We start from the raw sequence: 115,343 nt of genomic DNA, 5'->3' as shown, positions 1-115,343 counted from the left end.
GCCGGAACTGGGATATGTGCAATTTGCTCACCATTTCTATTGAAAACTGTTACTCCATCTCCAGTGAGGTAAACGTTCCCTCTGTCATCGATCGCCATACCATCAGACCCCATTTCGCAAAAAAGAGTCTTATTAATCAAGTAGCCATCTTCACGAACTTCGTATTTATAGGTTTTCTTTGCACCTATGTCAGAGACAAAAAGGTACTTACTATCAGGGGTTCCAACAATTCCATTTGGTTTTACCAGATCATCAGCAACTTTGAAGAGTTCGGTTCTGTCAGCTGATAAGAAGTAAACATTCTGGCCATCTTGCTCAGACTCTTCGCCACGGCCTTCCCAATACGGGCGGGCATAAAGAGGATCTGTAAAATATATACCTCCTTTAGGACGTATCCATAGATCATTTGGACCATTCAGTTTTTTGCCTTTGAAAGCAGTGATCCATACTTCAGGATTTCCATCGGTATCAAAAGCCCAAAGCTCATTTTTGTTGTCAGCGCAGGTAACCAAAGTTCCGTCTAGCATAAAATACATTCCGTTTGATCTTCCTGCATCTTCTTTGAATACACTTACTTCATTGGATATAGCATTCCACTTATGAATACGGTTATTTGGTTGGTCTGTGAAATAAACATCTCCAAAGCGATTTACTGCCGGACCTTCTGTGAATTCAAAGCCATCTTGAACTTTTACTAGTTGTGCATTTTTAGCGACAATGCCTTTTTTGTCTTCTATTTCTTGAGAGAAAGCTTGGGCACCAATCAAAAGTGCTGCTATGCAAAGGGTTGATTTAATAGGGTTCATAGTGTTATTGTTATTTTCTATTCATTGTGACTACTAGCACATTTAGATCTTCGCTATAAGCCATTCGGGTAATATTTTCGTGAGTTACGGAATTGATCACACCTAGTGATTTCCATTCTGGGTTATTATACTTTCTTATAAATATTTCATTGCCAGAAGCCATTATCAGGTGGTTTTTATCCAGCCATAAGAAATCCTGAGATCCTGAAATTCCCGAAAGATATACTTCTCTATTTCCATTTTCTATATCATAGCTCTTAATAATACCCGGCTGGCCATTAGTCAGACCTGCCATATAGGTGATTTCAGATGTCTTAGGGCGCTTCTTGACTGATCGTTGGATTGCTGAATCTATTTCAATCAGATCATTTCTACCTCTAGCATATACTAATTTATTTGGCTCACCTAGTACAAACATTGCAGCTTTATTGTCATACCAGTCGTAATATCCCACAGGTTCAATGTCGTCGTAGAGTAGTTCTGCTGGTTCAAAATTGGTAGGGTAGAGCCAAATTCTCTGCTTTTTGTCTTCCTCCATGACTACTGCCGCTATATACATTCCACAATCAGTAATGCTGGGTGAGAATTCACTTCGATCAGATGTTTTGGAAAGATTGGTGAATTTATCTGATTCGAAATTATAGACGATTATATCGTGATTGCCATTTTCATCAGCAGCAGAAAATACTAACTGATATTCATTGATAAAATTAGGTTGGTTATCGTATTCAGGACGATCAGTAAGGGAATGAGCAGTTTCAGGTAGCAATTTCAACTTACCACCTTTTCCACTGGTGTTGACAACCCAAAGATCTGTACTAGTCTGTGCATGAAGGGGAAAAGTACTGGCTAAGTATAAAAAGAAGCAAGTAGCAAAGAAGTATTTCATTTATAAGTCAAAATTGAATTGCCAAAATACAAAATGAAGACGAATTATAAGTGTCAAAATACACATGAAGCCATTTTGGAATTAATGATGAATATTATGTTCGGTTTCGGACACAATGATGTTCGTTTACTTAGCATGAAAATAGCATAACCTTCGAAATTCGCCGTTTTAGGCTATGTTTGGGGAATGGCACCTTTTTCGTAATTAAACAGAACATGAAGGTAATAACCCAATGGATATCAAATTTGCCGCTAGAGTTGATCTTTTGGATCGGCAGTATAGCAGCGATCCTTCTCTTGGATCCTCAGGGAGGCAGTCACTTAAGTCTCTGTCCGCTGAGCCAACTTGGGATTGATTGGTGTCCGGGTTGTGGCTTGGGAAGGTCTATGAGTTTACTCGCAAGAGGAGAATTTCAAGCTTCCTGGAGCATGCACCCACTGGCTTTGCTGGCGTATGTGGTTATTATTTCTAGAATCTGGCAACTTATTAAAAACTTAAAAACAACACACAATTATGGCTAATGTATTAAGACATCTTCCTGAATTGGAAGGAATGGAACTGGGCTACATCCAGGGTTTGATGAAGAATATGGATGAGGATCAGGCATCTCTTTTTGCACAGGTTTATCGTGCCAGAAGAAAAGACGCACAGATGATTTTGATTTTGACTTTGTTAGGCTTTTTTGGCTTTGCAGGCTTGCATCGATTCATACTTGGGCAGATTGGCTTAGGTATTCTATATATTTTAACCATTGGACTTTGTTTTATAGGTACCATAGTCGATTTGGTCAATTATAAGAGCCTTGCGTACGAGTACAACATCAAAGTAGCTCACGAGACTATGAATATGTTGAACGCCAATTACCCTGGTGATATGACGAACACGACTACCTAATTATAGATTTAACGAGTTAAAGAGCCGGGGGAAACTCCGGCTTTTTTGATTTCTGTCAACTTCAATAACTTTGGTTATTTTGAAAAAAAAATAGAATGAAAAGTAGCTGTCTTTCTACGGCAAATGAGTCAGAAAAATTTGGCAATAAAAAAACCTGGGGGTAATACCAGGTTTTTTTATGCATGTTTACTTTTCAAAAATGATTACTGATACGACTTTGTATTCAGTGTTTCGTCACTTTTGAAGAAATCAGTAAGTTTTCCGAAGGAATTTTCGAAATAACCATCTAACATTTTTTTAATAATGAAAGAACGATACTCGTCTTTCGATACGATTGGAAAATACTCATGACTCTTTCCGTAAGACTTGTGACTCACAAATCCTTTACGCTCCAATATCCTAACTATCGTAGACACAGTGTTATACGCTGGCTTCGGTTCGGTCATTGGAGTAAGGATGTCTTTGACAAATCCTCTTTCGATTTCCCAGAGGATCTGCATGATCTCCTCTTCGGCTCTTGTTAATGGTTTCATAAATAAGGCGTTAAGTTTTAAGTGCAAGAAAATTATTCGTTTAGTTTCACAATTGCAAAAAAAACCACCTTTAGTTTTAATTTTTTTTTATCTCAAGAGATTTGGTGTTCACATAAAAAATAACCGAGTTCAACAAAAAATGGCCTCATATGAGGCCATTTTTTGTTATGCAGGTCTTAACTTAATAATCCTTGTCATGTGCAATAGTTTGACAATGGGATATGTTGGATCAAATTCATACCATTTCACTGCGAAGTTTGGTCTATTTGGAAGCTTATGGTGATTGTTTTGAAACAATTCTCCTAGCATTAATACATCCAATAAAAGGCTGTTTTTTGAATGGTCGTTATTATCAAAATTTGCGTATCCATATTTATGCCCACTCCAATTTACAATAGCTCCGTGAACTGGTCCCATAAGGAAGTGTATAGGAAGTAAGAAATACATCCACCAATGCGTACCTGGCATATCGAAAACAGAGATACATAGTACATAGATCGCGACATATAATAACCCCCAGCTCACACGCACCAGCATGGTATCGGCAAACTTGTCGAATTTATTCCAGTCAGGAATATCTTTGGAGAACCTCTCTTCAGGCTTCAATCTGAAAGAAAAATACTCATTATATATGTTTTTAGTTTTCCACATCATGGTGAATAAGTTCTCGGTATGATGCGGGCTGTGTGGATCTTTTGGTGTGTCGCTGTAGGCGTGATGCATTCTGTGAAGAATAGCATATGCTCTCGGAGAGAGATAGGAGCTACCTTGCCACATCCATGTAAAGAAATAGAAAAACTTTTCCCAGTATTTGTTCATATAGAACATTTGATGGGCAGCATATCTGTGAAGGAAGAAGCTTTGGCAAAACAAGGAGAAATACCAATGCAGCAAGAACAAGATAATGATTATCACTCGGCGTAGGATTTATGTTAGAGGCGCAAATATAAGGCAACCCAAATCAAGTAACGAATTAATAGCTCTTTGCATTCCAATTTTTTGAGATGATATTTATCAGGTTTTAGAAAAATTAAGGTAATTTCTATCTTTATAAACACGTGGAAATAACCGATAGACCTATGAATTTTCTAGTAAAGATCCTTTTGGGAGGGATTTCTGTAATAATTGCTGAATATCTGATCCCCGGTATTCACATTGATACTGCTGTAACAGGTTTTATCCTTGCTGCATTCATCATCCTGATCAATATTACCCTGAAGCCCATATTGATTGTACTAACCTTGCCAATTACCATTTTAACGCTTGGTCTATTTTTATTGGTCATCAATGCGCTGATGTTTATGCTTGCTGATCGGATTATCCCAGGGTTTCAGGTGGATGGATTTTGGTGGGCAGTTTTGTTTGCAATCGTTGTTAGTATTATTAACTCACTGTTTGGTAATAGTTTAAACCCTTCCAAACCATCACAATAATAATTATTTGTTAAACATTTATTGAGTGACTAAGTTCTTTAAATTAGAAAGGGCTTTGAAAAGGGCTATTCTCAAGAGGTTTATTAGGAAAGCTCCTTAAAGAGTTAATTTATAAAAACTTCTAAAATTTCAAAATCCTTAAATCGGCTTCCTACTTCAACCAACTCTTCTAATTGAACTTCAGATTATTATATCTCTTGGAAAACCACAATTATTTAACAATTTCTTTATTAGACTTTGCGGTTTTAAATAAATTCGATTAGATTTTGATGTTATATTACTATACGATTTAGTACTATTGGATTGCTAATCACTTAAAAGATAAATATTCTTTAAATATTTGACCTATGTCAATCTCAAATCCAGGTTTTGATCCTCAACGCATCGAAGAGCTAAAGGATGAGCTAGGGAAGCTCAACAAAACATTCAAAATCCTTCCCGAAGAAGAAAACTCTGATGAGTTTGTGAATTTCTATTTTATAGGAATGTATCAAGGTAAAGAAGTAATCTACGACTCCGCTTTGTACACCCTTAGGTTGCATCATGCTAGTGAAGTGTATGAACTAGCAGAACATAAGGCCGCTCAGAAGTTCCCGAATTTCAAAGGTATAACCTATGAAGAAGATGAAAATGGTAATTTGAAGCCATTAACCAGTGAAGAAGAAGAAATCGGTTGGTTTATCACTGAGATCATCATGGAAATAGAAGAGGAAGAAAGTGTAAAAGTGCAGGAGTTCGTTGATGTTGATACCCACCATGATTTCGGAATTGGTGTAGATGCAGCCTTGAATATCGATTTGATAGATGAAGATGTGATCGCCAAATTCATCAAAGAATTTAATGACGATACCTTAGAGCTGGATGATACGATGTATGCTTTTCAAACTGAAGAAGAAGATATCGAAGATTAATCTTAACTGAGTTAAACACTAAAACGACGCTTGCTAACCGCAAGCGTTTTTTTATGCTAAAAATTGCCTATTCACCTATCTATAAGCATTCCTTGCCAGTGGGTCATAGATTTCCAATGGAGAAATATGAATTACTTCCTGGTCAGCTATTGCATGAAGCAATTGTCCATGAGGAGAATTTCTTTGAGCCCCATCCCTTAGATGAAAAATGGATTTTGACTACGCACACAGCGGAATATTGGAATAAGCTTGAGAACTTATCTTTATCCAAATCTGAAATACGGGCTACTGGATTTCCTTTGTCCAAAGAACTGGTGGATAGGGAAGTTACTATTTTGCAGGGTTCTGTTCAGGCTGCCGTTTTTGCTTTAAAGTATGGAATAGCTATGAACATTGCCGGAGGAACGCATCATGCTTTTGCTGATCGTGGTGAAGGGTTTTGTTTATTAAATGATATTGCTGTTACAGCTAATTATCTATTAGCAAATCAATTGTCTAAAAAGGTTTTGGTGATAGACCTAGATGTACATCAGGGCAATGGCACTGCCAGTATATGTGCGAATAACTCAGATATCTACACGTTCAGTATGCATGGAGAGAAGAATTATCCCATGCGTAAAGAAATCTCCAATCTAGATTGCGCTATTCCTGACGGAACGGGCGATGAATTGTATTTAAGTATACTCCAAACCCAGCTTGAAATAATATTGAAAGATTTTTCGCCTGATTTTATTATTTATCAATCTGGAGTAGATGTGTTGGAAAGCGACAAATTAGGAAGATTATCGATGAGCATTGACGGAGTTAAGAATCGAGATAGTATGGTTCTTAACTTAGCCAAATCATTACAGGTGCCTATTATGTGCTGCATGGGAGGAGGTTATTCAGCTAACGTAGCTAAAATTGTAGAAGCCCATACGCAAGTCTATAGATTGGCTCAAGATCTATATTTTTAAGTGCTGAGCTCTAAATTTACCTAGAGATGTTAAGTCAATTCTTGTAAAATCAATACTTTCTTTATATTTGCGCCCTTGTAATCAATAACATCAACAAAGTGAAAAGAGGAATAAAACTAATCGGTGCATTGAGCCTTGCTACAGTGCTTTTATACGGCTGCGATAATGCTGGAACTTCTACTACGACTGGCGAAACCGCTTCCAAAGAAGTAAAACAAGGTGATTTGAACGTTGCTTTTGTTTTCACAGATAGCGTGATCAATAAGTATGATTACTTTAAAGCGAAGTCTGAAGAGCTAACTGAAAAAGGAAAGAAATTTGAAGGAGATCTTCAAGGAAGAGCGAACGGCTTTCAGCAAGAAGTTCAAACTTTCCAACAAACTGGTGGTAACATGACTGTGAACCAGCAGAGAGCTAAGCAAGAAGAATTGGCTAAAAAAGAGCAAAACCTGATGACTTATCGTGATAATTTGATGCAAGAATTATCTGCTGATGAAGCTGCCCTTTATAGTGAAGTATACGACAGAGTTCAGAAATATCTTAAGTCTTATGCTCAGAGCAACGATCTTGATGTGATTTTGAGCTACACTAGAGGTGGAGCAGTTTGGTACGCGAATGACGCTATTGATCTTACTACATCTGTAATCGAAGGATTAAACAAAGAGTATACGTCTGCTCCTGCAGACACAGCTAAATAAGCTGTACTACATCTTCCAAATATTGAAACCCAGCTTAGGCTGGGTTTTTTTGTGGGGAAAAATTGGGTATTTTTGAAGCTCTAACGAAAATTTATAGAATGAAAATCACTGAATTTTTAAAGCATAATTACCGTCACTTCAACGCTGCGGCCTTGATCGATGCCGCTGAAGGTTACAAAAGTCATTTGGATAATGGCGGAAAAATGATGGTAACACTTGCCGGCGCAATGTCTACTGCTGAGTTGGGTATTTCACTAGCAGAGATGATACGTCAGGACAAGATTCAAATAATCACTTGTACTGGTGCAAATTTGGAAGAAGATGTGTTCAATTTGGTTGCTCATGATTACTATGAGCGGATTCCAAATTACCGTGAACTAACCCCAGCGCAAGAGCAGGATTTGGTTGAGCGACACATGAATCGCGTTACGGATACATGTATTCCAGAAATGGAAGCGATGCGAAGAATTGAAAATGTGATTTTGGAAGAATGGGTGAAAGCTGATGAAGCGGGTGAATCATTTTTCCCACATGAGTTTTTCTATAAAATCTTACTTTCAGGAAAATTAGAAGAGTCATATCAAATTGATCCAAAGGATAGCTGGTTGCTTGAAGCTGCCAAAAAGAATATTCCAATCATAGTTCCAGGATGGGAAGATTCCACATTGGGAAACATGTTTGCAGGTCACGTGATCACGGGAGATGTGAAGAATGTGCATACAGTTAGAACAGGCATTGAGTACATGATTTACCTAGCAGATTGGTATACAAATAATGCTACAGAGGAAAGTACTGTTGGATTTTTCCAGATTGGCGGGGGAATTGCAGGAGACTTCCCTATATGTGTGGTGCCGATGTTGCATCAGGATCTGCAAAGAACGAATGTGCCACTTTGGGGGTACTTCTGTCAGATCTCTGATTCGACCACTTCGTACGGTTCGTATTCTGGAGCTGTTCCAAATGAAAAAATCACTTGGGGTAAATTAGGAATCGATACTCCGAAATTTATCATCGAGTCTGATGCAACGATCGTAGCACCTCTGGTATTTGCCATTGTGTTGGATCAATAAACTATGAGAAAATTTAAGAACGTATTTATAAAAGCAAGTAGCGTAATGCTACTTGCTTTTTGCTTTTCATTCCATCTTCACGCCCAAAAAGTAGTATCCCTCTCTGGAGCCAATAGTCCTCAGGACGATATGAATCCAGTATGGATTGGAGATAATACTTTACTTTTCACTCGAGCTTTCCATCCGGAGAATATAGGTGGAGTTACAGATCCAGGTGATATCTGGATGACCAAAAAATCAGAAACAGGAGAATGGTTAGAAGCCGTTCATAGGGCAGATCTAAGTACTGATGGCTATGATTTCTCTCTAGGTTTGGAGGATATTCTTACGCTTCTCGTATATCACACAGGTGGTCAAAGATTTGGGATTTACCAATATTCCAAGTTTGGAAAAGATTGGAATTTTCTTCGTCGAGTATCTATGCCTGGATTGGATGGACTTTCAGGACAAGTTACAGGTCGGGTAGGTGCTGGAGGTAAAGTGATTTTTCTTTCAGGAAAAGGGAAAGACTCCAAGGGAAATGAAGATATCTATGTGAGTGACAAAATTGGCCCAACTGAATGGTCAAGCCCTGTCAATCTTGGGTCTGCGATTAATACGATAGGTCAGGAAATGAGTCCATTTTTTAATGTAAAGTCAGGTGAATTGTATTTCTCATCGAATATGCATGAAGGTGCACAAGGGAAAGATATATTCATAGCAAAGCGCATGGGAGAAGGTTGGAACAACTGGAGCAAACCAGTAATCTGGGAGCAAGTGAGTTCTCCTGGCTCTGAAGTTTCAGTGACTTTTATCAATTCCGAAGAAGTGGTGTGGACGAGCACTCAGAATAGTGACGGCTTTGCCGATTTATTGACTTTTGAGACAGTGATCCCCCTTGATATCCCTACAGAATTTTCAATTGCAGCTCCTGAAGCTATAGCTCAAACAGCACAACCAGAAAAAATAAAAACAGTCTCCATAGAGCCTATATATCCTGCATCCAGTGTAGGAATACCTGAAGTGAGAATAGTGGAGCAAACTGAAGAAAAGGCAGAAGAACCGATTTCATGGTTTGTAGTGGATGCGAAGAATAAAACCCTTGTTCCTTACACCTTAACCTGGAAAGCCGGGGGAATTAGTGTTTCCAAGAGCGCAAGTGATTCACTCAAACTCTCTGAGTTAGGAAATGCTCAAGTAAAAGAGATTAAGGTAAGTGCTAATGGTTATTTCCCTAAAACCATTTTAATAGGAGAAGTAAAGATTAACGAACCCACTGTAGTGCTGATGACAAAAGCAGAATCGGGTAGTGTAGTATTATTGGATAATGTGAATTTCAAACGCGGTACTGCAGAATTGGAAGGAGAGGACACCAAAGCTTCTTTAACTGAATTGGCAGAATTTCTTTTGTCAAACCCTGAGATGAAACTTAGAATTCATGGGCATACGGATAATGCTGGTGATCCTGGATTGAATAAGGGGCTTTCTCTAGATAGAGCAGGAAGCGTAAGAGATTTCTTAATCGAGCAAGGAGTTGCTTTCGAAAGCCTCAGAATCTCGGGCTGGGGAGGAACTAGACCTCTGGCGTCCAATTCTACCGAAACAGGCAGATCAAAGAATAGAAGAGTAGAGCTAGAAGTAGAACGCTAAGAATTAATGGGGTCTTATTCCTAATCGAAGGTGTGTTTGGATAATTTTTTAGTCGCAGTAGGTAGTCGCAATAGGCAAAATGACTAGAATAATGAAGCATTCGATACGTACGCTCTTCTAATAAAAACGGCTTTGAAAATCATCTTTCAAAGCCGTTTTATTTTTAAAGAGAATAATCTCCTCTGTAATCCCGCTTCACAAATTGGTTAGCAGGTTCGAAATTAGAGACCTTCATTTCTGGACCATCCCATACGAGTTTGATTCCTCTTCCCGGATAATCGAACTGATTAGCATTATCGGCTTTTGGAGTTCTGTAATCATAGCTTCTGATAGCAAGATTTCCCATCAATACGGATTCAGTCAATGGGCCAGCGATAGAGAATGGAGAGCTCAAGTTTTTGAATTCTTCCGAACCATGACCTGCGATACAAGCTTCAACCCAGTTATTATAGTGGCCACCATCTCCTCCATCTACTCGATGAAGCGTTTGTGGCACATTTGCATCTTTTGTTTTTGACGTAGGAAGTAACTGAGGGTTTTTTCCATAAGTGGAGCACATCATTTTACCTTTGGTTCCTTCGATGATTACTCCGTTACCACCATCACCCATTTGCTCATTAGGAGCTAATTCTTCTGGTCTGTTTGGTTGTATACCACCATCCATCCAGTGGAATTCAAGATCATCTTTGCCTGGTCTATCAAATCTCAAAGTAATATGAGAAGAAGGAGGGCAGCTCTCAGGGAAGTATCCTCTTTTGAACTCACCTACATACACTGATCCGACGGAACATTCGGCGGATTTTGGATAGCCAAGACCTAATACTCTGAAAGGAGGCTCCATAATATGACAAGCCATATCACCTAGTGCACCTGTGCCGTAATCCCACCAACCTCTCCAGTTAAATGGGACAAGGTTGCCCACATAATCCTTGTAGGGAGCAGTGCCTAACCATAGATCCCAATCCAAATCAGACGGAGGTGTAACAGGTTCTGTAGGCCATTGTATGCCTTGAGGCCAAACAGGTCTATCTGTCCACGAATAAACTTTAGTAGCTTCTCCAATTAATCCAGCATCATACCATTCTACCATTTGACGAACTCCATCTCCTGAAGAACCTTGGTTACCCATTTGGGTGACTACTTTATATTTTTTTGCTGCTTCTGTTAGCATTCTAGCCTCGTAGATATCATGAGCAAGTGGCTTTTGTACATAGACATGTTTGCCCATCTTCATAGCCGCCATTGCTGCTACAGCATGCATGTGATCAGGAGTAGATACTGTGACTGCATCTATGTTATTCCCCTCCTTATCCAGCATTTCGCGGAAATCATTGTAATATTTTGCCTTTGGATGCAACTCTCTACTGCCTTTGGCTCTGGAATCATCCACATCACAAAGTGCAATAAAGTCTACTTTGCCTGTTTTGGTTACTCCGCGAACATCACTTCCGCCCATACCTCCAACACCAATACTAGCTACACGAAGTTTGTCACTTGGGGCAATAAAACCTGGGCCCCCTAAGACATTTCTTGGTACAATGTAAAATCCGGCAGCAGCTAAGGCTGAGCCTTTAAGAAATTTTCTCCGGGAATTCCCAGAATTTGAACCTTCACTTTTCATTAGATTAATAGTTATGTTAAAGAGGGTTTTTTGGATTGTTCTATTCGTAATTATCGATCAAACCAATTTCAGACTTTGTGAAATTTGAAATTATCAAAAACCAGTCACAATTTTTAGCCCATTCATAAAAATACACATAGTAATATCAACATACCTTTAATTACTGCCCAAGTTCAAGCGTTTCGCTATAAAATTAATTTGTCCTAAAAAGATTGTTAAAAAAATAGATTAAGTTTACTCAAACCTTTATTCTATGAAACTTACCTTAAGGACTTTGGCTGCTCTAGCAGTTTTATCTGTTAGTTCCTGTCAAGCACCCAATTCAATCCCGCTCGATGAAGCTGGAATTATACCTATTCCGAGATCAGTCACATCTAAATCTGGTGCATTTGAGTTGAACTCAGAATCTTCCATTCAATTGATTGGTGCAGGTGGAGATTTAACTAGAGTTGGTAATTTTTTGGCTGAAAAACTTCGTCCTGCTACTGGATATGCTATTCCAGTTTCGGCTGAGAAAGGTGATTTAATTTTGGAATTGACTGGGGGAGAGGCTTCCGAAAAATATGGTATTGAGATTACAGACGATGGGGTAAGAATTACTTCTACTTCTGCAGCTGGACTTTATTATGGCACCCAAACACTAATCAAAGCTTTACCAGTGGAGATTGAAAATTCCTCAGTAGTTGACGCAGATTGGACGATAGGGAATGGCAAGATTGAAGATGAACCTGAATTTGCCTACAGAGGTGCTATGCTGGACGTGGCACGACATTTTATAAGTGTCGAAGATGTAAAGCACTACATAGATCAGATGGGAAGCCTGAAATACAACTATCTACATTTGCATTTATCTGATGATCAGGGCTGGAGAATTGAAATTAAATCATGGCCTAAATTGACTGAAATAGGTGGAAAGACTGAAGTAGGAGGTACTGAAGGTGGTTTTTATACCCAAGCAGAATATAGTGATATTGTGAAATATGCAGCGGATAGATTTATGACTGTAGTACCAGAGATCGATATGCCAGGTCATACTAATGCTGCCTTGGCTGCTTATGCTGAGTTAAATCCTGGTGTGAACTTACCTGATGGAGATTTTGCTACGATGACTGAGGGTAAAATTGATTTTGATATCCTAGACAAGAATCCAGAGCCAGCTGAAATATATACAGGCATTGAAGTGGGTTTCAGTACGTTTGCCACAAACAAAGAAATTACTTACACCTTTGTTGAAGATGTGATCAGAGAGCTCGTGGAGCTTACTCCTGGCCCTTATATTCACATTGGTGGAGATGAATCCCATGTAACTGAAAAGGATGATTACATCTATTTTGTGGAACGTGTACAAGGAATCGTAACCAAATATGGCAAAACGAGCATAGGTTGGGATGAAATCGCAACAGCAAAATTAGCACCGGGTTCAGTAGCTCAATTTTGGGCATTGGAAGAAAATGCAAAGCTGGCTAAGGAGCAAGGAAATCAGATTCTTATGTCCCCAGCTAAGCGTGCATACTTGGATATGCAATATGACTCTACGTCTAGACTTGGCCTTCACTGGGCTGCATATATTGAGCTTGATGATTCATATAATTGGGATCCAGCAACTTATGCAGATGGGATTAATAAAACCGATATTCTTGGAGTGGAAGCTCCTCTTTGGACCGAAACAATTACTAATCGTGCGGACATTGAGTACATGGCATTCCCTAGATTGGCGGCCCTTGCTGAAGTAGCTTGGTCTTCAAATGAGCGAAGAAATTGGGAAAGCTTTCAAAAGAGAATTGCGCAGCAAGGTAAGCGTTGGGATATCAATGGAATAGGCTTCTATAGATCTCCGAAAGTCAATTGGTAGTCTATGCTATCAACATTAAAGACCCGGCTTCAACCGGGTTTTTTGTTGCTTAGATAGCCATACTCTTTGAAATTGAATAAAATGAACCTAATATGGACGTTAATTTTAAAATCATCCGATCAGGTAACTTGATTACTCTAAATAGAAAACTTTAATGGGCGAATACATTATATCCTTTGCTAACTGGATTTGGGGAACTCCTATGCTTATCATTTTAATGGGAGGTGGAATGGTCCTGTTAGTGCATTCAGGTTTTGTCCCCTTTCGCAAGATTGGTCATGCTATAGGATTACTTAGAGGAAGGTATGACAACAGTCTGGCGCCGGGTCAGATTACCTCCTTTCAGGCATTGTCTGCTGCTATTGCAGCAACCGTGGGTCTAGGGAATATAAGTGGTGTTGCTATTGCGATTAACATGGGAGGTCCAGGAGCTATCTTTTGGATGTGGGTTTCTGCATTTGTAGGAATGGCTACTAAGTTTTATACCTGTAGTCTAGCTATAATGTATCGTGGAAAAGATTCTGAAGGTAACATACAAGGGGGGCCCATGTATGTGATCGAGGAAGGAATGGGGAAAAAGTGGAAATTCCTTTCTGTGATTTTTTGTGGAGCAGGTATTTTAGGATTACTGGCTATTTTCCAAGCGAATCAATTGACAGCAGTACTTAGAACTGTAATCCTAGAACCTGCAGGGTTAGATGAAGGCGACAAAACGCGTTGGATTATTGGAATTACTATGATGGTTCTAGTAGCCATTGTAATTCTTGGAGGAATCAAGAGAATAGCCGCTGTGGCATCCAAAATGGTTCCTTTCATGGTTGGACTTTACTTTGTGACAGTGCTCATTATAGTATTCAAATACATAGGTGATGTACCTGATATGTTGTTGAAAATTGTTACCGACGCATTTACGGGCGAAGCGATGGCAGGTGGAGCAGTAGGGGCAGTGATTATCGTTGGTGCTAGACGAGCTGCATTCTCTAATGAAGCTGGGATAGGAACTGCACCGATGGTCCATGGTGCTTCCAAAAATAATGAGCCTATTCGTGAAGGTTTGATAGCGATGCTTGGGCCTTTCATCGACACGATAGTCGTTTGTACACTTACAGCTTTGGTAATCATGCTGACAGGTGTTTGGGAGTCAACTGAAAAGGATGGAGTTAGACTTACTCTTGCAGCGTTCGATATGGCACTTCCATTCTATGGGAGATATCTATTGATGATAGCCGTATTAGTCTTTGCACTTTCTACGATGTTCACTTACTCTTATTATGGTCATAAGTGCTTTGGTTATCTTTTTGGAGCCAAAAGAGCAGATTACTACAATTATTTCTATTTGATCACCATTGTAGTTGGTGCTGTGGCATCTTTGGATGTTGTGATTAGTTTGGTAGATGGTATGTATGCGATAATGGCTGTACCAACAATGATCTCCACATTATACTTAGCTCCTAAAGTGCGTGTAGCGATGAAGGATTATTTTCAGAGAATGAAAAAAGCTTAACCATGAACGTCTTAATTTCTCCAAATGCATTTAAAGGCACTATGGGTGCTCGTGAAGCTGGAGTAATTATTCAATCATTTATAAATAGAAAGTACCCTCTTGCTAATACAGATTTACTACCGATTGCAGACGGAGGAGATGGCACTTGTGAGCTTTTGACAGAGATTTTGGGCTTGGAAAAAAAGCATGTATGGGCACTTGATCCCTTTGGTAGGCCTATCTCATGTGCATATGGGTGGGAGGAGCAAGCAAAAAAAGCATTTGTAGACGTCTCTACAGCCTCGGGGATTGCTTTGTTAGGAAATGAGTTGTTGAATCCATATGTCGCTTCTAGCTATGGTACAGGGCTCTTGATAAGGAATGCAATTGATCTTGGGGCAGAGGAAATTGTCCTAGGTCTAGGTGGAAGTGCTACTGTTGACTTGGGGATAGGGATTTTAGCTGCCTTAGGTATTGAGTTTTTGGACGAGAATGGAAGAGCGTTGATTCCGTTTATGCCTAATTTCCTTTTTAAAATCAGACATATTCAGAAATCTCCACATATACCAAAAGTCAAGTTCTCATGTGTTTGCGATGTCAAGAATACTTTTTTTGGCAAGCGTGGTGCAATTCCAGTTTTTGGTCCACAAAAGGGTATTCTAACAAGTGAGTTTGAAAATTACGAGTTAGAATGTCAAACAATTGTGACGAAGCTTTTTTTAAAACAAAAGAAACTATTTAAAGATTTATCGGGATTTGGAGCAGCGGGGGGAATTGCGCTAGGGTTATCAGCTTTTTTTGAAACAGATATAGAATTTGGTTCCCAGTACTTTTTTGAAACAGTGAAGTTAGAATCAAAGGTGAAATGGGCCGAGGTGATCATCACAGGAGAGGGGAGGTATGATAATCAGTCAGCAGAAGGAAAAGCCTGTTTTGAATTGATGCAATTGGCTCGTAATCATTCTAAAAAAATAATTCTGGTGACTTCAGGTAGGGAAAAGGGGGTAGAGCAATTCGATAAGGTTTTGACCTTGCCTGATTTGGATTTTACAGACCCTGATTACAAAATTATGTCCAGAGAAAATCTTCAAGCTATTCTAGCTAAGGAATTCTCTCTGGACTGCTTAAGCTAGGACAGTTAGACTCTGTGATGGTCTGCTTTCCAGTTTTTAATACTTTTCTTGATTTCTTTTGGAGTAGTATTTTCTTTAATAGACTTATCTATTAAAGCTAAAATCTCATCGTCTCCTGCAAATCGTAACGCAATAATTTGGGCAGAAGTAAGCTGTATTTCTATATCGTAAAATGTACTACCTGTAAGATGAAAATAACGTTGTCTCATTTCCAGACGAATGATCCGATTTTGATTTTTGATAGCATAGATCCTTGGGAGGTACGAAATCAATAGAATTAGGAATGCTAATAGTAGTTGATAAATACTTTCTGCTACGGAGGTGGATGAGCTGAAGTCAGTTCTCACAACGGTCCACCCCAAATATATCAGAGCCATTGGCATTATGATAAAGTGATGAAGCGGGTAGAGCTTAGCGTGATTCTCGAAATTCTGTGTTTTTGACATAGGTAAGGGCATAAAAAAAGGAGGCGTTAGCCTCCTTTTAAATAAGATATAAGTTATTAATGATCAGCCTTTTTCTTCTTTGTGAAAGTGCTTCTCGTATCAATTGCAGTGATGCCGGCTCCAAGACCGATTAATACACATACAATCACTAGGAAGGTTTGGGCTCCTCCAGCGATTGGAGAACTGAAAACGTCAAGTAGTATCATGATCAAATTGTTGAATTTCTAAAGATTGCTCGAAGATAATTTCTTAAAGCCAATTAACCAAAAAGATTCTAGTTAATCGAATTGATCATCATCGAAATCTTCTTCTTCATCACTGCTTTCGTCATCGTCATTGAAATCCATGATATTATCATCGACAAATTCATTTTCATCATCGAGATCATATTCATCTTCAAAATCATTACCGAAATCGTCGTCATCATTTAAGTTGTCGTCATCTTCGAAATCGTCGTCAAAATCCTCCATAGTAGTTTAGATAGGGGTTTTTTAATAGTTGAACGTTACGAATTAAAGTAAAAATTTATTTAGCACCATACTGTGGATATGATTTTTTAAAACTTTTTTTATGACAAAAGTTTCTAGGCTTATTATCTCCGACTGTTTCAATACTGTTGTGTTAATTCAATATTAAATTTTCGCTTGTATTAAGGGTTTTAATAGAGGAGGCGGTAATTCAAACTATGGTTTATTCTTTGCCTATGGACTTAAAGAATTGAGTAAAAAAAAGACCCAATCGCGGGTCAATTAAATATCGATTTTATATATTTTTTTATGAGGGGTTTCGATAGGTAATCTTTTACCACGCTATATCCACTTGCTTTATGAATGTCCCTTTCATCCACAGAACTACTCAAGATGTAAATTTGCGCCTCGTTTTTTTCAGAATTAAAACAGTCTAAGAAATCCCAACCAGTCATTTCTGGCATATTTAAATCCAAAAACAGGTAATTGGGCTTAATAGAATAGATTTCTTGTAGTGCTGCCCTAGCACTTTGGTACTTATAAAATTGACAAGGCTCTTTCACATTCCTGGAAATGAGCTTTTCAGTAACAAAAGTACTGATTGGGTCGTCATCTATTAAAACTATGGTTAGCATTGAAGTGCAAAAATAAGTTGCTGAAATACATTATAGCTACTACAAAAGTAATCGCAAATTAATATTTAACAAATATTTTGCCATTTAAGAATCAAAAGAAATTGAATTTATTTAAAAAAATTACTTGAGTTTCTCATTACCTGTTAATTACCCCCTATACTATAGAAGGAAAAAATGATTTAGTATTTCGGAGGATGTATCTCTAGCAACTTGCAGAAAAAGGGAAAAAATAAAGCGGCTTAAAGCCGCTTTATTTTTATGCCTGTGGATGGGCTGCTGCGTGCAGTTTCCCAAGTTCCTGATCAATAGTCCAAAGACCAACACCTTCTTCTCCGATTATATCGAAGAGTTCAAGAGCTCTTCTAGACATAGTCTCCTCTTCTCTTTGCTCAGTGACGTACCACTGCATAAAACTAAACGTAGCAAAGTCCTTCTTGGTGAATGCGTGATCTACGATATTATTAATGGATTTGGTCACATTGATTTCATGCTCCAAGATCAATTCAAAAATCTCTCTCAATGAATTGAAATTATGTCTTATATCCTTGATCTCAGGCTGAAAGGCATGTCCTCCTGCCTCATTGATATATCTGAATATCTTCATCATATGCATTCTTTCTTCATCTGCATGTGTGTAAAGATAATTAGCAGCATTTTCATAGCCCATCATATGACACCAAGAGGCCATAGACAAGTAATATGCGGAAGAAGTACCTTCCATTTCTACCTGCTTATTAAGTAATTTCTCTGTATCAACAAGTAATGAACGCTGTAGCGTTACGATTTCTTTAGTTTTCATAGTATTAGTGTTTCAAATAGTTAACTAAATATAATCATTGAGGTTCCATCCAACACGCCTTATTTTGGAATTTGGAATTGATTTAATTAAGAACTGTGCTTATCTGGAAAGTGGAGTAGGAAATACGGGAAGGCTTTCTGCTCCTGATTCTGAGACCGCTTGTACAGCAAAGAAGTAGTTGTCTTTGGAATATGGCAAGGTCAAACTAGTTTCTGTAGTCCAAAACTTTCTTTCCCACATTGCAGAAGAAGTCTCTCTCATCAATACATAATAGCCTTTTGCCTTACCAATGGCTGGAGTTTCCCAAAGCAAGGTTGATTTGTTGCTCAAGCCACGTACATCAATTTTAACTTCCTGAGGTTGATCAGGAGAATTGGCCAATGATGCAAGTGAGGCAAGATTTACGGCAGTAACTTTTCTCAAATACTCGAAGTCCATAAACTCTGGCAAATCGCCATATTGTATACCATCTTCTATTCGTACATTTTCGTGCTGATGAATGAAGTTTTCATTCATTTCTGACATTCTAACTGCTGTGAATGCATTTTTTGCAAAAGGAGTTTGATCTCCACCTCTTAAGAATCGATCGGCTCTATAGATCAATTTCACTTCAAATTGATCTACATAACGTTCTCCAAGTTCTTTGATGTATCGTGCCAGCTGCCGGGATTTACTGTCATTGTCTGCATTGGTATAGCGTCTAATATTACCTTCCTGCTCAGTTTCGGATGCTGGGATCGTTTCCGAAAATACACGCATTTTAAGGTTATCCTTGATCAGCGTTTCAGATGAACTGCTATTTCCTACGATGTCGTTGTTCAGTACAGCTGCGATATTCCATTCTTCAGCTGTAGCTTTATCCGCCAAATATGTAGCGCCTTTCAACCCCTGCTCTTCACCAGTAAATGCTACAAAAAGAATTGTAGCAGAAAAATTATGTGAAGCCATCACTCGAGCTAATTCGATAACAGCTGCTGTTCCACTACCATCATCATTTGCACCAGGTGAGCTACCTTCAGCGTCCATTACATCCTTATTTCGAGAATCCATATGAGCTGAGATGATGAATATACGGTCATCAGAAGGGTCAGATCCTTCTAGCCTAGCAATTACATTTGCACCTGGCGAATCTTCTAATATCCTTCGTTTGTCAGCAGGGATGGTGAATTTCTCGATTTCTGCAGTCATTCTTCCTCCAGATTGCTTCGCAAAATGGTTGAACTTTGAAAGTACATACTGCTGAGCGGCAGGCATCCCGCTTTCTTCATTCGTACTTAGCGTATGACGGGAATTAAAGGAGGCGAGTGTTCTCACGTGATGCTCTAGTGAATCGGAGGAAATCTCAGAAACCATTTGAGCTATTTCAGCATTTCTAATGACGGTTGTTTGGGAAATAGCCGCCTGACTAGAAATAGCAAAGAGGAGAAAAAGCAAATTTTTACGCATGATATGGAGCTGGTTTATACTTATGACTTAAATTTATCTCAATAATATTCAAGCCAAAGCATTTTTACATGAAAACCCTAGTCCAACCGAAAGAAGGTGATTATTCAGCCTTTTTCTCCAATTATCTAAAGCTAGTATCTGGTAACAACTACGAAGAACAGCTACAGAATCAAGTAAATGAACTCTTAAAATTATTTAAAGAAAAAGGTAAAGACTGGGCTGAGACGGCCTATGCTGAAGGAAAATGGACACCCAAAGAAGTGCTTGGTCATGTGATTGATACTGAGAGGATCATGACTTTTAGAGCTCTCTGCTTTGCTAGAGGAGAGAAATCCTCATTACCAGGATTTGATCAAGACCCTTACGTGTTAAATGCTCGATTTGGGCAAGCTCCTATTGAATACCTTCTTGAGGATTTTCAGGCTCAGCGTAAGGCTTTACTCACTATGATTCGAATATTACCTGAAGATTCCTTGGATTTGGTAGGTCGGGCAAGCGGGAATCCTATAACCCCAAGAGCTTTATTTTGGATCATCCCCGGTCACTTCACACATCATTTGAATATTTTCAAGGAGCGCTATTAAGTATGAAATTAGCTATAACTACCATTGATGCTTTTACTAATAGCCCATTTTCCGGTAATCCTGCTGCTATTTGTCTATTAGATGGAAAGCTAACGGAACAGCAAATGCAGACGATTGCTATGGAAATGAATCTGAGTGAGACTGCTTTTGTAGAAAAAATCGCAGAATCAGATTCATTCAGTTTACGCTGGTTTACTCCAACAGTTGAAATAGATCTATGCGGACATGCGACACTAGCTTCAGCTTTTTGGATGGAGAAGTCTGGCTGGATTAAATCAGGACAAACCATACGATTCCAGACACGCAGTGGAGAGCTTTTGGTGAAAAGTGATGGAGAATGGATTGAGATGAATTTTCCTTTGATATCAACTTTTGAAAAAGAGCATCCATTTTTTGAAAATGAATTCTTTGGTGCAAAAATTACTCATTCCTCAAAACTGAAAGGGAATTGGATTTTTGAGTTGGAAGATGCAGCCGCTGTAGAGAATTGTGAACCTGATTTTACTCTAGTGAAAAATCATAGTGAAGAGGGAATTATTATTACTGCCCCAGGAAAGAACTCATTTGATATTTATAGTAGGTACTTTGGCCCCAATATCGGAATCGATGAAGATCCTGTAACGGGATTTGCACACTGTGCTTTGATGGATTTTTGGTATAAGAAAACTAAAAAAAGTAAACTCAAAGCATTTCAGGCTAGTAAACGTGGGGGAGAACTACATTTAGAAAAAAGAGAAGATCGAGTGATCATTCGTGGTCAAGCTGTACAAGTGTTATCTGGTGAAATTGAATTTTAGATGAATCATTTCGTAAACAAAAGAGGTAGGCAAGTAAAGCACGCTTTCAATTCCTTCACTGACTATTGGTTGACGGATGCAAGTTTTGTTGTGTTATTACTTATTCTTTTGTTCACAGTATTTGTCCTTCCCATACTGATTGAGTACGGTCATGTGCATTCACTTTTTGTCAATACAGTCTTTCTATTTTTGTTTTTCACGGGTATTTGGTCATCCAGATATAGGCTATTAGTGATCCTGACTACGGTGCTTTTTTTGACACAATTGGGGTTAAGAATCCTTCGTTTCTCTAATTACGATTTTGAATTTTACTTGGCAGAACGGATTGTGGGAGTATTAAACATGATGGTTTTTATATTTCTGAATATCAGGCTTTTATTTAGAAATCATGAAGTAAATGTTTATAGAATAATAGGAGCTGTAAATGTATACCTGTTGGTAGCAATTTTAGGTTCTTTTCTTTTTGAAATCATCTATTTAACCACGGGTTCTGGTATAGGAGGCGATGTGGTTTTGGAGGGAATAGACAAGGATTTTGCACTGTATATTTACTTCAGTTTGGTATCACTAACCACAGTAGGTTTTGGAGATCTATATCCTATCCAGATTATTTCAAAAATGCTATCGGTATTTCTCTCCACCATAGGAATTCTTTATCCTGCGGTGGTAATAGCAAGGCTAGTATCAGCAAGTAAGGACTAAAGAATTATCTCCATCTATGTAAATTCTCACTGGTTTCTATTTACAATTAGTAGTTTCAAAACTGAATGATTTTACCCCATACTTTATGAGAAAAATAAGTTTAATAGTACTCTTTGTGATCTGCTTTTCGGCTGTAACGGCTCAAACGGAACGTCATATCGAAGTTGAGTCAGCCGTAGTTACTACGCACACAACTACCATCAAGGGCAAAAAAGTCCCTTACAAAGCCACTGCTGGAACTCAGCCTGTTTGGAACGAAAAAGGAAAGCCAATCGCCTCATTGTTCTATACATTTTATGAGCGAACGGACATCACGGATAAGACAACTCGTCCACTTGTGATTTCCTTCAATGGGGGTCCTGGCTCTGCATCTATCTGGATGCACATAGCCTATACTGGACCAGTGGTGTTGAATATTGATGACGAAGGCTATCCACTCCAGCCATACGGAACAAAGTCAAACCCATATTCTATTCTTGATGTGGCCGACATAGTTTATGTGGATCCAGTAAACACTGGATTTTCGAGAATTGTAGATGAAGAGGTAGATCGCTCTACTTTCTTTGGAATCAATTCTGATATCAAGTACCTAGCAGATTGGGTGAATACATTTGTAACGCGCCAGAATCGCTGGGCTTCGCCAAAGTATTTGATTGGTGAAAGCTACGGAACTACTCGGGTTGCAGGTTTGGTGGCACAGCTTCAAAACTCGCACTGGATGTATTTCAATGGTGTGATCATGGTTTCTCCAACTGAATTGGGTATCGACCGCGGAGCGCCTATCCACACGTCTAATTATCTGCCTTATTATGCTGCTACAGCTTGGTACCATAAGGCCTTGGATTCGTCTTTGCAAAATCAGGATCTAGATGATTTCTTGCCGGAGGTTGAAGCATTTACAATTAATGAATTGATACCAGCAGTAGTAAAAGGAGGAACGCTGTCAGCTACAGAACGTGATGCAATTGCAACAAAATATGCGCTTTATTCAGGTCTAAGCAAAGAAGTAATCCTAGAGCATAACCTTCTGATTCCTACTAACTTCTTCTGGAAAGAATTACTTAGAGACAAGGGGATGACCATCGGTAGATTAGACAGTAGATACAAAGGGTTTGATAACGCAGGAACGGGTTCTCGACCTGATTTTGACCCAGCCTTATCTTCTTGGAATCATGCTTTCGCGCCTTCATTTCAGATTTACGTGAGAGAAAACTTGAATTTCAAAACTGATTTGACCTATAACCTATTCGGTCCTGTGCATCCTTGGAACCGCTCTAATGAGAACACTGGTTACGATTTAGGAGATGCGATGCGTCAAAACCCATACTTACATTTGATGGTGCAGTCAGGATACTACGATGGGGGAACTGATTTCTTCAACGCGAAGTATAACCTTTGGCAAATCGATGCTGCTGGGCGAATGGCAGATCGAATTTCTTGGAAAGGCTACAGAAGTGGTCACATGATGTACTTGAGAGCTGAGGATTTGGAGACTTCAAATGAAGATATTCGTCAGTTTATCATAAATTCAATGGTAGCTCCTGATATGCCAGCGAAGTATAATTAAGCTGGAAGCTGGGTGACGGAAGACCGAAGTAGCCTCAATATTTGAGTTTATCATTCAGCGATGCTATTGTCACTTTACTGTTAAAAAGATGAATAGTATTAATTAATGCCAAAGCCAGAGAAAATTCTCTGGCTTTACTTTTTTACAAAAATTTCATTTTAAAGAGCAAGATGCGTTTTGAAGGATTCAAAATCTTGTAACATTTCTTTTGATCCGATCATTTCACCTAAAATCTGATAAATATCGGCAGGCTTCTTTCCTTCTTTTCTTAGAAATTGTAAAGAGTTGGCTCCTTCAGATTTAGAGAGCTTCTTGTTTTTTGGGCCTTTCAAAAGTTGATGATGATGGAAGGTTGCATCTTCGAAGGATTTAAGATCAAGACCATTTGCTAGGATTTTTTGATCCAAAGTTGATCCCAACAAATCATTTCCCCGCACTACCAAATCAACTCCATAAGTAACGTCGTCTATCAAAGAGGTCAGGTGATAAGCAGGTAGTTTGTCTTTTTTCCTAACTATGAAAAAGGCGGAGTCCTCAGGTAGTACATATGATTTTTTGCCTTCAGTGTAGGTGTTCAGATGGATAAAATCGGTATCAAAAGTATCCATGCGCCAGCACGTTTCATTTCTTTCCAAAGGAATATTTCTGACTTGACAATGCCCCAAATAATAGCCTGAGGAGTCCAATTGCTGGATTTTCTTGCGTGTACAATCACAGGCAAAGACTAATTTTCTTTCTCTAATCTGCTCCAAAGCATCCAAATAACTAGTCATTTTATGAATCTGAGACCAATCCTGCTCAAATTCCTGAACTGTTTTTGGACCTTGATCATATCCTATCTCCATGAAATCCAGTGTGTCAAAAATATCCTGAACAAATTCAGTTCTATACCGATCCCGGTCCAGATCATCAATCCTAAGTAGAATTTTAGCACCGCTTTTTTCTGACAAGGCTTTTGTTACCAAAAATGAGTAGAGGTTTCCCAGGTGTAAAAATCCGCTGGGAGTAGGGGCAATTCTAGTGAGCTTAAAATCCATTGGACGAAATTAACCAGATTCAGGTAACTTAAAGTCATGAAACACACAGCTTTCTTCTCAATTGTGATTTTAATGCTTAGTTCTTGTGCATCTGACACCTACATGATGGTGCCTACAGGTCAAGAATTGATAGAAAAATCAATAGCCTACCATGATCCAAATGGCAACTGGAGTGACCTTAAAGCAACTTTCCTCTTGGAAGATAGTTTGCCAGCACCTAGAGAATCGCGAAGCTATAGTTTCAGCTTGGACAATACTCAGTCTATCATGTCATATAAGATTGATGGTACAAGCTATGTCGTATACCATGATTCTTTACAGGTGGAAATGGGAGAAATTACCTTAGATCGTGCGCTTCGCAGTAGAAATTACTACACATACCTATGGGGTTTACCAATGAAATTACAAGATGCTGGAACCAATATTGATGCAGTAGCGACCTTGGAAGAGCTGAATGGAAAAGAGTATCATGTAGTACGTGTGCCTTATGACAAAGACATTTGGTATTTCTATTTGGAGCCTGAAACCTACAGAATGGCTGCCTATAAATTCTATCAGGATGAACCAAATCTTAAAGGTGAGATCATCTACTTAGATGGATTGACTGAATTTGAAGGAATGAAAATCCCATCAAATAGAAGTTGGTATAGAACCGAAAAGCCTGAATTTCTTGGAACAGACAAGTTGATTGGTGTCCAGCAACTAAGTAAATGAAATCTTATTTGCCTCGCTTAAGCTTCTTTAACTTCATGGGTTTTAATAGATCTGAAAAGCCTGCTTATTTTTGGGCTTTATGAAATTAAGGTTATTAGTACTTATATATTTTGCTTTTCTACCGGCGCTCTTGGCTCAGCGATCTTTTTCAGGGAATGTCTTGGACGCCAATGATAAGAAATATCTCGAAGGAGTAACTGTGGAAGTTTTAGGCACTGACCAAATGCAGATTACTAATTCAAGAGGCTACTTTTCTGTTAAGGGAGAAAGTGGGGATACGCTACGCTTATCTTATCCAGGTTTTCTTGAGCAAAAGGTAATTCTTGCGGAAGAGATATTTCTACTGCTTCAGATTCAGGATAGAGCTAGGATGCTTCCCGCATTTGAGGTGAAAGCAGAACCTTATTCCTTCCGCTTCAAAGACGGAAAGTTAGTTTTGATAGATCCTGACGAAGAGAAAGCTCCTTCTAACAAAGGCGGTATAAGTGCAGGGTACCTTAATTCACCTAATCAAACTGGCGGAGTTGCTATAGCCGGAGTATTGTCATCTCTGACCAAAAGAGCTAAGCAAGAGCGAGAATACCAGAAAAAACTCGAGTGGATGAAGAGGAGAGAAGGCTATTATGAAGTGATTGAATCGGATTCAGTTCGCCAAAATTTCATGGTCAAGTACCAGCTAGAGCGATCAGATTGGGACAGAATGATCATTCGATTCAATGAGGGAAACAATTATCATGAATTTCTCGATTGGGACAGAAAGCGTGTTTACGCCACATTGAGCGAGTTTATTGAAAGAGAAAGTAAGTGGATTAATTAGGCCTTCCTCTTGAAGGACCAAGTCACATAGAATCTTGCTACTTCTTCACCCTGTGGATTTCTACCACTCGATATCATTGTTAGTTTTCCAGTGTCATTTGGTTGTAATGATTCAAGCAGAATAAATAACTCTTGACCTTGTTCACAAGTAAAGGTGATTTTTTGATTGGCTTTTTTGAAATATTCTGCTTTGAAATCTACTACCAACATAGAGTATTTTCCTAGACCGCTTATAGCTAATTGGCATAAAGCTCCTGTCGTCAATTCACCTGCTCCTGCCATCGCAGCAAAGTATATTGACTTAAAAGGATTCTGCGTTCTCCAGCTATATGGTATGGTCACCACACATTTTTCAGCATCTAATTCCTTGATTCGAAATTTCCAGAAAATTGCAGAAGGCAGCTTAATCAACATGCCAAACCAAAAATAAATTGGATTGCTCATTTTTTTCTGATAAGCCAAAGCCCCTGGTTTTAAAGCAATTTGGGTATCCCTTGTGTTCATATATTATATAATTGAAATCTTAAACTAGTGAAAATTGCTTTCTGGTATTTAATTTGGATCAATTGATGAAAAAACAACCACCATGAAAAAGATAGCAATTTTATTTTGTACTGGATTAATCCTCTATTCCTGTGCAACTGTACCACTTACTGGTAGAAGCCAGTTGGCATTAGTGCCGGCAGAAGAGATTCAGCCGATGGTTAACCAAGAGTATGATAAAGTTTTGAAAGAAAATAAGGTCGTGACAAATACCGCTGATGGGCAAAAAGTTCTCAAAGTGGGCAATCGCATGGCGAAAGCAGTGGAAAGTTATTTGGTTTCGCAAGGTTATCAAGACTTAGCAAATAGCTTTGATTGGGAGTTTAATTTAATACAAAGTGATGACGTCAATGCTTGGTGTATGCCAGGAGGAAAAGTAGCTTTCTATACGGGGATTATGCCGCTTACGCTTACCGAAACAGGTATTGCTGTTGTAATGGGGCATGAAATTGCACATGCTGTAGCTTCACATTCTGCAGAAAGGATGTCAACTGGATTGCTCGAAAATTTTGGGATGAGTTTGCTCTCTTCTGCAATGGGTCAAAATCCGACTTTGACACAGGCTATTTTATTACAATCTGTAGGTGTAAGTAGTGAACTTGGAATGCTAAGTTTCTCTAGAAAACATGAGCTTGAAGCTGATGAGATGGGATTGACCTTCATGGCAATCGCAGGATATGATCCTAGAGAAGCTCCAATATTCTGGCAGAGAATGCTGGATAAGGAAAATGGCGCAGCTCCACCAGAGTTTCTATCTACTCACCCAGCTTCACAGACTAGAATTGATAAATTGAATAGAAATATGCCTGAAGCATTGACCTTCTACAAAGGAAAATAAGCTTTGGATAGGTTAACTATAATAAAGGCTGCTCTTCTGAGCAGCCTTTTCTGTTTAATAGGAATAGTAAAATATATTGAGCAATCGATAAATGTTGTCATATTCTATCAAAAGCGGAATAGGTCATATTACCTCAGATTTTAATTTCTTTTTAATCTGTACTAAGTGATTTTTTACCGTATTCGTTGAGATGCTGAGTAGGTCACATATCTCTTCGTAGGACTTGTTTTCTTCAAATTTCAGACTTACAATTTTACGTTTATGCTGGGATAGACTAGCAATGGCAGTTTCTAGTTTTTCGAAATTGTGACGTTCGAAGTCTGCTTGTCCGGCTTCATCATGTTGTTGGTTCAGTGTTCTCCAAAGCTCGGCTGTTTCTTGTGTACTTTTCTTGATTTCACGTAGGTGATCAAAGGCCTTATTTCGCAGACAGACAAAAAGAAAGTTCTTAATGTCTTGTATGTTGTGAAGTTTTTCTCTCTTTTCCCAAATCTGTATAAAGACATCCTGGCTAATGTTTTCAGCTTCATCTCTATCTTTTACTAGCTTCAAAACAAAATCAACCGATGAATTCCAAAACAGGTCATAGAGCCTAGAAAAGGACTTTTCATCGATTATTTCTAATTTGTTGCTACCTCCAAAAAGTAAAGAGTTCATGGCTTTGGGTTAAGCTTGAAATTATAAATTTCATAAGCCAAAGTATTTACGCCTGTATTAACATTTGGTGAAGTAAAACACTAATGAGCTGTCTCAATCGATCTGGTTGACTCGTGATTTAATACCAATCCAGAAAGCTGGCAGATCTGTTTGAACGATATTAGCACCATGCTCCACTAAGTCAAAAGCAAGCTCAGGTTTTGGATTTGTGGTGAGTTCCTTGTCAAGATCACCGAGTGAATTGATCCAAGTTCTTAAACCATATTTTTGAGCAATTTTAATGGTTTTCTCCGTGTTGAAACTCGGGTCTATATGTACTATTACAGGGTCAAGCTTTTTGTAGGCTTTTTTAATTTGGTTGGCTTTATAAGTTCTCGGCATCAGATAAGCTGTGGGCATTTTAGACTTGATTTCAGCTAGGATTTTCCAGTCGGAGTCGAAAAAGATCACCTCATCCAATACATCCAGCTCTCTGACAACAGCCATCACTTCTTCGATTTTGTCGGTTTTTAAATCCAGGTCAACCATAATTTTTCCTTTTGAAAGTGCCAAGGCTTCCTTCAAAGTTGGAATAGCGATGCCAGAATCCTTGCCATCAAATAATAGCGTGAACTCCTTAAGTTCAGCACTGCTCATTTTCTCTAGATCACCAGTACCAGTAGTGGTCCGGTTTATCGTCTGATCATGCATCAGGTAAACGATTCCATCTGTGGTCACGCGCGCATCGATTTCTATAATGTCAACACCTAGGTCAATCGCCTCTTGAATAGCTTGAAGACTGTTTTCTGGGTGCTTTTGGTGAGCAGCTCTATGTGCGGCGACGAGAAGCTCATTGGTATTGAGTAGCTTTTCTCTGATTTGATCGACTTGGGCAAAAGACGAAAGATGTAGGAAAAATGCGAGTGCAAATACTAGTGCACTTTTTAAAATGGGGCTAAGAGAGAGGTGTTGAATTTTCATTTGTCTTGAAGTCTTTCTGGGGTGTTAGGAATTTGATTAATCAATTTGTTTTCGCCTTTGGAGTCTTTGTGAATCTCAAAAGAATCGTAGAGTTCTCCAAGGGCGGTGTAAGTTTTGAAGCTTAGCACATTTTCTTTGACCTTGATCCACTGATAAGTCTGCGTGCCGTAAGCTTTGCGATCCATCCATTTATCGGGTTTTACATCGTACATTTTTGGGCCAGCGATAGAGACCACGTAGACAGTTCCTTTTTCATAATCCATCTGACCATTTTCCTCAAATCCTCTCCCGCGAGCATAGGCATGATCGTGTCCTTGTATCGCAAGATCAACCTTGAATTCCTGCAAAATCGGCCGGATATAATCTATCATTTTGTCATGATATCGATCTGGAGCAGTTGCGTAAACAGGATAGTGGAAGGTCACTACGGTCCATTTTCTAGGATTTGTTGTTAAAATATCTCTCAGCCAATCCCTCTGCGCTTTTCTGTAAATAGGGGACTCATCAATCTGCTCACCATCCAAGGATATGATCTTCAATTCTGGGTAATTGACTTCATAGGTAGTCTCCTCCAATCCGCTTGGGCCATTTGTTGGGAGATTGAACTGCGCGTTCCAATGTGGTGTAAGAGTTGGAGGATTTTTAGAGAACTCATGATTCCCTGGTGTCATCATGGAAGGAATGGTCGCGTGAATCCATTGTCCAGCATCAAACCAGCCACCCCATTCGAAGTCAGCACTTTCATGATTAATCAGATCTCCAGCATAAACCGTGAAATCCATCTTGGGTAGGTTGATTATCGCTTCGCGAAAAACTCTGCTAAACATAGCTACTACCTCGTTTTGAGCATCTCCGAAATACAAGAAGTTCACTTCCTTATCATCTTCAGGAATGGCAAACTGAAACCATTCACTCCAGTTTTCTCCTTCGCCCACTCGATAGACATATTGTCCTCCGGGCTTCAATCCAGATAGTTTCACCTGATGGTAATTCGCATGAATTGTCGGCTCATCATCCTGCTGAGATACGAGCATTTCAGTTTTTGCTTGTAAAAGTTGTGTGTATTCTCTGTATTCTGGTCCTGCTGTAGCGATTGCAAATTCTAGTTTGGAAGTATGCTGAGAAGTATCCGTTCTCCAGTTTACTCCGACCGCTTCCAATGGATTCTCTGAAAGATTGAGTATAATTCGATCAGGTTTTGAGCTGGGAAGGAAATGTGCATTTGATTGATTTGTGTCTGAACTCTGGGAATAGGCACCTATTGGAAATGCAAAAACAACCGCTAAAAACAGTCGTTTTAGCATACTTAATTTACTCATTATCATAATTTTAAATGGCTATCTTCTAAGTTTTGCTTAGCTTTGAGTGTGGATTTTTTAATAGCCTTTTTCATAGTATAGACTTCGATAGTCAACTTTCAGGCTATTGTTTAATATTAACTTTATATGAAGATGAAAAGAACCTTTCTTAATGCACTTGCGCTCCTAGCGCTAAGCTTCCTGATTAACTATCAGCTTTCTGCCCAAACGACCAAAACTGCTTTGGCAGATTATTTGGCAAAGCCAAATCCTGATTTCCAATTTACCCTGAAAGACTCAGTAAACCATGCTGGTCTGACCCAATATGAATTGGAACTCACTTCCCAAGAATGGAAGGGCTTGATTTGGAAGCATCGCCTGGTGATTTTGAAACCAGCGAAAATCAATTCCGATAAAGCACTCCTGTATATAGGCGGCGGCAAAATCGAAGAAGGGATTCCGGTTTATAGAGATCGGGATGACGAAATAGTAAAGAACATGGGAAAGCTCGCTCTGCAGAATCAAAGCATGGTTGCTTTAGTATTTCAAGTGCCGAATCAGCCGATTTTCGATGGGAAGTCGGAAGATGAAATCATTTCTTACACACTGCATCAGTTTCAAGAAACTGGCGATCTGGAGTGGCCAGCTTTGTTTCCAATGGTCAAATCTGCTTCTACTGCCATGGATGCAGTGGTGGAGTTTAGCCAATCAAACTTATCTGCTCCGATAACAAGTTTTATGCTTACAGGTCTTTCCAAGAGAGGCTGGACCACGTGGTTGACAGGTTCGCAGGATGCACGTGTGACGGGAATCGCGCCTATGGTGATCGATGTGCTGAATATGCCGACGAGTCTTCAGTATCAAATTGAGACTTGGGCGGACTACAGTATAGAGATACAGGATTACGTAGCGCTTGGTATTCCGCAGCAGGCAAGTTCTGAGCTAGGATTAGCGACGATGGATTTGGTGGATCCATATGCTTACAGAGCTAAGTTGACCATGCCGAAGTTGATTTTCATTGGGACAAATGATCCTTACTGGCCAGTGGATGCGGTGAAGAACTACATTGACAGCATTCCTGGACAGAATAATCTGATCTACATTCCCAACGTCGGTCACGATTTAGGAGATGGGAAAATAGCTTTTGAGACGGTTAGTGCTTTTGTTGCTTATCAAAATGCTGGTAAATCACTCCCAGAGGTTTTCACGACAGTTTCAAATGGAGCAATAGATAAGCTGAATCTTGAGCTAAAAGCTACAGGTCAGGATCCTATGAAAATTGAACTATGGGAGGCGGAGTCGGTAGAAGACAAAGATTTCCGAGATGAGAAATGGACGTCTAAGAAGCTTAAATCGGGAGCATCAAATGTGGTTTCCTTGCCTAAAGAAGGTCAAAAAGCATTCTACATTGCCTATTATTTCAAATCCCCAACTGGCAAGGAATTCTATGTGACGAGTAGGATGTACAGAGCTGATTCGAATGGATTGGTGAAATAGGAGAGTTGGAAGTTTGGTTTGTAGCATAAAAATGGCCTGTGTCTGCACAGGCCATTTTTTATTATAATAACCTCAGATGTCATAGGTTGATAATCTTCTCTGGGGGTCAACAACTTTTTAGCTCATGCATTGTTCAAAAGTTCGTTCAAAGCATCTTCGGTTAAAGTTTCTGGTTCAACGGATCCCGTTTCCATTTCCTTTTTTCTTCGAAGTATTTCTTTTACGTTCTTTGGGTTGTCGAAATATGGGTCTCTACTGGGTGATGGATTCTCATTTTCTGCCACAACAACCTTAAATCCAATGCGCATAGCATCAAGCATTGACTTCACAAGATCAAGTTTGAATTTATCTTCTGGTTCAATTAAGATTTTTTCCATAATTCGAATTTGCAAAATTTACAGAATTAAAGTTTCAAAACTATGGTAAAGAATGAGTTATATACTCATTGTCCACACAGCTCAAAATATTCTCTTCTCTTCATCCCCCCAAAAACCAAACAGGCTGCACCCAATTGAATGAGGCAGCCTGCTCTTTGTCAAAAAGACTCGATTATCACCCAGAAACCATAAATCTGGGCAATGTCTTTACCATGGTTTTCCGGTGCCCTGAAGCAACCAGAATTTTGACCATGCACTGTTGTTTTCGTCAGACTGAGAAAATTGAGTTACTTCCAATCGGCTCACAGCCTGAGTGGCGTTGTCCTCATTTATCGTCAACTCATCCTGCATGTAGTAGAAGCGTAGGGGAAGAGCACTTCTCACAGCCGCTGGACCTGCTGTCAAAGCTGGGAAACCTGTTCTCCTATAGTCAAACCAAGCTTCTGTACTTGCCGACCAGCTTGCAATCCATTTCTGGGTGATGATCTGTTCCAGGGTATTGTCAAAAGCAGCTTTTCCAGAAATGTAATCTGTATAATCTCCCGATAGACCCCAAGCTTCGAAGGAAGCTCTCACGCCAGCTTCGTAATACATCTGAGGAGATCCACTTGCACCAAGGCCAGTTAGTGCTGATTCAGCCAAGATAAACTGTACTTCCGCAGCACTCATCAATCTAGCTTTCAGCAAAGGACCAGATGGATCTTGATACATTTCACTCACAAAAGAAACATGAGGATTATACGACTGCTGACCTGGTGTAGGGTTTAGGTTGTACTCACTTGGAAGGTTGGAAACCGCCGGAGGAATTCCCACATAGTCAGGATCGGTATCCACTTGTCTGCCTTCCGCGACATCTGAGGAGATGTATCTCACGCCGTCTTTGATCTCGTCTGTGTCTGCAGGCAGCGTATCATCGATGACAATAGGTACTTGGATTTTCTCCGCCCAAACTGAAATTCTGCTATCGTTCAAACTCTGAAGAACATCCACTAGCGTAGAGCACATTTTGATTCTTCGGTAATTGCTACCATTCGATCCATCAAATTCCGTGTTGGATGGCCAAGAGGTGTTGGAAGATGCGCCTGGGAAAGAAATCGCAGCGTCATCAATTACATTGGTGATGATAGGAAAATTGGTGGGATCACTTAGGATTTGCTGTATTCCTGAGCTGGCGAATTCTGGCATTTTCTCAGAAACTCTCAAATAGATTCTCAGTTGTAAGGAGTTGGCAAACTTTCTCCATTTCATCACATTTCCCTCAAAAAGAATGTCCTGAGGCGTAGTTTCATACGTACCCACTGCTGCAAGAATATCATTGGCTTCCTTCAAGTCATTGATTGCACCTTCGTAGATTACCTGCTGAGAATCGAATGCAGGAAGAAGGTATTGCTCTCCACCCTTGTCACCGCTTACGGCATCCAGGTAGGGCGCATCTCCCCAGAGATCAGCGATACGGGCAAAGTGATAGGCATTCATCACCTTGGCAAGGCCCAGATAGAATGGAAGTTCTAGCGCTTCAGCTCGTTGCTCCATCAGTTTGATGTCCTCCAAAACACTGTAATTTCCCGTCCAACTCTGGTTTGACCAGTCGTAATTGTTATGTCCGCTGAACCAAGCGTCGAGTTGGGTGTGCTGCATGACTCCTGCCATATCGCCAAAACCTAGACTTACATCCATCGTAGCGGTATTGGAAAGCACCGTAGTTAGGATAAGGTTTGGGTGAACGGAGCTTGATTCCACTCCATTTGGATTGATATTGGTCTCAGTGAGGTCTTTGCAGGAAGTCACGGCTCCCAAAAGGATGCAGCCTGTGGCCAATGCGCTGAGGTAATTGATATATTTTTTCATAATTGAATCTTTATTTTCTGATGTCAAAAAGTGATTACAGATTAGAATGAGGCGTTGATTTTGAATCCTACTGGGATGACCCAAGGATTGACATTGTATCGCTCTATCCCTTGTTTGAAAGTGCCATTAGCTTCTGGTTGGAATGCATTTTCTGGATCGATTCCCACCTTGGCTTTAGTCCAAAGGATCAGATTGCTAGTATAGACACCTACGTTGATAGACTTCATTTTTAGCTTGTGGACAAACTCAGTTGGAAGCTGGTAGTTGATTGCAGCTTCTCTCAGTTTCAAATAAGAGGCGTCAAATGTAGCTGGCGCGAAGAAGCTCCATGGATAGTTGTCAGCGTAAGGGATGAACTTGGTTGCCTCTTCACCTAGGTTTTCGATATAGCCTGTTACATTTCCTTGGTCATCGTATTGCGCGATTACGCCAGGATTGAATACCCCGTCATTCACAGTTACATTGTATTCGATTGGGTATCCTCCACTTTCAGCAGTTGGTCCACCGACTACATTGATTCCGTCTGTGATGAATTGACCTTGATTAGCTACTAGGTAATCTCTCAATTCTTTTCCTTGCATTCCACTTGGATCGATCATCTGATCCAGCCAACGCTGCGTTTTCAGATCTGATTCGGAGTATCTGTAAGTCTGAGACACGAAATCACCGCCCTGTCTCCAGTCAAAGTTTAAGCTCAAGCTCAATCTCTTGTATCTCAAGTTTACCTGCATTCCTGCAAGGAAATCAGGATTGAAATTCCCGATTTTGTTCTTCGCGGTGGCCTGGTTTACGGCATTCCAACTTCCATCTTCATCCAAGATTGGATATCCGTAATAAGGAGATTCTTTGTCCTCTACAGTTACCAAACCTCTGTCATAAATATCTCCGATCTCATCGCCCACATATGTCCAGGCACCACCTCGGGAATCAGACCACAGGTAGAATACATCCACTTCGTCAGTCAATTCTACGATTGTACTTCTATACTTAGAGTAGTTGAAACTCAGGTCCAGCGTTAGATCATCTGTTCTGATAGGAGTCACGCCAAGCATTACTTCCCAGCCTTTGCTATTTACCAAACCCGCATTCACATACTTGGAGGTAAAGCCCGAGGAAGAAGGGAGTGTCACAGGAAGGATTTGGTTTTTGTTGTCAGTATTGAAATAAGTGACGTCGAATTTCAGACGATTTTGAAGTGCAATCAACTCAAGACCGAATTCATAAGAGGTAGCAATTTCAGGCTTCAGATCTGGAGTTTTCAAATTGTCTGGCACAGTCAATCGTGTCTGTCCATCCCATTCTCCGTTATTGCTTAATACCTGGTATAGATTGTAAGGATCGGTGTCATTACCTACCTGTGCCCAGCCAGCTCTTAGTTTCAGGAGATCGATAGAATTGCCCATATCGATCATTTCATTCAGGATCAAACTCAAAGAAGAGGAAGGATAGAAGTAAGATCTATTAGCCTCCGGCAAAGTAGATGACCAATCATTTCTAGCTGTGACATCCAAGTAAATCAGGTCTTTGAAACCAAAGTTGGCAAGTCCATAGACACTGCTCACTGCCTTCTGCGAAGTAGAGGAAGTGTAAATCAAGTTTTCAGAAGAAGTGTTGCTCAAGGTATAAACACCTGGTACGATCAAGCCGGAACCTTCAGGTTTGGTAGAGTTCTGTACGGAGTTGTTGTCATTGAATCTCAGATTTCCACCGCCTGAAAGTGTCATGTGGAAATTATTGAAGTCCTTAGTGTAAGTGCCTAGGATGTCAATGTTTCTTTCCATTCTATCCAAATTGACCAAGCCATATCCGCCATTTGGATCACCTGTATAGCTCATTGGAATCTTAGACTCTCTTCTCTCAGAATACATGTCTAGCATGTAGCTTGTTTTCACATTGAAATTATCTGAGAATTTGTAATCCAACGCGATGTTTCCAAAGACCCTGTTTCTAGTGAAGCTGTTGTTTACTTCATAAGCCAAGAAATATGGATTGTTGTAATCTCCGATCGCCTGTGAGCGCTGCTGAATTCCTTCTTGACCTGGTACCCAGTAGGATTTCAATTCATTGATATCTATGTGGGGAGAAACCTTGTAAGCCGCTTCCAGTGGATTCGTGCCACGATTACCAGCTGGTCTATTGTCAGAACCTGTTTGGTTGATATTCAAACTGGAACTCAACGTCAATTTAGGATTGACCTTTAGCGTGGTATTGATCGAAAGGTTGTTTCTGGAAAAATCAGAATTTGGGATAATCCCCCAGTTGCTCAGGTTCGTGTAGCCGATTCTATAATTGATGAATTCATTGTTGTTTGCCACAGATACTCCGTTGGTAGTAGTCACGCCTGTACGAACAAAGTCAGAAACATTGTTTGGATGTGATACCAAAGGTGTTGGGATACGATTACCATCAGCATCCAACGGGCTATTCCATTGAATTGCAGTATAACCTTTGTCTAATTCTGGGCCAGCACCAGCAGAAGAACCTTCTTCGATGACTAGTTGACCTCCTGGATAGGGGTTATTGTCAGGTGTATAAGGTCTTACTCCCGTGGCAAATTTGCTGTGAAAAGGAAGGTACTTATATGGCATCTCCAAAAGTGTGTTTGAAGAAACTGTCACCGTTACGTCATTGACTTTTTTGCCTGACTTGGTTGTGATCAAAACCACCCCGTTTCCAGCTCTGGAGCCGTATAGAGCAGCTGCACTTGGACCTTTCAGAATAGACATACTTTCTATGTCTTCCGGGTTCAAATCCGAAATTGCATTACCATAATCCACTTTGTTTTCACTTCCGATTTCGGAGATATTATTCAGGCTGTTGATGATAGGAACCCCATCTACTACGAATAGAGGCTGATTATCTCCACTTAAAGAGCTTATTCCTCGGATGACCATACTCACTGAGGAGCCTGCACCACCTGTAGAGCTCACGCTTACTCCAGGTACTCGCCCAGCGATAGATTTTAGTGCATTGTCCTGACTACCGTTTTGGAATGCATTGCCATCAAGTTCCGCAACTGAGTATCCTAGCGACCGCTCGTCTCTTTCTATACCCAAGGCAGTCACGACTACTCCTTCCATATCTGCAAAAGTTGGAAGAAGCTTCACGGAGAAAAAAGTCTGATTTTGAACAGCGAATTCCTGAGTTTCGAAGCCTACGTAGCTGAAAATCAATACGGACTCTTTGGTAGGAACTTCAATAGAAAACTTGCCATCGATATTAGTAATTACGCCATTTGTAGTGCCTTTCACTAGAATGGTCGCGCCGGCTAATGGCAAATCAGTTTCATCCAACACTATTCCAGTCACCGGGAAAGACTTCTCAGTCTGCGGTTTGCGGATGAGGATGTTTTCGCCCATTACTTTAAACTCAAAAGGAGAGGTGACCGCAACTTCTTTGAGTAAATCCTGAATAGTTGCTTTCGTACTTACAGTGATTTTCTGAGAAAGCTGCTCGTGAATCCCATCTGCATAGATGAATTTGTACTCGCTTTGAGACTCTACTTCTGAGATAAACTGCTTCAGAGGAAGGCTGTTACTTGAGATCAAAATGATCTTGTCCTGGCCCAATTCAGCCGCCTGTACCCAATTGGGCAACAGCATCATCAGCATGAGCCATGCTCTGCCAAGGTGTAAAAGATGTTTTTTAGTAAATGTAATTTCCATACTTTGTCCGTTTAAGTGGTTTGTTTACTGCTTGATTAAATCGCCACGCTGTAGGTCTTCGTCAAATTCTCTTCAGCGTGGTTTTTATTTTTGAAAGTCTCTAAAAAGTTCCCGCAGATTGACGCAGAAAAAAGTCGCTGATTTCCGCTGATCTTGTTGGTCGATTAGAGTTTACTTGCATCTTTATTTGTGAAGTCTTAATTCATGAATGTTTTTTATTGTTAGGAAAAATTAATTTTCAGATGGTTTAGACTTTTTCGAAATCACGGTGATCAATTCGTTCGAATCGGCTTCTCTATTTGCCAAAAAGCCTATCGCAGAGATCACCTCATTTATACTTTTATCCTTGAATTGACCAGTAAGTTTTAGCTCGTAAAGACTCGAATCTTTGACATCCAACTCAAGTCCATACCACCTTTCCAGCGTGTTTATTACCTGCTCGAAATCAGTCTGATTGAAGTTTAAAACCTGGGATTTCCAGTGAATGGGCTCATTGAATTCTACTACTCGGTAAGTTTTAGCATGCTTGTCAATCTGGATTCGCTGACCGATAGTGAGGGTTTCGTCGATGACCAAATTCTCCCATGCCAGCGATACATTTACAGTGCCTTCGGTCACAGAAACTTCTATCATCTCATCTTCTTCGTAAGAGGAAATATTAAAAGCAGTGCCCAGCACCATGACTTTGACAGCTTGGGTGGTGATCTCAAAGGGATGAGATTTGTCTTTTGCCACTTGGAAAAATGCTTCGCCACGGAGATTGACTTTTCTCATTTCCTGATTTTCAAAAGGCATCTGCTCCAAGGAAGAAGCTACATTCAGATTTACTTCGGTGCCGTCAGGAAGAGAGATGTTTTTCTGCTCTGCAAAAACTGTTTGATATAGTGTGAAGCTTTGTGTGTCAGTATTTTGCAGGTAATTGAATATTAAAAAACTAAAGCTTGCCAGCAAAAGAAGAGTGGCAGCCACGCCCATCCAGTATTTGCCCAGCTGATGACTGAAGGTTTGTTTTTTAGAAGTGAGTATGTAAGCGCTATTTTCATTCAGGCTATTCTCAAAACTTGATTTCAACGCTTCACTGTAGATTTCTCGCACTTCAGGATCATCCAAGCCGTTTAAAAATGAGTCAAAATCAGCCTTTGTAATCTTGTCTTCTAAATACCTGTTGACCAAATCTTTGATCTCCTGCCGTGATGGACGCATGCAACGTTGTCTTAGTGAATCACTGGAGTGAAATTCCAGTGAAAGCAAATTCAATTGCTTGCTCTAAAGACTGTGGCAGTACGAAATGGACTAGTCGTGTTGCATTATCAAAAAGTTAAAGATTTGTGAAGTGGAGTAATATTGAATTATACATGCTAACCTTTTCCTTTACAAAAAAATCCCCCAAGAAGTGTATGACTTTTTGGGGGATAGTTGAGATAAATATGGTTATTGATTAAATCCTCTCAGTTTGATCTGAGTAAGTTTTCTTTTGGTATCAAGCGGAAAATCGCCTCGCATCATCCAATCGTAATAACCTGGCTCTTCTTTGAGTACCTGAGTAACAGGAGTTCCTTTTTGCTTTCCAAAATTAAATACCTCTACGCCTTCGTTGTTAAACACAAATCTTCCAGCTAGATCTACCATTCTTTCATTTAGAAGATCATGAAGTTTCTTCATGTCATTCTCGATGATCCCCATTTTGTTTCCCTGAAGATCTTCCATTTCCTCCCCGAGGTATCGTTCTATTTGCGCTTTGAATACATCCAATGTAGCAAGTGTGTCCGCTTCAGCACTGTGTGCATTTTCTAGTTTTTGGCCACAGTAGAATTTATAGGCGGAAGTTAGGTTACGCTTTTCCATCATGAAAAAGATCTTCTGCGCATCCAGCAAATTTCTCTTATCCAAATCAAATTCGATTCCTGCTCTAAGAAATTCTTCTACTAATAGTGGGATGTCATACTTCAAAACATTGAATCCAGCCAAATCTGACTGGCCAATGAACTGGAATATATCTTTAGCCAATTCCTTAAAAGTCTTCTCTTCTTTCACATCCTTGTCATATATGCCGTGGATGAGCGAAGATTCCAGCGGAATAGGTATGGTAGGATTGATTTTTCTTGTGAAGATTTCTTGCCCGCCATCTGGCATTACTTTTACTATGGAAATCTCCACAATTCTGTCGGTGGAGATATTGATTCCGGTTGCTTCCAGATCAAAAAATGAAACGGAATTCTTCAAGTTTAACTGCATGGTTATTTGAATTTAGCTTTAATCGGTTCGAGATCCATTTTGTCATAGGATCCAGAACTCATCAAAAGTAGGTTGGAATTTGTATAATCTTGAGCCAAAAGGAATTCCTTAAGGTCCTTGCTATCTGTAAATAATTTTAAATCAGGTCTTTGAAAGCCATCTCTCAGTGTCTCTTCATCCATTAGTTCTAGCTTTTTCAACGCTACAGCATGCGGATCAAGGTAGATAATTGCCAGATCAGCAGCTTCCATGGACTTGGCATAATTAGGTAAAAACTCCTTATTCAATGAGGAGTAAGTATGCAATTCCTGCACTGCAACTAATTTTCTGTTTGGGAATTGGGTTTTAACAGCTGATACCGTTGCTTTCAGTTTGGAAGGAGCATGCGCAAAGTCTCTGAAAAGGCTGGAGTTATCAGTTTGCATCAAAAGCTCTTGACGTTTTGCAGCGCCTTTGAACGTCTGAATGCTTTCGTAGAACTGCTCTTTTGTCAATCCTAAAGCCAAACAAATATCCATCGCACCTTGAAGGTTTTGAAGATTATGCTCTCCGAAAATGTAAATAGGTACTAAGCCATCTTCTGTTTCAAGGAAAGTTTTACCTTCTAGAATAAGTGCAGGATGAGCTTTATATGCAGTTTTCTTTGCTGGAATCTCACTTTTTTCTGCTGCTTCTTTCACAAGTGGGTCAGCTTCGCAATAAATCAATTCACCTGACTCCGGAGTCAAATCCATCAATTTGCTAAACTGCTCTTTGTATTCGTCAAAGTCTGGAAACACATTGTAATGATCCCAAGCAATACCACTTACCAAAGCGATGTCATGCTTGTAATGGAAGAATTTTGGAGTTCTATCTAGGGGAGAAGTGAGGTATTCGTCGCCCTCAATGATGATCACTGGAGCATCCGACAGTTTTACCATCAAATTAAATCCTTCGATCTGTGCACCTACTAAGTAGTCAAAATCTACCTTCTGATCTTTCAACACATGTAATATCACGGAAGTGATAGAGGTCTTTCCGTGTGAACCCGCCACGATAACTCGTTTTTTATTCTGGCTCTGATTGAATATAAATTCAGGGAAGGAAAAAACTGGTATGCCTAATTCTTGAGCTATTACAAGCTCCGGATTATCTATTCTAGCATGCATTCCAAGTATAATACCATCAAGTTTGGAAGTGATTTTCTCTGGAAACCATCCATATTCAGCAGGTAAAATCCCTGCTTTTTCTAATCGGGTTCGTGATGGTTCATAGATTTCATCGTCAGAACCGGTTACTTGGTATCCTTTTTCTACAAGTGCCAAAGCTAGGTTGTGCATCACGGCTCCACCGATGGCTATAAAATGATAGTTATTCATTGAGCTAAATAATGAGTTGGAATTCTACTTCAAACTTAAAAATAATAATCGGGTGCTCAGGAGACTAGCAATTCTAAATCAAAACATTTTTTCTGAGTGGTACAATTTGCCTATTTTCGAGCCAAACCCAATAGAATGATTCCAGATAAATACGCTTACCTCAGTTTAGCATTGATGTTCATGATTGCTTGGACATTGATTTTTATCAAGAATCCCTGGAAAAGTGGGATGATCAGAGTCGGGGCAGTTGGAGGATTAATGGGAATGATTGCAGAGTTTTGGTATTTCCGGGACTATTGGCGACCGCCTACTTTATTCGGGGAAGGGATTGTAGGGCTAGAAGATTATATCATTGGTTTTGCTTTGTTTGGAGTAGGGGGATACATCCACTCTTCCTTCACCAATAAAGAGATTGACTTTGATAAAAAAATGATCCCCAAAAATTGGGACTTCTTTTACATATTCCTGATTGGTTGTGGAAGTTTGACCTTCTTTAGTGTTATACTAGGCTTCCATTCAGGTTACGTTACCTTCTTGACTTTCTTCCTTTTATCCGTTTATATCTGGATTCAAAGACCCGATTTAATTGGATTATCTATTATCTCAGCTTTCGCTACGCTTGCCATATCATTGGTGATCTATTACATCAATTTTAATATATTATTTCCGAATTTTTGGGATCAATACGGTATGTTAGATAAGCCTATTTTAGGCTTCAAAATACTCAATATCCCACTTTCTGAGATGTTATGGCACTTTTCCTGGGCGATGCTTTGTAGCATGTTCCGAGGATATAGAAATGGTGTCTATTATAAATAATTTCCCCTTTGAGGCTTGATTCTTGATGCCTTCTCTTTGTTGATAACTCGGGCAAAAGTTGTTTAAAACTCTTGCCTTTTTCCCAATACATTTGTTCCATGGCCGAAAATAGTAACAACCCACGTATCACCCGTAACAAACCAACTCACCAAAACACAAGCATGCTCGGAAAAATGCCGCCACAAGCGACTGATCTTGAGGAGGCTGTGCTTGGTGCATTGATGCTGGAGAAGGAAGCGCTCACAAATGTGATCGATATCCTGAAGGTGGAAAGTTTCTATAAGGATTCGCATCAGGTCATATTTCAGGCAATTCTTGATCTTTTTACGGAAAGTCAGCCAATTGATCTTCTTACCGTGACTTCTCAGCTTCGCAAAAGCGGGACATTGGAGATTGCAGGCGGCGCTTTCTATGTAACCGAACTTACTTCTAAGGTAGCTTCTGCTGCCAATATTGAATATCACGCAAGAATTATAACCGAGCAATCCATCAAGCGCGAGATGATCAAAATCGCTTCTGACATCCAAAAGGATGCTTACGAAGAGACCACAGACGTTTTTGAGTTGTTGGATAAAATGGAGCAGAATCTTTTTGAGATATCTGAAAAGAATATCCGAAAAAATTACTCTGACATGAAGTCCATTATGCGAGAGGCGATCATAGAATTGGAAGCTAGAAAAGGTCAAAAGGACGGACTGACAGGTGTTCCTTCTGGTTTGACAGCTTTGGATCGTGTGACAGCAGGTTGGCAAAAATCGGATTTGGTCATCATTGCAGCACGTCCTGCGATGGGTAAGACAGCATTTGTGCTTTCTGTTTTGAGAAATGCAGCAGTAGATCACAATCGACCAGTGGCCATATTCTCTTTGGAGATGTCCTCCATACAGTTGGTGAATCGACTTATTTCCTCGGAAGCAGAACTTGATTCTGAGAAAATCAAGAAAGGTTCACTTGCAGAGCATGAGTGGGCACAATTGGTTCACAAGACTGCCAAACTATCCAAAGCACCGCTTTTCGTAGATGATACACCTGCCCTTTCTATCCTTGAGCTTCGTGCAAAATGTAGAAAACTAAAAGCTCAGCACGATATTCAGATGATTGTAATTGATTACTTGCAGCTGATGTCTGGTGACTCCAAAAGTGGCGGAGGAGGTAACCGAGAGCAGGAAATTGCGAGTATTTCCCGAGCCCTGAAGAAAATCGCTAAGGAGCTTGAGGTGCCGGTAATTGCACTTTCACAGCTTTCTAGAGCAGTGGAGACCAGAGGAGGAGATAAGAGACCACAACTTTCGGATTTGAGGGAATCAGGAGCCATCGAGCAAGATGCCGATATGGTAATGTTCCTTTACCGTCCTGAATATTATGGAATTACGGAAGATGAGGATGGTAATTCTACTCAAGGAGTGGGTGAAGTGATCATCGCCAAGCACAGAAATGGTTCTTTGGACAATGTGAAACTTCGCTTTATCGGTAGATATACTAAGTTTCAGGATTTGGATGGCTTCGGTAATATGCAAGATCCACAAGGCGCAAATGCAGTCTACAGACCTACGTTTGCAGCTCAGTCTAGTGGAGTTTCTGAGTTTGACTCGGGTAATACGATCAAGCTACAGAGTAAAGCCAATAGCGATGATGGAGATGATTTGTTGAATAGAAATAATTCGGAAGACGCTTTTTAAATTTTTGAAATGAGAGCAATTACATTAGATAGCAACCAAGATTCTAGATTACTTCTTGCAGAAGTTCAAACTCGGAATTTGCAACCAGGAGAAGTTCGTGTCATGATAAAGGCAGCAGCCTTAAATCACCGTGACGAATGGTGTAGAAAAGGTCTCTATCCAAATATTCAAGACGGTGTAGTACTCGGGTCTGATGGAGCTGGAATTGTCACTGAAATAGGAGAGGGAGTAGCCTATGATTGGTTGCAAAAAGAAGTGATTATTAACCCTGCGCTGAACTGGGGAGAAAACCAAAAAGTGCAAAGCTCTTCCTTTGAGATTCTTGGAATACCTAGAAATGGGACTTTGGCTGATTCAGTGATTGTTCCTGTGGACAGACTTTACGACAAACCAGCACACATGACCTGGGAAGAAGCTGGAGCATTGCCGCTTGCAGGTTTAACGGCGTTTCGAGCACTTACTTATCAGGGCGAAATTCAGGCAGGAGAAAATTTGCTTGTAACTGGTTTCGGTGGTGGAGTAGCCCAATTTGCTGTGCAATTTGGAATGGCTCTTGGCGCCAATGTGTCCACAAGTAGCAGTAGTCCAGCGAAGTTAGAACGAGCTAAAGCTATAGGTGTGTCAAAGACCTTTAACTATTTGGATCATAATTGGATAACAAAAGCATTAGAGGAGACAAATGGCTTTGATTTGATCATAGATGGCGCTGTTGGTGATACACTAAATCATCTGATTCAGGTTGCTAAACCTGGAGGAAAAATAGTTTTTTACGGAGCGACTCTAGGAAATCCTAATAAAATAGAAGCTAGAAAAATCTTCTGGAATCAGTTGAAAATCATGGGTACCACGATGGGTTCAGATCTTGATTTTAAGAATATGATTTCTTTGGTCTGCGAAAAGAAAATTCAGCCAATTATTGATCAGGTTTTCAAATTTGATCAAGCTGAAGAAGCCTTTGATAGAATGCGTGACGGGATGCAAACAGGCAAAATCGTATTAGTACCTTAAGGTGTATTAAATCTGTACGTAGGTTTCACCAAACTCCTTTTTTGCTATTCTATAAATCTCATCCTTTTCCGGCGGAACGACTAACATGTCTCCAGTTTTGACGATCATAGTTGCCTTCCAAGGTGCCTGAAATTCCATAACATTTGTAGCTCCGAATGCCTCTAAATGCTCTTTAGCTACTATGATTCCTGTAGTTTCACCCTTAGGTTGATAGCAACCCCAGCCTTGTTCTAGAGATTGGACTAAAGTATACTTCTTCTTAAAAGTTTCTGCTTTTACGAGGTACAATTCATTTGTGCTCGTTTGGTTTTCTACCAGCCAATCTCCCGCTTCAGCAGTATTTTGTGTTTCATCTCCATCTGAAGTCTTTGTCACTACCAATAATCCCGCTTGTGCTTTTTTGGCGCGGACCATAGATTTCTTTTTATAGCGTTTGCCACTTTTTTCTAGAATTGGAAGAAAATGAGTCAGCATCTCTTTTTGGGTGATCATTAGGCAAAATCTTTGAAGTGGAGTATTAAATTATCAAGGTAAGAAAATGGCAACGATTCTACTTGTATTGAATGGAAGTTGATGCAAGAATTATATCATCGGTAGGTGGTTTTTGGACATTCGATACCTAACCTTCTTATTTTGTTATTTTGAATTTATAAAATGTGACTTTCTCCTCTTCTCCGAAATACTCTTGATTTTTAAGGACTATGATCTCGTCTTCGTTATTGTAAACTCCATTGAAAAGTAATCCCTTTGGGAGCTCAATGTCTTTTTGAATTAGCGAATCATTCTTATCCAAAATCGCTGCATACCGTGGGATTCCATTGATAAAATCCATCCATTCTTCCATCTTTTCAGGATCGTGTTGGCCCGAAACTTCCTTTTCAACCCCTTTGGTATAGATCACTACTGTATGATTAGACAAGGGATAAAGCCCTTCAATTCTCCCGAAAATATTGGGTTCTCGCTGTTGATTGATGAGTTCTGGATTTTCGATTGGCACACCGATTATGTCTACGGCATCAGAAATAGTTAGATATACAGTTTTTGAATAAATCAACTCATCGCCTTTCTCTTCATATACATGGTATTTTCTTTCGGCTAAGAAATAGAGATACCATTTCCCATCCCTTTTCTCGACAGTAGGAAACATCCAACGATAATAATTTCCATCCTGATAAATTGTGTTTGGAGGAAAACTCATTGTGTTGGTTATTTCTCCTGTTTCAGGATTATAGGTCTCCAAAATAGGACTTGTATAGATTTTCTGATAAAATGCAGACGTATTTGAGTAGTCACTGAGATCTCTCTCTGGGCGTATGTAGGCATAAGTATCGCCTAGTGAATAGGCAGAAAAATTTAATCCATTGAGGTGTAGATATTCCAAAGGCATTTCGATTCTTCGGCTTATTTCACCGTTGTTTCCGAATTGAATCAAGCCCTTTTGGGAATCCATAATTGTGACCTTTCCTTCCAAAAAACTTTTTCCCTGAAGCCAAGAAATCGCGTTAGGCCCATCTTTTTGTAGATCATAGTGATGCAGGGATGTTCCCTTTTCATCAAAAAGTAAAATAGAATTCAAACCATGATCTATTCCCAGGTAGAGGCCTGATTCTGGATCAAAATCAAAAACATTAAGATTTCCTAGGTAATCAACTTGTATGGAATCCTTGATTTCAAGGGTAAAAGACTGAGGTGAATTATCAGTTGAATTACGCGATTTGCAACTGAAAAGTGCTGCCAATATAAAAATCAGACATAGTTGTTTCATGAATTCAAGAACGGATATTTTCTTATTCCTAAAAAGTTAAAAAATTCAAAATTTTCCCCTAAGAATAAGCCATTCAGCTCTCAATCTAAGTCATTTTCAAAAAGGAAATTCTGATAAGCATTCTGTAATTCCTGCAGAGCTTTGGTGTTTTTTTCGGCACGAGCCAGAGAGATACCATTTTCAAAAATCACTTTAGATTGCTCTATTTCGCCCATTTCGGCGTATAAATGCGCAGCTGGAAAGTAGGTGGCAAGGTAAGTTGGATGTTCATCTAGTAATTTTGCAAAGAGTGAATATGCCTCATCTTGATCTGTTTCTCGGAACTCTATAGCCAAGGCATACCAGTTGAAGGGATTCCCTGGTTCTTCTTCGGTATATTGTCTTAGTAACTGTATCCTGTCCAGATTGGTCATCAATAGTTTTTTTAATTAAGTGCTTACTGTTATTTTCACGAGAAATAAATCTAAACTAATCTAATTCTAAACCAATGAAGATTCTTGTTTGTATCACCCACGTACCCGATACTACCTCCAAGATTCAGTTTACGGCCGACAATACCAAGTTTGATTCTACGGGAGTTCAATATATTATTGGCCCTTACGATGATTATGCCTTGGCTCGTGCTGTTGAATTGAGAGATCAAGCGAGTGGAAAGTTAACAGTTTTGAATGTAGGAGAAGCGGATTCTGATCCGACGCTTAGAAAAGCACTAGCAATAGGGGCTGATGAAGCGATTAGAGTAAACTCTGCACCGAAAGATTCTTATTTCGTTGCGCAGCAGATTGCACATTACGCCAAAGAAGGAGCTTACGATTTGATTTTGATGGGTAGAGAATCCATTGATTTCAACGGCGGAATGGTTCATGGCATGGTAGGAGAGTTGTTGGGAATTCCTTCATTTTCCCCAGTGATGAAACTAGATGTAGATGGATCTTCTGTGAAAATGGCTAGAGAAATCGAAGGTGGTAAGGAAATGCTAGAAGCAAGTCTTCCACTGATTGCTGGTTGCCAGGAGCCAATTGCAGAATGGAAAATTCCAAATATGCGTGGAATCATGTCTGCGAGAACTAAGCCGTTGACGGTAGTAGAACCTGTTTCTCAGGATACACAAGCTGAAGCGAGTAAATATGAGCTTCCACCAGCTAAAGGAGCTGTGAAATTAGTGGATAAAGATAATGTAGCTGAGCTGGTAAGGCTTTTGAAAAACGAAGCAAAGGTTCTTTAATCCAAACCCAATAACTTATTATAAATTAAGATATTATGTCAATTTTAGTATATATAGAACAAGCCGAGGGAAAGGTGAAAAAGACCAGCCTTGAGGCAGTCTCTTTTGCAAATGCTTTAGCTGGACAAACTGGTGAGGGAGATGTAGTTGCAGTAGCTCTTGGTACTATTGGTGCCGAAGAATTAGCTGCAATAGGGAAAGCTGGTGCTGCAAAAGTACTTCACGGTGCAGATAGCAAACTAGATGCAGGTGTGATTCAAGCACATGCTTCAGCAGTAGCTCAGGCTTTCAATCAAATCGGAGCGAAGACCTTGGTGTTGGCGAAATCTTCCTTAGGAGATGCGGTTGCTGCTAGACTTGCAATCAAACTGAATGCTGGTTTGGTTTCCAACGTAGTCGAGTTGCCAAAAACTGATGGTGCTTATATAGTGAAGAGAAGTATTTACACAGGAAAAGCTTTCGCAGAAACTACGGTAACTACTGAAAATAAAATTCTTGCAGTTAAGAAGAATGCAATTGATCTGAAGCTTGATGGTGCCGATGCGCAAGTAGAAAACTTCGATGTAGCGCTGGATGATGCCGATTTTGCTTCTAAAATCACTTCTACTGAGCGTGCAACTGGAGATGTCTTGCTTCCAGAAGCTGATATCGTAGTATCAGGTGGTCGAGGATTGAAAGGCCCGGAAAACTGGGGAATGGTAGAAGAAATGGCGAAAATATTAGGAGCAGCTACGGCATGTTCTAAGCCAGTTTCTGACCTTGGATGGAGACCTCATCATGAGCATGTGGGTCAAACTGGTGTAAAAGTCGCGCCAACTTTATACATAGCGATAGGAATTTCAGGAGCTATTCAACATCTTGCAGGAGTCAACTCTTCAAAGTGTATCGTGGTCATTAATAAAGACCCAGATGCGCCTTTTTTCAAAGCTGCAGATTACGGAATCGTAGGAGATGCATTTGAGGTTGTACCCAAATTGAACGAAGCATTTAAAGCTGAATTATAAATTTTTGTGGAAAAACTCATAGAACTCGAGATTTTAGGACTCTCGTCCAACCATTCCCAGTCAGGGTCATTTACCTTGGTGTTAGGGGAAGTTGGTGGAGCTAGACGTTTACCGATTGTGATCGGCATGTTTGAAGCTCAAGCGATAGCTTTGGAGATCGAAAAGATTGTTCCAAATCGTCCCATGACGCATGATTTGTTTAAGTCATTTGCAACTGGGTTCAATTTTGACATTGAAAGAATCGTCATCACAGATATGAAGGAAGGAGTCTATTACGCTAAAATTCAGTGTAAAAGCGACCAAATAGAATCTGATGTAGATGCACGACCTTCTGATGCGATAGCGATAGCGATACGATTTGGAAGTCCTGTTTACTGTACTGAAAAAGCGATGTCCGAAGGGGCGGTAGAGCATTATGAAGTAGAAAAAAAGGAGGACAAGAAGGAACCTACACCTTCATCACAAAAATTCACAACTAAAAAAGAGCCTTCTTTGAAGGATTTCAGTTTGGACAAGCTCAATCAGATGCTTGACAAAGCGATAAACAATGAGGATTATGAGCGAGCCGCTCGTATTCGCGATGAAATCAATAAAAGAAACTAATACATGCTAAAGCCCGAGACTATCTCGGGCTTTTTTTATGACTTGATTTAGTTCAAGTCTCATGACTTGGACTTGAATAAATGTAGTCTTCAGACTTCCAGAACGCAGTGTGAGTGTCTCACTAAGGCATATAGATTTGTTTTATGTAGCTTTCTAAGCACATGCATTGGCCCCTAATTACTTCTTCATCTCCGTTTAAAGAATTCAATTTCTCTGATAGATGTAAACATTTAGGCTTGTGCCTTGGAAATCCTTGCAGTCAGGAGACTGCATTGAGAGTGGGTCCAAGTCTGGATACTTGAACCAAGATATCGTTGGTCTACAATGATCGAAAATCTAGGCCGAGTCAGCTTTATGCTCTGTGTTCCTTATGTGGTTCCAAAATCTCTACCCTAAAAGTCACTAAGGCAATAAAGGAAATGTCTATTGAAGTCTTATTAATTTCAGCTCTACGAAAATCTATGTGTCTATGTGGTTATTTTTTTCACCACATAGACACATAGGAAAACATAGAAATGTTCTCATTTCGGATTAATTCTCATTCGAAAGCTTTATGCCCTTTGTTCCTTTTGTGGTTCAAAATACTCTACCCCAAAAGTCACAAAGGCAATAAAGGAAATGTCTGTTGAAGCCTTATCAGATGCTTCAATGAATCCTCAGAATTGAGAGGGCTGAAAGACCTAAATACCATAGCCCAGTTCGCAACGCTGGTTAAGTAGTGTAAGAATAAGCGGAATCATCTTAAACTAGTTATGGGACACATAGTAATGGATATAGTTTACCTTCTTTTTCAGAAGCTGGACTCCACAAGTGAATTAGCCGAAACAGTGCATTTTTTAGAAACAGACTAAAACAAATTCCAATTTGCGACTGATTACTGATCGGCTTTCTAACTCTAACTGTCAATATTCATCCCCAACCACTTAATTCATAATTGTTTTCTGAACAAGCGTTCCTTATTTTTAGGCCTTATTATGCACTAATTATTGAATGGATTACTTAAGAGGGGTTTTTGGTCTGGCTGTCATCGTTTTGGTGGCTTTTATTTTTTCAAGCAATAAGAAAAGAATAGACTGGAGATTAGTTGGGATAGGGATTTTATTGCAGCTAGTATTTGGCTTTTTGATCACTCAAGTTCCTATCGTAGAAAGTGGCTTTGCAATGGTTAGTCGAGGCTTTGTGAAGTTTCTAAGCTTCAGCCGTGATGGGGCCGCGTTTATTTTTGGAGATCTAGCAGGAGATAGCTATGGTTTCATTTTCGCATTCCAAGTGCTTCCAACTATCATCTTCTTCTCTACCGTATCAGCTGGACTATATTATTTGGGAGTTTTACAAAAGGTCGTGTTCGGGATTGCTTGGGTGATGTCTAGAACGATGAGACTTTCTGGGCCAGAAAGTTTATCTGCTGCTGGAAATATATTTCTGGGCCAAACAGAAGCCCCGCTTTTGGTTCGTCCTTTTATCCCTCAGATGAGTAAATCTGAATTGATGTGCTTGATGACTGGTGGAATGGCGACAATTGCAGGCGGAGTTTTGGCTGGTTATGTGGCTTTTCTAGGTGGCGATAGTCTGGAGGAGCAAAGTAGATTTGCAGCCTATCTACTAGGCGCTAGTATCATGAATGCACCTGCGGCTATAGTGATGTCGAAGATATTTATTCCTGAAGTGGAAAAAGAGCGAGTGCAAGATAAGCTTGAAGTGAACGAAGAAGCGATGGGTGTCAACTTGATTGATGCAATGTCGATAGGTGCTTCTGAGGGACTTAAACTTGCGCTGAATGTAGGAGCAATGCTTTTGGCATTTATAGCTGTGATAGCCGCTGTGAATTACCTCTTGATGGGAATCCTAGGTGATATTACAGGCCTAAATGAATTTGTAGTGAATAGCACAGGAGGCCAGTTTCAGGGCTTTTCTTTGGAATATCTTTTCGGTCAGGTTTTCCGGGTATTTGCTTGGGTGATCGGAGTGGAGTGGGCAGATACATTGCAAGTGGGTAGTTTGCTGGGGCAGAAAACTGTCATCAACGAATTTGTAGCCTATCTGAGTCTTTCGGAAATGAAGGAATTGGGAAGTCTTAGTCCCAAGTCCATTGTGATCGCTACTTATGCGCTTTGTGGATTTTCTAATTTTAGCTCTATAGCTATTCAATTGGGTGGAATCAGTATAATCGCTCCGAACCAACAAGGAAACTTAAGCCGATTAGGACTTAGATCCTTACTAGCTGCTTCACTTGCTTGTCTGATGACAGCTACGATTGCGGGGATGTTGTTTGGGTAGAGAGTATTAAGATGCAAGTATCAAGACTTTAGAATCAAGATAAATGTGACCCATGAAATGATGAATAGGTTATTGGTATCATTTCTTTCTGTAATTCTTGGAACGTTTGTGGTTTACGGAATTATGAAACTTGATTCCTTCATTTATTCAGTGAAAAACCCTGAATATTACGATATGCTGAATAACTCTGCTGCTTTAGCAATTCCAGATTTAGGCTTGGTTTTACTATTTTTTATTGGAGTCTTACCTTACCAATTTATTGCAATCATACCTCTCCAAAGTTTACTCAAACGAGTAGGCTTTTCAATTCTAAAATCAAGTTTTGTAATAGTAGGTATTTCAACTCTTATTTATTCCTTAGGATTTACAATCATCTTCAGAAGTCCATATTTGGGAGTATTGGATACTATTCAAACTTTTGGTTTTGGGGTTTTTGTTTTTGGCGTGTACTTCCTGATAAATCTCTCTTTACAGCAGGTTTTGTTGAAAAGAATTCCGAAATGAATATCTTAAGACATTGTAGTAGTAAAAAATACAGTCCCTTCATTGGTGAGGTTAAATGTGTTTTTCTGAAATCTATTTTATACCCATTTTGCCAACTTTTGTGAAATTTTTCAATATTGTGGCGGCCATTTGTCTATTACTGATATCTGCCATATTTTCTTGCAAACCTTCCGAAGATTCAGCGGAAAGAATATTTTCGGATATTTTAATTATTGACAGTATCGAGCTTGATTTGCCTCTTAGGAGGATAATGTATAAGAATGGTAATTACTATTCCTATGATTATTACTCCAAAAGCATTTTGAAGCATGATACCAACTTTAAGATTATTGATAGTCTAGGAGCAAGGGGAGAAGGTCCAGCCGAAAATCTAATGGTGAGGAACTTTCAACCACTAGGTTCAGACAAAATCAGGATTTTTGATACGCAGAAGCACGCGTATAAAGTTCAGGGTTTTTCTGATTCGGTTTATCTGTATCACAAATTCATGACTCCTGTAGAAAGAGGAGTGGCAATTAGTGAGTCTTTATTACTCACGATAGCGAGTTTGCCTGGTTCTAAGCTCGGTTTTTCATATTATGATCTAAACAGGTTAGAATCAGAATCTATCGAAAAGATAAATGTATTATTCGATGAAGAAAATTCAGGAATGATATATGAAGGAAAGCTACTTCAGGAAGGGAAGTTCGTAGTCCACACATCCTACTTTGCTGATCATTGGTTTGTTTTCAATACAGTAAGCGGTGAACTTAAAGTAGGCTCTTATCGCTATGAATTTGAGAATCCCAAAGTTCTTGAATTAGGAGGGGGAGTAATGCTAGACAATGCTCCTGAGTTAATAGCAGATGCATTCTTATACGGCTCAAAATTATTCGTGATTTCCAATGTAGGTGAAAAAGAATATCCCGACCAACGGGTTTTGGATATTTACGATCTCGAAACCACTAATTATATCAAATCTTACATCCTTCCAAAGCTGCAAGATTCTGCACCCAGCGAAGGGTTTTATATTGAAAGTGATCGGATAGGATTACGATACGAAGACTATTTGTATTTTCTGCAATTGGAATAAGGCGCAAGCTATTAGTTTAATTATTGAGGAATAGTAGTTCCAGTTTTCAACAAATACAAAAGAGGTAGTAAGCTTAATCCCTTTAGGGATTAAGCTTACTACCTCTTACATTTCACCTCTTTACACATTAACTTTTTACAAGCCAAGCGGCTTCCTTATCATAGTAAATCGAATCTCCAGCATCTCATTTACTTCGCATCATACGCACGGTAAACCATCCTAGTAAAACCATAATAAGTGCCATTATTGACCATAACCAAGCCATATTTTGGAATAGAGGCTGTGCATTGGTAAGCTGTTTATTTGAAATTTGGCGCTCATCACCAACTTTTAACTCAGTGAGATCCTCGGGGATTTTGTCATTAAATTGGACAAGATCATAACGAGGTCTAGATGCAAGCTCATTTCCATAAACTAGATAATAGTCTGCTGGCTGATTGAACCGTACGAGCAACTCATGAACATATCCCTTAACTTCAAAATCCGTAAAAGTTAAGACCTGATTATCTTGGTTTTCAACTGTGATTTTTAGCTTTTGTAGCACTCTACTTTCGAAGCTAAATTCATTTTCTTCTATAGAATTTAACGTTCCTGTCTTCAACGTGCGATAGTTTTCTTTCCAGCCTTGCTGAGTCTCTATACTATCAACTAAATAGGAGACGGTAATAGGACGATAAAAATCAAATCTATCGCTCACGTTGATCCGCAAACGGCTGACTGGCACAGGATTTTCTAAAGTGAGTTCTATCTCAGTAGTTTTGTTTTTAGTTTGGATCGTTGTTGTTTCAGCGATTGAAAAGACGTTAAATGTGCCTTCAAGATATTTCTCATTAGCAAGAGCTACTTTTTTCAAAGTAGGCTTTTTGTCACTAGGAATGAGAAGCCGGAAATAGCTATAGCTGGCCGCAGGAAAAGTGAGTGCACTAAAATGAAAATCTGTTAGGTCATTAGTGATAGACAGGATCCGGTAATCCTTTAGAAGGCTAAACCATTCCTGCTGATTGTGACTGCCCTCAAGCTGTATGTCCCAGTCATAATTATCCTCTCCAAAATCCAGGTTGATTCGATTGATCGGTTCAGCAGAACTAACTTGGAACGTAAAATAGTATCCATTCTCATTCTGAACAGCGTTGATAATTTTTGATTCTATTTCTGTGTCAGAAACCTCATCCATTTTTAGCCGAAGGAGATAAGGAGCTTCTACGGTATCTCTATTTTCCGTTATTCCGTAAATGCGCAAATCAGACAAGTCTGCTCGAACTTTTCCGAAAATTTCATCCGGCAAAATAACCTGATGCCATTCACGGGAAGTCTCACCTAATTGACGAGCATACCTGTATTGATCCAGTTGCCCATAGGAGAAAGAATAAGTCCAGAATAACAGAAAGGTGAAGAGTTTAGCCTGTAGAGTCATCAGAGATAATGTGCTTATACTTGTTGTAGAGAAATGAAATGATCAGAAGTAGAACTCCCAAGGATACAAAAACGATGGTTTTTGAGATCGTATTTAGATTGGAAATATCATAGAGGAAAAGCTTCAACAGTGTAACGGCAAATAAAGCTATAGCACCAATTCGCAGGTAAGCTTTCTTTTTCCAGATTCCCAGTGAAATCAGCAATAGTGAATAGGATCCCAACAAAATGCTAAGCCCTAATTTATAGGTCTGCGAAGAGCCACCGATATCCATCCAGTGCAATAGCTCACTGCTCAGAATCCATAAAATGGAGATATGGAGCAAAGATTCCAGCATTAGATTCATGTTTCGTCTGAAATAGTCCTGTAGTGTAAATTTGTGGACGGCATATATAGCCAAAGCGACAAAAACAAATGATACATACCTGATCCAGAGGTTGTACGATCTTAAAGGGTAATATTCTACCAAGTGCTGACTCAAGTAAGATTGACGCAATTCACTGATTTCATAAAGTGATTGAGTCAAGAAAATAAGGATAGTCAGGAGACTCAGTCCGAGTGTTATGATTCCTAAACTAGAGTTTTTGATGCGTGTGAAGTTGATATAGGACAGAGCAGCGACAAAGAATAGGGAGTAGTTGTTTATCCAAATTGATTTGAATTTCAATAAATCATAGTTTGAATAATTGGCGTCATAATCTTCATTAGGAATGACAACTGTAGATGCATCAAAAAGCTGCGCCCAATACAAATCTATTTCATTTCGAAAGGCATTATATAAGCTTAGAATCAAAATACCAGGAATCACAAAGGATATGAGTTTCAAAATCAATCCTTGGGGAGATAATGCAGAAGGGTAGGTTTTGCTCTGATGGAGAAAGGTGATAAATGCAAAAGCTGTCACAAACAGTATGGAGGACAGGAAATTCACATTGAGTACAGGTGTAATATAGTTTTCATCATAATACAAGAAGCTCAACAGATACGACCAGTCTTGGAGTATGCTTATAAAAGCTAAAAGCATGAGTGGATAAGCTATTTTCTCATAGACTGCCACTCTTTTTGTTTTGCCTATCCAAAATAGTAATGCTGCTTCTCCTGCCCATAAAAGTGTAACCCAGTTGCCATCTAGCTGTATTGGAAAAGTGATTGTAACAAAGAGTAATACCAGTCCAGATACGAGGTAGAACAAGTTACTGTCTGCAAGTTTTTTTCTATAAAAGAGTAGGCTGATCCCGAAATGGATGATCGCATTACAAAGCGCAAATAAGCCCAACAGTTGCTGACCCGTCTCATGCGTACCAAGTAAATCATAGCCCAATCCAAAGAATATAAAGGAGTTTGATACAAGAAGAATGATGTCTCCAAGTTCAAATTTTTCTTTATGCAGGAGCTTATAAGCTATAAATGTGGTGTAAAAAGTGAAGAAGAAAATCAGTAGAAAAATCCAAGCTATAGAATAATGGACAGCAAACTCATAGGAAAAAAGATACCAAATAAAGAAGATGGCCCACGTCAGTCCAAAGGAAGCGTAATAAAGTTGTTTCCAATATTTTTTGAAAGACAAAACAAGGATTCCAACATTGATGATGGTTATGTAGCTTAATAGTACCACTACATTTCCGCTGCCATCACTTAGTAAGAAAGGGACAGCATAAGCTCCAACTAATCCAATATGTGCAATGACTTGTTTATTATACTTAATGGCTACTGCCACTGTGAAAGCAGTAAATACTACCATCAGACCAAAGGTCATTAACTGCGGAATTAGAGAATAGAGGTCATATGCTAAAAAGGTGATAAAGTACATGATGGCCATTGCACCGCTTACGAGTACGGCACTGAAGTTTTCATACTTTTCTTTAAGCTTCATGCCAAATCCTAAAAGACCTATTCCCATCAGATAACCTAAAATGATCCGAGTAAGTGGGCTAATTAATTCATGGTCGATGGAGTATTTCGCACCAATTGCAACTCCGATAATGGTGATTGCAATCCCGATTTTGTTAATCAGATTTTCTCCAATGTATTTCTCTATCTCGGATTTAGTTCTTTGCTTCTTTGGGACATAAGGACGAAATTTTGCTTGGTTTTCCTGAGCAATAGAATGCACTGGCCTAAGCGTGGTTGGTTTCTTTTCTTCCGTTTGACCAGCAATTGCTTGGTTGGGCAAGGGAGGGTGAAGTTCTCCCGTCGATTTAGCTTCTGGATTGAGTTGGCGGATTTCCTCTCGAAGAATTTCTATTTCTTTTGAGAAATCTGTTTGTCTCCTTAGTAATAGATCGAGTTTGCCGGAGAGTATATTTATTTGTTCGTTTTTATCTGTCATTCAGGACTTTCTTGTCAATTATTGTTGTTCCTAGGATTGCTTACTTCATCATTAAGGACTAAAAGCCCATAAGAATCACAGCGCCTCTCCATTGATCAGGTAGTTTTCTTATATTTTTATTCTATAAACTAAAATATATAGGGAAGGATGAAATCCTAAAATCATAGTCTGATATATAGAGTGAATATATGTAAATTAGTTGAATGAGCACTTCCTTTCTAGGATCGAAAAATTACCTCAAATCGCCTGTTTACCTTAAGTTTTAATCGCTGAACCTTATTCAAGAGCGTAAAGACAATTAAACGCAAAAAAGGTAGTAAGTAGAATAAATCCTCAATTCTACTTACTACCTCTCACTTTTTACCTCAAACAATATTTACCACTTACAAGTCAAACGGGTTATAGGTTTACTACTTATCCCCGTAAAGCTTTTTTCCTGCTTCTTCATACTTATCACCAGCCACCCACATTGGTTGGTTAGCTGTATTGGCAATATTCTGAGCAGCAAGGATAAATGATTTCCAATAAAGCGTCACATAATCCAAATCCATGGAGTCCACATGATCACCAGCTTTGTGATAGTATTTGTTGATCTCATCATCAAAAGCCGTGAACCCAAGACTGAAAGTAGGGGCAGGGATGCCTTCTTTGGCGAAATTCACATTATCTGATCTATCGTAAAGTCCTTGCTCAGGAGCTGGATCAGCAATTGCTTTCAGTCCAAAATCAGCAACAGCCTCAGACACCAAGTCATCAGCTGTTGTTCTTCCCAAACCGATTACAGTAATAATGGAAGTATCATTGTATCCTGCACCATCTATGTTCAGATTGTAAATTATCTGATTCAATGGAATAAGCGGGTTCTCTGCAAAGTATCGGCTACCTAGGAGACCTTTTTCCTCAGCAGTCCAAAGTGCTAGCAACACGGATCTTTTTGGTGGGTTTTTAGCAAAAAACTTAGCAGCATTCATAACGGCTACAGTTCCAACTGCGTTATCACGGGTACCATTGTAAATAGAATCGCCGTTGGCGTCAGGAGTTCCTATTCCTACGTGATCATAGTGAGCAGAAAGCATAACAAACTCATTTTTCAAGTTCTTATCTGTTCCCTCGATCCAAGCCACGACATTTTTGCCTTCAATTAACTTGTTTGTTTTTCCTTCTATCTCCAAAACTGCCGATTTAGCATTTCCAGTAGCTATTTCCTTTGGCAATACATTCGAGAGATCTTTCACCCAGATGTAAGGCAATTTGCTTGACTCACCGTTGTCAATTCCCATCTGAGCACGGTTCAGGTAATTGACGATCAAAGGCCATGGAATTGAAGGGATGTTGAATCGCTCAATTAAAGCTATAGCACCTTGCTTTTTGGCATTTGCAGTTTTTTCACTACCCAGAGAGAATAAATCCGCTGGACCCATTTTGTCTGGAGCACCTACGCTACTTACCGCTATTTTACCGGTCAGATCTTTTCCTTCGAAATCAGCCGGAGTACCAAATCCTACATCAATCAATTCATAAGTCCCACTTAGTGATTCTCCATCAAGTACAAGTAGGTTTACACCCTGGCTGAAGGTGGAATCTCCCATAGTAACTTTGCCTTTGGAAGGAGGTGATGAAAGACGGAAAGGAATATTTTGGAAGAACCCATCAGCTCCGGGTACTGGCTTTGCACCAGCAGCTTCCAATTGCTTTGCTATAAAATCATAGGCTAGAGCCATCTCAGGGGCGCCAGGATCTCTACCTTTTAGCTCATCAGAAGCCAAATAGGTCAATGCTGAAATCGCTCCTTTCTCATCGAATTTCTTGTCAATTTTCTTCTTTTGTGCTTCAGCTACAAAAGTCACAGATAATAAGAGGCCGAGGCCTAAAAGTGATTTTTTCATGGGGTTTATAAATTGTGAGTTCTAGATTCTATTAATATCAGCATTGATACAAGTTAGTTTCAATTCTTTATTCTATGGGTAGGAAGACCGCAGACAGCAGACAGAAGTGGCCTAAAACATAGAGTGGAATTATTCGATTTTGATTTTGTTTTTTTAGTGCCAGAAAAGCGGATAGGCATACTAAACTAATTCAATTTTGGGAAAAGATGGGCTTTATTCCTTCAAATGAAGTTCTGACCAGCCCAAATCAGTTATGGTCTTTTGAAAATGAGAAGGAAGTTGAGCCAGCACTGAGATGGTTTCGAATGTAACAGGATGCTTAAACTCAAGTTTTCTTGCATGCAAAAGCAAGTTCTCCATACCGAATTGCTTTTCGAAAAACTGGTTCTGCTTATTGTCACCATGCTTTTTGTCTCCCAAGATATAATGCCTCAAATGTGCCAAATGACGACGAATCTGATGGGTTCTACCTGTTTCAGGTTTCAACTCCAACAAACTATAGCGGCTCGTAGGATATCTTCCTGTAGTATCAAATGGGATTTCAGCCTCGGCTATCACCTGATAAGAGGTTTGCGACTCCTGCATTCTTCCGGATCTCTCGCTTTTCAAAGGATGATCAATCATCGCTGATTTAACTTCAGGAATACCACGCACAATCGCCAAATAGGTTTTCTGAATCGATCGATCAGCAAATTGCTCCTTTAGCAAGGGCAGAATTTCTTCCTTCTTGGAGAAAAGTAAAACTCCACTAGTCGGCCTGTCCAAGCGATGTACAGGTGAAACGTGCTGTCCTATCTGATCACGTAGCATCTGCAAAGCAAAAACAGTCTCATCCGCAGCAATTGCAGTACGGTGTACTAGTAAGCCAGAAGGTTTATTGATGGCAATAAGGTATTCGTCTTCGAAAAGGATGTCAAGACACATGTTCTGAATTCTTTATTCTTTAGTGATCAATAACTAATTTTTTGAAAAGTAATTTTCAATTACAAATATTCATTTTTCGAATCAATTGACCTTTGTTTTCTCAATGCAAAGGTCAATATTGATCATTCTTCTTTAGGATTATGTGCAATTTGTAGAGGAAAAAAGTTAGACATACCTACTCACGAGAGGAGATAAAATTATAATGATAGAAAGTGAACTGATATTTGGACTTAAAAATAGTGACCGACAGGCATTGTCAGTGATCTATGATAAGTATTATCAGGATTTATATTTTTATCTATTAAAGTTCTATTCTCAGGAGGATCTCGTTCAAAATGCCATCCATGATATGTTTATTGATCTATGGAATTCTAGAAAATCAATTGGCGAAATCAAGTCTCTTAAAGCGTACTTGCTAGTATCTTCCAGAAGGAAGCTTTTTAAATTGATTAAGGATATACAACTAAATTCGGATCAAAATTTTTCTTATGAAGATGAGTTGACAGACATTCCTTTTCAATATTCACACGAGGATTTTTTGATAGAAAAGGAGATTGATGATAATCGTAGAATAAAAATTCTGGAAGCCATTAATCAACTGCCATCACGGCAGAAAGAGGCTGTGTATTTACGGTATTATGAAAAATTATCAGTAGAAGAAATTAGTTTGGTTCAGGGAATTAACTATCAATCTGTACTAAATAATTTACAGCGAGCCTATGAAGTATTACGAGCTAATCCATTAATTGTAAATTTTTTAAAAGCCGTTTTGACAGCTTTAATTGTTCACTGAAAAGGGAAAAGTAAAATATTTGTAATTTTTTTCGATTTTGATGAGTATCTGAATTCAATATTCAGCTCTCTATTATAAAGGGACTAATCAAAGGTCTGGTCATTGCCACCTTCTGTCATTTATAATATGAAAAAATCAAGATCAATTTTCGGAGATAAACAGGGCGGTCCAGAAATCTGGAATTCAATAAAATTCGCCAAGCGTAAATTACCCGAAGAACTTATTGCAAGTCAAAAAAACCGACTCATGGAGGGGATATTGGACGACAAAAAATCAACTCCAATAATTCCTATTCAACCGAGGAAGACTATCTGGATTTGGTATGCTGCTGCTTCTATAGTCTTGTTGATGACAGTAGGTAGCTTCCTGTTATTAAAGGAAAATAATTTTGAGACCTCATACGGACAGATTGCTACTGTCCACTTGCCAGATGGAACTTCAGTCACTTTAAATGGAAACTCTTCTATTAGTTATTCGCCAATAAGTTGGAGATTTTTTAATAATAGGAATGTGAGTCTTACAGGCGAGGCATTTTTTGATGTAGCCAAAAAGGAAGTGGATGGCAAAAGAATCAAGTTTCAGGTATTGACGAGAAACCTACAAGTAGAGGTCCTAGGGACACGGTTTAACGTGATTGACCGAGAAGGAAATGAATCTGTTGTGCTCGAAGAAGGAAAAGTGCAACTGATGATTCCAGATGTCCAAATACCCCTTCAGATGGTTCCCGGAGACTATGTGGGGTATGATGCTTCAAAAAAGCGAATGCTGCAAATGGTCGTCCTAACGGAAGAATATACATCCTGGAAAGATAAATACATACTTCTGGATAATAAAACGCTAGGAGAACTAGCGCAGATCATAACCACTGTCTATGGAAAAAAGGTGGTATTTCAGAATGATGAGGATAAGAAAATTCCGTTGGAAGGAAAAGTGCCTTCAGATGAAATTCGGATTTTGATAGCAGCACTAAGGCTTGCTACAAAACTGGAAATAAGCCTCGAAAATGATGTGGTGACTGTCAGTAATTCGAGTAAAACAATAACTATTTAACCCAATAATTATGCTAACCAAAATAACCTACTTATGAGAAAATACTATTACTTAATAACCTTACTGCTAGGATTATTGGTGGTGGGGAGTGGAGCTGAGGTCTTCGGGCAGGAGCTACTTTCCTATAATCAAAAAAATTCTGAGGAGCAGAACAAAGAGAAGAGAAAGTCTATGACTTTCAAATCAGCTATGAAAAAGTTTAGTGGTCATTATGGAATTTCATTCCTATATAGAACTGATCTTTTGGATGATAAGATGGTTGAATTTCCGATACTCGATGGGGATATGGAAAAAGGATTGAGAGAATTATTAACTCCATTAGATGCGGATTTTAGAGAACTACGGGATAAATACATAGTTGTTTTTTCGAAAAATAGAAGTCTGGATACTTATACCAGTGGAGTGGAATACCTAAAAGTGAATTCTAACTATTTGGAAAGAAAAATTACTGGTAAAGTCACCGAAGCAAATGGAGAAAGTCTTCCTGGAGCTACTATACTAATTAAAGGGACTAACATCGGAATTTCTTCAGATTTAGATGGAACCTATCAAATAGTAATTCCTGATGAGTTAGAGAATCCAGTTCTAATATTTTCTTTCATTGGTTTTGACCCGCAGGAAGTGGTTGTGGGAAATCAAACCGAAATCAATATAGTACTTACAGATAATCTATCCTCTTTGAACGAAGTAGTTGTAGTAGGCTACGGTTCGGTAAAGAAAAGTGATTTGACGGGTGCTGTATCTTCGGTCAAAGCGGATGAAATTCAACAAACTCCTATTACTTCCATTGACCAAGGTTTAGTAGGGCGAGCTTCAGGTGTGATGGTGACTCAAACCTCCGGCATGCCAGGTGCCGTCGCTTCCATTAGAATTCGTGGTTCCAGTTCTCTTCAAGGAGGAAACGAACCGCTTTATGTGATTGATGGCTTTCCTGTGTACAGTGGTTCTGGATTTGGGGAAACTGGTGGAAATGCTCAAATGAGTGGTTTGTCAACTATAAATCCAGCGGATATTGAATCCATAGAAATTCTAAAAGATGCTTCAGCTACGGCTATTTATGGAGCTAGAGCTGCAAACGGAGTAGTTCTAATCACTACCAAAAGTGGGAAAGAAGGCAGGGACCAGATTTCCTTTGATGCTTATTACGGTGTTCAAAGTGTGGTCAAAAAAATTGACGTAATGAATGCTTTTGATTATGCCACGCTAGTCAACGAGGCCTATACTAATGATGGTTTGAGTCCTGTTTACGACAGCAATAAGATGTCTGAACTTCAAGCTAATCCAAAAGGCACTGATTGGCAAGATGAGCTTTTTAGATCAGCACCTATTCAAAATTATCAGTTGTCCTTTTCCGGAGGAGATAAAAAGACCAATTATGCAATTTCGGGTAACTACTTCAATCAAGAAGGAGTAATCATCAATTCAGGGTTTAAGAGGTATTCTGGAAGGGTTAACATTTCCCGTAATATCAGTACCAAATTTAAAATAGGCACAAACCTGAACGTAAGTCAGACCAATTCAAATGCTGTACCTACTGATGCTGGCGGTGCTGGAGGAGTAGTAACAGGTGCGATGAAATTTAATCCTGTGTTACCTGTGTACACCAACGAATTATTGGGAGAATATACTCAGGTGAACAGTCCAGGGATTATTTACGCCAATCCAGTGGCTTCGGCAAAAGAGCAGGTTAGAGAAAGCAAAATGCTACGGGTACTTGGAAATGTGTATGGAGAATGGGAATTTATTCCAAACCTAACAGGTAAAGTGTCCTTCGGTACTGACTTAGTTAATACCAAGTTTGACACTTTTATTCCTTCTAATATTTTCGAATCAAATGGAGTAGCAGTAGCCAGAGTAAATGGCGGATACACTACCAATTGGCTGAACGAAAATACCTTAAACTGGAATAAAAAGATAAATGATGATAATTCTGTTTCGGTTCTAGGGGGTATTACATTCCAGAAGAATTTCTTCGAAAGTATAGGAGCTTCTTCACAGGATTTTGTGAACAATGTGTTGCAGGAAAATTCTCTGGGATCAGGATCTATCTACAATCAGCCCTCCTCCTCAAAAACAGAATGGAGCTTGGTTTCCTATCTGGGAAGAATCAATTACAACCTGAAAGAGAAATACCTTTTGTCTTTAAATGGTAGAATTGATGGTTCATCTCGATTTGGTGAAAATAACAAGTATGCTTTCTTCCCATCTGGAGCTTTAGCATGGAGAGCGTCAGAGGAAGATTTCATTAAGAACATGAACACATTCTCTAATTTGAAAGCCAGAGTAAGTTATGGTATCACAGGTAATCAGGAAATAGGATTGTACAATTCACTTCCTACGTTATCTAATACTACTTATACGATCGGTGGTGCGTTAGTAACTGGTTTTTATCCAAACTCTATCCCTAATCCAAATTTACAATGGGAAAAAACTTCGCAATTTGATTTTGGCTTAGACTTCGGGTTTTTTGATGAGCGTTTGAGATTCACAACAGATTACTATTTCAAAAAAACGACTGATTTGATTTATGATGTTGCAGTTCCTTATGTATCTGGATTTGCTTCATCGCTTCAGAATATAGGAAGCGTGCAAAATCAAGGCGTAGAATTAATGATAGAAGCTGATGTGATTGCAAACAGTAATTTCCAATGGACTTCCTCATTTAACATCTCATTCAATAGAAATAAGGTTATTGAGCTTGGAGGAGAAGATTACAAGGATGTAGGTGCCGATGATGGCCATTTGAAAACCGGATCAGTCCACAGACTGATAGTAGGACAGCCTATTGGTTTATTCTACGGTTATGTGTCTGACGGAATTATTCAAAGTACAGAAGAATTGGCTGCTGGACCTGTGGGGCCAACCAATTGGGTAGGAGGAAGAAGGTACAAGGATATTAGCGGTCCAAATGGTGTTCCCGACGGACTCGTAAATGCTACTTATGATAGAGCTATCGTAGGTGATCCTAATCCTGATTTCTTTGGCGGATTCACCAACACTTTTTCTTATAAGCGTTTTGAAGTCAATGTATTTACTCAGTTCTCTTATGGCGGTGATATTTTCAATTATAATGAAATGGAGCTATTGCTTCCTTCTGGTGGTCAAAATGTGTACACAGAATTGGCGAATAGATGGACTCCATCTAATCCAAGTGAAATCTATCCAAAAGCCACTACTAATAGATCTGCTGTATTCAGTGATGTGTTTATTCAAGATGGTTCCTATCTCAAAATCAAAACGTTGACATTTGGTTACACTTTCCCACAAATGGAATCTAAGGTTTTGAGTGGGCTTAAATTATATGTGACAGGCCAGAACATGTTCACATTTACCAACTACACTGGATACGATCCAGAGGTAAGTTACCGTGGCGCTACTAATCTACAATTAGGGGAAGATTTCGGTGGATATCCACAGTCCAGAACATTTATGATTGGTGCAAAAGTGAATATTCAATAAAGAACAGACAGATCATGAAAAATATAAAATACATACTAATACTATTCGTAACGGTAAGTTTGACTTCATGCATGGGCGAATTCTTAAAAGAGTCGCCAGAAGACAGATTTGTCCTCACTAATTTCTATAGCAGTCAATCAGATGCGGAAGCAGCTGTGGCAGCAGTCTATCAGAAATTATATGTGCTCTATGAGCGGAATATGTTTATTCTGAATGAACTGCCTGCTGATACTGAGAAAAATGGGTTGGGAATGCCTAATCAATATCTACAGAACCTAGAGTTTTTGAGACATACTTCAGAGAATCAATTTACTAGGGAAATGTGGCTCCAGTGTTATTCTGGTATTGGGAGAGCAAATACTGCCATTATCAATATACCATCCATTGAAATGGATGAGCAAATTAGAGCGCGGTTGGTAGGAGAAGCGAAGTTTCTAAGAGCCTTGTATTACTTCAATTTGGTTCGTTTCTATGGAGATGTTCCTATGATTTTGAAGTTAGAATCAGTGGAAGATGCACTAGGAGCTAGAGTGCCTACAAGAGATATTTACACGCAAATCATTGCTGATCTGACAGACGCAGAATCTAGTCTTCCTAGTATCTATAGCTCAAATAATATAGGAAGAGCTACCAAGGGAGCAGCGAAGATTTTGCTCGGCAAAGTCTATCTAACTATGCAGGATTACTCTAAATCAGCCGCAAAATTGGCCGAGGTAATCAACAATGAAGGTGAGTATGGCTATGGCCTACATGAGAACTTTAGAGACAATTGGAATCCTGCTACCGAAAATGGTCGAGAGATGGTCTTCAGTATTGAGTTTATGGACCCTCCAGGAGATGGGAATGGTGCCATGGTACTTCAGGGACCAAAGTATTCTTTACCAGGTGGATTTGCTGTTTTGGGATTGGTTAATTCCAATGAAGCTGATATTCCTACGCGGGATTTGTATGATAGGTACACAGATGATGACGAAAGAAAAGCAGGAACTTTTAGAACAAATTTCGTGAGTCTTATAGATGGATCTATCCATACTTCTACTATTCCTATCTACACGAAATATTGGGAAGAGAATGAGCCTAATCCAAACAACAGCGATGCAAATATGCATGTAATCAGATATGCTGATGCTATCCTTATGTATGCAGAAGCATTGACTGAGACTGGACAGACAGAGCCTGCTGCTATGCAACTTAACCGAATCATGGAAAGGGCATACAACTCTACCTCTCACAATGTTTCCGGCCTAGCGGCTGATGAGTTGCGTGAATTAATCTACGAAGAGCGACACAAAGAATTAGCTATGGAAGGTCATAGATGGTTTGATCTGGTTCGTACAGGTAGATTTATTCAGCGAATGAAAGAGCATGCTGCCTATGAGGCAAGTGTATCTGAAAGCAACAAGGTGGAAATTGCCCAAAACCTCAAAGATTACATGGTATTAATGCCAATTCCTCAGCGAGAAATAGACCTTAATCCAGCCTTAACGCAGAATCCAGGTTATTAATTGAACAGCAAACCACAATTCTGGAAGGGTTTAAATATCACCCTTTCAGATTTTTTCACACCCATTAATAGAGCTTTATGTACAAGAGTATTATACTAGGTTTAGGCTGTGCATTTTTCACTGTGTTAATTTCTAAGGCTCAGGAAAAGCTGCAACCCAATATCGTGTTGATTTATGCAGATGATCTTGGGTATGGAGACTTAGCCAGTTACGGGGCTTTGGATTTTGAAACTCCAAATCTTGATAAATTAGCTGCAGAAGGCATGCGCTTCACGAATTTCGAAGTTGCTCAGGCTGTGTGCAGCGCGTCCAGGGCGGGAATTCTTACTGGCACTTATCCTAATCGTTTGGGATTAAGTGGAGCTCTGAATCCGCATGCCACCATTGGTTTGAATCCAGAAGAGGAAACTATTGCAGAATTGGTGAAAAGAGCTGGGAACTATAAAACAGCTTTGTTTGGTAAATGGCATCTTGGTCACTTACAACCTTTTTTGCCCTTACAACAAGGTTTCGATGAGTTTGTAGGGCTTCCTTATTCCAATGATATGTGGAAGTGGACTTATGATATGCAGCTGGCAACTGAGCAGACACACGCCAGAAAAGCAAGCTTCCCAGAATTGCCACTTATGGCTGGAGACACGATAAATAGTTTTATCGAAGATCTTGATGATCAGGCTGAACTTACCACGCGGTATACGGAAGAAGCTGTAAGGTTCATCTCTGAAAATAAATCGGATCCATTTTTACTTGTCGTTCCTCATTCTATGCCGCATGTACCTTTGGCAGTTTCCAATAAATTCAAAGGGAAAAGTAAGCAGGGATTGTATGGAGATGTAGTAATGGAGATTGATTGGTCTGTAGGTGAAATTATGAAAGCTTTAGAGCAAAATGGATTAACAGACAATACTCTGGTAATCTTTACCTCTGACAATGGCCCATGGTTGAATTTTGGGGATCACTCAGGATCTGCCGGTGGCTTGAGAGAGGGTAAAGGTACAAGCTTCGAAGGTGGTCAACGAGTGCCATGTATTATGAGATGGCCAGGCCAAATCCCCGCGGGTATTGTAAATAATAAGTTAGCCTCTACACTGGATTTCCTGCCCACTTTTGCGGAAATTCTTGATGTCCCTTTACCGGAAAAGAAAATAGATGGCGTGAGCATTTTGGCATTGATGCGAAATGAAGAAAATGCCAATCCAAGAAAAACCTTCAATTACTATTATCAAAAAAATGCTTTGGAAGCAATAAGGCGTGGTAACTGGAAATTGATTTTTCCTCATGAGCATAGAACATACATAGGTTCTGCACCTGGAAAAGATGGAGTAGATGGAAAAACCAAGCAGGAGACCATCAAGATGGCTTTATTTGATCTTCGGAGAGATCCTGGAGAAAGATATGATGTACAAAAAGAGAATCCTGAAATCGTAGCTGAGCTAATGCAACTAGCTAACCAGGTTCGCGATGACTTAGGAGATGATCTCACGAACAACCCGGGTAAAAACCGTCGTGAACCAGGGCGAATTACTAACAATTAAACTTTATTAGACATGAATTTCAATAAACTTAGGCTTTCCACCTTTGCTGCTGCAGTTGCTTTTTTAGCAATTAGTTGTGAAACTAAGGTGGAAGAAAAAAAGGATGAAAAACCACCTAACATCCTGTTTATTATGGCGGATGATCATGCATATCAGGCAATAAGTGCCTATGGTCATGGGCTTAACGAAACACCAAATATAGATCGTATTGCTAAGGAAGGTGCGATTTTCACACGTGCCACAGTCACTAACTCCATTTGTGCTCCTAGTCGTGCGGTATTGCTGACAGGTAAGCATAGTTTCATCAATGGTAAAGTAGATAACGTGCAGCCATTCGATTGGGAACAGGATAATTTCCCAAAACTACTTCAGGCTAATGGGTATCAAACTGCTCTAATTGGTAAAATTCACTTGGACGGTTTACCGACTGGTTTTGATTATTCCATGGTTTTGCCCGGTCAAGGGAATTATTACAATCCGGACTTTTTGGTAAATGGAGAACGGAAAAGGTTTGAAGGATATGTGACGGATATTACGACCGATGAAGCGTTGAAATGGCTGGATCAAGGTCGTGATAAAGACAAACCTTTTGTCATGATGTATCATCAGAAAGCACCTCATAGGAATTGGAAACCAGCTCCTGAGTATTTGACTTTATATGATGATAAAGATTTCACTCCTCCTGCCAACTTTTTTGACCAAGAAACAGGCTATGCTGGTAGAGGAACTGCTGCTCGTACACAAGAGATGGAAATCGACGGTGAAGCTGGATGGGGACATGATTTCAAAATGGTAATAGATCCATATGGAGATAGTACTGGTTTTGATAAAGAGTTAGCCAGATTCAATCCAGAGCAATTGGCACAATGGAATGCAGCATATGATCCAAAAAATGAGGCTTTCAAAAAGGCTTTTGGACAGGGTGATGAGTCAACTTTCACTACAGAGAAAAGACGTGAAATTGCGCATTGGAAGTATAACCGATACATCAAGGATTATTTGAGAACCATCAAATCTGTAGACGATGGAGTAGGTGAGGTTTTGGATTACTTAGAGGCAAATGGACTGGCAGAAAACACAATAGTAGTTTACACTTCAGATCAAGGATTTTATCTAGGAGAACATGGATGGTTTGATAAGCGATTTATGTATGAGCAGTCCTTCAGAACTCCGCTTTTGGTACGTTATCCTAAAGAAATCAAGCCTGGAACTACTATAGATAAATTGGTTCAAAACCTAGATTTTGCTCCAACATTTCTTGATTACGCAGGAGTGGATATCCCAAAAGAAATGCAAGGTGAATCATTCAGAAAACTCGTAAGTGGGGAAAGTGGGGAATGGCGGGATGCTGTTTATTATACCTATTACGAATATCCTTCTGTGCACATGGTCAAAAGACATTATGGAGTTGCCACTGAGCGCTATAAGTTGATGCACTTCTATTATGATATCGATGAGTGGGAAATGTATGATTTAAAAACTGACCCTCAGGAAATGAAAAATATCTACGATGATCCAGAATATGCAGATGTTCGAGCGAATATGCATGAGAGACTACAAGGACTCCGAGATAAATACGGGGATAGTGATGCAAACGATAAAAAATATTTAGATGCCTATATGGAGGTCTACAATAAGAGAAATAATAGATAGATTGAGTAACAAACGGAAAACCCAAGAGAGCTATCTCTTGGGTTTTTTTATGGGATATTGAGTTTTGATTAATATATAGTCCCCGAACCAATACATTCCTCACCATCATACCAGGCCACAAACTGGCCTGAAGCCACGCCTTTCTGAGGCTGATCGAAAATGACATAGAGGCCATTTTCTTTTTGGATCAAAGTAGCTCCAGAGAGCGGTTGACGATAGCGGATGCGTGCTTCGTATCTTCTGGTTTCTCCAATGTTAAGTTTCAGGTCTTCGCGTATCCAATGGATCTCGTCAGTTTTCACAAAAAGTCCATCTCGAAGTAATCCAGGATGTGTTTCTCCCAAACCTGTGTAAATCACATTCTCGCTGGTATCCGTAGAAATCACAAATAATGGTTTGCCAGTTCCTCCCACATGAAGCCCTTTTCTTTGGCCAACAGTGAAGTAGTGCGCACCATTATGCTCTCCAAGTACTTTTCCCTGATTTTGTGAATAGTGAATAGGTAGAGAGATAGCATCCAACGTTTGCTGATCGTAATCTTCTGGAGCTATTCCTGCTGGGATTTGCTTATTCTGATAAATAGCAAGCTCTTCAGGGATTTGTATAATCTGTCCTTTTTTAGGCTTCAACTGCTGCTGAAGAAAATCAGGCAATCTAACTTTTCCAATGAAACATAATCCCTGACTATCTTTTTTATCTGCAGTAATCAGATCCTGTTCTTTGGCTTTTATCCGTACATCTGGCTTTTGCATATGCCCGATTGGAAAGAGTGCTTTTGCTAACTGACTTTGATTCAATTGGCATAGGAAATAACTCTGATCTTTATTTGGATCGGCCCCTGCAAGCAATTGATAGGCTGTTTTGCCATCTGCACCAATAGTTTCACCTTTTTGGCAATAGTGTCCAGTAGCTACAAAATCTGCTTTTAGCTTTTCTGCTGCTTTCAGAAAAATATCGAATTTGATCTCTCTATTGCAAAGAATATCTGGATTGGGAGTTCTGCCGGCTTTGTATTCAGCAAACATATAATCCACAATTCTATCCTTGTATTCCTCACTGAGGTCAATCGCTTGAAATGGAATTCCTAGTTTCTCTGCCACCAGCATCGCATCGGTGGAATCTTCCATCCATGGACAGTCGTTGGAAATGGTGACAGATTCATCGTGCCAGTTCTTCATGAACATCCCGATGACTTCGTAGCCTTGCTCGATAAGTAGGTGAGCGGCAACGGAACTATCGACCCCTCCGGAGAGGCCGACTACTACTCTTGGTCTTGTCTTCATGTGCTGTAATAAGTAATGGATTCAAGGTCCATTAGGTTACAATGTGATCAGAACAGTATTTTTTGCGAAAATGGTTCTGATTGGGACAAAGTTAATGGAAATCTATTTGGATTCTGCGGGCTTGTATTTGCCGTACACGGCATCCTTAAACTTTTTGTGAAGCTTAATTTGATCGTATGGAAAAAGCTGGACGAAAAGCACGGCAGTGATCTCATTCACGGGGTCAACCCAGAAAAGTGTACTGGCTGCGCCATCCCAGAATAATTCACCCACAGTTCCATTCATCTCATCAGCGCTGGCAGGTGGTGCCACTCTCACGGCGAAATCAATTCCAAACCCAACATTTCCTTTGCTTGGAAGCCATGATCTTTCGGTTACCGAATCTGGGAGCTGGTTAGAACTCATCAGTTGCACTGTTTCAGGCTTGAGGATTGTTGCTCCTCCAAATTCACCCTTATGAACCAGCATTCTGGCAAAAGTCATGTAATCATCCAAGGTAGAAGTAAATCCAAATCCTCCAGGTGACAGTGGCCATTCGTTGATATTGAATCTATGGGCTTCTTCATTTGGCATTTGTTCCAGCTGACCTTCGCCAGTTCTCCGGTAAGATGCAGACATTTTTATTCTGTCGGCTTCAGGAACGAAATACCTTGTTTTGCTCATTTTAAGTGGATCAAGCACATGCGTTTGCACATATTCTTTGTAAGGAATCCCTGAGATTCTCTCTACCAAAAAAGCCTGTACATCTACGGATTGACCGTATTCCCACTGCGTTCCTGGCTGAAACCAAAGTGGAACTTCTCCAATTCTTCTAGCCATTTCTGTCAAATCAATCTCAATACTTCTTGGATCTTTCTCTGCCAGAATATCGCTTAGACCAGGAATGTCTGCTCTATTTGGAAAACCAGCCGTATGGCGCGTGATGTCTCGAATAGTGACAGGTCTATCAGCAGCTACAAGTTTGATGTTTCCATTTTCATCCACTCCATCGTAAACCATCATGCCAGCAAACTCAGGCGCGTGTTTCGCGAGGGGATCATCTAATTGAAATTTCCCTTTTTCATAAAGTGTCATTAACGCAGTTCCAGTGATAGGTTTGGTCATGGAATAGATCTGCACAATCGTGTTTCTTTCCATTTTGACCTGATTTTCCCGATCTGCATAGCCAAAAGCATTGTAGTAAACCTCCTGATCTTTCTCAAAAATCAAAGCAGAAACCCCAGCTATATTTCCACTTTCCACAAAGCTTGAAAGGGTAGAATCAATCCTTGCTCTGACTTGGTCATCTACAAGAAAAGTGGGGGAGGATTTTTCCTTTTCTTGGCAACTGCTTGAAAAAACAAGAATTGCAAAAGCATACAGAAATAGCTGTTTCATGTGTTTACTATTTGATTTTCTAAACCCATATGGAATCTCGCATGCTAATTCATCATTCCCGTTAGGTGTGATTGGTTCATAGCAGTCTACCTTACGTAAGCTCGATTTCATAGATTTGGGTATAGGTTAATTTATTAAAAAATGAAACGGCTAAACTTAGTATTTACAGCTTGAAATCCTCTTCCCAGAATCGGAATCCGCCCTTGAATGCATTTTCGTTTGTTCCCAATCTACAGCCTTCAGGAATAGTGGTGAGCAATTTGGAATTTCCTCCTCCCAGAAGAATATCATCTGGTTGAAAAGCTGCTTTGAAGTATTCAACTGTTTTCTGTACGTTTTTCTCCCACCTTTTTGAACCGCTTTTGACAAGGTATTCTTTCCCTACGTACTCTTCAAACGTCTTCTTCTTAAATGGTAGGTGTCCACCTTCCATAGGGATAATTGAATTGTGAATGACCATCGCAGTTCCCAGTCCAGTGCCAAAACCTAGAAAAAGCAACTTTTTACCCTCATAACTACCGAGAGCTTGCATGGCTGCATCGTTAATAAACTTTATTGGGCAGTTGAATGCAGCTTGGAAATCAAATTTACTCCAGCCTTCTCCAAGGTTCACAGGCTCGGAAACTATTCTATTTTCTTTGACTACCCCTGGGAAACCCATGGTGATCATATCATACTCCCATTGGAAAGCATTTTCTTTCACGAGTTCGACCATCTCTTCGGGCTTAAAATCAGCTCCAGATGGGATTTTAATACGTTCTTCAGCACCTGTAGCCAGGATTTTTACATTTGAACCCCCTATGTCGATTACGAGGATTTTCTTTTTGGTTTTTTCCATTCATTGAAACTAAATAGAAATGTTTACTTACCGAAGAAGAAATTGATTCAATTCTGAATTTTTGATTAAAAAGAGCATTGAGTTAAAGCAAATATAATTTTGGATTCAAATGATTTTTCTTAGGTCAAATGCTGTGATCTCACCTATCTTACTTTAAATTACAAGTAATACCAGCGACCCAGATAACCCAAATCATAGTTATTCAAGTAATGATTTGATCCTTTTGAAACAGAATTTTCAACCTAGCCTATGTCTATCAAAGTTGCTATTCGGCACTATACTAAGTATGAGTACGATCGTCACATCAATCTAAGTCCTCAGGTCATTCGACTTCGTCCAGCACCGCATTCACGTACACACATCAAAGGCTATTCTTTGAATATTAAGCCTGAAAATCACTTTATCAACTGGCAGCAAGACCCTTTTGGTAATTATTTAGCGCGAGTGGTTTTTCCTGAGAAAGTCAAGTTTTTCGAGATTGATGTGGAAGTAATCGCTGATATGGTGGTGATCAATCCCTTTGATTTTTTTGTAGATGATTATGCATCAAGTTTTCCCTTTGACTATGAGGAAAGCCTAAAAGTTCAACTTGGTCCGTATTTGGAGATCAAGGAAAAAGACCCGCTGCTGATGAAATTGGTAGAAAAGGCAAAAGGCTTAATTACCAAAGATATTATCACCGTGGATTATCTCGTAGCGATCAACGCTATGATCAATCAGGAGTTGAAATATAATGTCCGCATGGAACCAGGGGTACAATCCTGTAGCGAAACGCTAACGATCGGTTCAGGTTCGTGCCGTGATTTTGCATGGCTATTTGTTCAGGTTCTCCGTCATATAGGGATGGCTTCTCGTTTTGCTTCAGGCTATCTCGTACAGCTGACCGCAGATGAGAAATCCCTTGATGGACCTTCTGGACCAGAAGAAGATTTTACGGACTTACATGCTTGGACAGAAGTTTATGTGCCTGGAGCAGGTTGGATTGGTTTGGATTCTACATCTGGCTTATTTGCTGGAGAAGGGCATATTCCACTTGCTTGTACTCCAAATCCTCAGGATGCAGCGCCGATTTCTGGTATGTCTGAGCCAACTGAGACCGAGTTTTTCTTCAAAAACGAAGTTACTAGAATTGAAGAAACTCCCCGAGTGACCAAACCTTACTCTGAAGATCAATGGGCACAAATTCTAGCGGTAGGCGATACCGTAGATGAAGACTTGGTTGCCAATGACGTGCGACTTACGATGGGAGGGGAACCGACTTTTGTATCAGTAGACAATCAAGATGCGCCAGAATGGAATTCCGATGCAGACGGTGAGCACAAGAGAAGCCTTTCCAATACACTTTTTCATAAACTTAAAGGCGAATTCGGGGAAGGCGCACTAATGCAATACGGTCAGGGTAAATGGTATCCCGGTGAGCCTTTACCTAGGTGGAAATTGGCTTGCTTCTGGAGAAAAGACGGTAAGCCCATGTGGCATAACGATGCTTTGATGGCTGATTTGTCCAAGGATTATGGAATGGGTGATGCCGATGCGGAGAAGTTCATGTCCGAATTGGTTAGCCAGCTGAATCTGGACAAAAGCAATTTGACTCCACTATATGAGGATCCATTCTACTTTATTTGGCAGGAAGGAAAAGTCCCTGTAAATATTGATCCATACAAATACGATCTGAAATCACCTCTTGAGCGTCAGAAATTGGCGGAATTGCTCAATGAAGGTCTGGATAAACCGGTCGCATTTACTATTCCCCTTGAATGGGATGTCGACGAAAAACTGTGGCAAAGTTGCCGCTGGGAATTCAGGCGCAAAGATTTGTTCCTAATGCCTGGGAATTCTCCAGCTGGATTAAGGTTGCCTCTTGACTCAATCGAATTTACTCCGCCTGCAGAAGAGCCGATCAAGCCAGAAACAGATTTATTTGCAGATGTGCCCGAATTGCCAGATTCGGACACTAAATCAACAGAATTCAAGGTAAAACCTAAGAATTCAAAGCGAATTTTCAAGACCTCCCTAGTAGTTGAAGTTAGAGAGGGTAAGTTGTTTGTTTTCTTTCCTCCTCTTAACCGCATTGAGAATTACCTTGATTTGGTGTCTGCAGTGGAGCGAACTGCCGAAAAGCTTGAAATTCCGATCTTGATCGAAGGATATGATCCTCCTTCGGATAAGCGTATCGAAAAGATGATGATTACTCCAGATCCTGGTGTAATCGAAGTGAATATTCAGCCGGCAAAAAGCTGGAAGGAAATCACGAATAATTATGGAATACTCTATGAAAAAGCCCGTGAATCGCGTCTCATCAGCGAGAAATTCAATGTGGATGGAAAGCATACTGGTACTGGTGGTGGAAATCACATCACGCTAGGAGGCTCGTCTCCAGAAAATAGCCCGCTTTTGCGGAGACCAGATGTTTTACGAAGCTTCATCACTTATTGGCAGCATCATCCTTCTTTGTCCTACCTATTTTCCACTCAGTTTATCGGCCCAACTAGTCAGGCTCCTAGAGTGGATGAAGGCAGGGACGATATGCTGTATGAACTAGAGTTGGCATTTCAGCAGGTACCTGACGGCAAAGAAAATGAAATTCCATTCTGGATGGTTGACCGGATTTTTAGGAATTTGCTGGTAGATATTACCGGTAATACTCACCGGGCAGAGTTTTGCATCGATAAACTTTACTCGCCAGATTCTAGCACGGGACGCCTTGGAATTCTTGAATTCAGAGGATTTGACATGCCTCCTCATTATAGAATGAGTATGGTTCAGTTGCTGTTGATACGTTCATTGATGAGCTGGTTTTGGAAAGAGCCATATAAGCATAAGCTAGTAAGATGGGGAACTTCTCTGCATGACAAGTTCCTACTTCCTCATTATTGTCAGAAGGATATGACAGAGATTGTTAATGACCTGAAAGGCGCTGGATACAATTTTGACATCGCTTGGTTTGATCCGTTCTTCTCTTTTCGCTTCCCTTTCATTGGGGAGTTACAAGTAGAAGACATTCATATAGATATGAAGATGGCTATTGAGCCTTGGCACGTCTTGGGCGAAGAGATGTCCAGTACCGGTACGGCTAGGTATGTAGATTCTTCTCTAGAAAGATTGCAGGTAAAAATCACTGGCTTGACGGATTCTCGCTATCATTTGCTTTGCAACGGACATAGAATTCCTTTGAAGAACACTGGTGTGCAGGGTGAGTTTGTTGCTGGCATCAGATACAGAGCGTGGCAGCCTTATTCTGCTTTGCATCCTACCATTGGCATTGATACGCCACTGGTGATTGATTTGTATGATACCTGGACGAAGAAGTCGGTAGCAGCATGTCAATACCATGTCGTTCATCCAGGAGGTAGAAGCTATGACAATTTCCCTATCAACAGCAATGAGGCTGAATCGCGTAGGATTTCACGCTTCTTTGACTTTGGTCATACCATAAATAAAACTCCTAATGAACCTATAACCGCTGTGCAGGATGATCAGCAGTCAGGAAGATATATCACTAAAGTGAATGTGGAAACAACCTATGACGATTCACCAGAGGTAGTTAATCCTGAATTTCCGTATACAATGGATCTCAGACGGTATAAAAAACGATAATTGTTTATTATTTCAAGCTTATTTGGGTCAATTTTGAAACATGATTGAGTCTTATCTTATTGACAAAATGTTCAATAATGCGCCGTTTCTGGATGAAATGGCAACCGACCAAGGTAAAATACATCCCCATTGGGAACGATTGGCAAAATACTACGAGCAAATCGGCTCTGAGAAAATGGAACAGTTTCACGAGGAAGTTGGTCGACAGCTTCGTGAAAATGGAGTAACCTACAATGTTTACGGAGATCCAAATGGCATGAATAGGCCGTGGATTTTGGATCCTGTTCCCATGGTATTCAGCAGTGAAGAATGGGAGGGAATCGAAAAAGGTTTGCTTCAGCGTACTGAATTATTAAACCTAGTCCTTAGTGACTTATATGGTGATCAAACACTTATCAAAGAGGGGCATATTCCATTTGAATTGGTTTACAATCATGGAGGTTTCCTAAGGCAGGCTCACAATATAAAATTGGATGGAGATCAACAGCTCATCCAGTATTCTTCCGATTTGGCGCGTGGGCCAAATGGTAAAATGTGGGTTCTTCATGATAGAACTGATGCACCTTCTGGCTCGGGATATACATTCGAAAACCGAGCAGCCATGACCCGTGTTTTCCCTGATCTTATTCGGGAAAATCATGTGAGGAAAATAACGTCATATTATCAGACTTTCAAAAACACACTTAGTAACCTAACTACTAACAATAAGGAAAACCCAAGAGTAGTTTTACTTTCTCCTGGGCCTACCAACGAAACCTTTTTTGAGCATGCATACATCTCATCATTCATGGGATTTACGCTTGCTTTTGGTGAAGATCTGACGGTAAGTGATGGATATGTATGGCTAAAAACCATCAAAGGACTTGAGAAAGTCGATGTAATTATCCGCCGCGTGGACGATGTTTTTTGTGATCCTTTGGAATATAGAAACGATTCACACCTCGGAGTTGTAGGTCTTATGGAAGCAGTAAGACAACGAAAAGTTCTGGTGATTAACCCGCTGGGATGTAGAGTTTTAGAGAACCCGGGTTTAATGGCCTTTTTGCCTAAAATCAGCAAGCATCTGCTAGGTGAAGATCTTATTTTGCCATCTGTAGCTACTTGGTGGTGTGGTCAACCTAAGGAAATGAAGTATGTTTTCGAACATATTGACACATTGGTGATCCGGAATATTTACCGAGGAACACAGAAGAAATCTGTTTTCGGAGGAGATCTCTCGAAAGCTGAGTTGGAACTTTTGAAGCGAGAAATTCGCCGTAGTCCATACATGTACGTAGGGCAGGAGATGGTAGAATTTTCGACTACCCCTTCGTGGATCAATAATAAACTGGAAGCAAGAAATGCTGTTTTCAGAAGTTACGTTGTTGCTGACTCTGAAAATAAGAGTTATAAAGTAATGCCAGGTGGACTCTCACGAAGTTCTCCAGAAGAAGGTGCATTTTTAGTATCTAATCAAACAGGTGGAATCAGTAAAGATACTTGGGTGCTAGGCAAAGGAAAGGATGTCACAACTTCCATTACAAAGCCTATAAAAATTCAGCCATTGGTTCGAAATGTACTTCCAAGTCGTACTGGAGAGCGTTTATTTTGGCTGGGGAGATATCTGGAAAGATCAGCATATTCTGTGCGTCTGATGCGTATGACCTTACTTTCGTACAATGAAGTGGACGAGGATATCCACATTCATGAGAATCCAGTCTTAAGCACATTACTACAAACGCTCACAGTGATGACAGGCACGTTGCCAGGATTCACTGTCAAAAAGAATCTGAAAAATCCAGAAGCTGAATTGCTTGCTTTAGTGCATGATGTGAAGAAATCTGGTAGCATAGCTTATTCGATTCAGTCCTTTCTTACTAATGCTTACTCAGTTAGAGATAGGTTGAGTTTGGATACTTGGAGGATATTAGACAGTATCTCGGAAGAGCTCACTCGTATGCGCAAATCAGACACGAATCTTACGCAAGCTTACCAAAGCTTGGATAATATGGTGGTGAAATTGATGGCTTTTTACGGGCTGAATATTGATAATATGACTCGTGAACCCACTTGGCATTTATTAAATATTGGGCGATTTATTGAGTCTGCTGCTAATAACTGTATGATTTTGAGGGGAATGCTTAGTAAATCCTTTGATTCTGAATCAAATAAAGAATTGATGGAGGATACACTGCGTTGCAATGAAAGCTTGGTCACCTACCGTTATCGCTATCGATCCAATCTTGAGATGCATGGCGTACTGAGTTTGTTGATTTTGCATGAAGACAACCCAAGGTCACTTGTTTTCCAATTGCTGGAGATTGACAGTCACCTGAAAACACTTCCAAATCAAGATGAAAAAGAACTTTTCAGCATGGAGCGTAAGAAGCTATTAGAAGCAATCACCAAAATTAGATTGTGTGACATCCAATCTCTGTGTGTACCTAATGAAGATAGCCAAGAATTTGATGAATTAACAGCTCTTTTGAATCAGATCATTGGCCTTCTGCACGAAACTTCTGATTTTATTTATGAGAAATACTTTAGTCACACTGAAACGAGATACAGTATGATTCAATCCTCTGTAATTCCTGAGATATGAAATATAAAGTCACACATATCACAGATTATATCTACGAGTTCCCAGCTACTCTTTGTCATAACCTGATGTTCCAAATTCCTCCAAATCTACCTTTTCAAAATGTGGAAGAATATTCCTGTGAGATTACCCCTAAACCAAGTTCAGAGATAGAGAGGACCGATTTTTTTGGAAATAAGTACCTGTATTTCTCTGTGGAAAGATCTCATAAGAACCTAACTGTAAGCTCCAAAAGTGTCGTTGAACTCACGGTTCCATCATGGATTTCGGTGAAACCTTCCAAAACAATGCCTTGGGAAAAAGTGGTCGAATTACTTCATTCCACAGAAACTTCTACGGATGTCCGACAATATTACTTAGAGTCGAACCACGTTCAATTTGTGGATGGGATACGTGCTTATACGTTGAAATCTTTCACTCCGGAGCGACCAATAATGGAAGCGATGCTTGATCTGAATACTCGGATATTTCGTGATTTTGCTTTCACTCCGGGATTCTCAGATATCAGTACTCCGCTGGAAAAAGTGTTTAAACACAAAAAAGGAGTCTGTCAGGATTTTGCACATTTCTCTCTGGCCTGCTTACGGGTAATTGGATTGTCTGCTCGATATGTCAGTGGATATTTAGAGACTTTGCCTCCTCCAGGTAAGCCAAAATTAATAGGTGCAGATGCTTCACATGCTTGGATTGCAGTATATATTCCAGGGCACGAATGGGTGGAGTTTGATGCGACAAATAATCTCCTGGTCAACGATAAGCACATCCGTGTGGCAGTAGGGCGAGATTTTGCAGACGTAACCCCTCTAAAAGGAATCGTCTATAGTGGAAGTGAGCAGGAAATGAAGGTCAGTGTAGACGTGAGGAATCTGGATGATAAGTAGTCGTTATTGAACTTATCTTCTTTAAAAAAGGTATTTTCCAGTAACTGACTAGTTACAAATGGATTCACTGGATAAAATCAAAGGGAATATCAACAGCTCTTTTTTAGACTTTAAGCTTTTACTTGAAAGATGGGAAGCACTTGCTGATAATATTCATCCTAGCACTTGCCTGTATCACGATTACTTAAATCGCATAAGAAATTTCCCTCAGTTGCTGGAAGCTGACATCAATCCTGAAGTTTTAACGACTGATGAAAATAGACTTGGCTTTGGTTTGATTCTTAGTTCCTTATTTCCACTTTCTGGACAGGAGGACAAGAAGATTCTAGCGATCTCCAAACCTTTTGAATATAATCCTATTTACGCTACTCCTGCCTTTAAAGCTCAATTTTTAGATGAAAATGGGGGAATGAAGGCTCCCGACGATCTAGATTATGAACGGATCTCATTTGATAAGATGGTTCATATATATGGCATGATTCTAAATCAGTTTTATGGAATAAAAATGAATCAATTTCCTCCAATGATTTTCAAGTTCAGGGGAAATGATGGTGTAAATAGACATTACCAAATTGAACTGAATTCTCAGTTTGTTCGAATAGTTGCAAAAGCTCCACTGCCTAAGCTTGAAGATCATTCGGATTTCTGTACCAAAGCTGAACCTTACCAATTTGAACTAGAGCGCATCAAAGAATTGCTCCCTTTAGATCTTTTCGAATTTCATGGTTTTATAATCATGGAAGCAAATGATTTGACAGTGTCTCAAAGTGTCGCAACACTCAATGAAGCCGTACTCAAGCAAGATCAGGTAAGTGCAGAAGAGTTCATGTGGATCGTAGAGGACTCTGTGAAAAGTCTATTGAATAGAGGTGGTTTAAAGGTTGGTTTGGCAGTTCTTCAAAATATTTCCGGTAGGATAATAATGTCTGAAAGTCGGCTAGCTTACAGTTATTTGATTCGACAGCTTTTTACACCTGGTAGTGACGAACCTTACCATGCGATCATGGAATTTCTATCTAATGTGAAAAAACCAATTTTTCTAAAAGATCTTCAGAAAGCAGGAGATGAATTGCCACTAGTAAATCGTGTTCTAGACATGGGGCTGCAGGAAATAATACTGTATCCATTGCGCCATAATGGTAATCTGGTAGGGGTTTTAGAAATATGTTCCTTCGAAAAAGGCAAATTTGATCCTTTGATGCTTCACACATTGGATCAATTAGCTCCCTCACTTTCTCTTGCTTTAAATAGGCAAGCTGAAAATCTTGATTATAAAATTAAAGCCATTATCAGGAAGAACTTCACCGCAATTCACCCAGTAGTGGAGTGGAAATTCGACGAAATTGCCTTGGATTATGTGCTAGAGGAAGAAGAAGGAAAAAGTCCTGAGATCAAGCCTATACTTTTCAAGGATGTCTATCCATTGTATGCGGCGGTTGATGTCAAAAACTCTTCGATTGAGCGAAATAGAGCAATCCATGATGACTTTGTTATCCAATTGGATAGGGGAAAGGCTATTTTAGAACTCGCTGGTAAGTTGCATTACTTGCCTTTACTAGACAGTCTGATCGACCAAATTGATGAATACAAACGTAGGATTAATCTGATTTTGCTCAGTGAGGAAGAAGTACGGATCACAGAGTTTTTTCATCGGGAGTTAGAACCTACATTTCTCCACCTAAGTGAAACATACGATGACTTGAAAGGGGAGGTGAAAGCATACTTTGATGGATTGGATCCACAACTTGAGATTGTCAATCAGCACCGTAGAGCTTTTGAAAAAAGCCTTCAGTTAATCAACCATACGGTGGGTGCTTTCATGGATGAGCAGGAGATGAAGATCCAGCAAATTTTCCCTCACTATTTTGAGAAGTTTAAAACCGATGGCATTGAATACAATATTTACATTGGTCAATCCTTGGTGAAAAATCAAAAGTTTGATAAGATTTACCTGAAAAACTTAAGGCTTTGGCAGCTTCAGAGCTTGATAGAGGTCTTTCATCTAATTGAGAAAAAGAAACCTGAATTGGAAAGTCCACTGGAAATCACTCAACTCATTCTGGCACATAGTACACCTATTTCCATCAGTTTCAGACTGGATGAGCGAAAGTTCGATGTGGAAGGGGCTTATAATATTCGATATGAAATCATGAAAAAGCGAATTGACAAAGCGCTGGTTTCAGGAACTCAAGAACGCCTGGTGCAGCCAGGTAAAATAGCTATTGTCTATTCGCAGAAGCGGGAGGCCAAAGAATACTTGGATTTCATTAATTACCTACAGAATAAAGGACAGCTAGAAGATCAAATTGAAGAGCTGGAACTGGAGGAGATGCAAGGAGTGCATGGTCTGCGTGCTATTCGTGTATCCGTGACCCCGAAATCTAACACTACGGAAGATGATTTATCAAAATTGATATCCGAAGGAAAAGAAGGGTAAGAATTCTTCCTCGTTGAATCCTACAGAGAAAGTAGCTACCAATTGATTAAGCGGAGCTAACCAGATTCCTGCTCCATAGGAATTGTGCCATTTGTCTGATTCTTCGTTTTTGACCCATACACGACCAATATCATTGTATGCCAACACGCCAACGGTAGCCGGAAGTATATAGGTGTTTAAATTGAATACTCGAATTCTAACTTCGGTATTATTGTAAGCTACTGCATCACCATTAAAGCGGTACCTTCTGTATCCGCGGAGATTATTTAGACCTCCCAGCGTTTGGCCTTGGAAAAACTCATAGTTCCCCCAGTTTTTGCCAGCCCCAAATCTGCTTGCCCAGACTAATCTAGATGGGTATCGGAATGACCAATACAAGGCAAGTTCCCCGTCTATACTGGTGAAATTCTGAGAATGATCATTAAGTCCCCACATTCTTTTTGCTTTTCCTTCAAAGTATAGTCCTCTAGTAGGAAGCGCTTTATGATCTCTTCTGTCAAAAACTACTTTACCCGAAAGGCCAGTATAGAATTTGGCTTTATCAAGTATGATCTGATCCAGGCCACTTTCAGCTGAGGTAATGAATTTGTCGGCATTGTCATCTGGGTCAAAACGATAAACCTGATAATGTGGGCCTACAGTCAAACTCCCACTTTCTCCCAGTTTTGCTTGTAAGCCTCCGTATAATTCATACCAACGAAATCTAGATCTATAAAAATCTACGTCATAGGTATCGTCATTGTACTCAGACTCATTTCCTAATCCAAAGAAGTTAAAAGCATAGTCTGGAGCACGTACATCAGCCTTCCAAACCAGATCAAGATTCCCTAGGATATCTACAGCATGACCATTGTATTCTATATTAAATGCACTGGATTTTATCGCGTAATTCCCTACAATAGATTGCTGTATGGCAAATGGTTCTTTTTTGAATCCTTGCTTCTCCCAAAGTACTCCTGCGCCTAAGAAGATTCCATCGTCCTTATTGATTGCTACAGAAGCAAGAGGCATGAGCTTATCATACTTGAATTCTTTCCTATTGTAAGTTAAATAGGATAAGGAAGGTGCATATTTGATTTTAGCGCTTTCACCAAGTTCGATGGGAACCGCATCTTTAGGATTTTTGTAGATGAGCGTATTCTTCCTTTTTGTGCTTCCCTTGTCTTCATAGGTTTTTTCGCCTTTACCAGGAATCACCCTCACTTTGATTTTACCTGGACCTTCACCCTTAAACTTGAAATTATCGTCACCCTTTAATCCATAAAGCCGAATTTCCTCAGTTTCCTCAGGCAAGAAAGTTCTATGGTAAAGTTTCTGCTCCAAGTCTCCAGACTTATCGATTTTCCTGACTTCTACTTCTACACGTCCGTCCTTGTGATACTTTACTTCAAAGTCCTCATTTTTATTAGATCCAACCACAGTTACATCCTTTGAGAGGAAAGCATAGTGCTTGAGCATTTCTTCTTTGAGCCAGGTTTTACGCTGTCTAAGCTTCGCCTGAATCTCAGGCGCATCTTTCGCTGATACTTCCTCTGGCCAGTCTCTGAATGCGTCTGAGATCGCTTGATCGGTCATCTTTGCGGTTTCTTTATCCAAGGCCTTCTCCCAATCCTCCCGATCTAGCTCATTGAGAAAACTCCGGTCAAAATACCTACCGTTGAACATGAAGCCAGAAACAAAATGAGGAGCTTCAAAGTCAAATCCCTGAAACTTGGGACTTGCCCATTTTCGACTCGCAATCTTTGGAAATAAACCTTGGTTCAGGAAAAAAGCCTGATCTCTATCTCTAGGCATAGGAGTGAACTCCCAGCCATTTTTTCCTTTTTCACCTATCCATCGCCATTGGTCATCATGCCTATCCCAATCGGCGATCCAAAGGTCAAAAATCCTAGCATTCAGAACCGTTTTCTGCTTGACTTGATGATCGTTATCATAACGGATCTTTTTGAGCATTTTGTCTGTGCTGAAAAATTCTATATCATCAGGATCATCTTTACCGGCTATTTCTCGCTCTTCAAACAGGTACAACTCATCTCCAAAATCTTTTCTATAAATCCCCAGCAATGGATCGTCAGGCAAATAGACAATCTTAGGATTTGTATGAACTATCCCAACCTCCTCAGCGAGTCTCGCCACTGCCAATGCACCATAGGGGTGAGAGGAAGAAATTTGATCCTGAATTATCTCTTTGGCAATAGTCTGCCTGAGAGGTGCAGAAAGTGCGTTCTCAGGATATTTGTTGATGGAACGCATTACATATTCCTTCCCATCTTGGTCTGCAAGTCTCAAGGAGCGAGTTTGCATTCCCCCACCTTTTTTAATAATAGTTAAACCTGATTTGGCCTTAGTCAGGTCTATTGCTTGAAAAGTGGCTGGTATAGCCCAGGTTTCTCGGTAGTTTTTTCCTAAGAAATTGTAGTAACCTTTTCCGTGTAGGTACTGCGTAGAAATAGGTCGAGTGACTTCATCTGGTAGGTTGCGGCTGAAAAGTTCTAATTCCGAAATATTATCTGCAAAGGGTTTGACCAATTGAGTTTCATAAAGTGGCTCCTCCTTTAGCGGATCAAAAAATGTAATTCTTACCTCATGGTCTTCATAAAAATCCAAAGCCGCATAGCCTTGCTTGGTGTAAGTAAATTCAGCGGTATTATTTTTTTTGATATAAGTACTTTTTGCTCCAGCTCCACTGATTATATAGTGCACATTATCCTCACGAGTATAGGCCAATCCATGCTCATGGCCGGCAACTTGGATCACATTCGGATGTGTGTCAAAGATCCTATCCATAGCTTGGATCATTGCTTCATATTTGGGATGGGAAAGATCCTGAATGTCTCCAAACCAGCTTCTATACAAAGGATAGATGGAACCGATAATAGGCAACGGAATATAAAGATTTGGAGATTTGACTGTTAGGGGAAATAGATGGTCTTTCCAGCTATAACCACCGTTGTGAGGCCCATAGGATCGAAGAGGATGATGCATAGCTACTAGGATGGTTTTATCCTGATTTTCCTCTAATACATAACCTATTTCAGCTAAAACCTCTTCCTCGGATTTGTAACCACAGTCTGAATCTGCAGCTGGTCTGTCTTTGAGGTGAAGCCACCATTGGCTATCTAAAGTGATGAGTATAGTCTCCGTGTCCAGCTCTATTACATTCGGGCCAGGACAACCACCACTCGGAATCCACAGCACTTTGTCTTCTGGATAATTATCCAGCACGTATTCTTCAGCACGAAGTACTGCATTCCAGCCATCAGTTTTTCCCTGTTCCCAATCATGGTTACCAGGTACCATCCAGATTTTCCCAGACAGGTGTTGGTACAGATCGAGTTGTGTTTTTAATATCAGTTCGGCTTGATCCCTATTATCCTCTTCAAAATTGGGCATTCCTCTCGGGTAAATATTGTCACCCAAATAGATGATGTGTGAAGTAGAGTTTTTTTCATTTTGAAGCTTCTTGCGAATATCCTCTACCACTGGGTGATGCCCATTTTCCATTTCGCCTGCATCACCGATCAAGTATATACGAAACTTTCGAGGTGCCTCCTGAGCTATGAGAAAAGTGGAAACAATGCTAAAAATGAGGAGGAGGACAATTTTCTTCATGGATGATAATCAAATTTCAGAATGTTTGGTTCACCGTCCTGAGCTTCATTTGATATGTACATATTCCCTTTTGGGTCAAAGGTTATTCCCTCTGGCTGTTTAAAAGTCTTAGAGTTAAGCAGGTATACTTTTATAGGTTTAAAATCTGTGTCGGTTATCAACAACCATTTGCCAGTTGAGGAAAGTATATAGAATAGGTTTTCTATAGGATGGAGAGCAGCTGCTGAAGGCTGTATATCTAATTCTTTTGTGCTTTGTCCAACAAGTAGAGGCTGTATTTCTTCTCTTTTCAATGTTGCGAAGGGGAGGGGATCATAGCTTTTGGATGTCAGGTCAAACCGAAAAATGGAGGCTTGTTCAGGTCCAATGTCCCATTTACATGCCTTGCAGAATACATACAAATTTGTCTTAGAGGAAACAATTGCTTCCAAGTCTCTTTTTTCTTTGATAGGAAAATGATGCTCACTAGTTTCTGTGTTTTTTGCAAGTGGAGAATTGACTTCATAGAGTGTTCCATTACTCTGGAGGACCCAGGCTACGCCATCCACCACCAATAAATCTTCTATATCCTTATTTTTTGCAAATTTACCCTTCTTCAGGATTTTGCCTGTTTCAGGATCTAACCTATAGATAATGGAAGATTCATCTTCTATAGCCCATAGCTGATCTGCTCCAACCCACTCCAAGCCAGAAACCTCTTCCATGTCATGTTGAAGCTTGATTTTCTGGAATTTTTCCAGATCATAACCTTCAGGAAATGGCATTTTCCCCAACTCCGAATCATTAGAGGTACATTGTGTGTTTAGAAATAGAAGTAAGACTAATATCTTAGAAAAATACATCATTGTTAATTTGTTACTAATTACCTTGAATATAGTATGTTCAAAATAAGTCAATAGCTGTGGATAAACAATTGGAAAAATTTGAATCCTGGATCCGGGAGATGTTTGAAAATCGGCAGAAATCCGAAGTTTGCTTTCATAACCTGGACCATACCTTACAGATTGTAGAGAAAGTCAAAGAGATAGGAGACTATTATAAGTTGAAGGAGGAGGAGCAAGAAGATTTGTTTTTTGCAGGTTGGATGCACGATGTCGGATATTGGGAAGGAACCCGTGAAGGGCATGAAATGCGTGGAGCTGAAATGGCGCAGGATTACTTACTCGAATTGGGGGTGAGCAATGAAAGAGTCGATAGAATAAAGTCTATTATTCTTGCAACACGCGTTCCTCAAAATCCTCAAAACCTGCTTGAAGAGATTATATGTGATTCAGATTTGTATCATTTGAGCTCAGATCGCTTTTTTGATCAAACGCTGCTCTTGAAAAAAGAAAATGAAAATTGCGGGAACGGGAAAATATCTCTTACTGATTGGTTAAAAGCCAGTAAGGTTTTTATGATGTCTCATCATTACCATACTGGATATGCAAAGGAGTTTTTGCAACCTGGAAAGGAAAAAAATTTGCAACTTATAGAAATGAAAATCAAAGAAACAGGTGAAGATTCAGGGTCTAGTTCAAAAGGAAAGAAAAAAAATAAGGACAAGAAGAAGTCTGAGCGGGGAGTAGAAACGATGTTCCGTGTCACTTCCACAAATCATCTGGAGCTTTCTTCCTTGGCAGACAATAAGGCCAACATCATGATCTCTGTGAATTCGATTATTATTTCGATCGTCGTCACGGTCTTGATTCGAAAACTAGAGGAATATCCAAACTATATGATTCCTACGTTTTTGCTGATTGTGACCTGTCTCACAGCGATGGTCTTCGCTATATTAGCTACACGTCCCAAAGTAACGAGAGGTGTAGTGACGAAGGAAGATATCACCAAAAAGCAGGGCAATCTGCTCTATTTTGGGAATTTCCATGAAATGTCACTTACCGAATACAAAGAAGGAATGCATGCTTTGATGGAGGATGGAAATTACCTTTACGACAGTATGATTACTGATATTTATCATCTAGGAAGAGTGCTATCAGAGAAGTATCGCCTGCTTCGCAAAAGTTATAACATCTTCATGGTTGGTTTTGTAGTCTCGGTGATATCGTTTTTGATCGCAACGATCTTCTTTGAACCTATTCAGTATTAATCTACAATAGTGCCTTTGGTTGACTATGAAAAGGTAAAAAAGGCATAGTGAATGTCCTTTGCCCTATTTTTATGTAACTCAACCTCCTGACTTTTTAGCCTTATATCCAGCAGCCTGTAGAACTTGAACTACTTTGTCGCGGTGATCACCTTGGATAAGAATTTCTCCATCCTTTGCTGATCCACCTACACCGCATTTATTCTTGAGCATTTTCCCCAACTCTTTCAGATCATCATCACTTCCTATAAAGCCTTCTATAAGGGTTACCTTCTTGCCAGCACGTGCTTTTTTATCCAGTAATACCTTTAGATTTTGCTGATTGGAGGCTAGGGTTTCGTCGCTCTCCTCACCCCCAGTTTGAAATTCGAAGTCATCACTGGTGGAATAGACCACACCATCTCGCTTTTTCCAATCGTTATTTTTCTTTGCCATAATCAAATGAAAATACCTACCCCGAAGAGTAGGTAAGGTTATTCTTATTAGTGAATTACTTAATCTTAAATGTCCAAACAGGACGCTTTGCATGATTGACCACATCTTCTGCGATACTTCCTGTAAACAGGTGAATCAGTCCAGATCTACCATGTGTTGCCATCGCTATCATATCTGCATCTATGTCTTCTGCAAATTCCACAATTCCAGCTTCCTCTGAATTTGAATTGTAAATCTCTGCAACTGCATGCTCAATGTTATACTTATTGGCAAATTTCTTAATTCTAGCAGCCGACTCACGTGTGGTTTCAAAACTACCAGGGGTATTAATGATAACTAGATAGAGATCAGCATCAAACCATTTTTGAAGTGATTTCAGACGACCTGCTAATTCATCCTGATCCTCACGGAAATCACTGGCAAATACAATCTTCTTAAATGCTTCAGGATTGGCAGCAGCTTTCACAGTCAATACTGGACAATGTGAAGAGCGTACCACCTTCTCAGTGTTACTTCCTATAAGAACCTCCTCCATGCCGCTGGATCCTTTCGAACCCATCACAACCAAGTCTGGATCTTCCTCTACAATAGCGGAGGATATGCTTTGAAACGCATTTCCCAAGACTATCTTGGTTTTAAATGCATAATTATTTCCCGCATGCTTTCTCTCTAGTTCTTTAAACTGAGCTTTGCGGCGATCCATGAGTTCAATGAAGAAGATTTGGTTTTCGTAGTCAGGAATCATTTCTCCGCCACCCATGGTGCCCATTCCAGCTGTGGAAGGAACTTCGATGACGTGCAAAACTGTAATCTCAACACTGTCAAATTTATTAGACAGGTTAGCAGATAAATCCAGAGCATTTTGAGCTTGCTCTGAGAAATCGAAAGGGACAAGTACTTTAGTCATATCAGCGCTGAATTGTTTGTACCAAATTACCCCAAATAAGAGGATAAGAAAAGGACTTTTGTCAGCTTTTTCCTAAAAAAACTAAACCTATTCCAAATAGGATAACCCATACTAAGGTACTGATCGCCATTTTCTTCAGGTTAGGATCTATAGCTTCAGAGTCCTTGCCTTTTTGAACATTAATTCCAATTCTTATCATCATCGGAAAAACAGCTAGAGCTAGGAGAGAGGTCCATTCGTTGGTGATAAAAGCAAAAATAAACAGGCAATAATTACCTCCCAATATCAAAAACCAATTGTAGACAATTGCCGCTTTTTTTCCGATTCTCACAGGTATGGATCGTTTGCCTGCAGTCTGATCTGACTCTATATCTCGAATATTGTTGATGTTCAGCACAGCCGCACTGAAAAGCCCTAGGGCAATCCCTATCCAAATGACCGAATCATCCCATGCCAAACTGTGAAGGAAATAGGTACCGTAAACTCCCATTAGCCCAAAGAAAACAAAGACAGAAATATCTCCAAAACCAGCATAACCATACGGGTTATTTCCTGAAGTATAAGAAATGGAAGCCCAGATAGCGGCTAACCCCATTCCTAGAAATATGCCAAACAGAACCCAGTCTTGAATAGCTAGAAATAGCAGAATCAAACCAGAAATAAAGGCCAATGCCCCAAACAGGTACATGGCTTTCTTCATTTCAGGTAAAGAAATCAAACCAGACTGAACTGCTCTCATTGGTCCTTGACGATCCTGATGATCAGCACCATGAATACTGTCCCCATAGTCATTGGACAGATTAGAAAGTATCTGAAGAAAGATCGTGGTAAGCGATGCAAGGAGCAAGATTTCCCAACGGAAAACTGACTTGTATGCTGCTAAAAATGACCCAGCAAAAATACTTGCCAGAGCTAAGGGTAAAGTACGAAGCCTAACTGAATGCAGCCAGGCTTCTTTTTTTGTTTGAATAGTTTGTTTCACTCAGCTGTAAAGGTTCTGATTAAGCGTTGATGATATCAATAATTTCTTGATCCAATGGTTCTACTTTAGAAGGGAAAAACTTGATCAGTTCACCTTTTTCATCCAACATGTATTTGCAAAAATTCCAGCTTGGTTCTTCGTTGTTCCACCCATTCATAGTTGCATCTGATAGCCATCTGTAAAGTGGGTGCTTGTCGAAACCTTTCACAGAAACTTTCTCAAACATCGGAAAAGTCACGCCATAATTCTCAGAACAAAAGGTTTGAATTTCCTCATTTGAGCCTGGCTCTTGTCCTCCGAAATTATTGGCCGGAAAACCTAAAATCACAAGTTTGTCACTGTTCTCTGAATATAACTTTTGCAAGGCTTCATACTGAGGCGTGTACCCACATTTGGAAGCTACATTCACTATTATGATCTTTTTGCCTTTGAAGGTACTGAAGTCAACTTCCTTTCCATTGAGGTCTTTCATTTTGAAATCAAAAAATGATTTTTCCATGGTGTTTTCAGATATAGATTCCGTTTTAACTACTCGGGAATGCGTTTTACTGATAGCATAAGCACTGACTAGCAAAAGGAGGCATCCAAGAAATACTAGATTTTTTATTCTTTTATTTTTAGAAGTCATATAGCCTAATCCGAACCTAATTGTCTCAGGCCGGCTTTAATTGTGAAAATTATATATAGGTACTAATCATACCAGGAATTGACACCAAAAGCATCTTAGATATTACATTCGTTCAGGTACAGCGATTCCTAATAGTTGCATTCCTTTCTTTAGGGTTTTGGCAGTATGAGACGAAATCGCTACTCGGAAAGCGAGAATTGTTGGGTCATTTTCCAGAAATATAGGAAGATCCGCATAGAATCTATTGTATTCCTTCGCCAAATCGAAAAGGTATTGTGCTAAAATAGCAGGGGAATAATCCAATCCAGCTTGGGAGATTCTTTTCTCAAAGTCATTGAGTAGATAAATCAAACTAGATTCTGATTCTTCAATATGAGCTAGAGTAGAGAAATCAGTATGCTTATAGTCAACTCCGATTTGATCTGCCTTACGTAAAATAGAAGCTATCCTTGCGTGAGAATATTGGATAAAAGGACCCGTGTTTCCTTGGAATTCTATGGATTCCTGAGGATTGAAAAGCATGCGTTTTTTAGGATCTACTTTCAATAGGAAGTATTTCAAAGCTCCCATTCCAAGAGTTTCGTAAAGCTCAGTTGCTTGCGCCTCATTGAAGCCATCGATTTTTCCCAACTCTTTCGTATGCTGAGCAGCGGTATCCACCATCTCTTGCATCAAGTCATCTGCATCTACTACAGTTCCCTCACGCGACTTCATTTTGCCTGTAGGCAAATCAACCATTCCATAAGAAAGATGAGACAAGCCATCTCCATAAGGTCTGCCTAGTTTTCGCATGATCTTAAACAAAACATCAAAGTGGTAATCTTGCTCATTTCCAACTACATATACTGACTTGCTGATCCCGAAATCATCGTACTTTAAATCAGCAGTCCCCATGTCTTGGGTGATGTAAACTGAGGTGCCATCCCCACGAAGAACTAGCTTTTCATCCAGCCCTTCAGCAGTCAAGTCCACCCAAACTGAGCCATTGTCTTTCTTGAAAAAGACTCCTTTTTCCAAGCCTTCAGCTACTATGTCTTTACCTAAGAGGTATGTGTCAGACTCATAATAATACTTGTCAAAGGTAACCCCCATACGCTCGTAGGTCTTTTCAAACCCAGCATAAACCCATGTGTTCATCAGCTTCCAAAGCGAAACTACCTCCTCGTCATTTGCTTCCCATTTGCGAAGCATATCCTGAGCCTCTAGGAAGAGGGGAGCGTTCTTTTTCGCTTCATCTTCAGATTGACCTTGATCCTTCAGTTCAGCAATTTGCTCTTTGTATTTCTGGTCAAATATCACGTAGTATTTACCTGCCAAATGATCTCCTTTCAGTCCAGAAGATTCAGGAGTTTCCTCATTGCCAAAATGCTGATAAGCCACCATGGACTTACAAATATGTATTCCGCGGTCGTTTACCAAATTAGCTTTGATGACCTCGTAGCCATTTGCTTCCAGTATATTTGCTACTGAGAAACCCAGAAAGTTATTTCTAAGGTGTCCTAAGTGCAATGGTTTGTTAGTATTCGGTGAAGAATATTCCACCATCACTTTCTGGCCGTTTGCAGGAAGTTGACCTACATTTTCGTTAGCAAAAAGCTTCTGGAAAACATCCACCCAAATCATGTTATTCAATTCCAGGTTCAGGAAACCTTTTACCACATTGAAGCCTGCTACTTCAGCCACATTATCCTTTAGGTATTCGCCGATCAGATTGGCGGTAGCTTCAGGAGTTGCTTTAGATACTTTGAGGTATGGAAAGACCACGAAGGTGTAAGTACCCTCAAATTCCTTTCGCGTGGGAGCGAGGCTAATCTGATCCAAAGGTAGATCGTGATTGAATATGTTCTGAAAGGCAAGCTGAATGCCTTGGTTGATTGTTTCTTGTATGTCCATATTAATTAACCACAGCGGGCACTGAGAGGAACACAGAGGCCGCTGTGAATTTATTAAGTGTAATTATTTAGTATTTATTACTCTTCTAATCCCAGGCTTTAATCTAGGAACATTGAAATTAATTAAGAGCCCTGATTTGAAATTTCCAAGTTTGAGGTAATTGAGTGTGTGCAAAATGAATATCTGTAGTTCTCTCTTCAGCTTTCAGCTCCAAAACTAGCTTTCTTTCCACTAAAATATCAATGCAGTAACCATTTTCTAACTCGACTCCATCCATAATCAGTGGCATACTCTTTTATACTTCGATGGAAAGACCTTCATTTTTGAGCTTGAATGCTAAACCTTGCTTATATGCATTCTCCAAAAGTCCAGGCCCTAATTGACTATGGACATCTATTGCTATACCAATCACTCTTGAGGCAAGTTCATTTTCGAGTATGAGATCTTTGTCAATCATAATTGTTTTTTTTCTCAGTTTTCTCTGCGCAAAACTCCGCGCTCTCTGCGAAACCTCTGTGATAAAATAACTTAAAAATTATCCACCAAGCTTTTAACAGTCGCTTCGAGGACTTCAAAAGCATTCTCCGCCATTAAGTTCTCTGAGTCGAGCGTTGGATTCACTTCTACGATTTCCCAACAACACACTCGCTTATCTTGAATGAGTTTGACGTTTAATTCTATCGCTTCCTGAACGGTCAAGCCATCAGGAACCGGAGTACCAGTTCCCACAGAAATGGAGCTATCCAAGCTGTCCACATCAAATGAAATGTAGATTTGATCGCAATCTTTCAGTGTTTCCAGAGCTTCAGAAGCGATTTGATCAATTCCTTTTGTACGAACCTCCTGAGTGCTGAAATTTTTGATACCGTAATTTTTGATCAAATGATCCTCCGGATCTTCTGTATCACGCACTGTGATAAATACAATATCACCTGGGAGAATTTTTGGGAAGTCACCACCAATGGTTTTTATCTTTTTCCATATCGCGATTGTATCCTCAGTTGGTTCATTTACCTGGCAATCTATATTGTCAAGTTGCGACACCATCGCCAAGGGCATTCCATGCATATTTCCCGAAGGAGTAGTATAAGGAGTATGCAAATCCGCATGAGCATCGATCCAAATAACGCCTAAACGCTTATCAGGATCTGCAGCTTTGATTCCCATGATAGTTCCAGCGGCTGTACTATGATCGCCAGCTAGCACAATTGGGAATTTCTTCTCCATTCGTAGTGATTCTATGGTAGTATAGACGTTTTTGAGTACCTGATAAACGCCATCTATGTACTTGGCGTGTGGGAAATTATTCCCTTTCCAGAGAAAACTGTTTGCGTCCTGAACGTTGATAGGATCAAACTGAGTGAAGAAATCTGACTTCTTGTCTAAGCTTGCAATCTTCAATGCATCAATGCCCATACTTGCTCCCCGGGTGCCTGCAGCTAACTCAGATCGTACTTCTACTAGTTTAATATCACGCATGTGGGATAGAGTTTAAAGTTATATTGGGTTGGGTAAAGCGAGGCAAAAGTAGTTAAAAATGCCTTTAAATGATCAATACTCAAAGTTCAATTGACTAGGATCAAAGTTCAATTTTCAAAATTGCTTCGACTTACTTTAACTCAATTAAAAAAAATCCCGCAGATATGCGCTGAAAAAACACGCGAATTAAGGCGGATGTTAGAGAACCAGCAAATCATTCATCTAGCTTATCAAATCCGCGAAAATCTGCGGGAAATGATAATTATTCCAGCCTCAATTCTAGTGCAGATATGAGATTCTTACCTCAAAATCTATAGTTTTGAACTATGCCTATTTCATCTAAACTTCCTCATGTAGGGACTACTATTTTCACAGTGATGTCCAAACTCGCATCTGATTGTGGGGCTATTAATCTCTCACAGGGATTTCCAGGGTTTGACTGCGACCCAGAATTGCTAGAATTGGTAAGTAAATACATGAAAGCTGGGTATAATCAATACGCTCCAATGAGTGGAATCCCCATATTAAGAGAACGAATTGCTGAAAAAACTAAGTTGGTTCATGGTGTTGACTTAGATTCAGAAAGTGAAATAACTGTTGTTTCTGGAGCTACGGAGGCTCTTTACGCAGCTGTTACAGCCGTTGTGAAGAAGGGTGATGAAGTTATTCTATTTGACCCTGCTTACGATTCTTATGCGCCAGCTGTAGAGTTGAATGGTGGTATTCCAGTATTCGTTCCACTTGAGATGCCTGACTTTTCTGTAAACTGGGAAAAAGTAAAGGCTGCCATTACGGATAAAACAAGATTGATTATGGTCAATACACCTCATAATCCTAGTGGCTATGTATGGACTCACAAAGATCTCGATACGCTAGCTGACTTGATTCAGGACAGGGATATATTGCTTGTAAGTGATGAAGTGTATGAGCATATCACTTTTGATGGACGAACACATCTATCGCTTTTGACTCATCCAATGTTGAGGGAAAGAACTTTTGTCTGTGGCTCTTTCGGTAAGACTTTTCATGTTACGGGTTGGAAGATTGGCTATTGTTTAGCACCACCCAAACTCACGGAGGAATTTAGGAAGATTCATCAATTTTTGACTTTTAGCACAGCCACACCTTTACAATATGCTTTGGCTGATTATTTAGCTGAGCCGTCACGGTATTTGACTCTTCCAGATTTTTATCAGAAAAAGAGAGATCTTTTTTGTGCTGGACTGAAGGCAACTCCTTTTGAATTCATTCCTGCTCAGGGGAGTTTCTTCCAAATGGTGTCGTACGCACATCTTTCTCAGGAATCAGATTATGATTTAGCAGTACGATTGACCAAGGAAATAGGAGTGGCGAGTATTCCTATTTCAGTATTTTTCTCAGATAAGAAAGATCATAAAATTCTTCGATTTTGCTTCGCAAAGAATGATTTGGATTTGAATAAGGCACTAGATCAACTTATTAATATTAATCTTTAAGTCTATCAGTCAAATACTTATGAGCCAAAACTGGTTTTTAAGTCTTATATTCCCTATAAATATTATAGGGAATATAGGTTTGTGAATAAAACTCTTCTACCTTTGATTCGTTATTACAACCTAAACCTCACAAATATGAGCGCATTACTTCAGACAAATCCTTCATCGACAGATCAGGTGATTAGTTTAGCCAATGGCTTCTCTAAAGTTTCAGTGAATCAGCAGGAAATCGTAAAGATTTTCAATCAAAAATCTGGCTTGGTGATGCAGGGAATGTGCAAGTTTGAGGAGAATTGTGAGGCACTTTACCCACTTTTCAGGGGATTGAGTGAAGCGGGGAAACCTAAAAGTTTGAATTTGAGATTTTCTTCGGCTGAAAAGACAGCCTATTTCTATTATCCAGTAGCCAATCAAAGAGAAGTATCTAGTTTCTTTTCAGAATTGATTTTACTTCTACAAAAAGAAGTAAAATTCAAAAAAGTACTTAAAGAGGTAATAACTAACCGAAACCATTTTAATTCAGAGCAATTCTTGCTTCAGAATGCCATGATGGATTGATTGATTAATTAAGAAATCAGTACGATTAACTAATATTGGGACAGTCCGAAGGGATTTGTCCCTTTTTTCATTTGAATTCAACTTAGAAAAAGCAATTTTTGCAGGGCTTTAACACCAATTACTCTTGCTAATGAATACTTATAAAGATCTGATTGAGCAAACATTTGATTTTCCTACCAAAGAATTTAAAGTAGAAAACAATGAATTGCACTTCAATGGAGTGAATATGATGGAGATCATAGAGACCTATGGTACTCCCCTTAAGCTTTCTTATTTGCCTAAAATCTCTGAGAGTATTCAGAACGCCAAGACGTATTTCAAGAATGCGATGGAGCAGCATGACTACAAGGGCAATTACACGTATTGCTATTGTACTAAGTCATCGCACTTCAACTTTGTACTGAATGAAGCGCTGAAAAATGATATTCATATTGAGACTTCATCGACTTTCGATATTCCTTTGGTGAGAAGCCTTTATGCTCAAGGAAAAATAACCAAAGACACGTTTATCATCTGCAACGGTTTCAAGCGAGAATTGTACAAACAATATATCTCAGAATTGCTTAATGACGGTTTTGTAAACTGTGTGCCAATTCTTGATAATCTGACGGAGATCGATTATTACTTGGAGCATGTGAAAGTGCCTTTCCAGGTTGGGATCAGAATTGCAGCGGATGAGGAGCCAAAGTTTGGTTTTTACACTTCTAGACTAGGTGTGAGATACAATGATATTATCTCGCTTTACGAAGATAAAATCAAGGATAATCCAAATGTAAGCTTGAAAATGCTGCATTTCTTTATCAACTCAGGCATCAGAGATACGGCCTATTACTGGTCTGAATTGACTCGATTTATACAGAAATATGTAGATCTGAAGAAGATTGCTCCATCGCTTGATACTATGGATATTGGTGGCGGTTGGCCTATCAAGACGAATGTGTTTTTCGACTATGACTACCAGTATATGGCTGAGCAAATCGTGAAAAACATCAAATGGATGTGCGGCAAAAACAATACGGACGAGCCTAATATTTTCACGGAATTTGGAAGCTATACAGTAGGAGAGAGTGGAGCGGTGCTTTATTCTGTGTTGGAAGAAAAGCTTCAGAATGACAAAGAACTTTGGTACATCATTGATGGGTCATTCATTACTCAACTTCCTGATAGCTGGGGATTAAATCAGAAGTATATCATGCTTGCGGTAAACAATTGGGATGAGGGATATCATAACATCAACCTAGGTGGATTGACTTGTGATAGCATGGATTACTACAATTCAGAAGCTCACCAGTTCAACATATACCTTCCGAAGCCTGAGAAGAAAGTTCAATACTTGGGCTTTTTCCATACTGGAGCTTATCAGGAATCACTTGGAGGATATGGAGGAATTCAGCATTGCTTGATTCCTGCTCCAAAACATGTGTTGATCGAGAAAGATGAAGATGGAAATATTAGCCATCGACTCTTTGCAGACGATCAGACAGAAGAGAGTATGCTAAAGACGCTCGGATACTAAAACTTGAAACCGCTCCTTAATCAGAGTGGTTTTTTTTTGATTTTTTTACCGCAAAGCCGCAGAGAAAAGCGCAAAGGAAGTTTCATGAATAGCTCCAGAGGAGCGATATTTTTGTAGCCTCAGGTTTTAACCTGGGGTTATAGAAATTTTTACCGTTTTGAGTTTTGGCCGAAATGCAGTAAATCGAGAATTTCTGGTTCGCCAAAACAAGAGGATTTCAACATAAGGGTTTTTGTATACTATGATCTGGTATAAGGATTTTTCGCCCCTGTTCGTGTCACGAATAGTATTCTAATACCTAAAATGAAACCAAAATTATTCATGCAAACCTAGGATACGCTTATTCATTTTTTTCACCAAAACTTCTATCTTAGTAAGCCAACCCAATTTCAACCTAATGAACTCATACGCAGCTAGATTACTGTACTTTTTGCTGGTGTTGATTTCAGTTGATTTTTCGCTAAATGCACAGACCATCTCAGGAACAGTAAAAAATGCTAAAACGGGTGAAGCCATGCCCTTCGCAAATGTCTTTGTCAATAACACCACCATAGGTAGCACCACGGATGTGAATGGGAAGTATTTGATTACCGGAAATCTTCCTAGAAACATAGAACTCGTGGCTTCCTTTGTAGGGTATAAAACTGAGACCAAATCATTTAGCCTTTCGGCTACCAATAAGGTGGATTTTAAGTTGGATCCTCTGGAGTCTATCTTGACTGAAGTAGAGTTGAAGACTCGTCGGGATAAGAAATGGGAGCGGGACTTGCGTCGTTTTAAAGATGTGTTTTTGGCAGTCCCCGATGATCCATTTGCTTCACAACTTGAGATAAAAAACCCTTGGGTTTTGGATTTTGAAACGGTAAAAGAGAGTGGGCCGAACTACGTTCATGCTACAGCACAGGAGCCTTTGCAGTTGGTAAACGATGCCTTGGGCTATGATGTAACTTACTATTTGAAGGATTATCGTTTTTATAATAACCGCTCCAGTTATGTTGGATTTGTGTTTTTTGATCCGAAAGACATAAGCGACTCTACGAAGTTGGCCATCACTAAAGCCAATCAGGAAACAAGCTATGTTGGCTCTATTCGTCACCTGCTAAAGGCAATTTTGCTCGCTAAATCAGCTAATGAAAATTTCGAGATCTTTCAGCTGTTGCCTTCAGATATGCTTCGAAAAAGAACCAATGTCTATATTGAAGAAATCGACAAATCCATCAAGCGAGTCAATCCAGATTCTATTCTCAGAATGCCGCTCAAAAACGGTAATTACAGAGTTTATTGGCCGAATGATACAGAAATTCACTTCAGAGGAAAACGTTGGAGAAACGATTATTACTCCGATGTCTATTATCCCGTCAGTTGGATTTCGGCTCCTCTTGGGTATTTCGACATTGATAGAAATGGGATTCCTGTAGTCCCTTCACAGGTGGTTTTGTCGGGTTACATGGGCAGGCAGCGGATGGGGCGATTTTTACCACATGACTATGTGCCTTCAGAAAGCTTTGAGAAATACCTCGCAGAAGTCGATATTAGTCAACTGGAATATCAGCGCTGGAATAATCTTCGGGAAAAACCTTATTTCAGCACCAATAAGCCCTATTACTATCCTGGGGAAACGGTTTGGCTAGGAGGGCAAATGCTCTATCAAAACAAGATAATGTCTGATACACTCAGCCGGGTACTCTATCTGGACTTGATGAATAAAGATTCTGAAATCATCCAAACTGATGCATTTCCGATAAAAGAAGGGAAAATATCTGGAGCTTTTATACTGCCAAAAGAGCTTAAGTCTGGGGACTATTTTCTGAGGTCTTATACGGAATGGATGCGTAATTTTCCGGAACAGGATATTTTTCTCCTGCCACTTCCAGTTTTGAAAAAAGAAGAAAATATCAAGGCGGTAGCTATTACAAATCCAGACCTGTTTGGAGATCTGACGATCAATTTGACCGACTCTGTATTTTTCAGTGATTCTTTCAAAGAAATGGAATTCAGCTTATCGTTTTTGGACGAAACGGAAGAGTTGACAGATGCGGGGTTTGTAGTATCGCTGACCGATGCTGATTTGGTATCCACCGTCTCAACTCAGAAGACACTGATAAATGCAATGGACTGGCTGGATGAAAAGCAGACTCCTGTAAACCTTACCCTAGGCGATCATCAAATAGAGTATGGGATTACAATTGATGGGCAGTTCACAAAATGGAATAAGCGGGATCCGATCATAAATCCCATCACAATTGTCAGGGATGATTTAGCTGACTATGGAATAGTGGAGACAGATTCCTCGGGCTACTTCCGAGCTACAGGATTGTATTTCACGGATACGGCGACGATTTCAATTGCCGCTATGGATTCAAAGCAAAGGCATTATGGATCGGTTATGGTAAATGAAAAGACCAAGCCTTTTTTCAAAGCTTCTTTTCCTAAAATCAATTATGAGACCTACCCAAGATCTAATGATGAATTGAGATTTGATATATCTGGAGACTATGTTTTGCTGGAGGAATTTGTGAAAGAAGATGAAAAGATAGAAACGATGGAAGATCGAAACTACGGTTACGGAACGCCTGATAGGGAGATTGGTGAGGATAAATTGGCGACGATTTCTCCAGAAGCTCTGGCAGGGTATTTAGGACTCAAAGGAGGAGGGAAGATCGGAAATTATAACTATGGTTTCAAAACCTCTAATCCCTTGGTGATAGTAGATGGTGCTCAATATCCCTTTTTAAATAATGAAACTTTTGGAGTACTAATGAGTTCCTTTATACCTGCTGAGTTGGAATCAATCAAGGTTTACACCTTCAATTCAACGACTTTTGGAATGGCAGGAATTGGCGGGGTGATTATGATTACTACCAAAAAGGGTAAACGTATTGATCCAACGAAAGAAACAGCTTTTGATCCAGCGGAATTTCAGCAATTCAAAATCCGTGGTTTTTCGCGAGATATACCTTTCTCAACCAAGATGGAAGATGATGAGCCAGTGGAGATGAAACCAACTCTGTTTTGGGACGCAAATGGGGAAAGTGATAAAGGACTTTACACTTTTAAAGTAAAAATCCCTCAAGTTCTCAAGCGTGTGAACCTGAGAGTTGAGGGATTGACTAAAGACGGTTTGGCCTTTGAAAAGACCTTTGAAATGACGGTGAAGTAGGAAGTGCTTATTCTGGCAATCTACTTTTTAGCATGTTGATTTGTCCCATGTGATTTGCCTGATGCTCCATCACATGGAACCAAGCGAAATGGTTGTTCATCTGTCCGCTTTTAGTTTTCTTCTCAAACCACTTATCATCCTTTTCTTTCAATAATTCTTGAGTTTTCGATCTTACCTTATTCCAAGCTTCGAGATATTCGCTGATAGGTTTCCCTTGGAATTCCTCCCTAGCTTCGTCTCCCAAACTAAGCGCAACAGCCCATTTTGCTTTTTCCTCCTCATTCATTTCGCGATCCTCAAATGTGTATGCTTGGTAATAAACCTCCGTTGCAGCTAAGTGCATAATCATTGCACCAATTCTATTTGCTTTATCATCCAACAAGAAATCTGTTTGTTCCTGATTCAAGCCCTGCACGCTCATTGTGATTCTAATGCGGAGATTTTCCATCATAGAAACCATATTTCCAATATCATGAGAATAGCCTTTTGGCGGGGAAATCATAGCCTGCCCGAAAGAAAATGAAGCACTTGCAAAAAGAAGGCAGATAAAGAGAAAGAACTTGAGTTTCATAAGAGTAAAAGTTTGGGAAGCTGAAAATTGAACATTTTAAGAGAAAAGTAGAAGTCAATAAGTGTTAATTACTCTCCTGACTTGAAGATTCTATTCATCAAGACCCACTTTTCTCCAGGCTTAGCCCAAGGAATTGGTTTCTGATATTTCCACATAAAAGCTTCCCATTCTGCGATTTTAGGATTTGCAGCATCGAATTTTGCTTTGACATCGAAGTCGAATTCATCCACAGTTTCCAAAAGCATAAACATGCGATTACCCGTGCGGAAGATCTCAATATTAAGAATACCAGCATCTATATCATGCTGAGTCACCTCAGGCCAAGCAGCTCCTGCAGCGTGATGCTGCTCGTATTCTTTGATGGATTCCTCATCGTCAATGAGGTCAAGTGTAAGTGCGAAACGTTTCATTTTTTTAATTAAAGAGATTAGAGAAAAGAGAAAGGAGATAAGAGAAAGTAGATTGGAGATTGGTTCCAAAATCAAGATTGAGGCAACTCCCCCTTGGACTACATATTTTATTTGGCATAGAAAAGTTTGTAAAAGGGGGCAAGGGGGATTTGCAACGAAGGCTACTGGATATTTAATGATGGAGGTTTAGAAATCTCAAATCTCAAATCTCAAATCATTTAAACCATTTCCTAAACTCCTCAATAGTCTGCTCAGCAGCTGCATCAGGATTAGGGTAGGGGAAAGCTTCCGCTGAAGCATAACCAGCATATCCAATAGTTTTCAGCGCTGATGCTATTTCCTTCATGGAGGTATGTCCAAAACCCATTGGACGTCTATTACTATCCGCAAAGTGAACGTGTCCGATACTTTTTCCCCAATTCAGAATACTTTCTTCCAAATTCCCTTCTTCGATGTTCATGTGAAAAAGATCAGCCAGAAGTTTTACCGACTTGGTTTCCAAAGAATCCATAAAGTTTGATCCAGCTTCAATGGTATTAAGCAAGTTAGTTTCGTAGCGATTTAGAGGTTCGTAGATCAATGTCACACCTTTTGATTCAGCATGCTTTCCCAATTGATTCAATCCTTCTGCCAGCCAAGACATGGTTTCTTCCCTGTCATTTCCGGGTAGTACATTTCCCTGCATAGAACCTATAATCGCCGGTGCACCAAAAGCTGCTCCGAAGTCAATCATGTCTGAGATAAAGGAAATGGCTTTTTTTCTGACTTCTGAATCAGGGTCAGTAAGTGTTAATCCGTGAATTACCTTACCAGCTCCTGTTCCCACAGCTGCGAGTTCCAGCTTGTATTGATCTAGAAGGTCCTTTAATCTAGGAACTTCAATTGCATCAGCAGAAGCTGTGAAAAGCTCAATTGCATCAAATCCAAGCTTGGAAGCTTTCGCCATTCCAGCTTCTAGATCCTCCCAGAATATCCAAGGTCCAGATTTGATTTGAGGTACTAGAGCGATTGTTACGCAGGATTTTATCATTTTCTTATTTATCAAAATCAATCATTATTTTAATTATTCCCTCTTGGCTCTCAGCCCAATCTTCAAGTGCTTTTTCTGACTCATCGATGGTTACTACCTTGCTGATTACTTCATCCACAGGGAATTTTCCTTGCTCTAAGTATTCGATTACCTCAGGGAATTCGGTGGTGCAATTTCTAGAACCAAGAATCTCAATTTCCTTTTGGACAAAGAGGGAAGTGTTGAATTCCACAGGCGCTTTTGCATAGCCTATGCAGACAACTCGGCCGGTAAATGCTACTTCCTCTACAGCTTGTCGGTAAGTGATAGGACTTCCAACTGCTTCTATGATTACGTCTGGACCATCATTGGTAGTCATTTCCTGAAGGGTTTGGTGTAGATCTACCTTCTTAGGATTGATGGTGTGTTTCACTCCGATTTTCTTTGCTATAGCTAGCTTGGCGTCGTCCAAATCAATAGCTATCACTTCCGCACCTTTATTCACGGCGGATGCTACAGCTCCCAATCCTACGATTCCACAGCCGATTACTGCCACGCGATCCTGAGCTGTCACCTTTGCGCGATTCACAGAGTGAAAACCAACCGTCAGTGGCTCTGCCAAAGCTAATTCTCGAAGGGATAATTTCTCAGAAGGAAACACATCTTGCCAAGGCAAGGCGATGTATCTGCACATGGCACCAGGACGACGAACGCCCATGGTCTTATTTTCCTTACAGGCATTTCGGGCACCTTTGCGGCACGCGATGCATTTCCCACAATTTAAATAGGGGTAAACCGTCACTTTCATTCCGACTTTGATGTTCTCAGGAATATCAGTTCCGAGTTCCTCGATAGTTCCTCCAACTTCATGTCCGAGGATATTTGGATATTCTTGGAGTGGAAAAAGACCTCGATAAGAATTTAGATCACCACCACAAAAGCCAACCATGCCGACTTTAAGGAGAACTTCTCCGGATTTAGGCGTTGGTTTTTCAACTTCTCGAAGTTCTGTTTTACCGATATCTGTGAGTACTAGTGCTTTCATTAGGTTTGGTTTTAATAGGTTTTTGTATTTGACTTATATTATAATATTAACCTTCTATTATTTGATTGACAGGCAGGAAGACGGGAGACCGAAGACCGAAGACCGAAGGAATGGTGACCATACCTGATTTGTCTTGACACCTTTTACTTCTTACCACTTACAAACAGATCACATTACTTCTAAGTAGTTTGCGATGAAGGTCACTTCCGTCTCCCAGCTTAAATATTATTCTCCGCTTTCCCTTCAAACCACATTTGGTTTTTGACGGGAGCGACGAGTGCTTCGATTTCTTCTAAGAGTCCATCAGGAATACGGAAATCAAGCACGCTTACATTTTGAGTGATGGTAGCAAGATCACACATTCCCACGATGGTAGTAGTAATATCAGGATGATCCAAAGCATAGCGAATGGCCACATCGCTGAGCTTCACGCCATATTTAGCACAAAGGCTAAGTAGCTGAGATTGCATATCCTTCATCGCTTGTGGAGATCTATGCCATTCCGGCAATGGAGCATCCGAAAGTATACGTTGCATCAAAGGAGCAGCATTCATCAAACCGAAGCCCTTTTCTTTAGAAAGTGGTACAAGTTCCCGGTTGATTTCATCTTCCAGTAGATTGTAATGCGCCCAAGACAGGACTGTGTCTACATCTATATTTCGAGTGATTTCTGCTAAGTAATTCACTGGCAAACCAGTAATTCCTATAAATCGGGCTTTTCCTGACTCTTTAAGTTTTACCAGTGTTGGCCAAGCTTCATTTAGGATTTGCTCTTTGTCCACAAACTCTATGTCATGAAGCTGAAGGAGATCGACGTAATCTGTTTTGAGCCGGGAAAGAGATTCATCTACGCTTTTAAGAATACGCTTTTCAGAAAAATCAAATTCCTTTAGGTCATAGCGCCCACATTTTGTAGCTAAAATCACCTTGTCCCGCTTTCCTTCCAGTGCATTTCCCAGTCGCTTTTCCGCCAGGGTAAGACCATAAAAGGGAGAAACATCGAAAAAATTTACGCCATGATCGATTGCATAGGCTACAGCTCGGTAACCGTCTTTTTCGTCAGAAACATTGAATACATCCCCCATAGGCGACGCTCCAAAACCTAGAATAGACAGGTCCATTCCAGTGTTTCCTAACTTTCTGTATTCCATAAATTAGGTTATTGTTGGGGTTGCTACTTTACAAATCCAATATATGGAGATTTTATGAGTAGGGAAATCAAATTTGGTCGAATGGCAAATTGCCAGCGCGAGTTTTAGTATAGCTAAGGATACACATTCCATTAAATTTTGATTTATTGTAAACTGATTCCTTGTCCTTTGTAAGAAAGGCAGGGTCAAACTTTCAAACCCTTTGCTTTCACCTCTATATTTAATCAAACCTAATAACCCAATGAAGCACCTTTTACTAATTTTCTTAGTATTGATTCTTTTCTCGTCCTGTCAGAAAGAAGAGAAAATTTATAAGGATGAGATCTATCAAAAACCTGATATTGATCCCACCCCCGAATTAGTAGCACTTTCTCCAGAAGAATCGCTCAGTAAAATTCATCTACCTGATGGGTTTAAAATTGAGTTAGTCGCCAACGAGCCAATGGTGTCAGAACCTATAGCGCTCGCTTGGGATGGCAATGGAAGGATGTACGTAGCCCAAATGAATACCTACATGCAGGATGCCGATGCCACAGATGAGAATGAGCCATGGAGCCGAGTGATGCTTTTGGACGATACAGACGGAGATGGAGTGATGGACAAGAGTTCGGTTTTTATAGATAGTTTGGTTCTGCCCAGAATTATCCTTCCTCTAGATGACCGAGTGATCGTAGGAGTGACTTACGACAGAAATATCTACAGCTACCGCGATACAGATAATGACGGCGTGGCAGATGAGAAAATACTTATACTGGAAGATCCAGATCGTGACAATCGTAACCTAGAGCATCAGGACGCAAATATGGTTTGGGGAATTGATAACTGGCTGTATGTGTCCAATGACCCTTTCCGATATAGATTTGAGGATGATCGATTGATCCGTGATACGCTTCCTGAGCCTATGCCTGGACAGTATGGATTGACTCAAGATGAGGTGGGAAGATTGTATTTCTCTAGAGCAGGTGGAGAGATTCCAGCTTTAGGCTTTCAGCAGAATCCATCATATGGCCAGCTGACTTTGAAAGATCATTGGGACGAGAGTTTCATGGAGCCTTGGCCTATAGTAGGTAATATAGATGTGCAAGGAGGATTAAATAGAGTGAGAGAAGCAGATAATACCTTGAATACCTTCACAGCTGTTTCAGGGCAGGAAGTATACTTAGGTGATAAAATGCCTGGTGCTTATGGAGATCTTTTTATTCCGGAGCCAGTTGGTCGATTGATCAGAAGAGCAAAGGTGAAGCACGTTGATGGCAAGATCATCTTAGAAAACCCGTATGAAAAAGCTGAGTTTATCGCCTCGACAGATCCACTTTTCCGTCCAGTTTTTACAAGTACAGGGCCTGATGGCAGTTTGTATATCGCAGATATGTATAGGGGAATTATTCAGGAAGGGAATTGGACTGGAAAGGGTAGCTATTTGAGAGATGTGGTAGATGAGTATGGATATGATAAATTTTTCCAAAGAGGAAGAATCTACCGTGTTTACCATGAGGAAATGACTCCTGGCCCGAAGCCCCAACTACTGGATAAATCAGCCGGTGAGCTGATACAGTATCTATCTCATCCAAATGGTTGGTGGAGAATGAATGCTCAGAAGTTGATCATTCTGAAAAAAGATTTGTCCGTAGTGAATGAACTTGAGTCAATTGTAAAGGATAATGAAGGGTTCTTCAGAAAACTTTTCAATGATGATATTGATTACGGGCTGGAGCGTGTACATGCACTTTGGACACTAGAAGGTTTGCATGCGGAAAGTAAGGAACTGGTAAAAATAGCCATGAAGGATGCTGACCCTAGGGTACGTGCTGCGGCAGTGAGGATAAGTGAGCGATATCTCAAAGTGAATGATCCCGAGATGATCGCAGCGCTGATAAGTATGGAATCGGATAAAGATGCTGAAGTTTTGCAGCAAGTAGTTCTTTCATCAAGAATTCAGACGGAAGCTACCAACGAAATGGTGACTCATATTCAGACTAATAATCCCAATAACGAATTGCTGGCAGCGACCACAGCCGAAAATCTTAATCCTTCTTTCTCAGAGATTCAGATGTTAAAGGATAAGTACAAAATGATGAATGGCGGCTCCCAGATCGTTGCTGGCTATGTAATATTTAAAGATTTTTGCTCCGCCTGTCATGGACCAGATGGTAAAGGAATTGATCAATTGGCTCCATCGCTTGTTGGTTCACCGCGTGTGACTGGAGATCCTGTGACCACAATCAAAATCCTCATGAATGGCTTGACTGGCCCAGTTGACGGAAAAGAATATAATGGCCCGATGGCTCCTGCGGCTCAATACGATGATACAGAAATCGCGAATGTGCTAAGTTATATCAGAGGACATTTGAATGATGGCGGTACGGTATGGCGCGTGACAGTTGGTTATGTCAGAGATGCATACAAAGACCGAAAAGAATACTGGACGCTGAAGGAGTTGGAGGAAAACCCAGGACTTCCAGCGGATAAAAAGAGCAAGTAAGTTTAGAATGAGTTGATATTTTCAAATGAAAGCCTGTAGCAATTAGCTATGGGCTTTCATTTTTTAAGGTCATTATGGAAATACCACGCCAATTTTATGGATTATTTGAAATCACTAGTACTTCAGCTGATCACATAAGGTTAGGAATGACTGGTACTTATCAGCTTATTCCTAACCTATCATGTATTTCTACCTGCTTTTTACAGCTAAAAATAGTATCATCGCAACTCGAATAAACTTAACCCGAATATTATATGAAGAATAAGTTCTTCCTTACGATGGCAGCGGCTTTAGCCACTACCATTTCTGTTTCGCAAGCTCAGGACAAGCTGAAAAGCATGCCGGGCTATGAGCAATACCAAAAAATAGCTCCTCAGCTTAGATCCGCTGTAAAACCAGGCAGCCTTAATGTAAACTGGGCCGAAGATGGTAAATCTTTCACCTATGTTGAGAATGGAAAACTTCAGTCTTTTTCTGTAAAAACCAAGAAGGTTACAGAAGCTGGTGATGTCCCAAGACCTGAGCGTAGAGCCTTCAATCGTCCAGTACGTGGGCGTCAGTTTGACTCTGCTGAATCTCCTGACGGAAAATACAAGGCCTTCACCAAGGATCGCAACATGTACCTCAGCAATGCTGACGGCAGCAATGTAGTCGCTATCACTACAGATGGTAACGAGGAAAACCAAGTGAAATACGGAATCGCAACTTGGGTATATGGTGAGGAATTAAGCCAAAACACTGCGATGTGGTGGTCTCCAGATGGTAGTAAAGTCGCTTTCTACAGATTTGTAGAGAAAGACGTGAAGAAATACTATGTGCTTTTGGATCAATTGGAATTGTATGATTCTCTTGAAGTGGAAGCTTATCCTAAAGTAGGCGAGCCAAATCTTCCTGTAGATCTGTTGGTCTATGATGTGGCTACCAAAAAGATGACCGAACTTGATATCAGAGATGGAAAGCCTTATAGTGACGGTGATTTGGGTACTTACATCTATGATATGTCTTGGACTCCTGATGGTAAAGAATTGCTTTTCCACAGTACCAATAGACGTCAGAATATCCTTGAGCTTCGTGCTGCCAACCCAGAAACTGGCAAGAGCAGAACTGTAATCCGTGAAGAGTGGCTTCCAAGTTTCGTGGAGAACTCTCCAGAAATGAATGTGTTGGCTGATGGCAAGCACTTCATCTGGGCTTCTGAAAGATCTGGTTTCAACAATTACTACCTGTACAACTTTGACGGAACACTTGTCAATGCAATTACTTCTCATCCTTTCGAAGTGTCCAATATCGTGAAGGTAGATGAGGCTAACAAGACACTTTATTACATGGCTCGTAGTGGTGAAAACCACATGATGATGCAGCTTCACAGGGTTCAAATGGACGGTTCAAAAGACACTCGTTTGACTGACCCTGCTTTCAATCACTCAGTGACTATTGCTCCTGATGGAAAACACTTCGTTGACATCGCACAAACGCACGATGTGGCTCCATTCACTAATTTGGTAGATGCCAAAGGAAAAGTGGTAGCTGAATTGGCGAAAAGTGACATGAGTAAGTTCGAGGAATTGGGCTTGAAAAAAGTTGAGGTATTCACTTTTACTTCGAAAGACGGAGTAACAGAATTGCATGGTATGATTCATTTCCCATCTGATTTTGACCCAAGCAAAAAATACCCAGTGATCCTAAGTAATTACGGTGGACCAGCAACTAACGCATTCAGAGAGAATTTCTCTACTCCAGATGCTTTGACTGAATACGGTTTCCTAGTGTTGAATATTGACGGTAGAAATGTGAAAGGTCGTGGCAAGAAATTGCTTGATCAGTTATATGGAAACCTAGGTTTGGTAGAAATGGATGATTTTGCCGAAGGCATCAAGTCACTTCATGACAGACCTTATTTCGATAAGGATAGAGTAGGAGTGTACGGAACTTCTTATGGAGGAACTACTGCAGCTTCTATGTTGCTAAGATTCCCAGAGCTTGTTCACGCGGCTGTAGCCAATTCTTCTGTGACTGACTGGAGATTGTATGATAACATCTATACTGAGCGCTTTATGAGCACGCTTGAAAATAACGAAGCAGGTTATAATAGATTCAGCTTGATGAACAAAGCGGATCAACTTCAAGGAGAATTATTGGTCTTCTTCGGTACTGCTGATAACAACGTACACCCTTCCAATTCATTGATGCTAATCAAAGCATTCCAAGACGCTGGCAAGAGCATCGAAGTGCAGCTTGCACCTGATGGAGGTCACACGGCTTTGAACAGAGATAGAATGATGGAGTTTTTCATCAAGCACTTGGTGACAGATTACAAAAAAGTAGTTCGTTAATTACGAGTTTGATTTCATAAAAAACCACCTGCTGAGCGATCGGCAGGTGGTTTTTTGATTTTAACCGAAGAGTACGCAGAGGATAACGCAGAGAACGCTAGTATCAAGTTGAGCTAAGTTGAAATCAATTCGAATGATGAAATGTGGGTTCACCATGCGTTCCGATGGAACGCTGATATAGAAATTTAGACGGATTGCTAAAGACGAGATGTCCCGAGGGGACATATTTCCAGATCCTGGATTGCGTTTTAATTACCTGTAACTGTATAACTCTATTCTTCTCGGTTTATTTCCAGAAGCTGTCAACTACGTTCCGTAGGAACGTTTGGTTTGTAGTTAAATTAACCGTACCCTATTCTCGTTCCGTAGGAACGTCTGGTGACATTTGACTAAACTTTGTATTCAGATTGAAGGAAAATACTATTTGATGAAATCTGAATACAAACTAAGAATGTTGAACTTCTACTTAAAACTATTCACATCGAGTTTGAACAATTCTGCCGCATTTTTCCAAAGGATCATTTCTTTCTTTTCCTCAGGAAGCTCTAAGTTTTTCATGAAGTTCAGGTAGGACTTCATCGAAGAAATAGGCCAGTCAGTTCCGTAAAGTAGGTACTTTGGATTGCCAGCATAGGTGATCATCTGCTCCAATTCATTTTTCATCCAGCGTTCAAATTTCTCTGAGAAATCTCCCAGTACCAATCCTGAAAAATCCGCGTGAACGTTCTTGTTTTTGTAGGTGACTTCCATACAGTCTTTGATCCAAGGATTACCAACATGACAAATCACAATTTTCAAATCGGGATAGTCCACTGCCAGGTCATCATGGTGAATAGGATGGGAATATTTTACCCTACCTGTGGGCGCATAGGTGTCTCCTGAGTGAAACATAACCGGCACATCATACTCTATTGCCATATCATACACAACCTTCATTCGTGCATCACTTGGATAAAAAGGTTCGTAACCTGGGTAGAGCTTTAGTCCTTTGATAAGGCCAGCCTCAAGATATTCGGCAATCTCCCGCAAGTCATGATGATTGTAATTCAGGTAGCTTATTCCTGCTACTACACCTAGGTTTTTCCTGTTTGCTATCGCTTCAACAACCTTTTTTGTACTTGGCCTGTGTTCATTGACTTTGTATGAAGTAAGCACGAGTGAGTAATCCACATGATTCTCTTCCATGGTCTCAGTCAATTTATTCAGGCAGTCTTCCAGTGAAACTACTCGCTCTTCATGGTAATTATTGATGTGGGTATGTACGTCTATGATCATCTTTTAAAAATTGATTCCTGCAAAATGTAACAATTATTTGACCAAGGAAAAGAAAACAAAAAACTTGTCCGTCGTAGATTCAATTAATTATAGCCACGATTTCCTCTAGTAAGTACTTAAATCAAAATCTTAAGTAGTATTTTTCCTACTCACTTAATAACCGCGATAGAAGCAGAATAAGCAGGTAAAATTACTTTTTATAAATCATGGGAAATTCATCCAAATCAGAGCCTAAGGGCTATATCGAAATCGTAGTTGGTAATCATCAAATTCTTCATGGATTCGATGCGAACAACAAAGAAATCATTGAAGAAGTAGTCGTTGAAAAAGCGGCCAAGAAGCTTATTGCAATTGAGCGTGTCCAATCTGTCAGCGAGAAGTTCATCCTGACTACCTATGCCTTTGGTAGAATGGTTTATTGGGAATATGAAGGAAGCTATAAGAAATTGAAAGAGAAATTGGCGGAAGCCAAGTAGAGGCGATTATCCTCCTTACATCACCTTCACCAGGAGCTTCTCACATACTTTTTCGGACAGTGTTTCACTTGTGTGGTTTGAGTAGCTGACTACGATACTGTGGTCGTAAGCTTCTTTAGACAGTATTCTCAATTCAGTGCCTAGACTTAGATTTCGGCCATTGAGAAATTCCAGAAACTCAGTGGATGAGTTGGTGAGCCCTGCAAGCTTAACCAGCTGACCTGCTTTGCATTCAGTAAGACTGAGGTAATTGATCTCTTGAATGCGTCCTAGCTTGTCTGGAATAGGAGATCCGTGTGGGTCGATGGTAGGAAATCCCATCATCTCATCCATGCGCTCAAAGAATTTAGGCGCGTGAATATGCTCTACCTGCTCAGCTATCTCATGCACTTCCTCCCAGCCAAATCCCATTTTATTTACCAGAAACATCTCAGTTAGTCTATGCTTACGAATGACTAGTGCAGCGTCTTTTTTACCTGCCGGAGTAAGTGTAACAGGCTTATACTTTTCGTAGATCAGCCAACCATTTTTTTGGAGTGTCTTCACCATACTATTTACAGTCGGCATGCTCACTTGCATCTGAGAAGCTAGCTCTGAGATATTGACCTCGTCTTTCTCATTAGCTAGGTTAAAAAGTGATTTCAGGTAATTCTCCTCTGTTTGTGATGCCATGATCTATTGCTTTAGTATTCAAATATGATAAAATTAATTTGAAAACAATTTTGTTAGACTGATCTAACAATGTAGATTTGTCGTATCTAATTTCGAATTAACTACCAGTCTATGAGATATCAATACATCATATTAGTTTGCTTTTTACTTTTCTCCCCTGATGTTCTTGGACAAAATTATGCCCTAAAAGGCAGAGTTTTGCATGAGGGAGATGCCGTAGAATATGCAAATGTCTATGTGAAAGGTTTAGCTAAGGGAGCCGTTACTGATCAAAATGGAGCTTTTTCTATAGAGATTTCTACTGTAGGAACATTTACAGTTCAAGCATCCATGGTAGGTTTCAAATCCTCCCAAGTAAAAGTGACTATTCCCCAAACGCAGGAAGACTTGATCTTCGAATTGGAAGAAATGGATGGTGGCTTGGATGAGGTTGTTGTGAGCGGAACGATGCAGGAAGTGTCCAAATTAGATAGTCCTGTTCCTGTGGAAGTTTATTCAGCTAATTTCTTTCGGGCAAATCCCACACCTTCCATCTTTGAATCTCTGCAAAATGTAAATGGTGTTCGTCCTCAGATCAATTGCAATGTCTGCAACACAGGAGATATTCATATCAATGGTTTGGAAGGGCCTTATACCATGGTTCTGATAGATGGAATGCCGATAGTGAGTGGTTTGGCTACCGTATATGGTTTGACTGGAATTCCGCAGTCTTTGATCGATAGAGTGGAAGTGGTGAAAGGTCCAGCATCTACGCTATATGGATCGGAGGCCGTTGGAGGTTTGATCAATGTGATAACCAAAAAGCCTGAGTCAGCTCCCTTGGTATCTACTGACTTCTTCTCGACCGGCTGGGGAGAAATGAATCTGGATCTGGGTCTGCGATCCAATTGGGGTCAAAACATTCAGTCTCTGACAGGCTTAAACGCCTTTTATTACGACAATCCTATAGACAATAATGGAGATGGATTTACAGATGTGACACTTTCTAAACGCATTTCCTTTTTCCAAAAAATCAATGTTTTGCGCCCAGAAAATAGGTTTTTCACTATGGCGGGAAGGTACGTCTATGAAGATCGCTGGGGCGGTGAAATGAACTGGACGAGTGCCAATAGAGGCGGTGATGAAGTATATGGTGAAAGCATTTATACCAGCAGATGGGAGACATTTGGTACTTGGCAGCTACCAACTACTGAAAACATGAATTTTCAGTTTTCTGTAAATGGGCACAATCAAAATTCAGTTTACGGTACTACGATTTATAAAGCTGATCAATACATTGGTTTCGGTCAGTTGACCTGGGCTAAAACTGTTCAGAAACATAATCTATTGCTTGGATCAGCTTATCGCTATACATTTTACGATGATAATACTTCGGCTACTTCCGACATAATATCTGACGAAAATGCACCTTCAGTTATTCATTTACCCGGAGTTTTTCTGCAAGATGAAATCAAATTGACTGAAAGTCAGAGTTTGCTTCTTGGTGTTCGATATGACTATAACTCAATCCATGGTTCCATTTTTTCACCGCGTGTGAATTATAAACTTTCTTCAGCAGACAAGCACACGGTTTTTAGGCTTTCGGCAGGAAATGGTTTTCGTGTAGCAAATGTATTTACCGAAGATCATGCTGCACTTACTGGAGCGAGAGAGGTTGTCTTTACGGAAGAGTTGAAGCCAGAGCAAAGTTGGAATATGAATGCTAATCTGGTGAAGAAAATCTACACGGATAAGGGGACATTTATAGGCTTAGATGGATCTGCATTTTACACCTATTTCACCAACAGAATTATCCCAGACTATGAGACGAACCCAAATCAGATCATTTATTCCAATTTGGATGGTTCGGCAGTTTCGAAAGGAGTATCTCTAAATATTGATGCTGCCTGGCCTAATGGTCTGACCGTGACTGCAGGAGGCACACTCATGGATGTGAGTATAGAAGAGGAGGGAATCAAAACCCGTCAGTTGCTTACGGAGCGCTTTTCAGGTGTTTGGTCGGTTGGTTATGACATCTTCCTATTTGGTTTGACAGTCGATTATACCGGGAATGTATATAGTCCGATGCGTTTACCTTTGTTGGGTCCATTGGATGACAGACCTGCTTACTCACCTTGGTACAGCATTCAAAATATACAGTTGACAAAGAAGCTGGGTGAAAAGTGGGAAGTATATGGAGGAGTAAAAAATCTCCTGAATTTCACGCCTGCGGCAAATTCCATAGCTAGATCTTTTGATCCTTTTGACAAAGGAGTTGAGTTTTCTCCAAATGGAACAGTGATTCCAACGCCAAGTAACCCGAATGCATTAACTTTTGATCCAACCTATGTGTATGCTCCTAATCAGGGCATCAGAGGGTTCTTGGGAGTGAGGTTTACTGTTAGTGATTAGTTCCTTTTATAAACTATGAGAGCTATGTGTCTATGTGGTTCACCTTTATTAACCACATAGACACTTAGAAAAACATAGAGAAAATCTTCTTGGACGGCTAATTCTCAT

The 115,343-nt window shown here is 39.9% G+C and carries 95 protein-coding genes and 1 pseudogene (1 of these 96 running past the window's edge); 47 read left to right on the top strand and 49 right to left on the bottom strand.

All coding sequences use genetic code 11. The annotated features are described in order from the left end of the window. Both BM291_RS07220 and BM291_RS07215 read right to left on the bottom strand, forming a co-directional pair. Positions 1–806, bottom strand: partial view of an SMP-30/gluconolactonase/LRE family protein gene (locus BM291_RS07220; RefSeq protein WP_092895785.1) — the 5' portion only. The gene continues 109 nt to the left of window position 1, outside the view; 806 of the gene's 915 nt are visible here — the first part of the coding sequence; it begins with the start codon at positions 804–806; its stop codon lies off the left edge, out of view. A gap of 10 nt (positions 807–816) precedes the next feature. Beyond that, entirely contained in the window at positions 817–1,695 is an 879-nt protein-coding gene (locus BM291_RS07215; protein ID WP_092895783.1) for a hypothetical protein, read from the bottom strand. A gap of 215 nt (positions 1,696–1,910) precedes the next feature. On the opposite strand from BM291_RS07215, the gene BM291_RS07210 reads away from it, so the two are divergent. Next, positions 1,911–2,216, top strand: coding sequence for a DUF2752 domain-containing protein (locus tag BM291_RS07210; protein ID WP_092895781.1), 306 nt, complete (start codon positions 1,911–1,913; stop codon positions 2,214–2,216). Continuing rightward, positions 2,209–2,589, top strand: a complete 381-nt coding sequence (locus BM291_RS07205) for a TM2 domain-containing protein (protein WP_092895779.1) — start codon at positions 2,209–2,211, stop codon at positions 2,587–2,589. The genes BM291_RS07210 and BM291_RS07205 overlap by 8 nt, the downstream gene beginning before the upstream one ends. 203 nt (positions 2,590–2,792) lie before the next feature. Here BM291_RS07205 and BM291_RS07200 read toward each other — a convergent pair whose 3' ends face one another. After that, entirely contained in the window at positions 2,793–3,122 is a 330-nt protein-coding gene (locus tag BM291_RS07200; RefSeq protein WP_092895777.1) for a BlaI/MecI/CopY family transcriptional regulator, read from the bottom strand. A gap of 165 nt (positions 3,123–3,287) precedes the next feature. After that, positions 3,288–4,037 (bottom strand): acyl-CoA desaturase, encoded by a 750-nt coding sequence (locus BM291_RS07195; RefSeq protein ID WP_092895775.1) that lies wholly within the window; start codon positions 4,035–4,037, stop codon positions 3,288–3,290. A 164-nt stretch (positions 4,038–4,201) separates the two neighbouring features. Between BM291_RS07195 and BM291_RS07190 the strand changes: the two genes are divergently transcribed. From BM291_RS07190 to BM291_RS07165, 6 genes are all read left to right on the top strand, one after another. Beyond that, complete coding sequence (locus tag BM291_RS07190; RefSeq protein ID WP_092895773.1) at positions 4,202–4,555, top strand: phage holin family protein; 354 nt, start codon at positions 4,202–4,204, stop codon at positions 4,553–4,555. Between the two features lie 347 nt (positions 4,556–4,902). Beyond that, on the top strand, positions 4,903–5,466 hold the full coding sequence (locus BM291_RS07185) for a hypothetical protein (RefSeq protein ID WP_092895771.1): 564 nt from the start codon (positions 4,903–4,905) through the stop codon (positions 5,464–5,466). A gap of 53 nt (positions 5,467–5,519) precedes the next feature. Beyond that, positions 5,520–6,422 (top strand): histone deacetylase family protein, encoded by a 903-nt coding sequence (locus BM291_RS07180; RefSeq protein WP_092895769.1) that lies wholly within the window; start codon positions 5,520–5,522, stop codon positions 6,420–6,422. A 98-nt stretch (positions 6,423–6,520) separates the two neighbouring features. Then, positions 6,521–7,120 carry an OmpH/Skp family outer membrane protein gene (locus tag BM291_RS07175; RefSeq protein WP_092895767.1) on the top strand — a complete coding sequence of 200 codons (600 nt, stop codon included), beginning with the start codon at positions 6,521–6,523 and terminating at the stop codon, positions 7,118–7,120. A 98-nt stretch (positions 7,121–7,218) separates the two neighbouring features. Beyond that, a complete protein-coding gene (locus BM291_RS07170; protein WP_092895765.1) occupies positions 7,219–8,190 on the top strand; it encodes a deoxyhypusine synthase family protein in 972 nt (323 codons plus the stop codon). A gap of 3 nt (positions 8,191–8,193) precedes the next feature. Then, the gene (locus BM291_RS07165) at positions 8,194–9,819 is read left to right on the top strand and encodes an OmpA family protein (RefSeq protein WP_092895763.1); all 1,626 of its coding nucleotides are present in this window, start codon (positions 8,194–8,196) and stop codon (positions 9,817–9,819) included. A 163-nt stretch (positions 9,820–9,982) separates the two neighbouring features. On the opposite strand, the gene BM291_RS07160 is transcribed toward BM291_RS07165, so the two are convergent. Next, positions 9,983–11,440 (bottom strand): Gfo/Idh/MocA family protein, encoded by a 1,458-nt coding sequence (locus tag BM291_RS07160; protein ID WP_092895761.1) that lies wholly within the window; start codon positions 11,438–11,440, stop codon positions 9,983–9,985. 253 nt (positions 11,441–11,693) lie between these two features. Here BM291_RS07160 and BM291_RS07155 point away from each other — a divergent pair, with 253 nt between their 5' ends. The 3 genes from BM291_RS07155 to BM291_RS07145 all read left to right on the top strand — a co-directional run bounded on the left by BM291_RS07155 (position 11,694) and on the right by BM291_RS07145 (position 15,908). Beyond that, positions 11,694–13,292, top strand: coding sequence for a beta-N-acetylhexosaminidase (locus tag BM291_RS07155; RefSeq protein WP_092895759.1), 1,599 nt, complete (start codon positions 11,694–11,696; stop codon positions 13,290–13,292). Between the two features lie 154 nt (positions 13,293–13,446). After that, positions 13,447–14,796, top strand: coding sequence for an alanine/glycine:cation symporter family protein (locus BM291_RS07150; RefSeq protein WP_092895757.1), 1,350 nt, complete (start codon positions 13,447–13,449; stop codon positions 14,794–14,796). A gap of 2 nt (positions 14,797–14,798) precedes the next feature. Continuing rightward, positions 14,799–15,908 carry a glycerate kinase gene (locus BM291_RS07145; RefSeq protein WP_092895755.1) on the top strand — a complete coding sequence of 370 codons (1,110 nt, stop codon included), beginning with the start codon at positions 14,799–14,801 and terminating at the stop codon, positions 15,906–15,908. A gap of 5 nt (positions 15,909–15,913) precedes the next feature. On the opposite strand, the gene BM291_RS07140 is transcribed toward BM291_RS07145, so the two are convergent. The 6 genes from BM291_RS07140 to BM291_RS07120 form a co-directional block, all read right to left on the bottom strand. Beyond that, positions 15,914–16,354 (bottom strand): DUF6526 family protein, encoded by a 441-nt coding sequence (locus tag BM291_RS07140; RefSeq protein ID WP_175499663.1) that lies wholly within the window; start codon positions 16,352–16,354, stop codon positions 15,914–15,916. 56 nt (positions 16,355–16,410) lie between these two features. Next, positions 16,411–16,560, bottom strand: a complete 150-nt coding sequence (locus BM291_RS22030; protein ID WP_175499650.1) for a hypothetical protein — start codon at positions 16,558–16,560, stop codon at positions 16,411–16,413. A 72-nt stretch (positions 16,561–16,632) separates the two neighbouring features. After that, complete coding sequence (locus BM291_RS07135; RefSeq protein ID WP_092895753.1) at positions 16,633–16,824, bottom strand: hypothetical protein; 192 nt, start codon at positions 16,822–16,824, stop codon at positions 16,633–16,635. Between the two features lie 275 nt (positions 16,825–17,099). Then, positions 17,100–17,456, bottom strand: coding sequence for a response regulator (locus BM291_RS07130; protein ID WP_092895751.1), 357 nt, complete (start codon positions 17,454–17,456; stop codon positions 17,100–17,102). Positions 17,457–17,712: 256 nt separating this feature from the next. Continuing rightward, positions 17,713–18,255 (bottom strand): ferritin, encoded by a 543-nt coding sequence (locus BM291_RS07125; RefSeq protein WP_092895749.1) that lies wholly within the window; start codon positions 18,253–18,255, stop codon positions 17,713–17,715. Between the two features lie 99 nt (positions 18,256–18,354). Beyond that, the gene (locus BM291_RS07120; protein ID WP_092895747.1) at positions 18,355–19,701 is read right to left on the bottom strand and encodes a M20/M25/M40 family metallo-hydrolase; all 1,347 of its coding nucleotides are present in this window, start codon (positions 19,699–19,701) and stop codon (positions 18,355–18,357) included. A gap of 68 nt (positions 19,702–19,769) precedes the next feature. On the opposite strand from BM291_RS07120, the gene BM291_RS07115 reads away from it, so the two are divergent. From BM291_RS07115 to BM291_RS07100, 4 genes are all read left to right on the top strand, one after another. After that, positions 19,770–20,285: a DinB family protein gene (locus BM291_RS07115; RefSeq protein WP_092895745.1), complete on the top strand. Its 516-nt coding sequence runs from the start codon at positions 19,770–19,772 to the stop codon at positions 20,283–20,285. A 2-nt stretch (positions 20,286–20,287) separates the two neighbouring features. Further along, a complete protein-coding gene (locus tag BM291_RS07110) occupies positions 20,288–21,082 on the top strand; it encodes a PhzF family phenazine biosynthesis protein (RefSeq protein WP_092895743.1) in 795 nt (264 codons plus the stop codon). Continuing rightward, positions 21,083–21,784 carry a potassium channel family protein gene (locus BM291_RS07105; RefSeq protein WP_092895741.1) on the top strand — a complete coding sequence of 234 codons (702 nt, stop codon included), beginning with the start codon at positions 21,083–21,085 and terminating at the stop codon, positions 21,782–21,784. It begins immediately after the preceding gene. Positions 21,785–21,869: 85 nt separating this feature from the next. Next, entirely contained in the window at positions 21,870–23,351 is a 1,482-nt protein-coding gene (locus BM291_RS07100; protein ID WP_092895739.1) for a S10 family peptidase, read from the top strand. A gap of 158 nt (positions 23,352–23,509) precedes the next feature. Here the strand turns inward: BM291_RS07100 and BM291_RS07095 are convergent, their stop codons facing one another. Continuing rightward, positions 23,510–24,388, bottom strand: coding sequence for a glutamate--tRNA ligase family protein (locus BM291_RS07095; protein WP_092895737.1), 879 nt, complete (start codon positions 24,386–24,388; stop codon positions 23,510–23,512). Positions 24,389–24,424: 36 nt separating this feature from the next. On the opposite strand from BM291_RS07095, the gene BM291_RS07090 reads away from it, so the two are divergent. Then, the gene (locus BM291_RS07090; RefSeq protein ID WP_139229058.1) at positions 24,425–25,102 is read left to right on the top strand and encodes a DUF6503 family protein; all 678 of its coding nucleotides are present in this window, start codon (positions 24,425–24,427) and stop codon (positions 25,100–25,102) included. Between the two features lie 79 nt (positions 25,103–25,181). Beyond that, a complete protein-coding gene (locus BM291_RS07085) occupies positions 25,182–25,919 on the top strand; it encodes a carboxypeptidase-like regulatory domain-containing protein (protein ID WP_092895733.1) in 738 nt (245 codons plus the stop codon). Here BM291_RS07085 and BM291_RS07080 read toward each other — a convergent pair. Further along, positions 25,916–26,362 (bottom strand): DUF4442 domain-containing protein, encoded by a 447-nt coding sequence (locus tag BM291_RS07080; protein ID WP_245786796.1) that lies wholly within the window; start codon positions 26,360–26,362, stop codon positions 25,916–25,918. The genes BM291_RS07085 and BM291_RS07080 overlap by 4 nt on opposite strands. Positions 26,363–26,504: 142 nt before the next feature. On the opposite strand from BM291_RS07080, the gene BM291_RS07075 reads away from it, so the two are divergent. Continuing rightward, positions 26,505–27,299 (top strand): M48 family metallopeptidase, encoded by a 795-nt coding sequence (locus tag BM291_RS07075; protein WP_092895729.1) that lies wholly within the window; start codon positions 26,505–26,507, stop codon positions 27,297–27,299. A gap of 123 nt (positions 27,300–27,422) precedes the next feature. On the opposite strand, the gene BM291_RS07070 is transcribed toward BM291_RS07075, so the two are convergent. From BM291_RS07070 to BM291_RS07060, 3 genes are all read right to left on the bottom strand, one after another. Further along, entirely contained in the window at positions 27,423–27,956 is a 534-nt protein-coding gene (locus BM291_RS07070; protein WP_092895727.1) for an RNA polymerase sigma factor, read from the bottom strand. 93 nt (positions 27,957–28,049) lie between these two features. After that, entirely contained in the window at positions 28,050–28,916 is an 867-nt protein-coding gene (locus BM291_RS07065; RefSeq protein WP_092895725.1) for a glycerophosphodiester phosphodiesterase family protein, read from the bottom strand. After that, positions 28,913–30,235 carry a purple acid phosphatase family protein gene (locus BM291_RS07060; RefSeq protein ID WP_245786795.1) on the bottom strand — a complete coding sequence of 441 codons (1,323 nt, stop codon included), beginning with the start codon at positions 30,233–30,235 and terminating at the stop codon, positions 28,913–28,915. Before BM291_RS07060 ends, BM291_RS07065 begins: the two co-directional genes overlap by 4 nt. Positions 30,236–30,367: 132 nt before the next feature. Between BM291_RS07060 and BM291_RS07055 the strand changes: the two genes are divergently transcribed. Beyond that, positions 30,368–31,711, top strand: a complete 1,344-nt coding sequence (locus BM291_RS07055; protein ID WP_092895962.1) for a PhoPQ-activated pathogenicity-related family protein — start codon at positions 30,368–30,370, stop codon at positions 31,709–31,711. 122 nt (positions 31,712–31,833) lie between these two features. On the opposite strand, the gene BM291_RS07050 is transcribed toward BM291_RS07055, so the two are convergent. From BM291_RS07050 to BM291_RS07025, 6 genes are all read right to left on the bottom strand, one after another. Continuing rightward, positions 31,834–32,088: a hypothetical protein gene (locus tag BM291_RS07050; protein WP_092895721.1), complete on the bottom strand. Its 255-nt coding sequence runs from the start codon at positions 32,086–32,088 to the stop codon at positions 31,834–31,836. Between the two features lie 207 nt (positions 32,089–32,295). Next, complete coding sequence (locus tag BM291_RS07045) at positions 32,296–33,936, bottom strand: SusD/RagB family nutrient-binding outer membrane lipoprotein (RefSeq protein ID WP_092895719.1); 1,641 nt, start codon at positions 33,934–33,936, stop codon at positions 32,296–32,298. A gap of 41 nt (positions 33,937–33,977) precedes the next feature. Beyond that, positions 33,978–37,601 carry a SusC/RagA family TonB-linked outer membrane protein gene (locus tag BM291_RS07040; protein ID WP_092895717.1) on the bottom strand — a complete coding sequence of 1,208 codons (3,624 nt, stop codon included), beginning with the start codon at positions 37,599–37,601 and terminating at the stop codon, positions 33,978–33,980. Between the two features lie 231 nt (positions 37,602–37,832). Further along, a complete protein-coding gene (locus BM291_RS07035; protein WP_092895715.1) occupies positions 37,833–38,804 on the bottom strand; it encodes a FecR family protein in 972 nt (323 codons plus the stop codon). A gap of 228 nt (positions 38,805–39,032) precedes the next feature. Then, positions 39,033–39,836 carry a 3'-5' exonuclease gene (locus BM291_RS07030; protein ID WP_092895713.1) on the bottom strand — a complete coding sequence of 268 codons (804 nt, stop codon included), beginning with the start codon at positions 39,834–39,836 and terminating at the stop codon, positions 39,033–39,035. A 2-nt stretch (positions 39,837–39,838) separates the two neighbouring features. Beyond that, on the bottom strand, positions 39,839–41,194 hold the full coding sequence (locus tag BM291_RS07025; RefSeq protein ID WP_092895711.1) for a UDP-N-acetylmuramate--L-alanine ligase: 1,356 nt from the start codon (positions 41,192–41,194) through the stop codon (positions 39,839–39,841). 135 nt (positions 41,195–41,329) lie between these two features. On the opposite strand from BM291_RS07025, the gene BM291_RS07020 reads away from it, so the two are divergent. The 3 genes from BM291_RS07020 (at position 41,330) to BM291_RS07010 (ending at position 44,700) form a co-directional block, all read left to right on the top strand. Then, a complete protein-coding gene (locus BM291_RS07020; RefSeq protein WP_092895709.1) occupies positions 41,330–42,013 on the top strand; it encodes a lycopene cyclase domain-containing protein in 684 nt (227 codons plus the stop codon). A 98-nt stretch (positions 42,014–42,111) separates the two neighbouring features. Then, complete coding sequence (dnaB, locus tag BM291_RS07015) at positions 42,112–43,692, top strand: replicative DNA helicase (protein ID WP_092895707.1); 1,581 nt, start codon at positions 42,112–42,114, stop codon at positions 43,690–43,692. 9 nt (positions 43,693–43,701) lie between these two features. After that, positions 43,702–44,700 (top strand): zinc-binding dehydrogenase, encoded by a 999-nt coding sequence (locus BM291_RS07010; RefSeq protein ID WP_092895705.1) that lies wholly within the window; start codon positions 43,702–43,704, stop codon positions 44,698–44,700. Positions 44,701–44,706: 6 nt separating this feature from the next. Here BM291_RS07010 and BM291_RS07005 read toward each other — a convergent pair whose 3' ends face one another. From BM291_RS07005 to BM291_RS06995, 3 genes are all read right to left on the bottom strand, one after another. Then, positions 44,707–45,192 (bottom strand): hypothetical protein, encoded by a 486-nt coding sequence (locus tag BM291_RS07005; protein ID WP_092895703.1) that lies wholly within the window; start codon positions 45,190–45,192, stop codon positions 44,707–44,709. A 136-nt stretch (positions 45,193–45,328) separates the two neighbouring features. Next, positions 45,329–46,465 (bottom strand): glycoside hydrolase family protein, encoded by a 1,137-nt coding sequence (locus tag BM291_RS07000; RefSeq protein WP_092895701.1) that lies wholly within the window; start codon positions 46,463–46,465, stop codon positions 45,329–45,331. An 80-nt stretch (positions 46,466–46,545) separates the two neighbouring features. Beyond that, positions 46,546–46,878 (bottom strand): tetratricopeptide repeat protein, encoded by a 333-nt coding sequence (locus BM291_RS06995; RefSeq protein WP_092895699.1) that lies wholly within the window; start codon positions 46,876–46,878, stop codon positions 46,546–46,548. Between the two features lie 74 nt (positions 46,879–46,952). Here BM291_RS06995 and BM291_RS06990 point away from each other — a divergent pair, with 74 nt between their 5' ends. From BM291_RS06990 to BM291_RS06965, 6 genes are all read left to right on the top strand, one after another. Continuing rightward, on the top strand, positions 46,953–47,690 hold the full coding sequence (locus BM291_RS06990; protein WP_092895697.1) for an electron transfer flavoprotein subunit beta/FixA family protein: 738 nt from the start codon (positions 46,953–46,955) through the stop codon (positions 47,688–47,690). A gap of 35 nt (positions 47,691–47,725) precedes the next feature. Further along, entirely contained in the window at positions 47,726–48,694 is a 969-nt protein-coding gene (locus BM291_RS06985; RefSeq protein ID WP_092895695.1) for an electron transfer flavoprotein subunit alpha/FixB family protein, read from the top strand. A gap of 6 nt (positions 48,695–48,700) precedes the next feature. After that, on the top strand, positions 48,701–49,297 hold the full coding sequence (locus BM291_RS06980; RefSeq protein ID WP_092895693.1) for a bifunctional nuclease family protein: 597 nt from the start codon (positions 48,701–48,703) through the stop codon (positions 49,295–49,297). Between the two features lie 990 nt (positions 49,298–50,287). After that, entirely contained in the window at positions 50,288–51,574 is a 1,287-nt protein-coding gene (locus BM291_RS06975) for a NupC/NupG family nucleoside CNT transporter (protein ID WP_092895691.1), read from the top strand. Positions 51,575–51,631: 57 nt separating this feature from the next. Continuing rightward, positions 51,632–52,078, top strand: coding sequence for a hypothetical protein (locus BM291_RS06970; protein WP_092895689.1), 447 nt, complete (start codon positions 51,632–51,634; stop codon positions 52,076–52,078). 100 nt (positions 52,079–52,178) lie between these two features. After that, the gene (locus BM291_RS06965; protein WP_139229057.1) at positions 52,179–53,150 is read left to right on the top strand and encodes a hypothetical protein; all 972 of its coding nucleotides are present in this window, start codon (positions 52,179–52,181) and stop codon (positions 53,148–53,150) included. 184 nt (positions 53,151–53,334) lie between these two features. Here the strand turns inward: BM291_RS06965 and BM291_RS06960 are convergent, their stop codons facing one another. The 4 genes from BM291_RS06960 to BM291_RS06945 all read right to left on the bottom strand — a co-directional run bounded on the left by BM291_RS06960 (position 53,335) and on the right by BM291_RS06945 (position 59,703). Continuing rightward, complete coding sequence (locus BM291_RS06960) at positions 53,335–54,564, bottom strand: DUF3999 family protein (RefSeq protein ID WP_092895685.1); 1,230 nt, start codon at positions 54,562–54,564, stop codon at positions 53,335–53,337. Then, positions 54,548–56,893 carry a DUF2339 domain-containing protein gene (locus BM291_RS06955; protein WP_092895683.1) on the bottom strand — a complete coding sequence of 782 codons (2,346 nt, stop codon included), beginning with the start codon at positions 56,891–56,893 and terminating at the stop codon, positions 54,548–54,550. Before BM291_RS06955 ends, BM291_RS06960 begins: the two co-directional genes overlap by 17 nt. Positions 56,894–57,303: 410 nt before the next feature. Then, positions 57,304–58,779: a M28 family peptidase gene (locus tag BM291_RS06950; RefSeq protein WP_092895681.1), complete on the bottom strand. Its 1,476-nt coding sequence runs from the start codon at positions 58,777–58,779 to the stop codon at positions 57,304–57,306. A 213-nt stretch (positions 58,780–58,992) separates the two neighbouring features. Then, the gene (locus tag BM291_RS06945; protein ID WP_092895679.1) at positions 58,993–59,703 is read right to left on the bottom strand and encodes a pseudouridine synthase; all 711 of its coding nucleotides are present in this window, start codon (positions 59,701–59,703) and stop codon (positions 58,993–58,995) included. Between the two features lie 202 nt (positions 59,704–59,905). Here BM291_RS06945 and BM291_RS06940 point away from each other — a divergent pair, with 202 nt between their 5' ends. From BM291_RS06940 to BM291_RS06915, 6 genes are all read left to right on the top strand, one after another. Then, on the top strand, positions 59,906–60,496 hold the full coding sequence (locus BM291_RS06940; protein WP_245786794.1) for an RNA polymerase sigma factor: 591 nt from the start codon (positions 59,906–59,908) through the stop codon (positions 60,494–60,496). Positions 60,497–60,622: 126 nt separating this feature from the next. Continuing rightward, entirely contained in the window at positions 60,623–61,546 is a 924-nt protein-coding gene (locus BM291_RS06935; RefSeq protein ID WP_245786793.1) for a FecR family protein, read from the top strand. Between the two features lie 33 nt (positions 61,547–61,579). Then, positions 61,580–65,005 (top strand): SusC/RagA family TonB-linked outer membrane protein, encoded by a 3,426-nt coding sequence (locus BM291_RS06930; protein ID WP_092895675.1) that lies wholly within the window; start codon positions 61,580–61,582, stop codon positions 65,003–65,005. A 14-nt stretch (positions 65,006–65,019) separates the two neighbouring features. Then, positions 65,020–66,510 (top strand): RagB/SusD family nutrient uptake outer membrane protein, encoded by a 1,491-nt coding sequence (locus BM291_RS06925; RefSeq protein ID WP_092895673.1) that lies wholly within the window; start codon positions 65,020–65,022, stop codon positions 66,508–66,510. A gap of 77 nt (positions 66,511–66,587) precedes the next feature. Further along, positions 66,588–68,045 carry a sulfatase family protein gene (locus BM291_RS06920; RefSeq protein ID WP_092895671.1) on the top strand — a complete coding sequence of 486 codons (1,458 nt, stop codon included), beginning with the start codon at positions 66,588–66,590 and terminating at the stop codon, positions 68,043–68,045. Between the two features lie 12 nt (positions 68,046–68,057). Beyond that, positions 68,058–69,698 carry a sulfatase family protein gene (locus tag BM291_RS06915; RefSeq protein WP_092895669.1) on the top strand — a complete coding sequence of 547 codons (1,641 nt, stop codon included), beginning with the start codon at positions 68,058–68,060 and terminating at the stop codon, positions 69,696–69,698. A gap of 68 nt (positions 69,699–69,766) precedes the next feature. On the opposite strand, the gene mnmA is transcribed toward BM291_RS06915, so the two are convergent. The 3 genes from mnmA to BM291_RS06900 form a co-directional block, all read right to left on the bottom strand. Beyond that, positions 69,767–70,981 carry a tRNA 2-thiouridine(34) synthase MnmA gene (gene mnmA, locus BM291_RS06910; protein WP_092895667.1) on the bottom strand — a complete coding sequence of 405 codons (1,215 nt, stop codon included), beginning with the start codon at positions 70,979–70,981 and terminating at the stop codon, positions 69,767–69,769. 102 nt (positions 70,982–71,083) lie between these two features. Further along, positions 71,084–72,358: a serine hydrolase domain-containing protein gene (locus BM291_RS06905; protein WP_092895958.1), complete on the bottom strand. Its 1,275-nt coding sequence runs from the start codon at positions 72,356–72,358 to the stop codon at positions 71,084–71,086. A 163-nt stretch (positions 72,359–72,521) separates the two neighbouring features. Next, positions 72,522–73,196, bottom strand: a complete 675-nt coding sequence (locus BM291_RS06900; protein ID WP_092895665.1) for an ROK family protein — start codon at positions 73,194–73,196, stop codon at positions 72,522–72,524. A gap of 249 nt (positions 73,197–73,445) precedes the next feature. Here BM291_RS06900 and BM291_RS06895 point away from each other — a divergent pair, with 249 nt between their 5' ends. The 4 genes from BM291_RS06895 to BM291_RS06880 are packed head-to-tail and all read left to right on the top strand — an operon-like array spanning position 73,446 to position 82,689. Beyond that, the gene (locus tag BM291_RS06895; protein ID WP_092895663.1) at positions 73,446–76,793 is read left to right on the top strand and encodes a transglutaminase family protein; all 3,348 of its coding nucleotides are present in this window, start codon (positions 73,446–73,448) and stop codon (positions 76,791–76,793) included. Between the two features lie 40 nt (positions 76,794–76,833). Next, positions 76,834–79,374, top strand: coding sequence for a circularly permuted type 2 ATP-grasp protein (locus BM291_RS06890; RefSeq protein ID WP_092895661.1), 2,541 nt, complete (start codon positions 76,834–76,836; stop codon positions 79,372–79,374). Continuing rightward, a complete protein-coding gene (locus BM291_RS06885) occupies positions 79,371–80,252 on the top strand; it encodes a transglutaminase family protein (RefSeq protein ID WP_092895659.1) in 882 nt (293 codons plus the stop codon). The genes BM291_RS06890 and BM291_RS06885 overlap by 4 nt, the downstream gene beginning before the upstream one ends. A gap of 58 nt (positions 80,253–80,310) precedes the next feature. Continuing rightward, positions 80,311–82,689: a GAF domain-containing protein gene (locus tag BM291_RS06880; protein ID WP_092895657.1), complete on the top strand. Its 2,379-nt coding sequence runs from the start codon at positions 80,311–80,313 to the stop codon at positions 82,687–82,689. On the opposite strand, the gene BM291_RS06875 is transcribed toward BM291_RS06880, so the two are convergent. Both BM291_RS06875 and BM291_RS06870 read right to left on the bottom strand, forming a co-directional pair. Further along, positions 82,657–86,301: a BamA/TamA family outer membrane protein gene (locus tag BM291_RS06875; protein ID WP_092895655.1), complete on the bottom strand. Its 3,645-nt coding sequence runs from the start codon at positions 86,299–86,301 to the stop codon at positions 82,657–82,659. The two genes, BM291_RS06880 and BM291_RS06875, sit on opposite strands and share 33 nt — an antisense overlap. After that, positions 86,298–87,146 carry an SdiA-regulated domain-containing protein gene (locus BM291_RS06870; RefSeq protein WP_139229056.1) on the bottom strand — a complete coding sequence of 283 codons (849 nt, stop codon included), beginning with the start codon at positions 87,144–87,146 and terminating at the stop codon, positions 86,298–86,300. Before BM291_RS06870 ends, BM291_RS06875 begins: the two co-directional genes overlap by 4 nt. A 68-nt stretch (positions 87,147–87,214) precedes the next feature. Here BM291_RS06870 and BM291_RS06865 point away from each other — a divergent pair, with 68 nt between their 5' ends. Next, positions 87,215–88,390, top strand: a complete 1,176-nt coding sequence (locus BM291_RS06865; protein WP_245786792.1) for a Pycsar system effector family protein — start codon at positions 87,215–87,217, stop codon at positions 88,388–88,390. Between the two features lie 78 nt (positions 88,391–88,468). Here the strand turns inward: BM291_RS06865 and BM291_RS06860 are convergent, their stop codons facing one another. From BM291_RS06860 to BM291_RS06830, 8 genes and pseudogenes are all read right to left on the bottom strand, one after another. Next, a complete protein-coding gene (locus BM291_RS06860) occupies positions 88,469–88,822 on the bottom strand; it encodes a translation initiation factor (protein WP_092895649.1) in 354 nt (117 codons plus the stop codon). 55 nt (positions 88,823–88,877) lie between these two features. After that, positions 88,878–89,729, bottom strand: a complete 852-nt coding sequence (locus BM291_RS06855; protein ID WP_092895647.1) for a universal stress protein — start codon at positions 89,727–89,729, stop codon at positions 88,878–88,880. 61 nt (positions 89,730–89,790) lie between these two features. Further along, on the bottom strand, positions 89,791–90,711 hold the full coding sequence (locus BM291_RS06850) for a 1,4-dihydroxy-2-naphthoate polyprenyltransferase (protein WP_092895645.1): 921 nt from the start codon (positions 90,709–90,711) through the stop codon (positions 89,791–89,793). 19 nt (positions 90,712–90,730) lie between these two features. Beyond that, on the bottom strand, positions 90,731–91,339 hold the full coding sequence (locus BM291_RS06845) for a glutathione peroxidase (RefSeq protein WP_175499662.1): 609 nt from the start codon (positions 91,337–91,339) through the stop codon (positions 90,731–90,733). A gap of 102 nt (positions 91,340–91,441) precedes the next feature. Then, positions 91,442–93,232: an arginine--tRNA ligase gene (gene argS / locus BM291_RS06840; RefSeq protein ID WP_092895643.1), complete on the bottom strand. Its 1,791-nt coding sequence runs from the start codon at positions 93,230–93,232 to the stop codon at positions 91,442–91,444. 63 nt (positions 93,233–93,295) lie between these two features. Then, positions 93,296–93,406: a GxxExxY protein gene (locus BM291_RS22385; RefSeq protein WP_262481212.1), complete on the bottom strand. Its 111-nt coding sequence runs from the start codon at positions 93,404–93,406 to the stop codon at positions 93,296–93,298. 55 nt (positions 93,407–93,461) lie between these two features. Next, positions 93,462–93,689 (bottom strand): annotated as a pseudogene (locus BM291_RS22380) (GxxExxY protein); the annotation flags it as partial. Between the two features lie 71 nt (positions 93,690–93,760). Next, the gene (locus tag BM291_RS06830; protein WP_092895641.1) at positions 93,761–94,711 is read right to left on the bottom strand and encodes an arginase; all 951 of its coding nucleotides are present in this window, start codon (positions 94,709–94,711) and stop codon (positions 93,761–93,763) included. A gap of 326 nt (positions 94,712–95,037) precedes the next feature. Here BM291_RS06830 and BM291_RS06825 point away from each other — a divergent pair, with 326 nt between their 5' ends. The 4 genes from BM291_RS06825 to BM291_RS06810 all read left to right on the top strand — a co-directional run bounded on the left by BM291_RS06825 (position 95,038) and on the right by BM291_RS06810 (position 101,420). Next, a complete protein-coding gene (locus BM291_RS06825) occupies positions 95,038–96,186 on the top strand; it encodes a methionine aminotransferase (RefSeq protein ID WP_092895639.1) in 1,149 nt (382 codons plus the stop codon). A 135-nt stretch (positions 96,187–96,321) separates the two neighbouring features. Beyond that, positions 96,322–96,744 (top strand): hypothetical protein, encoded by a 423-nt coding sequence (locus tag BM291_RS06820; protein ID WP_092895637.1) that lies wholly within the window; start codon positions 96,322–96,324, stop codon positions 96,742–96,744. Between the two features lie 130 nt (positions 96,745–96,874). After that, complete coding sequence (locus tag BM291_RS06815; protein WP_092895635.1) at positions 96,875–98,260, top strand: arginine decarboxylase; 1,386 nt, start codon at positions 96,875–96,877, stop codon at positions 98,258–98,260. A gap of 397 nt (positions 98,261–98,657) precedes the next feature. Beyond that, positions 98,658–101,420, top strand: a complete 2,763-nt coding sequence (locus BM291_RS06810) for a carboxypeptidase-like regulatory domain-containing protein (protein ID WP_092895633.1) — start codon at positions 98,658–98,660, stop codon at positions 101,418–101,420. Between the two features lie 7 nt (positions 101,421–101,427). Here the strand turns inward: BM291_RS06810 and BM291_RS06805 are convergent, their stop codons facing one another. From BM291_RS06805 to BM291_RS06780, 5 genes are all read right to left on the bottom strand, one after another. After that, positions 101,428–101,991: a DinB family protein gene (locus tag BM291_RS06805; protein ID WP_092895631.1), complete on the bottom strand. Its 564-nt coding sequence runs from the start codon at positions 101,989–101,991 to the stop codon at positions 101,428–101,430. A 68-nt stretch (positions 101,992–102,059) separates the two neighbouring features. Then, positions 102,060–102,401: an L-rhamnose mutarotase gene (locus BM291_RS06800; protein WP_092895629.1), complete on the bottom strand. Its 342-nt coding sequence runs from the start codon at positions 102,399–102,401 to the stop codon at positions 102,060–102,062. Between the two features lie 214 nt (positions 102,402–102,615). Beyond that, on the bottom strand, positions 102,616–103,431 hold the full coding sequence (locus BM291_RS06790) for a sugar phosphate isomerase/epimerase family protein (protein WP_092895625.1): 816 nt from the start codon (positions 103,429–103,431) through the stop codon (positions 102,616–102,618). Between the two features lie 4 nt (positions 103,432–103,435). Continuing rightward, entirely contained in the window at positions 103,436–104,455 is a 1,020-nt protein-coding gene (locus BM291_RS06785; RefSeq protein WP_092895623.1) for a zinc-binding alcohol dehydrogenase family protein, read from the bottom strand. Between the two features lie 218 nt (positions 104,456–104,673). After that, positions 104,674–105,606, bottom strand: a complete 933-nt coding sequence (locus BM291_RS06780) for an aldo/keto reductase (protein ID WP_092895621.1) — start codon at positions 105,604–105,606, stop codon at positions 104,674–104,676. Between the two features lie 241 nt (positions 105,607–105,847). Between BM291_RS06780 and BM291_RS06775 the strand changes: the two genes are divergently transcribed. Beyond that, complete coding sequence (locus BM291_RS06775; protein ID WP_092895619.1) at positions 105,848–108,088, top strand: DUF7133 domain-containing protein; 2,241 nt, start codon at positions 105,848–105,850, stop codon at positions 108,086–108,088. Positions 108,089–108,342: 254 nt separating this feature from the next. After that, positions 108,343–110,421 carry a S9 family peptidase gene (locus BM291_RS06770; RefSeq protein ID WP_092895617.1) on the top strand — a complete coding sequence of 693 codons (2,079 nt, stop codon included), beginning with the start codon at positions 108,343–108,345 and terminating at the stop codon, positions 110,419–110,421. A gap of 462 nt (positions 110,422–110,883) precedes the next feature. Here BM291_RS06770 and BM291_RS06765 read toward each other — a convergent pair whose 3' ends face one another. Further along, entirely contained in the window at positions 110,884–111,696 is an 813-nt protein-coding gene (locus BM291_RS06765; RefSeq protein WP_092895615.1) for an amidohydrolase family protein, read from the bottom strand. 206 nt (positions 111,697–111,902) lie between these two features. On the opposite strand from BM291_RS06765, the gene BM291_RS06760 reads away from it, so the two are divergent. Continuing rightward, on the top strand, positions 111,903–112,172 hold the full coding sequence (locus tag BM291_RS06760) for a hypothetical protein (protein WP_217647298.1): 270 nt from the start codon (positions 111,903–111,905) through the stop codon (positions 112,170–112,172). A 15-nt stretch (positions 112,173–112,187) separates the two neighbouring features. On the opposite strand, the gene BM291_RS06755 is transcribed toward BM291_RS06760, so the two are convergent. Then, entirely contained in the window at positions 112,188–112,844 is a 657-nt protein-coding gene (locus BM291_RS06755) for a metal-dependent transcriptional regulator (RefSeq protein WP_092895613.1), read from the bottom strand. A 111-nt stretch (positions 112,845–112,955) separates the two neighbouring features. Here BM291_RS06755 and BM291_RS06750 point away from each other — a divergent pair, with 111 nt between their 5' ends. Continuing rightward, positions 112,956–115,235: a TonB-dependent receptor gene (locus BM291_RS06750; protein ID WP_092895611.1), complete on the top strand. Its 2,280-nt coding sequence runs from the start codon at positions 112,956–112,958 to the stop codon at positions 115,233–115,235. Positions 115,236–115,343: the final 108 nt, after the last annotated feature.

The organism is Algoriphagus aquimarinus (assembly GCF_900112005.1).
GTDB lineage: Bacteria > Bacteroidota > Bacteroidia > Cytophagales > Cyclobacteriaceae > Algoriphagus > Algoriphagus aquimarinus.
This window is presented reverse-complemented; position numbering and strand designations above follow the sequence as displayed.

Excerpts from the sequence above, each read along its gene's own strand:
- BM291_RS07190 (WP_092895773.1), top strand. The coding sequence starts at position 4,202 with ATGAATTTTCTAGTAAAGATCCTTTTGGGAGGGATTTCTGTAATAATT.
- argS (WP_092895643.1), bottom strand. The coding sequence starts at position 93,232 with ATGGACATACAAGAAACAATCAACCAAGGCATTCAGCTTGCCTTTCAG.
- BM291_RS06935 (WP_245786793.1), top strand. The coding sequence starts at position 60,623 with ATGAAAAAATCAAGATCAATTTTCGGAGATAAACAGGGCGGTCCAGAA.
- BM291_RS06915 (WP_092895669.1), top strand. The coding sequence starts at position 68,058 with ATGAATTTCAATAAACTTAGGCTTTCCACCTTTGCTGCTGCAGTTGCT.
- BM291_RS06875 (WP_092895655.1), bottom strand. The coding sequence starts at position 86,301 with ATGAAGAAAATTGTCCTCCTCCTCATTTTTAGCATTGTTTCCACTTTT.
- BM291_RS06825 (WP_092895639.1), top strand. The coding sequence starts at position 95,038 with ATGCCTATTTCATCTAAACTTCCTCATGTAGGGACTACTATTTTCACA.
- BM291_RS07020 (WP_092895709.1), top strand. The coding sequence starts at position 41,330 with ATGATTCCAGATAAATACGCTTACCTCAGTTTAGCATTGATGTTCATG.
- BM291_RS07045 (WP_092895719.1), bottom strand. The coding sequence starts at position 33,936 with ATGAAAAAATATATCAATTACCTCAGCGCATTGGCCACAGGCTGCATC.
- BM291_RS06920 (WP_092895671.1), top strand. The coding sequence starts at position 66,588 with ATGTACAAGAGTATTATACTAGGTTTAGGCTGTGCATTTTTCACTGTG.
- BM291_RS06930 (WP_092895675.1), top strand. The coding sequence starts at position 61,580 with ATGAGAAAATACTATTACTTAATAACCTTACTGCTAGGATTATTGGTG.
- BM291_RS06890 (WP_092895661.1), top strand. The coding sequence starts at position 76,834 with ATGATTGAGTCTTATCTTATTGACAAAATGTTCAATAATGCGCCGTTT.
- BM291_RS07000 (WP_092895701.1), bottom strand. The coding sequence starts at position 46,465 with ATGAAACAACTATGTCTGATTTTTATATTGGCAGCACTTTTCAGTTGC.
- BM291_RS06815 (WP_092895635.1), top strand. The coding sequence starts at position 96,875 with ATGAATACTTATAAAGATCTGATTGAGCAAACATTTGATTTTCCTACC.
- BM291_RS07110 (WP_092895743.1), top strand. The coding sequence starts at position 20,288 with ATGAAATTAGCTATAACTACCATTGATGCTTTTACTAATAGCCCATTT.
- BM291_RS07210 (WP_092895781.1), top strand. The coding sequence starts at position 1,911 with ATGAAGGTAATAACCCAATGGATATCAAATTTGCCGCTAGAGTTGATC.
- BM291_RS07120 (WP_092895747.1), bottom strand. The coding sequence starts at position 19,701 with ATGCGTAAAAATTTGCTTTTTCTCCTCTTTGCTATTTCTAGTCAGGCG.
- BM291_RS06870 (WP_139229056.1), bottom strand. The coding sequence starts at position 87,146 with ATGATGTATTTTTCTAAGATATTAGTCTTACTTCTATTTCTAAACACA.
- BM291_RS07135 (WP_092895753.1), bottom strand. The coding sequence starts at position 16,824 with ATGGAGGATTTTGACGACGATTTCGAAGATGACGACAACTTAAATGAT.
- BM291_RS07055 (WP_092895962.1), top strand. The coding sequence starts at position 30,368 with ATGAAAAGAACCTTTCTTAATGCACTTGCGCTCCTAGCGCTAAGCTTC.
- BM291_RS07040 (WP_092895717.1), bottom strand. The coding sequence starts at position 37,601 with ATGGAAATTACATTTACTAAAAAACATCTTTTACACCTTGGCAGAGCA.
- BM291_RS07010 (WP_092895705.1), top strand. The coding sequence starts at position 43,702 with ATGAGAGCAATTACATTAGATAGCAACCAAGATTCTAGATTACTTCTT.
- BM291_RS07095 (WP_092895737.1), bottom strand. The coding sequence starts at position 24,388 with ATGGATTTTAAGCTCACTAGAATTGCCCCTACTCCCAGCGGATTTTTA.
- BM291_RS06950 (WP_092895681.1), bottom strand. The coding sequence starts at position 58,779 with ATGAAAAAATCACTTTTAGGCCTCGGCCTCTTATTATCTGTGACTTTT.
- mnmA (WP_092895667.1), bottom strand. The coding sequence starts at position 70,981 with ATGAAGACAAGACCAAGAGTAGTAGTCGGCCTCTCCGGAGGGGTCGAT.
- BM291_RS07080 (WP_245786796.1), bottom strand. The coding sequence starts at position 26,362 with ATGAGCAATCCAATTTATTTTTGGTTTGGCATGTTGATTAAGCTGCCT.
- BM291_RS07140 (WP_175499663.1), bottom strand. The coding sequence starts at position 16,354 with ATGTCAAAAACACAGAATTTCGAGAATCACGCTAAGCTCTACCCGCTT.
- BM291_RS06760 (WP_217647298.1), top strand. The coding sequence starts at position 111,903 with ATGGGAAATTCATCCAAATCAGAGCCTAAGGGCTATATCGAAATCGTA.
- BM291_RS07155 (WP_092895759.1), top strand. The coding sequence starts at position 11,694 with ATGAAACTTACCTTAAGGACTTTGGCTGCTCTAGCAGTTTTATCTGTT.
- BM291_RS07115 (WP_092895745.1), top strand. The coding sequence starts at position 19,770 with ATGAAAACCCTAGTCCAACCGAAAGAAGGTGATTATTCAGCCTTTTTC.
- BM291_RS06820 (WP_092895637.1), top strand. The coding sequence starts at position 96,322 with ATGAGCGCATTACTTCAGACAAATCCTTCATCGACAGATCAGGTGATT.
- BM291_RS06830 (WP_092895641.1), bottom strand. The coding sequence starts at position 94,711 with ATGCGTGATATTAAACTAGTAGAAGTACGATCTGAGTTAGCTGCAGGC.
- BM291_RS06940 (WP_245786794.1), top strand. The coding sequence starts at position 59,906 with ATGATAGAAAGTGAACTGATATTTGGACTTAAAAATAGTGACCGACAG.
- BM291_RS06860 (WP_092895649.1), bottom strand. The coding sequence starts at position 88,822 with ATGGCAAAGAAAAATAACGATTGGAAAAAGCGAGATGGTGTGGTCTAT.
- BM291_RS06810 (WP_092895633.1), top strand. The coding sequence starts at position 98,658 with ATGAACTCATACGCAGCTAGATTACTGTACTTTTTGCTGGTGTTGATT.
- BM291_RS06885 (WP_092895659.1), top strand. The coding sequence starts at position 79,371 with ATGAAATATAAAGTCACACATATCACAGATTATATCTACGAGTTCCCA.
- BM291_RS06790 (WP_092895625.1), bottom strand. The coding sequence starts at position 103,431 with ATGATAAAATCCTGCGTAACAATCGCTCTAGTACCTCAAATCAAATCT.
- BM291_RS22030 (WP_175499650.1), bottom strand. The coding sequence starts at position 16,560 with ATGATACTACTTGACGTTTTCAGTTCTCCAATCGCTGGAGGAGCCCAA.
- BM291_RS07100 (WP_092895739.1), top strand. The coding sequence starts at position 21,870 with ATGAGAAAAATAAGTTTAATAGTACTCTTTGTGATCTGCTTTTCGGCT.
- BM291_RS06945 (WP_092895679.1), bottom strand. The coding sequence starts at position 59,703 with ATGTGTCTTGACATCCTTTTCGAAGACGAATACCTTATTGCCATCAAT.
- BM291_RS07025 (WP_092895711.1), bottom strand. The coding sequence starts at position 41,194 with ATGAATAACTATCATTTTATAGCCATCGGTGGAGCCGTGATGCACAAC.
- BM291_RS06765 (WP_092895615.1), bottom strand. The coding sequence starts at position 111,696 with ATGATCATAGACGTACATACCCACATCAATAATTACCATGAAGAGCGA.
- BM291_RS07085 (WP_092895733.1), top strand. The coding sequence starts at position 25,182 with ATGAAATTAAGGTTATTAGTACTTATATATTTTGCTTTTCTACCGGCG.
- BM291_RS07070 (WP_092895727.1), bottom strand. The coding sequence starts at position 27,956 with ATGAACTCTTTACTTTTTGGAGGTAGCAACAAATTAGAAATAATCGAT.
- BM291_RS06995 (WP_092895699.1), bottom strand. The coding sequence starts at position 46,878 with ATGACCAATCTGGACAGGATACAGTTACTAAGACAATATACCGAAGAA.
- BM291_RS06750 (WP_092895611.1), top strand. The coding sequence starts at position 112,956 with ATGAGATATCAATACATCATATTAGTTTGCTTTTTACTTTTCTCCCCT.
- BM291_RS06785 (WP_092895623.1), bottom strand. The coding sequence starts at position 104,455 with ATGAAAGCACTAGTACTCACAGATATCGGTAAAACAGAACTTCGAGAA.
- BM291_RS07150 (WP_092895757.1), top strand. The coding sequence starts at position 13,447 with ATGGGCGAATACATTATATCCTTTGCTAACTGGATTTGGGGAACTCCT.
- BM291_RS06780 (WP_092895621.1), bottom strand. The coding sequence starts at position 105,606 with ATGGAATACAGAAAGTTAGGAAACACTGGAATGGACCTGTCTATTCTA.
- BM291_RS07075 (WP_092895729.1), top strand. The coding sequence starts at position 26,505 with ATGAAAAAGATAGCAATTTTATTTTGTACTGGATTAATCCTCTATTCC.
- BM291_RS06895 (WP_092895663.1), top strand. The coding sequence starts at position 73,446 with ATGTCTATCAAAGTTGCTATTCGGCACTATACTAAGTATGAGTACGAT.
- BM291_RS07185 (WP_092895771.1), top strand. The coding sequence starts at position 4,903 with ATGTCAATCTCAAATCCAGGTTTTGATCCTCAACGCATCGAAGAGCTA.
- BM291_RS07200 (WP_092895777.1), bottom strand. The coding sequence starts at position 3,122 with ATGAAACCATTAACAAGAGCCGAAGAGGAGATCATGCAGATCCTCTGG.
- BM291_RS07180 (WP_092895769.1), top strand. The coding sequence starts at position 5,520 with ATGCTAAAAATTGCCTATTCACCTATCTATAAGCATTCCTTGCCAGTG.
- BM291_RS06955 (WP_092895683.1), bottom strand. The coding sequence starts at position 56,893 with ATGACAGATAAAAACGAACAAATAAATATACTCTCCGGCAAACTCGAT.
- BM291_RS07160 (WP_092895761.1), bottom strand. The coding sequence starts at position 11,440 with ATGAAAAGTGAAGGTTCAAATTCTGGGAATTCCCGGAGAAAATTTCTT.
- BM291_RS06805 (WP_092895631.1), bottom strand. The coding sequence starts at position 101,991 with ATGAAACTCAAGTTCTTTCTCTTTATCTGCCTTCTTTTTGCAAGTGCT.
- BM291_RS07030 (WP_092895713.1), bottom strand. The coding sequence starts at position 39,836 with ATGCAGTTAAACTTGAAGAATTCCGTTTCATTTTTTGATCTGGAAGCA.
- BM291_RS07005 (WP_092895703.1), bottom strand. The coding sequence starts at position 45,192 with ATGATCACCCAAAAAGAGATGCTGACTCATTTTCTTCCAATTCTAGAA.
- BM291_RS06880 (WP_092895657.1), top strand. The coding sequence starts at position 80,311 with ATGGATTCACTGGATAAAATCAAAGGGAATATCAACAGCTCTTTTTTA.
- BM291_RS06770 (WP_092895617.1), top strand. The coding sequence starts at position 108,343 with ATGAAGAATAAGTTCTTCCTTACGATGGCAGCGGCTTTAGCCACTACC.
- BM291_RS07050 (WP_092895721.1), bottom strand. The coding sequence starts at position 32,088 with ATGGAAAAAATCTTAATTGAACCAGAAGATAAATTCAAACTTGATCTT.
- BM291_RS07205 (WP_092895779.1), top strand. The coding sequence starts at position 2,209 with ATGGCTAATGTATTAAGACATCTTCCTGAATTGGAAGGAATGGAACTG.
- BM291_RS07090 (WP_139229058.1), top strand. The coding sequence starts at position 24,425 with ATGAAACACACAGCTTTCTTCTCAATTGTGATTTTAATGCTTAGTTCT.
- BM291_RS07170 (WP_092895765.1), top strand. The coding sequence starts at position 7,219 with ATGAAAATCACTGAATTTTTAAAGCATAATTACCGTCACTTCAACGCT.
- BM291_RS06755 (WP_092895613.1), bottom strand. The coding sequence starts at position 112,844 with ATGGCATCACAAACAGAGGAGAATTACCTGAAATCACTTTTTAACCTA.
- BM291_RS06845 (WP_175499662.1), bottom strand. The coding sequence starts at position 91,339 with ATGACTTCTAAAAATAAAAGAATAAAAAATCTAGTATTTCTTGGATGC.
- BM291_RS06905 (WP_092895958.1), bottom strand. The coding sequence starts at position 72,358 with ATGAAACAGCTATTTCTGTATGCTTTTGCAATTCTTGTTTTTTCAAGC.
- BM291_RS06975 (WP_092895691.1), top strand. The coding sequence starts at position 50,288 with ATGGATTACTTAAGAGGGGTTTTTGGTCTGGCTGTCATCGTTTTGGTG.
- dnaB (WP_092895707.1), top strand. The coding sequence starts at position 42,112 with ATGGCCGAAAATAGTAACAACCCACGTATCACCCGTAACAAACCAACT.
- BM291_RS06855 (WP_092895647.1), bottom strand. The coding sequence starts at position 89,729 with ATGACTAAAGTACTTGTCCCTTTCGATTTCTCAGAGCAAGCTCAAAAT.
- BM291_RS07215 (WP_092895783.1), bottom strand. The coding sequence starts at position 1,695 with ATGAAATACTTCTTTGCTACTTGCTTCTTTTTATACTTAGCCAGTACT.
- BM291_RS06775 (WP_092895619.1), top strand. The coding sequence starts at position 105,848 with ATGAAGCACCTTTTACTAATTTTCTTAGTATTGATTCTTTTCTCGTCC.
- BM291_RS06925 (WP_092895673.1), top strand. The coding sequence starts at position 65,020 with ATGAAAAATATAAAATACATACTAATACTATTCGTAACGGTAAGTTTG.
- BM291_RS07060 (WP_245786795.1), bottom strand. The coding sequence starts at position 30,235 with ATGAGTAAATTAAGTATGCTAAAACGACTGTTTTTAGCGGTTGTTTTT.
- BM291_RS07130 (WP_092895751.1), bottom strand. The coding sequence starts at position 17,456 with ATGCTAACCATAGTTTTAATAGATGACGACCCAATCAGTACTTTTGTT.
- BM291_RS06985 (WP_092895695.1), top strand. The coding sequence starts at position 47,726 with ATGTCAATTTTAGTATATATAGAACAAGCCGAGGGAAAGGTGAAAAAG.
- BM291_RS06800 (WP_092895629.1), bottom strand. The coding sequence starts at position 102,401 with ATGAAACGTTTCGCACTTACACTTGACCTCATTGACGATGAGGAATCC.
- BM291_RS07165 (WP_092895763.1), top strand. The coding sequence starts at position 8,194 with ATGAGAAAATTTAAGAACGTATTTATAAAAGCAAGTAGCGTAATGCTA.
- BM291_RS07065 (WP_092895725.1), bottom strand. The coding sequence starts at position 28,916 with ATGAAAATTCAACACCTCTCTCTTAGCCCCATTTTAAAAAGTGCACTA.
- BM291_RS07035 (WP_092895715.1), bottom strand. The coding sequence starts at position 38,804 with ATGCGTCCATCACGGCAGGAGATCAAAGATTTGGTCAACAGGTATTTA.
- BM291_RS06960 (WP_092895685.1), bottom strand. The coding sequence starts at position 54,564 with ATGACTCTACAGGCTAAACTCTTCACCTTTCTGTTATTCTGGACTTAT.
- BM291_RS06990 (WP_092895697.1), top strand. The coding sequence starts at position 46,953 with ATGAAGATTCTTGTTTGTATCACCCACGTACCCGATACTACCTCCAAG.
- BM291_RS07145 (WP_092895755.1), top strand. The coding sequence starts at position 14,799 with ATGAACGTCTTAATTTCTCCAAATGCATTTAAAGGCACTATGGGTGCT.
- BM291_RS07125 (WP_092895749.1), bottom strand. The coding sequence starts at position 18,255 with ATGAAAACTAAAGAAATCGTAACGCTACAGCGTTCATTACTTGTTGAT.
- BM291_RS06970 (WP_092895689.1), top strand. The coding sequence starts at position 51,632 with ATGATGAATAGGTTATTGGTATCATTTCTTTCTGTAATTCTTGGAACG.
- BM291_RS07105 (WP_092895741.1), top strand. The coding sequence starts at position 21,083 with ATGAATCATTTCGTAAACAAAAGAGGTAGGCAAGTAAAGCACGCTTTC.
- BM291_RS06900 (WP_092895665.1), bottom strand. The coding sequence starts at position 73,196 with ATGGAAAAAACCAAAAAGAAAATCCTCGTAATCGACATAGGGGGTTCA.